Source organism: Bradyrhizobium cenepequi (assembly GCF_020329485.1).
Lineage (GTDB): Bacteria > Pseudomonadota > Alphaproteobacteria > Rhizobiales > Xanthobacteraceae > Bradyrhizobium > Bradyrhizobium cenepequi.
Genome location: NZ_JAGKJI010000031.1, coordinates 1 through 82,172 on the forward strand (window position 1 = coordinate 1; position 82,172 = coordinate 82,172).

Here is an 82,172-nt window from a genome sequence, read left to right on the forward strand (position 1 = left end):
CCTGGCTCGGAATCTCCCGGAAGGTCGGATCGACCTCTCGAAGCACCTCAAGGATCGGCGGCATGGAGTCGCCGACGGCCACCGAGATCTCATGGAACTGGGCAAAATCGGCGTCGCCGGTCTGCATGGCGACCGCGTCCAGACGGCGACCGAGGACGGCGGAGTAACACTGGTAGGCCACGGTGCCGATGAGCACGCCGCGCAGACGGAAGAAGCCGGCTTTTGCCAGTTGCTCCACCACCTGGCCTGTCATCAACGGAGGACGCGGCAGATAGGCCTCGCGCGTCAACGTGGCAACCAGGCGGCGCCGGCCCTTCAGGTCGGCCTTCAGATCCTTGAAGGCCTCAACCCTCTTGGTGATTTCAGGATCGTCGACAGGACCGACGTAGCGACGATCCTGACCGGCAGCGTCGACCTTGGGCGTGTCGAAGTACCAGTATTTTTTGCCCTTGACCTCGACCGGCACGAACCTGCCGTTTGAGGAGAACTCGGACGTGAAGCTTTCGTCAAGGCTGCGCTGGACCAGTTCCGAGTAAAGCGTCTGGTAGGAGATATCGAGCCGTTGGGACGTGGCCATGACCAAGATCCGTTATACTAATTTCGCGAAAATAGTATAACCTCCGGAACTCCAACGCAACCGAGCTATACTATTTCCGCGGAAATAGTATAATAATTTCTGTCGCAACATAAGCTACTGATTTACCAAGGTATTTCACTTTCGCGCTCGCACCTTCAACGCCCGGCACCCCGCTTTAGGCCGATCGACCAGGAGATCCCCGCTCCGCCAACGCTGCCCGTGACGAGCTGCCCCCGAGCGCGCTCCAAAACCGGCCGCCACGGCACCAGCGCAAAATCATGCGAGCGTTCGATCAGAGCAAATCGTCCGCTGTTCAGCGTCAGCACGCGCCGATAAACGCCGGTGACGTTGTCGCCCGCCTTGACCTCGACATGCTCAAGCCCGGTTCGCGCGGAAATATCAGCAGTTGTTCGGGCAAGCTCTCGGCTCTCCAGCGTCTGCAGCAAAGTCCGCGCATAGCGCACCTGACCATCCTGCTCCCGCGCGAGCCCCTGCTCGATCAGCCATTGCCGCCTCACCCGCAGTGCTGTCTCGACCTCCGCTCCCATTCCGCTTGGCGCCAGCGCTTCCGGCACTTTGGCAACGAGCTGCCGATCGAGCCAGGTTGCACCGAGCGCCTGCGGCAGATCCTCGAGCCGATGCCAGGAAAGAACCGCAACCTGCACCGGCTTGCGCGAGCGGTCAAATGCCTCATACCGCAACGCTCGATCGAGATGGTTTTCGCCGACCTTCCAGCTCCCGTCACTTTGCCGGCTCACCAACCCCGCCTGTCGCATCGCCTCCAGGCGCCGTACATGGGAGGCGATGTATTCGCCCGACGCTTGGACGTCGAACGCGCGGTGCAGGTGATCGCTGTAGATGCCATGATGGGCGGCAGCGATCTTTGCGATCGTCCGATCCATCTCGCGCGGTTCGACAGCGCGCGATCTGAGCTCCAGAATCGCGTTGCGGACGGGCGGCTCTTCATTGGCACCGAGTGCACCAATCTCGGCGTAATGCGTTCGCCCGTCGATGCCGTCGAGCACCACATAGCGACGCTCCGTCAGTTCATCCGAAAACCCTCCGCCAACAACCCTGCCGACCAGGCGCCGGCCGCCTTGTTCCGGATCGAAGATCGCGTAGCTGCCTCCTGCCCGGGAAAGTCCGGCGGCGCCAAGCTCCCGATGCATGGTCTTGATGATGTCACCGCGTTCGCCCATCCGCCTGAGCTTTGCTTCGAGCTCGGTATCGATCCGCCAATGCAAAGGCGCCTCCTCGCCCGCCAAGCCCATCCGCTCGAGGGTTCGCAACCGCCCTATCCGCGCCGACTGCCAGGCGGGTTCGCTTGCGGGTCTTGCACCGACGTCCAGCCTCCCTTCGACGGCATCGCGCAGGATGGCGCGATCGAGGCGCGTGAAGCGCTCGGCGGTGATCTCCTGCTCAAGCTTTCGGGTGGCTTCGATTTCCGTCTCCGGGCCGAGCTCGCGGGTGATGAGATCCGACGCCCGCGCCCGCAAGCCGTGAGCGATGTAGTCGCGGGCGATGACAAGGTCATCGCCGGCGTCATCCTTGCCGCGCAGCACGATGTGGCTGTGGGGATGGCCGGTGTTGAAATGATCGACCGCGACCCAGTCGAGCCTGGTGCCGAGATCCTGTTCCATCCGGCGCATCAGGTCGCGGATGAACGGCTTCAGATCCGTTAGCTCCGCGCTGTCCTCGGGCGCCACGATGAAGCGAAACTGGTGACGGTCGCCGGCACTTCGCTCCGTGAACGCCTTGCCGTCGGCACGATCGCTCGCGGTATCATAGAGCTCGCCCGGCTCACCTTCGCGTGTGACGCCATCGCGCTGGACGTAGCGCAGGTGGGCGCGGACGGCGCCTGTGTCTCCGGCCTTGATGCGCACGATGCGCGCCTTGATCACGACGCGACGCCGTCTCGCATCCCGGCCCCGCCCGGCGAGGACCGTACCCTGCGCGCCACCTCGTCCGATGCGGGCACCGGTGAACGACGACGCTCGCCTTGAACTCGGAACCGCCTTCTGCGCCTCCTGGCGGACACGCCGCAGAAAGCTGGTTGCCCTTCCGGCTCTGCGGTTGCCGATCCGCCCGAGCTTCACGTCGAATTCGTCGTCGATCTCTTTCATGGCGGTCGCTCGCGATCCCAAGAGCTGCCGATATGTGGCGCATTCGTCGCCGTGCCAAGCCGCAGACGTAACGCGCCAAGCACGCCATCACCTTGCAACTGGCTTGGCGACATCGTGCGCCGTGTGAGCGACAAATCCTGGATGTGCAGACAAGGAATTGGACGCAACCCGGCGCCAGTGCTTTTATCTTGCCCTCCCGCTTAGCTGCCCACTGATTGCTTCACGCTGGATAACGGATCGATTTGGCAAGAGCATCGCTGCGCGGCGATACGGCGTTCCGCAACAGGCGACGGCACCCTTCGTCCAACTTGAGAGCGTGCAAGATTGAGTGCAAAATCCGCTCCTGCAAATCGCCGCATCCCGCCTCGCGAAGCCGTTCCCGTCCTCTAGATCATGATCCTACTAAAGGAATCGGATCGTGATCTCATCTCATTGTTTGAGCATGATCTTCCCGCGCAAACGCTTTGCGTTTGTCGCGAGGAAAACCGGTTTCTACTTTTCCGGATCAGGCTCTAGATCTCCGGAAACAGGCGCGGAAACAGCACGTCGAGCGTGGCAATCGGAAAGCGCAGCGATACCGGCCCCTTGGGCGTTTCGGACGCAAGAAGACCGGTCGCGACGACGTCGTTGAAGACGCGCCGTGCCGTCCGTTCGGGAAGGCCGGTGATGCGCGGGACTTCGCCGCGCTCGAACCGTCCGCGTATCAGCGCTTCCTCCAGAAGACGGGCGGCTTCAGGCTTGAGCTCGTTGCGGTCGACGAAACTCCGCAATCGCTGAGCCAAGGTGTCGATCTCGAACAAGCCTGACATGAACGTGACCTGGTCGAGGCAGACGCGCAGGAACCAGAGAATGAATTCGCTCAAGGCGCGCTGCGAGAGGTTGCCGCGGCCATCAAGGTCGCCCTGCCGGGGCGTGTCGGCGTGGTCCATCATCCGCTTGTAATCGCCTGGGCCGGTAAGACCACGCGCCAGTCCGCGCGAGACCGACCACAGCCCATGGGCTCCGATGCCGGCCTGATGCGCCATGGCGTGGCTCATCAGGCGGCTGACACGGCCGTTGCCGTCCGCGAACGGATGAATGTAGTTGAAGCGATGATGCGCCGCTGGAATGGCGATGATCCGCGCCGCCTTGCCCAGGCGTTCGAAGCGATAACGCTCCGCGAAATACGCCATAAAGGCCGCGACACGCTCGCTGGAAGGTGGCAGATGCCGGCCGACCGCAACGTCGTGGTCGCTTCTCGACCGCCAGGCGGCGGGCTCCATGGTGAACTCGCTGCCATTGCCGCGGATCCGAAGCATTTCGGGGGAAGCGTCGCGATAGAATTCGCGGTGGAGCCAGAGAATGAAATCGATCGAGGCCGGTTCAGGCAGGCGATTGTCGAGCGCCATGGAATCGATTTCGGACTGCACATGGACGTGGGCGGCCGCCTCGATCTGCAGATTGCGCCGCCCCTGGTCGTTGTCGAACTGACCGCCGATCGCGCGTTCGATATCCCGCGGCCGGGTGTTATGGCCTTCGATCAGGTTGCTGTAGTAAGTGTTCATGATCCGCACGAGACCGGCGAGATTGGCCGCGGTCTTGGGGTGCAGCGCCTGACCGAGCCTCGCGGTCGCCGCCGAAAGCTCCGCCATCACGTCCGAGATGGCTTCGGAAATCTCCTCCAGCCTGGCGGGCTCGATGCGTTCGACGGTTTCGAGACGTGGGTTCATGCTGGCCGATTTTATGCCATGCTAAAGCATTAAAAATAAATAATTTTCTTCTTAACGGCGGCCACTTTGGCCGATCTTGTGGCCGATTTTGGTGAGAAGCTTGGAGGCCAATTTTGGCCGATCCAAGGCGACTGCAAGCAATTGAGACAGCTATCGAAAATCTTGTCTGATGGCCATTTTGGCCGCTTGCTTGGCCGATCCCGCGAGTTCGCGCCGGGTCCAGCGCCCGGGGCATCCCGGCTCCTGCGGCACATGATGCCGCGCGCCGCGGTGACTGTTAGAGCATGATCCGGAAGCGTGGAAAACCGGTTTTCCCTCGCGACAAACACAAAGCGTTTGCGTGGGAAGATCATGCTCAAACAAAGAGGGATGACGATGCGAAGAAAGGTCACCCGGCCTTAGCCTGGTGGATTCCAGGTCCAGATCGGCCGCGCCACGCCGACAATATCGCACCTCAACACCGGCCCGAAATATCGCGAGTCGAATGAATGCGGGTGAGGCTGCAAGAGAAAGAACTCGCCCTCGACGAGCCTCAAGCACCCCTCCCAGGCCGGCAGCGGCCGCCCGTCGCGGTCCTTGTCGAGCACCTCGGCGACGACCTTTCCGTTGATGGCAATGGTGCCAATCGGGTCCTTGGCGCGGCAGACTTCGTCACCGCCGATAGCGGCGACCTGTTTCAGCAGCGGCACCGGCACCGGCAAGATTTTGTGCGCGATGATGAACAATTCGATCGCCGGCGGCGGCTTGAAGACTGCGAGCTCACCCCGCTCCGGCAATCGTGGCTCCAGATAATAGAAGCCCAAGGGCGCGCTGCCCGAGGCGTTGTAGATCAAAAGCGGCACCGCGGGTGCGGACGACACCAGCATGGCAATGATGCCGGCGCACATGGTCGAGAGAACGCCGACCTGGCGCGGCAGTTGGGTGCGATCAATCGGCATCGGAGGTCGACCTCCGCTTGTTGGCCTGCGACCATTCCACCAGGTCTTCGATGTGGTAGCGGACGTAGCGTCCGTGCTTGCGGTAGGCGGGCCCTCGCCCCTGCACCCGCATCTTCTCCAGCGTGTTCTTGGTGAGCCTCAGCCAGGTGGCGGCCTCGACGGTATTGAGGAACGGCTTGTCCGGCAGCTTTTCTTCATTCTTGGTCATTTCGACGCTCCCTATTCCATACCTCCTTGAGGTTGAGGCAGGAGAGCAAGCGTCGTCTGATTGTGAGCGGTGTTGGGAGTGGTGAAGATCAGGGGCGCCCGTTTCACCATCCCGCGCGAGCAAGAGTCGTCCAGCCTGCGATGATCGGCGTGCACAAGACCGACATCCGACAACGGCCAGCTAAGCTCTAGACTAGATCCGGTCTGATTGAATCAGAACCGAAGCGCTCGGTTCTTGTTTTGACGCGAGCCGCTGCGACCTCGCTCGAAACATTCTAATATAGCAGATCGCGATAGCCGCCCTTCATCAACTCGGTTCCCTTGGCGACAAGCCGGCGCGTGCGATCCTTGAGAAACTGACTGGGACCGAGCCATTCTTCGGCAACTTTTTTCTCTCCGAAGATCGTGATCGCGATCTGGCGGTAGGTCTTGCCGTTGAGGCTTTCATCGAGCGCGATCAGCGCGTGATGGAGGCGTTCATCGCCGCTTCCCGGCGGCCGTGGAACCGTTCTCATGTCAGCTTCAGTGAAACGCTGCAGGCGCTTCAAGAGCTCGGTCTGCGCCGCAAGGTCAGCAAGGTCGTGCAGTTCGAAGACCGGCGCAAAGGATGCGGTCAGGATGGAGAGGCCATGGATTTCGACGGCGACGTAAGACCCCCTTCCCTTCATCAGCACCAGCGGAATGCCGTCGGAGCTAATGACGGCCCTGCGTTCGACCTTGAAGACGGCCAGTGAAAACCGTGCAGCGTCTGCATCTGACCTTGGCTTGCGTGCATCCAGGCGGACGATCCGTTTCAGCGCATGGGCGTGCCAGAACACCGGCACCCTGGATGCGTCCAGTCTCGGGTCGGCAAAGGCAGAGAGACCCCATTTCTCGGCACGGGGAAAGCGTCGCGGCAACCGCAAGACCTGCGTTCCATCGTTCAAGGTGATGCAGGGCAGATGCCGCGGAACGGCGCTGCGCCATTCGCCGATGTAGTCGGGATTGCGGCGCAAGAACTCCCAGGCCCAGTCGCTGGCGTCGAAGCCTGTCGCGTCAAGAGACGCGGCGCGGGCGCCTTGGCGCGCTTGATTGCTGGCGTCGTTCAGGACCGCCCCCGGAGACGTTGACGTCTTCTCGAGCCGATCGTTTCGATCAATTGGGGCGAGAGAACGGCCCCCGCGAGCCTCGTCGCGGGGGCCGATCGGCGTCAGTCCGTTGGATTCCAGATCAGGGCGAACACGCTGTCATCATCCTGGCCGGCGGCGCGGCCGAGATTGGCGTAGAGCTTGCGCGGACCGAACTCGGGCGCGGCGAGCGCCAGGCTCACATAGTCCCTGCCGCTGTTCTCACCCCGGCGGATCCAGCCTGCGCCGACTTCGACGCCCTGGGTCACGACGCGGAAGTCGGGATGGGCGTCGGCGGTCTTGTCCCGGTTCGGGATGATGTCGATGTCGGCGCGGATCGAGACGGTCCGGAGCTGGCCCTTGTAGCTGCCGTCGTCGTTCTTGGTGACGTATCCGATGGCGGTCATGGTCTTGTCCTCTTCTGTTGTTCGCGAGGAGCCGATCCCCTCGCGATGGCGAGACCGTGATGGCGGGCGCAACGCCTTCGAACCCGCCGGGCCACGCGGGGCGGAGCGAATGCGGAGCACCCGAGCCGGCAGCTTTTTTGAGAGCGAAGCGGCCGCGAGGAGCCGGAACTGTTCCGGCGGGGAAAAAAGCCGACGGCGAGGGTTTTGAAGAGGCGGGGCGCCTGCCATAGGTCTGTTTGCCACGCGCAGGGAGATCGGACCCGCAGACAACGGATAAGGACAAGGCCCTGACCGATCGGGCGTCGCAGCGCGACATGCGGCAAGCAAGTCCAGCACAGCACCGTTTCGATCCGCGCTGACATCGACATCATCCCGAACCGGACGACAGCGAAAAGCCTCCCCGTTTTGCGGAAGAACACCACGCGATGTCTGCGCAGGGCCGGTTCGCAGCTGTGAGATTAGCAGCAAGGACGATCTGAGCCTGGCGCTCGCCGCGCCCGAGTTCGGTCCGCGCAAGCTCTACGCCAATCTCGGCCGCGCCGCCGGCCAGGATGACGACAGCGTGCTCGTCCTGCTGCAAAATCCCGCGGACTGCCGCCATCAGCCCCGGTGACCACTGCTTGGCGGGGCCATTCTGTCGCCCTGACGCATGATCCTTTTGCGCGGGACGACCCAACGCCCGTTGCGAGGCGCGATGAGGGCCTCCCGATATCAAGCCGGCAAATTCGATGCTATGCTTTCCTCATGCAGGCCGATTCACGGGCCAGCGCATTGATGAATTTCTTGAAGGATTGACGGAGGGCCCACGGCCAAGAAAGCGAAAAAGGCGAAGAAGATCACCGCGAAAAAAACCAAGAAGAAAAAGAAGTAGTTCGCTAATGGCCCGACGGCCTGGTCGCGCTACGCTTTGGCGTCCGGCGGATCCGCTGTGAACGCCATCTTGGTCGTCTGGTTAGCCGGGTCGCGCCGACGGCCGGGATTGATCGACATTCAATATTCGTCGTGAATATGCGAGCGGTGGAGAGCCGCCGGCTCGATCATGATTCGATTGGATGGAATCGGATCATGATCTCATCTCTTTGATTGAGCATGATCTTCCCACGCAAACGCTTTGCGTTTGTCGCAGGGAAAACCGGTTTCCACTTTTCCGGATCATGTCTAAAACGGGCGTCCCCTGTTGATAGTCGCAATCGCGGACTGATATTGTCTGATCTGGTCAGTCGCATTCGGATCGGTCGTCACCCACCATGCCGTTCTATCGTCCCGAGGAAACCGACCTCGCCTCCGCTGGTGGCGCCGGTTTCTCTCCCGAGGAGGTGCCACGCGCCGTCGTTGCTGTCGGCGTCGACCTGGTCACCAAGGGCATGGAGATGGCCATTCACGCGCATCGGAAGGCCCAGCTTGTCCTGACCTTGCGGGGCGTCGTCAGGTGCGAAGCCGACCAAAGCGTCTGGATCGTGCCGCCGCGCTGCGCGGTGTGGATTCCCGGCAATCGTCCCCACAGCGTGGCCCTCGCCGGAAATGTCGAGGTCTATCTCCTGTTCGTCGAACCGGATGCGGCCTCGGCGCTGCCCAGGCAATGCTGCACGCTGTCGATCTCGCCACTGCTGGAGCGTTTGCTGCTGCACGTCACCGAGATGCCGGTCCTGTACGATGTCGACGGCGCCGACGGTCGCATCGCCGCGGTGCTGCTCGATCAACTGTCGGTAGCGCCGGTCGAGAAGCTGAACTTCCCGATGCCGGCCGACGCCAAGCTGCGCAAGATCGCCGCCGCGATGATGGCCGATCCCTCCGACCGCGCAACGTTAGACGAGTGGGGCCGACGCATGGCCGTCGCCCCGCGCACCTTGACCCGCGCCCTGAAACGGGAGACCGGCATGAGCTTCGGCCGCTGGCGCCAGCAGCTCCATATCCTCATTGCCCTGCAGCGTCTCGACCAGGGAGTGTCGGTCCAGACCGTGGCGCTCGATCTCGGCTATGAGGGCGCGAGCGCCTTCGTCACCATGTTCCGCAAGGCCTTGGGCAAGCCGCCCGCCCGCTACCTGGCGGAGCGCCGCGTCGCCGCGTGATCTCTGTCCGCTATCGCGCGAAGCCCCACGCCCGCACTGACCGGAAATCGCAAGATATTGTCCCGTTTGCGGAATGCGGTCAGGCGGGCGATTTCGTATCCTGGCGCCGGACGCTGACACCCTGGCGCGCCGGCGGGCACATCTGAGAGATGATCCGCAAACCTGGAAACCGGTTGTCCCTCGCGACCAACGCAAGGCGTTTGCGTGGAAAGATCATGTGCAAACAAACAGATGAGATCATGATCGGATTCCATCCGATCGGATCATGATCGAAGGAGCCGAGACATGGATTCACTCAGCAGCGGCCCGGTCGCGGAGGTTCTTAAACGCCTCCATCGGGAAGCGGAAGCGGCCGATGCACCGTTGACGCAAACCTACGCGAGCGAGATGACCAATGCCGAGCAGGCGATCAGCCAGATCATCGAGGCTGAGACCGAGGATCTGGCGGGACTGTATCATGGTTTCGCCGGCAATTTCCTCAGCGTCTCCCCGGAATTCGGGCGGTTTCTCTACATGTGCGCCCGCAGCTGCAAGGCCAAGCGTATTGTCGAGTTCGGCTCGTCGATGGGGGTTTCGGCTATCTACATGGCGGCAGCGCTGCGCGACATGGGCGGCGGCCGTCTGATCGGGACCGATCTCGAACCCGGCAAGGCGGAGCGCGCGTGGGCGAACCTCGCTGCCGCCGGGCTGGACGACCTGGTCGAGTTCCGGGTCGGCGATGCGCGCGAAACCCTCAAGTCCGGCGTTGGCGGCGGCATCGACATGCTGATGCTCGACGGCGCCTTCATCCTCTATCTTCCCATTCTCAAGCTGCTGGAGCCGCATCTGAAGCCTGGTGCGATCATCATCGGCGAGAACGCGTTCTCGGAAGCCTCAGGCTATATCGACTACGTGCGCGATCCGCAGAACGGTTATCTCTCACTGCCGCTGCCTGTCGATCCCGGGCGCGGCAACGAATTCACGGTGAAGACGAAGTGATCCGCGCGGGCTGCGACCTCGAGATGTCGGTGAATGGAGCGAACTTTTGATGCGACCCGTTCGCGGGCAAATTTCTGCGCCGCCGCTTGCGCCCCCGGGCCGACTCACGCGGACGCTGCTGCGATGGCTGATGCGTCCCGCGCGCGTTGCCGCAGTCGAGACGCTCTCGCCGCACTTTCGGCTGGCCGAGCTGGAAGGCCAAGCGCTCAGGAACGTCGCCTGGACGGCCGGCCAAAAGGTCCAGGTAGCGGTCGGCTCGGGCCTGAGCGCGCGGACCTACACGCCGATGTTGTGGGATGCCGGCAGCGGCAGGACACGCATGCTCACCTTCGCGCATGGCGACGGTCCCGGCAGCCGATGGGCAAGGGACTTAACCGAAGGCGACACCTGCCAGTTCTTCGGTCCGCGCCGCTCGCTCGATCTATCCGGCCTTGAATCGCCGGTGCTTCTGTTCGGCGATGAAAGCTCGTTTGGCCTGGCGGCTGCACTCCGCGAGTGCCGGCAGGGCGACGGTGCAATCCATGTGTTCGAGGCCTCGGACGTCGCGGAGTCGCGATCGGTGCTGGAGGCGATCGGCCTCCGCCAAGCGATGCTGATCGAGCGCGGCGCCGACGACGCTCATCTCGCAGCGGCGGAAGCCGAGATGTTGCGCCTTGCCGCACGCGGCGCGCATTTCGTTCTTACCGGCAAGGCATCGTCGATCCAGCGCGTAAGCAGGACCCTGAAAGCAGCCGGCGTCGTATCATCGCGGGTGAAGACCAAGGCCTATTGGGCGCAGGGCAAGACCGGGTTGGACTAGATCATGATCCGATTGGACGGAAGCGGATCATGATCTCATCTCCTTGTTTGAGCATGACCTTTTCGGAAAACCGGTTTCCACTTTTCCGGATCATGCTCTAGCCGGATCGTATGCCAGTGGAGCGCCGTGCGCTCCGGCTGTTGAATTTGCCTGCGTTGGTGATCCAGGCCCGACGCGGACGGAAACGGTGCTTCCGTGAGCTCTGGAGCATGTTCGGTTCTAATTGAATCAGAACCGAAGCTCTCGATTGCTGTTTTGACGCGTTTTCTGCGCAGATAAGTCTACGCAATCTGCGTAAACGTGATTGCCATGCGAACCGGTGTCCACTTTGCTTGAAAACGTTCTAGTGCAGCCCATGCATGATGGACGTCGTCAGCAGCACGGCGGTCGAGGCCAGCGCCGACAGGCCGACGATGGCCTGAGCCAAGCAGATCCGCCTGAGCGTTGTTGCTTGCGGGTCCGGAAACACCTTGAACGGGCTCGCCATCCCAAGCTCCATGATGCGGTGCACGCGCTTGCTTCTTGCGAGCTATAGAGCGAGTCGCGCCGATCGCGATCCGCTAAATTTGCAGCCTGCCTGGTTGACTCGTCGGCGACTCGGCAAGGGAAAAATTCGGCTGCGGATCAGCCGCCGCGCCCGAATCGTGAGGCATAAGCTCAAGTAAACAGAGCATTAACGGCGTTGCATACGCTGGCTCTTTTCAGAGTCGTGTCCGGGATCATATCGGCCGATCGGAAACGCATGCAGCGCGGCAGGGAGCTTTCGGCACAACGGCGTCCGTCGCCATGCAGATGATCGCGGATGATCGTGTTCAGCATGTTGGTGGGCGCGACAGATTTGCTCCCGCATCCGGCGGCGCCGCATCATCTGCCTCTTTCATCACCCCGCCGAACCAGGTCGACCTGCTGATGATTGTCATGGGCATCTTCCTGGTTGCCGCCGTGCTCTGGTTCGGAGATTGACCGGCGCCCTGATGAGCTCGCTGGGGGCAATGTTGCGCAGATCGATGTTCGCGTTCCCTTTGCGGTGCGGGTGGGCCCAGTTGGTTGCGTGCGGCCGTGTCGACGAGGTCCGAGGTCGAGAGGCTTTGTGATCTGCGAGATGGCCTGTGGTCGCGCCGGCGGCGCCAGCCGCAGGCCGCAGCCAGAGGCCTGGAATTCCCGGCAGGCATCGGCTCGCCGGCTTTCGTGATTTGGCTTTCGGCTCCCGCCGGTCTCGCCGATAGACCCATCACGACGCGTCATCACCTTGGGCCGCTTGCGCGGCGGGGTCGCCCGCGCCGAAGGCGAGCAGGAAGTCGGCGGCTTTGGAGGCCTTGCTCGCGGCGCGGAAGACGGCGCGGCTGTCCTCGCGAAGGACCTTCAGCCAGGCGCCGAGATAGTCGGCATGGCGCACGGTCGGCTTGATCGACAGCGCAGCGCAGACGAAGGCGGCCGTCAATTCGGCAACCAGCTCTTCGTTGGCATAGAGCCTCGATCCGAACGCGCCCGACAGATCACGGTTGAGGCGGCCGGCATGGCCGGTCCAATGGCCGAGCTCATGAAACAGCGTTCGGTAATAGTTGATCTGCTCGAAGAAAGCGGGCTGCGGGGGAATCTGGACGCTGTCGTTTGCGCGATCGTAGAAGGCTTTGGCGCCGCCGATGCCGATCGTGGCGCGGGTTGCCGCGGCCAGCGCTTCGGCCTGCGGCACGATCTCGCGGTCCGGCAGCGCGGGTGAGTGCGCAAAGCAGTGGTCCGGCAAGCCGTCGCATTGATCGACGTTGAAAACCGTATAGCGGCGCAGGAACGGGACGGCGGCCTGTTCCTGGTCCGCTTCCGTCCTCGCGGATCCTGCCTGCTCGCCCGCTCGCCGGTCCCGCTTCGGGACAAAGCGGTCGGCGTAGCAAACGGTGACGCCGTGCTGGCCTTTGCGGACCCTTCCGCCGAGCGTTGTCGCCTGGCGAAAGGTGAGCCAGCGCTGGGAGGTAAAGCCGGCTTCGAACAGCCTGCCCCACAGGATCAGGATATTGATGCCGGAGTACGTCGTGCCTGTCGCGGCGTTTTGCGGCAGCGCGAACGCCTGGCTGCCGCCACCGGTACCCCACGGCCGCGCCCATGAGAAGACGCCCGCCTCAAGCTCAGCGATGATCCGAGAGGTGATTTCTTGATAGAGGCTTTGTTTCGTCGTTGTTGCACGGCGTTGCGCCGACGTTTTGGACATAACGATCTCCGCTCGCTCCTCTTCCGCGGCCGGCCGCCGAAAGGCGGGGTGGGCGGCGAAGAGCGACCGGACAGCCCCGAACGGCAGAGGCAGGCGGCACCGGAACGGCCGGAGCGGATGCGGAGGACCGCGGCCAACGCAAATGATCGTCATGAGCGGCTTTGGCGTGGCGTGGTTGCGGCCTGCCGGTTCGGGGCTATACGGGAGCGCCGCCCACCCCGCCGTCGCGGGCCAGATGAAAATGTGCCGGCCGCCGGCGGCCGGCTCCATGAGATCTGCCTGTTCGCCGTGGCCGGCGCATTTACGACGCGCTAGATCATGATCCGATGAGACGGAATCGGATCATGATCCGATCGCTTTGTTTGAGCATGATCTTCCCACGCAAACGCTTGGCGTTTGTCGCGAGGGAAAACCGGTTTCCGCTTTTCCGGATCATGCGCTTGACGTCGCCCTTTCACAAAGGCGCGCGCGGCCAAAGACGATCGCAGCGCGGGGGCTGCGCCAGGGATTGAAGCCGAAGGCCGAGACCGCAAGACGGGCTCGGTTCACGAGAGCCCGGCCCGCAAGCGGCAGCTTGCGGGAGACGCCTGCTACGAAAGCAGTCCTTGAATCCTTCGGCTCACGGCCGGATCGCCCAGCGACACCGCCCATTCCAACAAGGCCTGCCGGATTGTGGTCGCAACGATGCCGCGATGGGCTAGCCGATCGAGAACCAGGCCACGATCGGCTTCCAGGCGCGCCACCGCCATGTCTGCGAGCAGCCGGATGTCGTAGCCCTGTCGTGCCGCCTCCAGTGCCGCAATGAGCACCTCTTCCTCCAGAAATCCTCCGCCCAGGAAAATGACACTGAGATCTGCGCGGGCAAGACGCTCCGCAAATCGATGATCTCGCCACAAGGTCAGAGCGTCCAGATCAACATGCTCCAGCGAGGCGGTGATCTGATCCGGAAGCGCGTCTCGTTCATACGCGCCGACGGCGAACTGGGGCACGGCAAAGAACTCGTGACAGACCGGAAGCAGGAACAGACTTCCGCTGCGGAGCGCGGCAAGCGCATCCGTTCTGCCACGCGTCGGGTTCAGCAGAACAATGCAGCTATGGTGAGGATCGGCCAACATCGGTTCATCCTGTTTGAGCCGTGAACTCGAGACTGACCAGGCCGGCCGCCGCCCCTGCACCGGGAGGCACAACAACGGCACCGTCAAGACCGGCGTGATGGTACATCGCCTCAAGCACCCGATCGGAATCGTGGAGCAGGGCGGCCAGCGCGGTGGTTTCACCAAGTATCTGCGGCGGAGCCAATCTTTCAAGCGGCCACCCGGCGCGCCTGAGTATGCGCTCCATCCTGGTATCAGTGACGGTTACGATCGCCCGTGCGCCCCTTGCTCGCATCGTCTCCAACATCGCAGCGAACAGGACGAAGGTCGCTCGATTGACGCCCGCATGGCCGATCTGAAGCGCACGCTCGGTGTCGACGCAGAATCTCGAGCTCTCCAGGATGTGCTCGCTTCGTGGTGCGTCCCTGCAGCCGAGCAAGACCGCAAAGGTATCCGACAGCATGTTCGGCCCGGTGGTCGGCAGAAGCCGGACGCAGCCCAAGACCGTCCCCTGCTCCGAGACGGCCAGAAGATACGTCGGATCCAGGGTGTCATAGATGTCGATTTCAAAATCTCCCGACACCGAGACGGCCCAGCCGAGACGATCCTTGAAGACGCGGCGGCGCAGCCGAAACATCTCGGCAAGCAAATGGAGATGTTGTCCGGCCTGACGATGATCGAGAACAATGACGCGCATGGCGAGCTCCCTTTAAGCGAGAGCGCAGCAGAGCAGAACGCGCGCCGTCGAGCGCCTGTGCTATTTGACAGGTCACGTGCCAAGGTCAGGAAGCTTGAGCAACCCCTAGCAAGCAAGGAGAGGCGTTTCCAGACGAAGCGGATATGCTTTTTTTGAGCTAAGCCGACTCGGGAAAGTTCGGCGCCGCGGCGCTAGCGCAGAAGGCCGCGGCGGAGCGCCAGCGCGACACAGTGCGCAATCGATACCGCGCCGACCTTGCGCCGGGCGTTCTCCAGGTGAAACGCGATGGTGCGAGGCGTAACACCGACCAGGACTGCGGTCTCGGCCGACGTTTTGCCGCGCGCGGCCCACGACAGACACTGCCGCTCCCGCTGGCTGAGAATGGCCTCACCGCTGCCGGCATCGGCTGTTGCGACTGGCGGCTTGGAGACGTGGGTGTGGAAGTAGAGGCCGATCAGTTGCAGGATGTCGCCTGAGCTGGCGAGCAATCGGTCGAGCTGCATGATGGGATCGTCGGTTGCCAAGGTGAATGCGGCCGTTCGCCCGAAACCGCCTCTGATCGGCATGGTGATGCCGGACTTGATGCCGAAGGTCGTGGCCTCGACGAAGAACCGTCGCTGCTCGCTGCTGCGCGGGCGGATTGATCCTTCCGTGGTCCAGCCGAACAGGCTGTGTTCATGGCGGGCCCGGTGAATGACCGGATCAAGGCGCTGATAGTTCAATCGGAAGTAACGGTCGGTCCAGGATCTCGGATAAGAGGAGATCAACTTCGGCGCGTCCTCGGTCATGCTCAAATACGCGAACCATCGAAAGCCGAGGCCGTGCGCCGAGCGTGTTGCCAACCGTTCGAATTCGCGATCATCCCTCGCCGTTTGCAGGGCGTCGATAAACTCCTGAAACAAGTGTTCGGGCCGGCTCATGCTTGAATCCACCGTCCACAACGGTGTTCCTTGCTTTCACGCCCTCCTTTCACCAGGGCGGGGTTCGAGCGAAAATCGGGACACTAGCTTTGTCGATCCTCTGGCGCCTTGAAGCGCGCTAATTGACGTCGAAGTTCACCGGCACGGTGATCGTCCGGCTGGCGCCCGGCGGCGGCGCCGGAACGGGCGAGGCCCGGTGCACCAGCGCCACCACCTCCTGATCGAGTTCTGCGAATCCGGACGATCGCACCAGGCTTGCCGACAGCACCTTGCCGGCGCCGTCGATCGTGAAGCGCACATAGGCGATCCCGCGCGCGCCGCGCTCTCTTGCGCCCGACGGATAGCGCTTGCGGCGCTCAAGGTGAGCCATCAGCAGCGACTGCCAATTGGCGGGCGACGTTGACGACAGTCCCGAGGCGGTCTGCGCGGCGGCAATGCGGTGCGATTGCCGGGCCTCCACGTGCGCCTGCCAGGCGACCTTCGATTCGGCAGCGGCTTGCTGCTTGCGAAGAGGCGGCTTGTTCTCCTTCGGTTTTTGCTTCTTGGTTTCCTGCCTCTGCTTCTGCTTCGGCTTCGGCTGCTCCGTCGGAAGCTGGACCTCCGCTCTGTCCAACACGGCCGTCTTCTCCTTGATCTCCTGGTGTTCGGCCGGCTGCTCCGGCCTGGTGGCCGGTTCGGCCGTCTGCTCCGGCGGCCGTTCTTCGCCTCTCTGCTCCTTCCGCGGCACGCTTTCTTCCGCCGATTTCTGGTCCGGCGTGATCTCGTCCCGCGTGGCCTGGATTGCTTCCGGCACGGCCGCGAACTCGATCATGATCGCGGCCGGCGGTGAATTGTCTGCGGCCACGACCACCTCCCCGCGCAGCAGCCAGGCCACGGCGCCGGCATGGACGCCGACCGTAACGAGGCCCGCGGCCAGCCATAGCAGGGCTTCGGTCACCTTGGCGGGGCGCGTGATCGAGCCATTGAAGTCGTTCATGGCGCAGCCACCGCAGGTGATGGACGGGCCTTATCGGGTTCGCTCTCCCGAATTGACGGCGCTTCGAGGCCGACCAGCGCGATCTTCAGATAGCCCGCGTCGCGTAGCAGGTTCATCACCTCCATGAGATGTTGATAGTCGACTGTCCTGCCGGCGCGCAGGAAGACGCGCGCATCCTTGTTGCCACCGGTGAACGATTCGATTATCGACTGCAGCTTCTCCCGTGGCACCGGGTCGTTGCCGAGATTGAGCGTAAGGTCCTCCTTCAACGTCAGATAGACCGGCTTGTCGGGACGTGGCGCCGGCTGCGCGGTCGAGGCCGGCAGATCGACATGGAGATCGACGGTCGCGAGCGGCGCCGCGACCATGAAGATGATCAAGAGCACCAGCATCACGTCGATGAACGGCGTGACGTTGATCTCGTGGTTGTCCTCGAGATCGTCTTCAAAGCGCTCGCGGATGCCGCCGCCCATGACGCTTTACTCCGCGGCCAGGGCGGAGGCCGAAGGCGCGCGGGCGCCGGGCATCTTGCGAAAGTCGAGATCGAGGCTGACGAGCCGTTCGACCTCGGCAGCCGCGTCGGCGAGACCCTGCCGATAGCCGGTGACCGCGCGCGCGAACACATTATAGATGACCACCGCCGGAACAGCGGCGACGAGACCGACGGCGGTCGTGAGCAGCGCCTCGGCGATGCCGGGCGCCACCACCGCGAGATTGGTGGTCTGCGTCTGTGAGATGCCGATGAAGGCGTTCATGATCCCCCATACCGTTCCGAACAGGCCGACGAAGGGCGCGGTTGCGCCAATGGTGGCGAGCAAGCCGGTGCCGCGAGTCAGCCGGCGGCCAGCCTGTGCCTCGATGCGGGCGAGACGCGACACGACGCGCTCCTTCACGCCGGCATCCCCGGCGTGAAGCAGGATCCGGGACGACCGACGCAGTTCCTCACCGGCGGACCGCACCATGAACACTGTGGGCCCACCCCGGTTTGCAAGAACGCGATCGGCGTCTGCAAGGCTCTCCGATGACGCAATGACCCGAGTTGCCCGCTTCGCCCTGGCGCGGGCGCAGACAACCTCGACAGTCTTGGCGAGACATACGGTCCAGGTCACGAGCGAGGCGAAGGCAAGCCCGATCATCACCGCCTTCACCACCCAGTCGGCCGCCATGAACATGCCCCAGGGCGACAAATCATGCGGCAGGCCGGCCCGGCGCTCCGAGTCCAGGCTACGTGACGGCCGCGAGAGATAATCGGTTGCCGTGGTCCCGACGGGAGACGGTCCAGTCTCTGTAAACCCACCCGACGCTGAACGATCGACCGGCGCGACAATACCGGCATCGGACGACGTCGCCGGTTGCTGTGCCATCCCAAAGGGGATTCCGAAGCCGAACACGACAATCAGCATAAACGGCATGATCGCCCAACCCCGTCTGTCCAACAGTGTCATGCTATGTCCTTCCAATCGTCCACACATGGTTTAGTTGCGGGGCGTTCGACAACTCACATCCCTTCTCCGGCTTGTGCGTCAGCGACCGCTCACGATGCGAGGCGCACCGCTGGCTGGCCACGTACTGAATCGATCAGTTCTTGCTGGCTGGCAGTTTGCCCATCCTCGCAGCGAGGAAAGCTCCTGAAGACAAGCTTGTCGAAGAGCGCAACAATCACATGCATGGCCCGAAGATGCGCTTCCATGGGCAGAAATGCGATTAGTGTGCAAGTGGTCACGAACATCATGAATAGTGCGCTGAACACCAATTCGGAAAGTATTATCATCACGTTAGCTCGTCGATAGTCGGGTGCCGTTGGTTGCCGCTGGCTGGGCTAGCAGACCGGTCACCAGTTCCTGAACACGCGAAAAGGCCGCGTGTGCTCCAGGGATGACACGTTCTTCCTCGGCATCAGAAAGGTTCACCGCATCAAGCGCCGCTGTAAACGTTTTCCAATGTCGGCCGGGCCCCTCCGGAGCAGCCGCCAGATGACGCGCGCCGAAGGACTCAGAAAGTCCAAGTTTCCCCGCCGCCTTGAGCAGGAATGCCGCGCCAAGGTTTGAGCCTTCTGCGACGTAGAGCCAGCCGAGTGCGGTCGGCAGGTCAACGTCAGCGTCATCGCGACGGAATTCAGGTTCATCACTGGTGGTAGCCGGCACGACGCCGAGGTCGCCTAGATCCTGCTCGATCAACCCGAACCGGCGAAGACCCGCGAGGCCGGGCAGTAGTCGACTGAGCTTGGGACTAAAATAGAGCGCATCGACGTCTCGGTGGAATTGATACTGCACCTTCACCAAGAGACTGTAGCGCTCTCGGTTCGCGAACGGATTTTCTTCCATGATGGATTCGTCAAGACGATCGTGCTGCCCGTTCGTTGCAGCTTTCAGGCGTCTGACTCGGCTTGTTTCAAAATGCTCTTCAATTTCGATTGTAGTCATTCTCGCTAGTGTTCCCTGAAAGCACGGTTGATCTGATCTGAAAGTGGCTTGACAAGATAAGAGAGCGCCGTGCGGTCGCCGGTCTGGATGAACGCTTCGGCGGGCATTCCCGGAACGAGTTTCAATTTGGCAATCCGAGCGAACTGTTCCGGAGGAATGGTGATCCTGATGACATAGAAGGATGTGCCCGTACGTTGGTCCTGCGTGAGGTCCGCAGCGACACGGCTCACTGTCCCGTCGAGCTCAGGCGTCGTGCGCAGGTTGAAGGCGGTCAGACGCAGGATTGCATCCTGCCCGAGATGGACCTCGTGGATATCCTTTGGCGAGATATGCGCCTCCAGCGTCAGGCGGTCTTCGTCGGGAACGATCTCCATCACTGTTTCGCGTGGAGCGATGACCCCGCCGACAGTGTGAGCCGACAGGTTGTGCACCCAGCCATCCTGGGGCGAGATCATGTCGATGCGCCGCAACTGATCCTCGGCGGCAATCCTGCGTTCGGAAAATTCACCAATCTGCGCCTGCGTATCGCGCAGGTCACCGGTGACCTCGGTCTTCAAGTCTTGATCGACCTGCAAACTCTGCAATCTTGCTTCGGCGATACTGCCCGCCGCCTGCGCCTGCCCCGCGACGACCTGGCCGCGATAAGCGTCGAGTGTCGCCTTGTCACGTTCCAGTTCATTAATCCGCTGGACGGACGTGACGCCTTTTGCCAGCAGGTCGCGCAGATCCAGCAACTCCCGCTCGCGAACTCGTATCCCATGCTCAAACGCTTCCTGCTGGTCTTTCAGACCGGAAATTTGGTGCTCGTACTCCTTGATGCGCTCCCCGAGCTGGGCCTTCTTGCTAATCCGCGTATCGTGCCGTGACCGAAACAGATTCTGTTCGCTTTGCATCGCGCGCGCGACTTCGCGGTCGTTCGCATGCTCCGTGAGAAGGGGCGGAAACGTGATCGTGTCCTTGTCGTCGCGCTCGGCCTCAAGCCGAGCTTCGCGCGCGGCCAGTTCGTTGAGGCGCTTGCTGACGATGGCGAGGTTTGCACGAACCTGGGTAGCGTCGAGGCGGATCAGCACATCGCCTGCTTTAACCAGCTGACCCTCGCGAACCAACAATTCGCCGACCACACCACCGGTCGGATGTTGGACCATTTTCACATAGGACTCGACGACGAAGGTGCCGTCGGCGACCACGGCGCCAGCCAATTCTGTCGCAGTCGACCATCCGCCGACGCAGGGGGCGAATGCAAGCACAGCGAGAACGCCGAGAATGAGGTGGTGCCGGACGGAGCGGACCACGGCGTCAGCATCGGCGTTAAACATCGCCTCCCTCTCTTTGGGCCGGAGACGTGTCGCCGGGCGCCGTTACAACCTGAAGCGGTCCGAGCGAATGTGTCCCACTCTGATCCGCGGGTGAGCTTTTCGGCCCAGGCTGGACAGAAGTCGGCCTCATCATCCGCGACAGGATCTCGTCGCGCGGGCCGAAAGCTCTTGCGCGACCGTTTTCCATCATCAGAACAAGATCGACAACGCCGAGCACACTCGGCCGGTGTGCGACGACGATTGCTATTCCTTTGCGCGCACGCACGGCGGCGATCGCCTGAATGACAGTGTCCTCTCCTTCGGTGTCGAGATTGGAATTGGGCTCATCGAGCACCACGAGGAACGGATCGTCAAAAAGCGCCCGTGCGAGGCCAATGCGTTGACGCTGTCCCGCGGAAAGGGCCGATCCCCCCTCGCCGGTTGGCGTGTCGTATCCATTGTCGAAACGAAGAATGAGATGATGGACGCCGGCCGCCTTCGCCGCCTTCACGACATCGTCGGGATTCGCAGAGGGATCGAAACGCGCGATGTTCTCAGCGATTGTCCCGTCGAACAGCTCGACATCCTGCGGCAGGTAGCCGATATGGCGGCCAAGACTTTCGTTGTCCCATTGCTCGAGCGAGGCGCCGTCAAGGCGCACCGTGCCGTGGGCGGGATGCCAGGCCCCGACGAGAACGCGGGTCAGGGTCGACTTGCCACTGCCGCTGGGACCGATGATACCGAGCGCGCTGCCGGCGTGGATACCGAAATTGACCTCGACGACCGTTGGTTTCGTCTGGCCCGGCGCCACGATGCCGACCCCCTCAGCGGTGAGATTCGCCTCCGGCTTCGGCAGCGGGGTCATCTTTGCTTGAGGTGCGACGAACGACAAGAGATCCCGTAGGCGCGCCCAACTTTGCCGAGCCATCAAAAGGGACCGCCAGATGGCGACCGCGAGATCGACAGGCGCGAGGGCGCGCCCCAAGATGACGGAACTGGCGACCATGACGCCGCCCGTGGCACTTTGTTGAATGACGAGATACCCACCGACGCCAAGGACCGCCGATTGCACCATGATCCGAAACACGCGCGCGGTGCTGCCGAGCGCATTGCCGACGTCTCCAGCCTTTCTATTCGCGGCCAGATATTTCCTGTTGGCCGCGATCCATCGGTCTGCGCTTCGTTCACCGAGCCCTAATGCACGGATTACCTCCGCATTGCGGCGCGAGCTGTCCAGGATCGCGTTGCGCTCCATGCCGTATTGGATTGTCTCCCGGACGGGAGCCGACGACAACTTGTGGGTGAGGATAGTCAGGGCCGTCAGAATGGCGGCCCCTGCCAGCGCGGTGAGGCCGATCCATACGTGCAGGCCGAAGCAGATGGCTAGATAGAGCGGCGCCCACGGCAGATCGAACAAGGCGGCCGGCCCCTGGCCGGACAGAAAGCTGCGAACGTTGTCGAGGTCGCGCAGGGCCTGGAGACCATCACCCGGCGCACGCGTCTGCAAAGGAAGCCGGATGACTGCCTCATGGACACCGCGGGAAAGCTCATGATCGAAAAATTCACCGGCGCGCAGCAGCACGCGCGACCGAATGATTTCGAGAAGCAATTGAAAACCGTAGGCGATCATCGCCAGAACGGAGAACCCCAGCAGGGTCGGGATGCTGCGGCTCGCCAGCACGCGGTCGTAAACCTGCAGCATGAAAAGCGGTGCAGTCAGGCCGAGGATGTTGATGACCCCGCTGACCAGCGCCAGGGCGACGGCGCCTTGTTTGAAACCGGAAACAGCCGCCGCAGCCAAAGGCTGCGGCGGCGTCTGCTTCATTGTTCGTGGCGCTCGTGGTGCCATCAGACGAAGGCGAAGTCGGACGCAGACAGGCTCGAGACGCCGTCGACCGTGACCGTGCTGTGCAGGCTCACGTTGGTCGGATCGGTGTAGGTGATGGTGTTGCCTGCGACGCTCACATGGCTGTCGCTGATGAACTGGCTGTAGTCGGACCAGCCATAGTTCTTGAAATCGATGAGATCGTTGCCCTGAACGAAGTCAGCGATCGTGTCGTTTCCGAAACCGTGGCTGGAATCGTAGAGGCTATGGTCCCACTTGAACGTGTCGAAGTCCGAGCTTCCACCGTTTCCGGAGAGCGCGTCGTTTCCATAGAAGCTGTACAGGTAGTCGTCGCCGGAGGTGCCGTTCTGGGTGGTGCCCGTCTCGCCGAGATAATCGACCAGCCCGGCAAAGGGCTGACCGAACTCGGTTTGGCCATAAACACTCCCGCCATGGGAGAGCACATAGATTGCCTGATTGAAGGTCGTATCCGGGCTCGTGCCGCCGGAGCCGCCGAGTTCGATCGACAGTTCAGGCGTGGTCAATCCGAAACCAGAACTGCTACTGCCAGTAAGACCGTGGCCAAAGTCGAGTTCGGTGATGGTGCCGCTGAATCCGCCGGGAGGCGAGTAAGTGAACCCCAAGCCATGCAGGATCACTCCCGAGTCGGCCGAAACTCCGCTATTGCCCGCCGCCCATTCCGAGTAGGGTGAGGAGGTCGGATAGAAAGCACCGTTGTCATTGTAGTTGAAGTCGTTTTCCCAGGCACCAGTAAGATATCCCAAAAGATCGCTGCTGGCCGATGTAAGGTTGATGGTGGAAGTCATCTTTACCTCTTCTCTTGCTCAAACGTTCGTCTTGCTGACGAACCTCGGACCCCACGTCGAGCGGTGGGGAAACTTGGAGTCGAGCGATGCAGTCGCCGTCCGGGCCGGCGCGGACCAGGCATCCGCCTCGGACTTGTCGTAAGGCGCGTCGATCTCGCGGTGAAAGTGCTGCCCCCTTGAATTAGAAGCGATAGTTCACGCCGATCTTGATCGCATGAAAATCAAGATCGTTTTCCGCCCTGCGACCGTTCGTCGTCTGGGACGAGCCAGGAACTGTGACTGTCTGGGTGCGATAGAGACGACATCCGCCGCCGCGGGACGGAGGAAAGTAAACTGCGCAGATTTGTGTCTGCACCGCGTACGGCAGCGTCACGCCGGCGGTCGCATTCGGGAAGAGAAACTCCCTATCTCCGAAATGATCGTAAGAATACTCTCCTCTAAGAGACCAGTTATTGGTCAGCGCATATTCGAATCCCCCGCCGAACGTCCATCCGCTACGTGTCACGGAGGCCTCTTCGCGAAAGTTGAGTTGAGTGCTAGGCACGCTTCCACTGACGGCCCGATACTGACTGCGAACTTCGCTTTCGTTCAGGAACGTCAGACCGCCCATCGCATAAACAAACACGCGATTGAAAGCGTAGCCGGCGCGGGCGCGCAGCGACGCCGTCCAGTCGAACTGGTAGTCGGTCTTGGCCTGCAGGAAGCTGCCCGCCGTGAGCTTGGAGGCTTCCGTTGCAATGGCGTCCTGCGTCTTCCTGAACTTGGTCCAGGAATAATCTCCCTCGACACCGATCACCAGGCGGTTCGAGAACTGATAGTTGAACCCGCCCTGGAAGCCTCTCGTCAGATCGCGGAAGCTCAGCTCAGCCGACTCCGTCGCCGGGATAGCTCCGGGCGTTCCATCGCCGGCCGTCGTGATGCCCTTGGTGCTGGCCACGCCGTAACCGAGGTGGCCACCGAGATAAAGACCGGTCCAGTCGCTCCCCGGAGCACCGTCCGAGGCATTTCCGAATCTCACGTTGGGAAGATGACGAACGAGGGGTGTCGTTTCATTCAACGTCGTCGTGTAGCTGATCCGGGCGGTTCGGCCGGGCGATGGGACGGCGATCGAGGTGAGCGCGCCGAAATAATATTGGTCCGTTAGATTCTCGATGCTGAAATTGATCGTCGAGTCGTCGTCGATCTTGTAGATGCCGAAGAGGTCATACACCTGATATGAGGGCCAAGTGAATGTATTGCCGCTGGTTGGCGGCCAGACGCTGCCCGAGCGCGCCGATGAGAACTGGACCCGTCCGCCCAACGTCAGCTTCTGATCGAACAACCGGATGCCGGCCGTCACGCTGCCAGCATAATTCGGCGGGACATAATTCGCAGCGTAATCGTTTTTCAGTGCGCCCGTCGGGCTCGCCAAATCAAACTGTGCCGTCGGCGGCGCGCAGCTTGCTGGAGTCTCGCAATATTCAATCTTGGTGTATTTGGTGAAGGCGCCCTCGAGGAAAAACGCGCCCGAGTCATAGTTTCCGGATATTTCGAAGCCGCGGAAGTTGGCGCCATTGATATTGTACCATACGTATTTATGGTCCGCAGCCGACCCGGTTGATCCACTGCCGGTCTGGTAGCGGACGATATAGTCATCATAGTGATTGTCGAAATAGGCGAGCTTGACGCGAAGCTTGTCGCCGGATTGGAGAACGCTGTTACGCAGGATATTCAGGCCGGCTTCGTAATCCTTGGCGATCTCGGGCTGTAAATCCGGATTGTTCCAGAGCAGTCCCTGATAGTGCCAGTGCGTTTCACGGAGGCTCGGAGGGCGGTAGCCTTCCTTGTACTGGCCGTAGAACTGGATTCCCTCGATGGGCGATATAACGACACCGGCATTGGAACTAAAACGCCCGCCAGACCGATCAGGAAACTTGGTGAGGTATCCTTCGCCGTTGGAATTGTAATGGTCATAGCGCAGCCCTGCGGAGAGCGTCAGCCAGTCGATCGGCTTGAGGCTTGCGTTGCTGAATGTCCCCGTCATCAGTCGCACGCCCGAAGGGCCGTAGGTTTCCCAGCCCTCCGAGCCCGACACCGAACTCGGAAACTGCTCGGCCGTAGCATGCTCACGCGTGAATTCAACGCCGTTGTCCCAGGTGAGCTGACCGAGCGGCGTGGTGAACACGGAGGTGTTGCCGACATCTCCGCCGAGCGTAGTGTCGCCGTAGGGACCAGGAAGCAGGCCATGGCGTTGCGACGCAAGATCGGTCAGCCAGAGGTTGGCCCGCATTTTCACATACGGATCGTCCGACGGCTCATACTTATATTTGGCCGTGTAAGTATCGACATGGGTCTCGGAGAGCGGGAATTGTCCGTAGGGCAAAATTCCCGACACTATCGCAGCCTGATAGCTCAGCTCATCAATCTCACCGTAATGGGAGTTGTAGGAGAGATAGCCGAGTTCAAGCGACTGGCCGTCGCCCCACTTCACCTTTCCTTTTGCAAGAAACGAATCCGTGTTTTCGGAGGTGTTGAAGACCTCCTGGCCAGGCTTTACGAGCGAATTGGCATTTGCGGTCGTCGTAACCGCGTTTGCAGGACGGAATGTGATTCCATCAGGGACTTTTGTTCCAGCGAAGTAGTTGCCTTGCACGTGCTTGGAATAGGCGACAATGAATTCGTAGTTCTCCTTGATCGCGGCGACGGCCGCACTGCCCGAATATGTGTCGCCGTTGAAAAAGGATGGCCGGCCATTGGCTGTCGTGTTGACAGCATTGTTGGGCAGGAAACTTGGCGACTGCTCCGCTACCCCGTTGGTGACGAGGCTGCCTTTGACGCGCGTACCAAATGTCTGGCCGTCCTTGACGATGTCGCCGGCTTCGAGGGTGCGGAAATTGACGTTGCCACCGATGCTCCCAACCCCCACTCCGCTGCTCGGTCCCTTGGAAATGTCGACACCGCCGATCAGATCGGGATCGACATAGGTCTCGTCGCGGTTTCCGATATAGCCACGATAGGAGCTCGTGTTCTGGCGCGCACCGTCAATCGTCGTGCCCACGCGGCCCATGCCTTGCAGGCCCCGGATATTGGGATTGATCGACGTGCCGACATGATTGCCCGCCGAGATCACGCCGGGCGTATCGATGAACACGTCGCCGGCCGACGCCGGCGGCAGGCGATCGAGTTGCTCGCGCGAGACGTGCGAAACCGATCCGGGGGTCTCATAGGGCGTATCGCCGTTCGTCGTAGAGCGATTGGCGGTCACATTGATGGGATCGAGAACAAGAGAACCGTCGGCCGCCGGCCGGCTGGCAGCGTCTGACGCGTCGGCTGAGGGTCGCCCGCCAACGACAGCCGTTCCTTGCGAAGTGATGCGGTAGCTGACGCCGGTTCCACGAAGAAGCCGCTCGAGCGCCTGTTGCGGCGTGAAGCTACCAATGACGGAGTTGGACCGCACACCCTGCGACGCTTCGGAGGGAAATGCGACCTGAAGTCCGGACTGGCGGCCGAACTGGCTGAGCGCATTCGTCAGCGGCTGAGCCGGAATGTTGAACTGACGCGCTGCCGGAGCGATCGCACCTCGCGTTTGCACGGTCTGAGCGAAAGCAAGGTGCGCGTATAATACCGGCCCGGCAGACAGCGCGCAGACGCCAGCATTCCGGAGCAATCGGATAGTCGCGCGCTTCGACCTACTTTGTGTTACCGCTCCAATTCTATTTGTTACGCCCCCAGTATTCATCAACTCGCTCGTCTTCACTTGTCATTGCGCAGCCACTCCGTAGGCATGCACTTCCGACCGCAAAGACGTAGAGCTGCCGCAAGATTCTCACGGCAGCGCTCGTTTTGGAGGAATTATAAGATTTGCGAGCGAACCAATTACAGACGCGACACGATCCGCACGAACGGGGTGAGGGCCCGGACCTTGCCGCCGAAGGGCTCGACGAGCCCAGCGAGCGCGCGATCAGGATCGCGCAGATCGAACAACCCGCTCACCTTGCGGCCCGCAAGGCTTCTGTCGGGAAGCAAAATCGAGGCCGAGGAGTAGCGCTGGATCAATTCGATGGCGGATTCCACGGTGGCGTTGGACAGAAAGACCTTTCCTTCACGCCAGGATCCGATTTCCTCAAGCGATACCGACTCGATGCTTACGTTACCTGTCACGTGGTCGACCACGACCATTTGACCGGGCTTGAGAACGTCGGATGGCTTGTCCTTCCCAGCGGGCCTGGCTTCGATCGAGCCGCGTAGCAGCGCAACTTTCGTGCTTGTCGATGAGGCCTGGATATTGAAGGCGGTGCCATGCACCTTGATCTCGACGCCCTGCGCATCGACGACGAACGGCCGCCTGGTGTCGGTCGCGACATCGAAGAAGACTTCACCTGCCAGCAGCGTAACGCGGCGCTCTGTTGTTCCGATATCGGCCTTGATCGCACTGGCTCCGCCGAGCTCGACGACGGAGCCATCGGCCATCCAAATAGGTTCGGTGTGGCCGGCGGCGGTACGATAGTCGGCGCGGATAGCAATGAGGATTGCCGGAGCTGCAATCCACAGCAGGCATGCCGCGACAACCGCGGCGACAGCAATCTCGACTGGTCGACGATATGGTTTACGCGCCGCCCCGGAGCGTCGGGAGAAGCCGGGTGCGGGTGTGTGCGCTACGCGCGGTTTCAAGTGCGGATCGGCGTCTCCCCAGACTTTCTGATCGTAGGCCGGTTTGACCGCCCCGAGCATGGTCCATGTCTTGTTGGCGCGCTCCCACGCGCTCCGGTTCTGCTCGCAAGCCGCAAGCCAGGCTTTGAATTCATCGAACAGCGCAGAGCCCTGAGGTGCGCGTTCCAGTCGCAGAATCCAACCTGTCGCCTGCTCGAGCAGCCGATGCTCCCTATCGTGTTTCGCAGCCAACGTTCCAATCTTCCCTGTTGCGGTGCTGTGTCGTCTACCAATGAACGAAACCAATCCGTCAACCCGAACGAAGTCGCGGGCTTCACATGTTTCTTTTACGAGACTATTCTCGGCCGCCCGAGTCCTGTTCGAGCCGGATCGTGACGGTTGCTACGGCCGCTTGGATGAGACGGTAGACGGTCGGAACAGAAACTCCGAGGTGGGCAGCCACCTCTTCGACCGAGTATCCGCCGAACCTATGCATTTCCAACGCAACGCGCTGTTTCTCCGGCAGCCCGGCGATGATGTCCATGGCTCGGCGCTCGCTCTCATGATAAAGAACCGTTTCCTCAGGCGTGGCTGCGGCCTGTGAGCCGGCCCAGACCGGCGCGTTGTGGGCGCTTCGCAGATTTTCCAGCCGCTTCCGCCGCAGCACGTCGACGGCCAGATTGTGCACGATCCGGAACAGATAGGATCGTGGACGGGCTGTTGGTGTCCTACTGCCGCCTGACGGGATGAATTTGATGAATGCTTCCTGGACCAGGTCCTCGGCGCCCTCGCGAGAGCCGAGCAGGTACGAGGCGTAATCGATGAGAACGGCGCGATAGGACAAATACAGGGCGAACCGTGGATCGAGCCCTTCCTTCATCAGGGCTTTCTCCCCCCATGACGCACAATGCTGCCGCGTCCCCGGTCGCGTTGTCTCCATTCGCCCTTGGGCCATGACACTGGTCGGTCCTGCTGGCCGACGCGCTGTATGGTTCTTGACCCGGTCATGCCGCCCCTCCAGCCCGCCTCTTGATCAGGGCGCCCACTGCTCGCGAAACAGTTAGAAACTCAGAAATTCCTTCGCAACAACAATAATTTATAATGCCTCTAGCTAGGGTTGAACTTGCCCGCCGCAAGCCGGGGCCTGTGTTTCATTCAGGGCTATGGAAAACGGTCGGAAGAGACTGCGCACGCCATGATCAATGGCCCTTGCATACCGATAGACGGGGCTTCATGGACGACGATGGTCTTATCCGCGTCGTTGTCGCATCAGGGGCATGATCGTCTCCAGCGTCGAGAGCATCAATTCAATCGGTCGAGAAATATGTCCGCGCTCCACTGGCGGCGGCGCAATGCGGAGCGATCGGCGGCCCGAGCGAACCCGTTCTCGCCGAGTCTAACGTTGAAAGGCCTAGATTATTGATCCTGTTCGTAGACGATTGTGCCCGTTCGTTTCTGGCGTAGCCGGGGTTATTCTGCGGTTGGCTCCCCGAGGCTGGATTTATTGCACCCGGCGACCTTTCAGTTGGTTGCGGGGACACGCAACACCCGGTTCTTGCGATTGATGGAACGGGCAATCCCTCGATTGGCCGCTTAGATCGACCGTTGCGCTCCGAAGGCAAAGGTCACACGTTCGAATCGTGTCGGGTGCGCCATTTCCCCTTTAAAATCAGAGCTTTGCAAGAGCGCCAACATCTTGCAGGTCTCGGCGATGTCCCACGGAAGCAACGCGGAAGCAAACGTGATCGAAGCGGGACGTAAATTTGTCGCAGGCATGGAAGGCGATGCATCGCGAATCGGTCATCTCCTGCCGAACGCAATTCTTATCGAGAGCTCGCGGCCGAGCACCTCTAGTAGAGGATGCGGGTGCCGGTAACAGCCGCGGTCGTCAGTTAAGGCTGGACATAGGCGTTCGGGAAACTGTCGAGGTTCGTGTTCGCCGACCACCGATCGCCGCATTCGAGGTCGCATCCGCCTTCAATCGTCTTGATGACGCCGCCACTGCGACGCCGCAGGAATCGTTGTGCAGCGTTGCGCGCATAGTCGCCTAGATCCGTCACACTGATTCCGCCGACATGACCTGAGCCGATCATGGCCAGGCGATGCCCCGCACGATGCGCCGTTCTTTTGTCCAATACGGCCGGATGGACAGGACGAAGAGGAGGGTGAGGAGGATAAGGATCGAGTTGGCCAATGGAGCGCCAGATTCATTCACATCGGCTTTTCGTTAGAAAGCAGCCGTGCGGTTTGAGAAAGATCAAGACCTGCGATTCTAGATTGGCGCACCGGGGGATTTTCTACTTACATTAGCATTTCCTCGCGCTAAACTTGTGGGGCAAGATCGACCGGGGGTGAGTTGAGCCAGCAGAGTGTAGATCAAACCGAAAGTCCTGACTTGGACGCAGTCCTAGCAGCGCTTCGCCGTGACTATTCGAAACTAGGACCGAGGATAAGGGAATTACAGCACAAGGTGACGTGCGAGTGTGCGGGCGTCACCCTTCGCCTGCATTTCCCCGCCTTCCGACAGGGCAAGACCACTGTCCATGAACTGGTGGAGTTGGCATGGCTTCATTTGACGCCATTTGCGCTCACGCGGAAGGAAATCGACGCAGTAAGGGCGCTCCAGTCGACCCTGCCGTTTGAGGACTTTCTGATCAAAACTACCCAACTCAATGACGCGGCCGCCAAGCTTTTCATCAAGGCGCACAAAGCGACAAATCGAAATGGCGAAGCTGGCGAACTGCTACTCTATCTGCTTACCGAGTGGATATTAGGCGCACCGCAGTTCATCGCGAAGATGACCTTGAAAACCAATCCTCAGATGCCTGTACACGGTGCGGACGGAATCCATGTTCGCTACTGTCCGGAGACCGCGCGGCTCTTCCTTTATTGGGGCGAGTCGAAAATGTATGGCGATGTCGGTGCAGCTATCACCGCTGCCACGACATCGATCGCAAAATCCTTGGAGCCGGACGAGCTGGGCCACGAACTCCAGCTTGTTCAGCGAAACATCGATTTCACAGGATTAGGAACTGACGGCAAAGAAGCGTTGCTGCGATATTTGGACCCCCACGAGGAAGAATACAACGAACGTAAGGATGTCATCACCTGCCTGATCGGCTTCGATTTTGACGGCTTCCAGAAGGTCAGTGCTGCTGGTGATCAGGGTGCCGAGGATGCATTTAGAGCACTGGCGAAAGAGCAGCTTGCAGCAGTAGCTCCGAAGGTCTCAGCCGCGCTCAAGACGGCTGGACTAGAATCCCATGACATAGAGCTGTTCTTCTTTCCACTCCCTGCTGTCCAGGAATTTCGCGATCTCTTTCAGGCTCGGATTGGTTGGCTGCCATGATGCAGGAACTGGCCGACAAGGTTTGGGAGAACCCCGGCTTCCACGATGCCGCGCATCGCATCGAGCTCGCGTGGCTAACCAAAGAGATCGGCGGCATCGACGAAAGCCACGCCGACATCACGGACGCTACGCGGTTGATGCGTTCGGCGGCCATTCTGGCTTGCTCCGAGACGGCAGATCATCGGCGCGCCGCGTTCCGAGTATCGACTTGTGCGTACGACTTGTTCGGAACCGACCAAGTACCTTTGGACCGTTGAACTGGCTGCACAGAAGGTTCGAGCCAAGGCGATCGCCTTTGCCTCCCACAAGCTGGAAGTTGGCGAGCAAGATCTCGAACTCGAATGCGGCGCGGTGTACGTCAAAGGTGTTCGGGGAATGAATGTCAGCCTGTCGGAAATCTCACGAACGCTGGCCGGAAATGTCGGAATGAGCTTGCCTGGCGGCATGGAACCCGACCTCGCCGCGACTGCCTACTTCAACTCCACCGCGCTGACCTTTGCCTACGGCGCAAATGCCTGCGAGGTCGAGATCGACCTGAGACCGGTGATGTGCGAGTTGTCCGCTACGTCGTGGTTCACGACTGCGGCAAGCTGATCAATCCGCTCATTGTCGATGGCCAAATTCGTGGCGGGGTGGTGCACGGGATCGGCAACGCTCTGTTTGAACGCATGATCTATGACGAAGCCGGCCAGCCTCTGACGACCACTTACGCTGACTACTTTCTACCGTTGGCCTCCGAGATGCCGCCAATCGAAATCCATCACTTGGAGACACCGTCGCCGCGCAATCCGATCGGCGTCAAAGGCGCCGGCGAAGGCGGCACAATTCCAACTGCGGCCTGTGTGATCTCGGCCGTCGAGAATGCGCTGGGACCAAACGCGCCGTTCATCCACTTTCACCCGATTTCGCCACAACAGGTGGTGAAATGGATAGAGTAGGCCGCATCAGCGGCGAAGGCCTGATTGTCATTCGGTCATCGTCCGCTTTGCGCCAGAACGTGCCGATCCCGCATGTCCGGCGCGCTCTGACCGGTACCGTCAGGAGTACAAAATCGCAAAAGATCGTAGTTTGGCGTGGAAAATCGCGGATTTGGTAGCGGGGGAGCGCTACCGCCTTTCCACACACCAACCAAACCTACGATATCTGATCCAATCTTACGCTTAGGCAGTTCGTGAGCCTTGGGGCGAGCGGAGCTTTACGCTCATACAGGGGAATGTTGAAAGACCTCGGCCTACCAGTCGGGCGAAAGCGACTTCTGTCGCGGAAAATCGAAAGCGAGCGCAATATTCGGTACTGGGATCGTAGGGTTGGGCGGGCCGTGTCCCTGGTCAGAACCCGCCCAGCTGCGATTGCAGGTTCAAATCGCGGACGTGCAACCATCTGAAATTGCTGTTTCAGGCGGTAGCTTGAACGGCCAGCCCTGGCCTGCGACGGCAATCAACCCGCTGTTGACCAACGGATCGGAGCGCGGCATTCTAGATCGATCGATCAATAATCAGCCCTGTTTCCTCCGAGGATCACAGCAGGGTGCCTTGTTGGCCGTATTGACGGGGAAGCCGATGACACACTCTGAGATGCCCGTGCTCCGTTCGCTCGCGGCGACCGCGGTCAAGCTACCGATGAACCGGCCGCTTGGCACGAGCGCCAAGAGCATCGAGGAGGCTTGCCTGCTCTTGGTTGACCTCCTGACTGAGGATGGCATCGAAGGCCGCGCTTATGCCTTTTGTTATCAGCCATCAATTGCGCGTTCGCTGGTACCCATCGTGGCCGAGCTCGGTGAACAACTGGCCGGCAAGCCTTTGGTCCCGCTGGACCTGGCGCAAGCGGTTTCCCGTTATTTCCGGCTTCCTGGCGTCGCCGGCCCGCTGGCCATGGTGGCGTCGTCGGTGGACACAGCAGTGTGGGATGCTCGTGCCAAATCAGTGGGTATGCCGCTGGCGGTGTATCTCGGCGCGAACCTTCAGCCGATCCCTGCCTACAACAGCAACGGATTGGGGCTGATGCCGCCGGAAGCCGCAGCGGACGAAGCTGAAGCCCTCCTGGCGGGCGGTTTCGGAGCCGTAAAGTTGCGGCTCGGCCGAAGCCATTTGGAGCATGATTTGGCGACTGTCCGAGCGGTGCGGCACCGGCTGCCGGATTCTGTGCGGTTGATGGTCGATTTCAATCAGGCGCTGACCTTTTCGGACGCCATGCAATATGCGATGGCGCTCGACAATGAGGGGATCTACTGGATCGAAGAGCCGATCCGGCATGATGATTATCGGCACATGGCCCTGATAGCCCAGGCGGCACGAACGCCAATCCAGATCGGCGAAAACTTCACTGGCCTACCCCCCATGGTGGCGGCGCTGGAAGCAAGCGCTTCCGACTATGTCATGCTGGATCTGGACCGCATTGGCGGCGTCACGGGCTGGCAGCGCGCCGCAGGGCTCGCCGCCGCCTATTACCGCGAGGTTTCATCTCATTTGTTTCCTGAAGTGAGCGCGCATCTCATGGCGGCGACGCCGGGCCGCCATTGGCTAGAATATGTCGACTGGGCGGCTCCGATCCTGCAGGAGCCGCTGCATATCAAAAACGGTGCGGCCATCGTTCCGGACCGCCCCGGCAACGGGCTCGCCTGGAAGAACGATGTGGTCGCGCGATATCGGCTGGTCTGAACCATGACGACACCCGCCATGGCTCTGTCGAACTCCCTGCAGGCGCTCGCGCTGCGCCAATGGCGCGATTACCAGTGGGCCACGCCGGGTGGTGCGTTTGCCGATCCGAAGCTGTTATTGACGCTCGAAGAGGCCTACGCGGTCCAAATGGAGGTCGCCCGCCTTCGTTGCGCTGCCGGCGACGCAGTAGCTGGATATAAAGTCGGTTGTATCGGGCCCGGTGTGGTCAAGCAGTTCGGGATGAGCGGCCCCATCCATGCGCGCCTGTTTCGGAGCGAAATCCATGAACCCGGCTGCACGCTTCGGCATGCCGCCTACGCCAATCTCGCGATCGAAGGCGAGATGGCCCTTCGGATTGGCGACAACGCCAACATCGTTGCCGCCTTTCCCGTGATTGAATTGCATCAATTCGTCTTTCGTGCGCCGAAGAAGACGCTCGCCGAACTCATTGCCAACAACGGGATCAATGCCGGCGCCGTCGTCACGCGGAATAGTGAAACGATGCCGCCTGACCATTGGCGGGGTGCAAAGACCTTATCGGTTTCCATCAATGGAACGACCATCGATACTGGCGCCTTATGGGCCATGCCGGGCGGCGCGACCGAGGCCCTCGACTGGTTGCGGAGCGATCTTGATCGCTTTGGCGAGGCCCTGAAGCCGGGCGATCTGGTACTCGCAGGAACGCCCCTTGGCCTGCATCCGGTCAAGGCCGGCGATCACGTCGTTGTTTCCGTCGACGGCACGGCTTATGTCGACTGTCATATCGCTTGATGGAAAGGGTGGCGTCAGCTCAAGGGCGTCATTACCACTTCCTGAAAGGGCCGCCGCTCCTTCATCTGCTCGTACCAACGGCACAGGTGGTGAAGCTTAGGATGAGCAGTATCTAGCTCGTACCAACGGTGGACAGCCACCGCCGCCGGAATGTCACCCATGGAAAATTTGTCGCCTGCCAAAAAGCAGCGGTCGGAGAGCCGCGCATCGAGTATCCGCAGGGCAGCCAGGGACAGTTCTTCGGCCCGCGAGATAATCGCGGCGTCATGGTTTGCAGGTTGCGTCCTGATCAACTGGATAAAAAGGGGACGCAAGGCGGGCCAGAACACGGTTGCCTGCCAATCCATCCAGCGTTCCGCATCAAAGCGCGTCTTTGTCGCTGCCGGAAAGAGGCGGCCGTCTCCAGCCTTATGCGCGAGATAGCGGACGATCACGTTCGATTCCCAGAGTAGGAAATCGCCGTCCTCGATCGTGGGAACGAGACCGTTTCGATTCAGCTCACGATATTCCGGTGTTTTGGTAATGACGAACTCGTTACCCGCATCGAACCGTTCATATTCCAAGGCGAGCTCGCCACAGCACCAGAGCACTTTCTGGACGTTGATGGAATTGGCGCGGCCCCAGATTTTCAGCATCTCGATTAGCCTCCGTTGGTCCGCTCGCGGCACGAGGACCACGAGCGAACCACTGACGTCAGCGCCAGAGTCAGGCGGGCAGCTTGTCCGCCAGCACCGCAGGTTGGCGAATCTCCGGGGCTACGGCGAGCAGATCAGCCGCGTTGGCCATCAGCGCCGCGGCAACTGCACCGTTCAGATGGGCGGTCCGTCCAGCTTCATCATTGAATGCGTCGAAGATCGCGAAGGTCGCCGTGTCGAAGCGCACGGCAAACCATACGACCGTGCCGGTCTCCGCCAGGACGAGGCCGCGTGCATTCGCAAGAAAAGTCGCGACATCCTCCTCCCGGCCCGGCTTTGCCTTCAGTTCAACGTAGAGTGCGAAACGCGTCATCAGCGAACTCCTTTGTCGATTATCGCGATTATGTACCCTCGCGAGGGGATGTTATTCCCTGCCTAAAGTGCTGAATGGTCACGAACCGCTTCCGCCAGCGCCGGCTTGAGATCGAGAAAGCGCTTGTCGAGGGCTGCGGGATCCTCGCGGTTCAAGGCGATCATCTTGGCCCGCGCTTCGCCACCGCGAATGACCTCGAAGGCATCCTGCTCCATTCCCTCGATGACGGCCGCGGCGACCGCGTTCGCCGGCTCGCGTGTAAAGCCGAGTTCGGGACCCGCGCGCGACGAACGCATCATGGGCGTATCAGTCGCTCCGGGATACACCGTCATGACATGGACGCCTTCGCCCTTCAGTTCCCGGCGAAGCGACTCGCCGAATTTCGCCAAACCACCTTTGACTCCGGCGTAGGTCGCATAGAATGGCGCCGCGACAAGCGCGATGCCGGACGTGACGTTGACAACCAGGCCATCCTTGCTTGCCCGCAGGGCCGGCAAAGCTGCGCGGGTTAGCAAGATGGGGGCAACCAGGTCGACCTCGATCATGGTCCTGATTTCAGCCTCGGTGGCGTCCTCCAGCCGGCCTGCTCTGACCCCACCCGCATTGTTGACGAGGACATCGAGACCGCCGAGCTTCTCCAGCGCGAGCTTGAGCGTTGTTTCCCGCCCTGTCTCCGTGCTGACATCTGCGGCAATGGATTCCACGCGACGACCGCCTTGACGAAGCCGCCTAGCGGCCTCAGCTAGGACGTCCAGCCGTCGACCTGTGATCGCGACTTCCGCACCTTTTGCCAGTATCGCCTCGGCGATCGCAAATCCGATGCCGCTGGAGCCACCAGTGATGAGCGCTCTTTTTCCCTGAAGTTTCATGTTGTCTCGCTTGCTTTATCTTTTTCGAGGATTCGGGCGGCTGTCCTAGAGAGCGACCTTCGGATAGTTGGACGGAAAGAGCGCGCGGCGCGTTTCTTCGTCCACTTCCTTTTTGAAGGCGTGATCCTTTCCAACCGCACGGGCTTTTGCCACGGCCGGCCGAGCGTCGACCGCACGATACCAGCGATCGAGGTTTGGGAATGCCGCCAGAGGGGCAGCGTCACCCGGCAACACGCGCGGGGCTCGCTCCAACCACCCCCAGGCCGAAATATCAGCGATCGAGAAGTCTTTCCCGACGATGAAATCACGACCCTTCAAATGGGTATCGAGCACGTCATAGTGCCGTTCGACTTCGCGACGGTAACGGTTGATAGCGTAGGCGAGCTTTTCCGGAGCCGCGTGCTGGAAATGCACGGCCTGTCCCGAGAACGGTCCGATGCCCGTCGCAATGAAGAACAGCCACGACAACAGTTCCGGCCTGTCGGACGGAGAGCCGATCAGTCGTCCGGTCTTGTCGCCGAGGTAAAGCAGGATCGCACTGGAATCGAAGACCCTGGCTTCTTTTCCGCCTGGGCCCTCCGTGTCGACGATGGCGGGCACCTTGCCGTTCGGATTGATGGCGCGAAATTCCGGTCTGTGCTGTTCTCCCTTGCCGGTGTCGAGCGAGACCACCTGATAGGCCAAGCCGGTTTCCTCCAGCATCAGCGCGACCTTTGCCGGATTGGGTGTCGGGTGGAAATAAAAGCGGATCATTGGCTTTCTCCTTTTTTGTTACCCTGATTGGCGGAGGCAGCGGCCAATACGACCCCCAGCGCGATGACGCAGATAGCGGCTGCCGTCGGCCATGATGGCCATTCGCCGAGAACCGGTATTGCCAAAAGAGTCGCCGTGACCGGCATAAATGCACTGATGGCGGCCGCGGCTCGCGGCCCGAGCAAGACAACGGCGCGATTGAAAGCGAAGAGCGCGACCACGCTCATCATGACGCCCTGATATACCGGCTGAAAGAGCAACTCCCCGGCGGACGCACGCGTCAGGCTCGAAAGGCCGAGTCCGAGATAGAGCTGCAGATAAAAGATTGCGGACCAGAAGCAGATCAGCGCCGCAGCTTGAAGCGACGTAAGGCCGGTTCGGCGCAGCCGCAGTGCACAGAGCGCCCACATGATCGCCGCTGTCACAAGGGCAGCGACACCACCAATGTCGAGGTGGCCTTCTGCCCAGACGTAGCCGTAAACCAGAGCGAGCAGTCCGGCGACAATCAGTCCATAGCCGCATAGCTGCCGTCTGCGCGGACGCTCAGCCAAAAACGTCCACGCAATGAATCCGGCGAATACCGGCATTAATGCCGGCGTCACCGACGAGGTCAACGTGGCTGACGTTGCCTGCAAGCCAAGTCCGACCAAGAGAATGAACGGGGCTCCCCAGAGCACAGCCAGGGAGATACCCTGAGACCACGCCTGAAACCGCAGACGCAAGGGCCCGACAAGCAGCACCGGCGTCGGCAGAACCGCACCCTCACCGAAACGCAGCACGATGACATCCCAGACGCGAAGATCGTGACGCAGTCCCAAACGCGTTACGACGAACCAGCCCGAAAGAATCGCAGCCGACAGGCCGCCCCAAACGACTCCCTGCGCGGTCCGCCAAGAGCCGGAACTGACCGAATTCGAGCGCGTCGACGAATCGTCAACCGTGGCTAGGTTCATCGGACAGGCGCTCGCGGTCGACATCGGAAACTGATCGATATTGTTTTTAGAGCATACGATCTAAAACGAATCAAGCCTCGTTTCGCTGGGGAGCGATGCGCGGCGACTGCATGGCAAAAACAATCCCGCGTCGATGTAGCCGGCTGGTTGACAGGACGGGGATCAGGCCGGCGGGGGCGTTGGCACGCGATACAAACGTCCCGTCCGGTCGAAATCCTCGACCGTCCAGGGCGCACCGACGCCGCCGATCATCCATCGCAGAATCAACCAGAGATCCCGGTCCAAGATCGTCCCGTCGAGAGGCTCGAGCGCATCCACGATGGCATGGATCTCAACGCCCGATGGGAAGGGTTCACCGCTTCGGCCGATGAAAACAAGCGCGTAGGTAATGCCGGACGGAGCGCGGACAAAACCCGGTTCTGCGAGCCCCTTTCGGTCCAGATCAAACGTTCGGACGAAGAAGTCGCGGAACTCGGGGTAATGCGCCACGCAATCTTCGGCCAGAGCGAACGAGAGCCGTTTGCCCTGGAGATCCGGCTTCGCAATGACTGCCACCTCGGTCATCGCTCATCCTCCGTCGAGGCGTTTCAGAAAGGAGCGGACCAGCCCCGCGATCTCGGGACCGGAATCCTCCTGCAGGAAATGGCGGCCGGTGACAAGATGTGGTCCTTCGGCATGGGGAAGCAATTGCTTGAAGCGGTTCGAAAAGGTCGTAGCGTCGAAGACCTCGTCCTCGCGCCCCCAGATGATCAAAGTGGGAAACTTCGACCGAGACAGTTCCTGCTCAAGCCATCTGAAACGCTCATAGGCCCGGGCGTTCTCATCAAGCGGGATCCAGCGTGGCCAAACCCAGGTGAGGAGACGCGTGGCGGGGTCTGGCAGCGCGGCCTCGTAGGCACCCTGAGCTGCATGGGCAAACTGCTCACGGTTGACTACCGAGAGGTAGACGCCGCGACCGGCAAGCGCACGATGATTTCCCAAAAGATAGGGTCCGACCAGCGGGGCATGCATCATACGCCACGGAAAAATGCGCGTGTGGAATTCGGCCGGTGGCAAGGGCCATGCCCAGGTGCTCATGATCGTGAGCGCACGAACGCGAGCAGGATTGCTCATAGCAAACGATAGCCCTGTCGGCCCGCCCCAATCGTGGCATACGAGCGTGATCCGGGTCAGGTCGAGCTGACGCATGAGCGCTGTAAGATTAGCGGTGTGTCCATCCAGAGAATGAGCAGCTTCGCGGGTCGGCTTCTCGGAAAGGCCAAACCCGATCATGTCCGGAACGATCACGCGGCGCCCCGAATTGACGAGGGGACCGATCATGTTGCGGTACAGGAATCCCCAAGTCGGGTTACCGTGGAGCAGGACGACGGGGTCTCCTTCCCCCTCGTCAATGTAGTGCATGCGCCAGCCATTGACGTTTGCGTAACGCGGCACATACGGCCACTGGGCCCGTAACGTCGCGGGCAGCGCGCTCTCCGATTGGACGGTCACAAATCGCTCCACTCACCTTCGGCCACCGTTCTCTTACATGCGTCGAGGCCGGACTGGTTTATTATAGATCGTTCGATCTATAATAAAAGCCCGAATCGCCGTCTCCATCAGGACTTCGGCCCTGTGGGATGTAGCCTGCGGGAGCCTGGCAATTGTCAGGCCCCCATTTCGAGTGCTATGCAATTATGTTACGGCCGCCGAGGCCGATTGAAAGGAGATATGCGACAATGGCGAGGCCGCGCGAGTTCGACGAAGCTGCGGTGCTGGATGCTGCCATCGAGAGATTCTGGCAGCGCGGCTATGAGGCGACGTCAGTGCGCGATCTGGCGGACGAGATGAACATCGCGGGTGCGAGCCTCTACAACGCCTTTGGCGACAAGCGCTCGCTGTACGAGCGCGCGCTCAATCGGTATCTCGATCAGACGTTTCGGGAGCGCATTCGGCGGCTGGAACCCAGCCTTCCGCCTCGCGAAGCCATCGTGGCGTTTCTGCAGGAAATCATCAAACGGTCGCTTACGGACAAACAGCGTCGCGGGTGCATGCTGGTGAATTCGGCCATCGAGAGCGCTCCACACGACAGCAAATTTCTCGAGATCGTGGCCACATTCCTCGATGAAGTGGAAAGCTTCTTCTTTCGATGCGTCTCCAACGGCCAGAGGAATGGATCCATCACGAAGGCGCATTCCGCCGAGGATCTCTCCAAATCCCTTCTAGGCATTCTCCTCGGCATTCGCGTGCTTGCGCGCGTTCGGCCAGAGCGCAAGCTGCTAGAAGGCCTCGTGCGCCCCGTATTTGGATTGTTGGACAATACCCCGTCTGTGCCACGTCGCAAGACCGTGCAGTAAGCCCGATCGGTCGGCGGCCCTCTGAACCTCAGCTAGCCGGCGCCAGCCTGGTTGCCATCAGCCCTGAGAAGCCGGATGACTCCCTGAGCACGGCCGAAAAGAATGCTTTGACGTTTCCAGTCCTCAGCGATGTCGGACAGCGGATCGGTAGAGCTTTCGGAGTGGTCTATGCCTTCACCGACGCATTGCGCACAGCTTACGAGGGGTTCAAACTGGACATCCCATCCAAGAACGGCGCGCCCGGCGAATGGTCCCTGCCGCTATCGGCAACTTATGTGATTGGCTCGGACGGTTTGATCCTGTTTGCCGACACAGGTGTCGACTACCGGCGGACTGATCCACTAGATGTCCTAGAAGTCTTGGAGCGTCGTGTTGCGGCCGAATAGATCGATTGGACTAATTGGTTCTCCGGTTAGAAGCGCTTCGACAAACCGCGGAGCTACGCTCTGCGGCGCCAACTATCCATTCGTGGCACGTCGGATCATCGCGCAGAGTCCGGTCATCCGAGCAATCGGATGCTCCACAAACAGCCGACAGGCGGCGAGAGCATCCTTGCCTGTCTCGGGCGGCGTACAAGGCTTCAATTGTGACGCAAGCAACTGACCATGCGCACGTCCTAGCGCGCGGGTAGTGCGAGTGAGGGCGTCTAACCGCCCGTCCACCTGCAGCGGCACCAGCATTGTTCGTACTAATGCCAAATAAGCCGGCCAGTACGCCAGATGTCGATACATACTCGCAATCAGGGATGGCTCACTGTCCTCGCCGAAGCGATTCAACTCTTCAATCAGTCGAACCACCTCAGGGGGTAGCGCCGCCATCGACGGAAGGGCTGGTAATTCCACACTCGGCGGCAACGGCGCTGTATCGGAGGGCAGCAAGGGATCGACGGACAGCGGTTCGAAAAGCGCCAGCAAGGCCGATAGCACCACAAGGGCAAGAGCATTTGTATATTGATAGCTGTCGAGCACATTGCATATCGCAGTCAGGTCGGGCCGCTGCAAACCGGCAGCTGCCAAGGTGTCCGCAGAAAAACCGGGCACCTCCGGCAGCGGAAGCGTGCGACGTATCGCTTCGGCATGCACCGGTGCAGAGCCTGTATAAAGGGGGCGCACCGTGGACCACGTCCATTGTAGCGCGCCCGGCATCGTCGCCAAATTGCGCCAAATGAGATTCACGACGCTCGTACCGAGTACCTTCCGAATATCCGAGTAGATTGCCGCCGTCACGCCTGTGGCGTCCGTTTCAAGAATGGATGGAACGCTCTCTTGTCTCTTCATTCGTAACGTCCCTGAAACGATCACTTTGTAGAGTCGCGGCCGGCCGCGTGAGCCTGGCCGACTATTCGTGGCAGGTTACGAGCGGAACTATTTCGATCACGTCGAAAAGGCAGAGGTATGCGCTGGTCCGGCGTTGGTCAGGCTTTCTGCGAGGTAAGTGGCGAGCTCGCTGACCACGCGGGAATTGCTCCGCCGACCCTGAGAATAAACCAGCTCGACGGTCGGAAGCTGCGGCAGGCGCAAGCCATGACGCACCACGCGCAGCGGCGGCGCGACCAGTGCGCGCGCGAGCACGGTGATTCCCAAGCCTTCCAGCGCGGCCGACTTCAGACATTCGAAGCTTGGGCTGATAAAACTAAGGTGCCAAGATCGCTTGCTGTGCTGAAGCGCTGCCACTGCACAGCGCCGGTAGGCACATCCTTCGGGAAACAGGATCAGCGGAACCGATTCAGCGGCGTCCGCCACAAAGTTCGGCCCGCTGACCCAGACCAGTTGTTCCCGCAACGCCACGGTACCGAGCTTCGCGCCGGTTTCCTGTTTGAAGAACGCCAGATCGAATTCGCCCCGCGCGCTCCGCTTCAGCAAATTCTCCGACTGATTGGCTTCCACTTCCATTCCGACCATCGGATGCCTGTTCTTGAAACGCGCCAGCCAAGTCGTGAAATCGCGGCCGAAAAAGTCGAGCGGCACACCGAGCCTGACGAAGCCCGACAGCGCATCGTCGGACATCGAGGCATAGGCCTCATCGTTGAGCTGCAGGATCCGGCGCGCGTATTTCACGAGCTTGCCGCCCTCGGAGGTCAGTTCGAGCACCCTGCCCTTGCGGCGGGTCAGCAGGCCCTTGCCGATCTGCGTTTCGAGCTTGGCGATCTGCTGGCTGACGGTCGATTGCGAACGACCGACGCTTTCGGCGGCGCGCGAAAAGCTCATGGTATCGGCGACGACGAGAAAGGAACGCAGACAATCGGTATCGAGATTCATGCCGGCTCCATTATCGCGGATTACGATATTAATCATCGTTATTATTCATTTTGTCACTTCACAAACCGATCGTAAAGACGTGGGGTCACCAAAACGCATCACCATGCGGCGCGGCTGGCCAATTCGCTGCAATGCGAGAAGCAGATCGCCCATGCCTTGCATCGGAGGCATTAAGGACGCGATACGAACGATAAAACCCTGGAGGGAATGGTTCATGGCTCGCAACGGGACATCGCTTGAGGCTGCGCACGCCTCGGTCAAGGCGCTTATCGCCGAAAAGCTCAGTTATCTGGTGCCGATGACGATCATTTTTATGGTCGGCTATATTGGTCTGACCATCCTTGCCGGGTTTGCCAAAGGCCTGATGGGCACCAGGATCATCGGTTCGGTCAATCTCGGCTTCGTGCTGATCGCCTTCAATTACCTGCTGTCATGGGTGCTCGCGATCGTCTATGGGCGCGTCGCGGCCGACAAGTTCGACCCGCTGGCGGCGCGCGCCGCGGCGGATATCAGCGGCCGGGGGAATTGACATGAGCATCACGCTCAGCATCTTCACCGCCATTCTCCTGATTACGCTCGGCATCACCTACTGGGCAGCGAAACACACGGCGACCAGGGCCGACTTTTACGCCGCCGACAGCCAGCTTACCGCCGCGCAGAACGGCTTTGCGCTCGCAGGCGACTGGTGCAGCGCCGCAGCCTTTTTGGGATTTACCGGCCTGACTGCGCTGTATGGCATGGACGGCGCCTTCTATGCACTCGGCCCGCTGGTGGCGTTCTGCACGGTGCTGTTCCTAATCGCCGAACCGCTGCGCAACACCGGAAAATACACGCTCGGCGACGTCATCCGAAGCCGTATGCAGACGCGGACCGCCCTGCTAGCGGCCATCGCCGGTACGGTGGTCGTGAACTTTGCCTACCTGATGCCGCAGATGGCCGGCGCGGGCGTTCTGGTGCGGTTGCTGACGGGCATCTCTTACGACTGGGCCGAGATCTTCGTCGGCGTCAGCATGATCGTCTACGTGGCGTTCGGCGGCATGCTGGCGACGACATGGGTGCAAATCGTCAAGGCCGTGCTGATGCTGAGCGGGGGCGCGATCATTCTGGTGATGGCGTTGTCGATGGTGCATTTTAACCCGCTGACCTTGTTCGCCGACGCCGAGCAGAAATATGGCGCCCAATACCTGCTGCCCGGAAATTACCTGAAGAACCCGTTTGACCAGATCTCCCTCGGTCTCGGCTATGTGCTCGGCCTGGCCGGATTGCCGCACGTGATGACGCGTTTCTACACCGTGCCGGACGCCAAAACTGCGCGGCGTTCGGTGGTTTGGGTGATGTTTCTTGCCGGCGCATTCTTCGCGGGCACGACGGTGTTCGGATTGGCGGCGGCGAATTTCGTTGGACAGGACGTGATCCGCGCTGCCGACAAGGGCGGCAACCTGACACTGCCATTGCTGGCGCAGTTTCTCGGCGGCGGCAAAGGCACTTTCGGCGGCGACCTGATGCTTGGCTTCGTCGCCGCCGTTGCGGTGGCCACCATTCTCGCTGTGGTATCGGCGCTGACGTTGTCGACATCAGGCACGATCGCGCATGATTTCTACGCCAACTGGGTCAAGCGTGGCCAGATCAGCGGCAAGCAGGAGGTCTGGGTCGCGCGAATCGCCGCGATTGTGATTGGCCTGCTGGCGATTACGCTCGGCATTCTCGCGCAAGGCGTCAATGTCGCCGTGCTGGTGATCCTGGCGATCTGCATCGCAGCCAGTGCCAATTTCCCGGTGCTGATCCTGTCGCTGTTCTGGCGGCGCTTCAACACCGGAGGCGTCGTGGGCGGCATGGCGGTCGGACTGGTGTCGTCGGTGGTGCTAGCGATGATCGGTCCTGCGATGCGCGGCGCGGACGCGCTCTGGCCGCTGGTCAATCCGACTGTCGTATCGCTGCCGCTCGGCTTCCTCGGCGCGGTGCTCGGCACCTTGATCGCAGGACGCGATATGGAGAACGAAAACCGCTTCGACGCGTTCCTGCTTCAGGTTCACACTGGCGTCGCTCCGAAATAAACAGCGGATGCGCTGCTGAAACAGAACCCTACCGTGATTCGTCACGGCGGTTATCCCTTCCCTGCAAAAAAAGAGTGGCTCCGTGACCATCAAAGCTGTTGTCTTCGACGCCTATGGCACCCTTTACGATGTCCAGTCGGTCGCCGCCGTGACCGACGACGCGTTTCCAGGTTATGGCGAAATTATTACCCAGATCTGGCGCCTAAAGCAGCTGGAATATACCTGGCTGCGATCGCTTATGCAGCGTTACGAGGACTTTTCGGTCATTACCCGCGAGTCGTTGACCTATACGCTGATGGTATTGGGCTTGAAGCCAGACGCTGGCATCTTCGACAGGATCATGGACAAGTATGTTCATCTCGATCTCTATCCCGATGCCAGGGAAGCCCTTGTCGCCTTGAAAGGCTACAAGCTCGCCATCCTGTCCAACGGCAGCACCGACATGCTCAATGCACTGGTCCGCAACACCGCGCTCGATAAGATTCTCGACGCCACCATTAGCATCGACTCAAAGAAAATCTTCAAGCCAAGTCCCGAGGCCTACACGCTGATCGAATCCAACCTCGGCGTGAAGCCGAGCGAAGTCCTGTTCGTGTCATCCAATCCATTTGATGTCTGTGGTGCCAAGGCATTCGGGCTCAATGTCGCGTGGATCGAGCGCGTCACTACCGATGCGATGGCGCTGGAATGCAGAAAGAGCGACCTGATCCGCCCGTTGACGATGTTCAAGGCGATCCGCATGCAGATGGATCAGTTGGGATTTGAGCCCGATCATCGCGTCGCCGGTCTAAGCGGCTTGCCGAAACTGCTCGCCTGATCGTGTCGGCTCTCGCAAGAGAGTATCTACAAATCTCCTGATCCATGTTCAGCAAGCTCGTTACACCCCTGCGAAAGCGGCCTCGAACCCAACAACGGTCCCAATTTGAAGAGCAACTGCCATGGCCAACTATAACATTCTGATTCTTGGCGCATCCTATGGATCACTTCTGGCTTCCAAGATCATGTTTGGCGGTCACAATGTGAAACTTGTCTGTCTGCCCACCGAGGCGGATCTAATCAATTCCGAAGGCTTCCGTGTGAGGATGCCGATCAAGGGTCGCAAGAACCAAATCGAGATCGATTCCCGGAAGCTGCCCGGAAGGGTTTCGGCCGCCGGTCCAGCCGATGTGAATCCGAAGGATTACGACCTGATCGGGCTCGCGATGCAGGAACCTCAATACGGCTCCCCGGGTGTGCGTGAACTCGTTGACGCGATCGGGAAATCCCTCGTGCCATGCATGTCCATTATGAACATGCCACCGCTGCCATACGTGAAGCGCATTCCCGGCCTGGACTACGATGCCGTGAAGGCGGCCTATACCGAGCCTGGGGTATGGGACAGCTTCGATCCCGGCACGCTTACGCTGTGCAGCCCCGACCCTCAAGCGATTCGTCCGCCGGAAGAGAAAGTGAACGTGTTGCAGGTCACCCTGCCAACCAACTTTAAGGTCGCACGCTTTCACAGTGACTCCAGCACGGCCATTCTGCATCAGCTTGAGAAGGACATCGACGCCGTTCGCTTCGACACGCCTGAAGGGGCAATCGATCTGCCGGTTAAGCTGCGCGTGCACAATTCGATCTTTGTTCCGCTGGCCAAATGGGCCATGCTTCTCGCTGGAAACTATCGATGCATTACTGCAGACGGCATGCGTACGGCGCAGGAAGCGGTCCACTCCAACCTCGCGGAATCGAAGTCAGTCTATGACTTTGTAGTCGATCTTTGCGTCAAACTCGGCGCCATACGTGAGGAATTGGTACCTTTCGAGAAGTACGCCGCGGCGGCAGAAAGCCTTTCGCGCCCTGCTTCGGCTGCGCGCGCACTCAACAATGGCGCACCGAATATCGAGCGCGCGGACAAGCTTGTTCAGCTCATTGCCAAGCAAAAGGGCATGAACCATCCGGTTATTGACGGTATCGTTGCATTGGTCGACCGGCGCCTTGAAATAAACCGCAAAAATGCAAAAGCAAAGACTGCTTAAGATGCGAAGCAGGGTCCCCACATTCAGGCCGACCGGTTGGCTGAGCGTTTCGCGCCGATACGCTCATTTTTTGTATGGCGTCATTCAATCGGGTCTAACCAGCGCGATTGCGGCGGCCATCGCGAGTTTCGACTTTCTCACAGGTGGATCATTTTTGATCCATTGGCTTCAGTCTTGGCTGATTGCTTGGGTTTTAATGCTGCCCAATCGTGTTGTTTGCAGCCCCCATCATCAGAAGATTGACGCTCTTTTTAACGCAGGAGGATCCGGCGTAGCCGGCGCTCACGGTGTTGGACAATACTCTCTCTGCTCGGCGACGTAGTAAACGCCCCGGGTCGGCCACATCCTGACGTCGAGTTAGGCGAGCAGCAGTTCGCGGAGGTTCGCCACGCCATCGCGATCATCTTTGCCGTTGGCGATCCGCGCTGGAAGGCCGGACCGGGATGAGATGCTCGGAGACGAGAAAGAGGCATTCACAGGGAACGTCACCAATCCTGGTGGCGCGCTGGAACCGGAAGCGGACTTCTCGAAACCCAGGGTCATCGGCCAGGCGACAAAGCGTCGAAGACCTGAGGACTCGAAACCGGCTTAGGCGGTCCCGATGGCTCACGGTCTCCAACTCCGATCTTGGCTACATCGGCGGGCGTCCGCTTCGCGCCATGACTGACCGCTGCTAAATCACTGCTCGCGCGTCCTCGGCGAGAGACGGCGCAAGTCCAACGAAAGTGCTTGTCGCGTCGTGGAAGTTCTAGGTTGTCCGTGATCGGACAACGGACTGCGGCAAAGAAGCCAGGAACAACACGACACAGACGCAAAGCAGGACGATGTCCTTGAACAGAAACTCGCCGGCCAGATTCCAGGCGATCGGGTCGGTCGAAAGACTCCATTTAACGACCCCTGGCGTCGTGAAGAAGAATGACCACGTGATCGCAAAAGTGACCACGCCCATCAGCGAACCGACGGCTGACAGGATCGGACTGAAGGCCCCTGCCACCAGCAGCGCCGCAATGGCAAACTCGGCAACGCCGAGGACATCGGCTTCTCCCCTAAGGCCGAACACTGACAACCAGAAAATAAATGGGCTGTTGCTGATGTACTGAACGATGCCCTGTGCCGACTGCAACGTGAATTTTTGTATGCCGAATGACACAAAGACGACAACCATGACCCAGCGGAGGATGGCCAGCAGACGATAAGAGCCGCCGCCGTTTTCAGCGACATTGAACGATATTTTCATGTGAGTTGCTTCTTTGAAGATTGGTCCCGACTGGCGCGCGAAATGCGCGTTCGTTACAGCGTTCGCGCGGGGCAGCACTGTTGTTACATTCATCTACAGTTCCCGGCTCACAATGACGTGCATGCGGGGCCGCAACTTTTGCGGATAGGCGAGCGACTTCCGCTCGGGCCCATCAAGAACGAAGCAATCATTTGCTTTCGGCTATCGAGGCTGAAGCTGACGAACGTCGCGGCAGGCTGGGTCGTCTCCGCGCGCAAGCTGGTCGAGCTGGCCAACGATGTCGAGCCGGTGCAGGGCGGCCCGAAGCGAAGCCTGCCCAGCGCGCGAAGACACGCGCGGCGAAGGTGTGGCTCGGCCCGAGTGGTACGCCTTCAAGATTTTGTGTGGTGCGCGTCGCGTAACACCCGACGCCCGGCAGCGAATACGGTTTATCCAACCGTCGGAGGATCATCATGTTGTTGCGCTTTCTGATTTCGCTCGGATTCGCTGCCTGCCTCGCTCCTGCAGTTGCAGGGGCCACCGAGCGTCCCGTCGTGGTCGAACTGTTCACCTCGCAAGGATGCTCGTCTTGTCCTCCTGCTAACGCTTACTTGAACGAATTGTCCCAAGGCCGCCACGACGTCTTGCCCTTGGCATTTCACGTCACCTATTGGGACAGATTGGGCTGGAAGGACCCGTTTTCGCTGGAAGCGGCGACTGAGCGGCAAGACCGGTATGGTCACCGCTTCGGCGACGGCTCCTATACCCCAGAAATTGTTGTGGATGGCGCTAAGAGCTACGTCGGCTCGCATCGTCAGGAAGTCGGATCTGCTATTGAGCGGGCTAAGAACGACAGCCGAACCGCTAACATCAACGTCACGAAGGATGGCGGCCGTGTGTCGATCGAGATCGGAAGCGGCAGCGGCAGCGGGCGGGTGTTGCTGGTCGGGTTCGATCACGATCATCGCACCGCCATTGGACGCGGCGAAAACGCGGGTCGGACCCTAGACGAAGCCAATGTCGTTCGGTCGATCCGGTCCGTCGGCGACTGGTCTGGCGCGCCATTGCACATCAGCGAAGGTTTTCCCGAAGGTCAGGACGTTGCCGTCATTCTCCAAGCTCCAGATGGCCGAATCGTTGGCGCGTCGCGCCTGTCCGACAGCTCCACCTGATCTTGCAAACCTCACGACATCGCCATGACGGTGCCCCCAGCGTAAGGGCCAGCGATGCGTTCGAAGTCGAGCACATCGACAATCCGCTGGCCGGCCCTTTGGCTTGATCGACACATCGCCATAGGTCAGACTCATGACGCTCGCTCGTGTCCGCCTACCTTTGTTTGCGCTCTGCCTCGGAACAGCGCTCTCTACCGGCGGGGCTGCGCACGCCGCAGCTACTGGATGGGTCGGAGACAAGCATGCTGCCGTACGGCTGATCACGAGCGTCGAGGACGTCGCAGGTGCCACACTCGATGCGGGCTTGGAATTCCGCTTTGCGGACGGTTGGCACGGATACTGGCGCACACCGGGAGATGCAGGCGTTCCGCCGCAGATCGACTGGTCTCGTTCGGACAATGTTGCCGGCGCTGACGTGGCCTGGCCCGCACCGCATCGCCTGGTGATTGAAGGTCTGCAGAACTATACTTATGAGGGCCGGGTCGTCCTTCCGATCAAACTCCGTATCAAGAACTCCACTGCCGCCGCCCGGATCGAGGTGGGCGTGAGCTACGCGGCGTGTTCGGATGTCTGTGTGCCTTATCAGGCTAACCTGACCTTGCCCTTGTCACCTGGCGCTGGAACACCTGCGACGGAAGCGCCCCTGATCGATCAGGCCAAAACAAGAGTCCCCGGCACCCCACAAGCGGTCCAAATTGATGTCATACGAGCAGTAATCGGCGGCCATGGGTCCGCACACACGCTCACGGTCGACCTGCGGAGCGTCGAGCCGTTCATGCGGCCCGACCTCATTGTCGAAGGCGCAGGTAATGTGATTCCCGCTGCACCGGCGGTCGATCTTCAGGACAATCGCCGATCCGCACAACTGACCGTAGCGCTACCAGGATCGTTGCCCACCGATCATCCCTTGACGCTAACGTTCGTCGACCAGGATCGGGCAGCGGAATTCTCGACGACCGCAAATAGTGCTGGAGCGGCATCAGCCGGCTTGGGAATGCTCGCCGCACTGCTATCCGCCCTGCTTGGCGGCATTATCCTCAACCTCATGCCCTGCGTGCTTCCGGTGCTCTCGATCAAGCTATTCGCCTTCACCCGACACGCGAGCGAAGGACTACGGGTGATCCGGCTGGGCGCACTAGCCACGGCAGGCGGTATTACGTTCAGTTTCCTTCTGATCGCACTGTCACTCGTCATTCTGAAATGGTTCGGCGCTACACTCGGTTGGGGGATTCAGTTTCAACAACCATGGTTCCTAGCTGGCATGGCGACGGTGACAGTGCTGTTTGCAGCAAGCTTCTTCGAGCTGCTTCCGATCGCGGTGCCGTCATCAATGGTTGCACTTGCGCTGGGCCCTACCCATCATCTCGCGCTTGAGGCCTTTCTGGCCGGCGCCTTTGCAACGCTGCTCGCGACGCCATGTTCTGCGCCCTTTGTCGGGACCGCGGTCGGATTTGCGCTCACGCAGGGCCCCTCGGAGATCCTTACTATCTTCCTCTGCCTCGGGATCGGCATGTCGCTGCCGTATTTGACTGCGGCGGTGTTCCCCGGCTGCGTGCGATGGCTTCCCCGTCCTGGCCGTTGGATGATCTTGCTGCGTCAGGCGCTCGGCGTTCTGCTACTTGGAACGGCGGTATGGTTGTTGTTCATTTTATGGAGCACGGCTGGCGCTCTCGTCGCGGCGACCACAAGCATTCTTCTTGTGGCCTTGATCGGATTTCGCGCCCTACTGCGGTTCTGGGAAGGCACCATCCTGAGCCGTGGGTCGCGCGCCGCGACTGCTATTCTCGCCGTAGCTCCGCTCGTCGTTAGCATCTCGGCGGCTTCGCCTACCTTCCACACCTCGGCCGAACCCCGATGGCAAACCTTTGACCCTGTCGCGTTGCAGCGCTTGGTCGGCGAAGGCAAAACTGTCCTTGTGGACGTCACAGCCACTTGGTGCCTGACCTGCAAAGTCAATGAATTGACGGTGTTCGAGAACGATAGAGTTCTCTCGCGTCTTGACCAACCGGACGTCGTCCGGATGCGTGCGGATTGGACGCGGCCAGATCCAGCGATTGCGATGTATTTGCGCCACTTCGCAAGGTTCGGCATTCCACTCGACGTGGTCTACGGACCCCACCAGCCTCAGGGAGAACCGCTTCCAGAGCTGCTGACACCCGGCACTCTTATACGAGCGCTTGATCACGTGGCAGCAAGCACGAGCGCCGAAGCGCATTTGCATTGAGATGCGAGGCAATTACAATTGCGCCAACCCGAGCAATGGCACATTCGTATTCGACTTTGTAGCGCACGATCCGGAAAAGTGTGCAGCGGTTTTCCGAGAAGATCATGCGCAAACAATAAGCTAAAGCGCGATGGCGACGCGACGCAACTCGGTCACCGGCGGCAGCAGGCGCCGGTTCTTGTCCTTGGCGGTCAGCGACAACGCCGCCAGGGCTTTGGCCGCCGCCATGAACATCGCGTCGTTCACGCGTTTTGCGCCGGATGCGAGGACGCCAAGGCCGACACCAGGAAAGATATACGAGTTGTTGGTCTGATCGATCGCGACGGTCCGGCCGTTCCGGGTCACCGGCGGGAACGGGCTGCCCGTGCCGATCAGCGCTCTGCCATCGGTTGATGAACTCATTGAGTACTTCGAAAGCAATTGTCGACAATTTATTCCAATGGGCCGCATTGTTCGGTACTTTGTTGCAACAACCATGCGACAGGAGGAGATCTGCCGACCGGATTGGCCGGACGTCGATATGAAGAGGCGGCTCCTGATATTCCGCGACCGCAAGGATCCTCGCGCGAAGGATGGCAACGATCAGAAAGTCCCGCTTCTGAATCTCACCGGTTATGATGCATGGGAGATCATGCTCCAGCAACGGATCATCACCAGAGGTCAGCGTCGGGTATTTCCGTAAAATCACCGTTTAGTGAGCGCGGCATTCACGCGAGCCTGCGATGAGCTGAAGATCGAGGATCTGCCATACCGGGCGTTCACGACAACGTCCTCGATTAAGGTGATTGGTAAGTCCTGCAGCCGTCGTTTCGTGTGATCGTAGAGCTAAGCTCCCCTGCCATCCTGTTTGCCAATCACGCAGCGCCACGCCGCCAGGCGCTCTGCGGGATGCTTCCCGAGCGAATTGGATGGCTTGCGCGATGCCCTCCAGCAACTGCCAGCCTATCCATGAGTCACCATACGCGACGCGCCTGGGCAACGCAGCTTTCGACGTTGCGCGCCTGTCCGGCGGCCCAACCAACAACACTCGTCGCTTAATCTCTGTACCGCATTGGCGCTACGGCCTCTTGCTACACGAATGGATGGAGCCACCCTTGCTGTTTTACGCTTGGCTCGCGGGGACGGGCGATGAGCAGCGATCGGCCGCACACCGGATTTTGGCTCAGCCAAGCCAATGCTCGTTTGATCGGTTATTTCATCGGGCAGACGCCCTTCGACGAGGCGGCCGCGTCCGAAGTCGAGTGACGACCGGCGCGAAAACAGCAACTTTGACCAAGTAAGGCATCAAAACATCCAAGCGCGAGCAATCGATAAGCCACATGATTTCGAGGAAATGGGCCGGCCATGCGCAGGGCTAGGCTTGTCGCCGTCGTTGTGATCGCACTCGTGCTCGCCGCGGGCGTTCTGATCTACTCCGTGCGCCGTACCGGATCGCCCGCCGCAATCGTTGGTGTCGTGCGGGCGACCGAAGTGAGGGTTGAGCCGGAGGTGACCGGTCAACTCATGTCGATCGCGGTCAAGAAGGGCGCGCACGTGCGTGCCGGCGATATCCTGGCGCGGCTCTCCGCGGTTGAGTTGACGGCACAGGTGGATCAGGCGCGCGCCGCCCTCGCCTCCGCAGCAGCAAACCGCAATAACGTCTATGCCGGCGTTCGCCGTGAACAGGTCGACTCTCTCAAAGCTGCAATCGCCAAGGCAAGCGCCCGCTTGGACTATGTGCAGGCCCAGCTGACAAGGACCAGCACGCTGGCACGCCAGAACTTTGAGTCCCAGCAGGCGCTTGACCAGGCCGAAAACGACGCTGCGAGCGCCCGCGCCGATGTGGCGGAGGCCCAGGCGAACTACGATGCGGCCGTGGCGGGTCCGACCCAGGAGGAACGCGCGATCGCCGACGCGCAGGTGCAGGCCGCAGCGGCCGCGGTCGCCGTGCTCGAGCGCCGCCTCGACAAGATGGTCTTGCGTGCGCCAGCCGACGGCATCGTCAGCGTCATCGCCGCAGAAGTCGGCGAGAACGTGCGCGCGGGCCAACCGATCCTGGTGGTCGAGGCGGCGGGCAAGCAATGGCTTTCATTCAATGTACGCGAAGACCATCTCAATGGTCTCGCGATGGGAGAAACGGTGAGGGTGATGCGGAACGGCGCCGATGGCGCAATCAAAAGCGTCATCACCGAACAGCGGCCGCTCGGCGTCTTTGCCACCTGGCAGGCCGAGCGCGTGATTGGCGATCACGACCACAATACACTGCGCTTGCGCCTTGATCCGCAGGGAGAGGTGGCAGGCCTCGAGCCGGGCATGACCGTATGGATCGAGCAATGACAAATCGCGAAAATATTTCTGTATCAAGGACTTACGCCTTTGGTGCACTCGGAGGACGGTCGCGTGGCACCGATGTCCTCTGGCCACCCCAAATTCTGTCTTCAATCGAAAACATCAAGTGCACAGGGACTTCAGCTCCGGCGGCGGGGCGCCCTTCCCCTCAAGCATCCCAAGCGCTAGCGCGGCCTCCACCCGCACGCTCGGATCGGTATCACCCGTTAGCTGTCGGAGGGGGAGGAGGGCTTGTTCGATCCCTGGGAAGGCCGGACCGAGGCGCCCGAGGTGCCAGGCCGCCAGGCTGCGGACGAAGGCAAGCTCGTTGCCCAACTCCGCGATGAGGACGGTGACTGACTCACCACCCGGCGGCGCCACCCGGGCGAGGGCCGCCGCCGCCCAGACGCGCACGAACCCAACCTGGTCCTGGAGGGCCGCGGCGAGGTCGGACACAGCCTCGGTTGCCGCGGGGCCGATCTCGCCCAGGGCATATGCGCCGAGGCGACGCTGGAGCGGATCGCTGCTCGAAAGCTCCCTCACCCAGTCTGGGACGGAAGTCCCTATGTAAGCGACCTGCCCGGTCATGGTCCGACCCTACTCAAGGCCCCACGCCGAGCCGGCGGTCCAGGTTGAACGCGGCGCTGATCAACCCGATGTGAGTGAATGCCTGCGGGAAGTTGCCCAGCGCTTCGCCACACGGACCCGTCTCCTCGGCGTACAGGCCGAGGTGGTTGGCGTAGGTCAGCATCTTCTCGAAGATGAAGCGGGCCTCCTCGGCGCGGCCCGCCCGGGCCAGCGCTTCCACCAGCCAGAACGTACACATATTGAACGTCCCCTCACTCCCGGTCAGGCCGTCGCCGGCTCCTCTGCCGATCTCGTAGCGGTGCACCAGGCTGTCGGCGACCAGCTCCGCCATGGTCCGATCCAGCGTCCCGCGCATGCGGGGGTCGGTCGGCGACAGGAAGAAGACGAGCGGCATGATCAGGTTGGACGCATCCACCGCGTCGGTGGCGAAGTGCTGCACGAAGGTCTGCCGCTCCGCATCCCAGCCGCGCGTCATGATGGCTTCGTAGATGCGGTCTCGCTCCGCGGCCAGGCGTATGCGGTCCAGCGGCAGGCTCCGCTTCTGCGCAAGGCGGATCGCTCGGTCCAGCGCCACCCAGCACTGCACCTTGGAGTAAACGAACTGCTGCTGTCCACCGCGCACCTCCCAGACGCCATCGTCGGCTCGCTCCCAGTTGTTCGCCACCCAGTCGAGCATCATGCGCAGGTGGCACCAAAAGTCATAGGCGGTCGGCGTCCCGTACTTGTCGTACAGGTAGACGGCGTCCATCAGCTCGCCATAGATGTCCAGCTGCAGCTGCTCGGCGGCGGCGTTGCCGACTCGCACCGGACGCGAGCCGCGGTAGCCATCGAGGTGACCGAGGACCTCCTCAGGCAGCTCGTGCCCGCCGTCGATGCGATACATAGTCTGCAACGGGTCGCCCCGGGCGCCCTCGACGGCCCGCTGCTCCAACCAGGCCATGAACTGCTCTGCCTCCGACGTCAGCCCCAGGCGCAGGAAGGCGTAATTGGTGAAAGCGGCGTCGCGCACCCAAGTATAGCGATAGTCCCAGTTGCGCACCCCGCCGATCTCTTCCGGCAGCCCGCAGGTAGGCGCCGCCACGATCGCGCCGGTCGGCGCAAACGTCAGCAGCTTCAACACCAGCGCCGAGCGGTGGACCATCTCGCGCCAGCGACCTGAATAGTTGCACTTCCTCAGCCACTGCCGCCAAAAGGCCAAGGTTTGCGTCAGGGCCTCCGTGCCGACCAGCCGCGCCTCCAGCAGGACGCCATCATGAACGCTGTCGTGGCCATTCTCCTCCACCTGGCGGAGGATGAACGTGGTTGTCTCGCCGGGGTTGAGGACGAACTCCGCAGCGACGCCGTCGCCCTGCCGACCCAGCGGGAAGCGGCTGACTAGCGAGACTTTCATCCCTTGCGCCTCGAAGATCGCGCCCCGGCCCTCCAGGACGACCTGGTGGGGCCGGCGGGCGAAGTCGAAAGCCGGCCGGCAGTCGAGGCGGAAGCGGACCGACCCGCGCACCGCCCGCACTACCCGGACGATCTGGTGGATCTTTCTGATCTCGCGCGAGCCTTGGACCGGCATGAAATCCACGACCTCACCAACGCCCTGGTCGCTAAGAAAGCGCGTCACGAGGACGTTGCTGTCAGGCATGTACATCTGTTTGTGCTGCGCCTCGTAGAGACTGGCGATGCGAAATGAGCCCCCTTTCTGGTCGTCGAGGATCGCCGCGAAGACGCTCGGCGAGTCAAAGTGCGGCAGGCAACACCAGTCGATGGACCCGTCGATGCCAACCAGGGCAACGGTGTGCAGGTCGCCGATGACGCCGTAGGACTCGATCGGCTTGTAGCCCATGATCTCGTCTCCTCCGCTCGCTCGACGCTGATCGAGCCCCACGATGGGCGTATCGTCAATGCCCGAGGCGGCGAAAGACACACGGAGATTCACCTTTTGCTCGCAACCTCGCTCATCTCGCCTGCGGCCCGGTCACGTACACCGAGGGAACACGTCAGTATCGCTGTCGCACACGTGGTTGGGGCGAAATCTCCCAACGCTAGAGTGCTTGTCGTTGCTTGGTTGAAGAAGTCGCATTACGGTTTCGATCTCGCTACAGCGAGGCGTGCCGTGATGTCCGCGATAGATATGGCTTGGCTACGAAGTGTTCCGAGTTCGTCGACCGTATGCACCGAGAGGCTCGACTGAAGGGGCGAGACCATGAGCGCCGTCCTTCCAATCATTTGCCTTGCAAGGCATGGCGAGACGGCGTGGAGCCTCTCAGGCCAGCATACTGGCCTCACAGATTTGCCTCTCACTGAGCACGGCGAACTCAATGCGCAGAGTTTGGGCTCGCGGTTGCTGGGTTTCACTTTCGCAAAAGTGTTCACGAGCCCCCTGAAGCGAGCGGTCCGGACGTCTGAGTTGGCTGGTTTCGGCGTCGAAGCGGAACCCGACTGCGATCTGCTGGAATGGAATTACGGCCAATACGAGGGACGTCGCACAAAGGAGATCCATGAAGAGCGTCCGGGCTGGCAATTGTTTCGCGACGGCTGTCCGGGAGGAGAAGCACCGAATCAAGTCGGTGCCCGGGCGGATCGCATTGTGGAGCGCGTTCGCAACGTCCCAGGTAACGTGTTATTGTTTTCGAGCGGACATTTTCTCCGAGTTTTGGCGGCACGCTGGTTAGGCCTCGATGCGGAGGCCGGACGACTCTTCTCGCTCGACACTGCAAGCCTGAGCATACTTGGGTACGAACACGATCAGTCAGAACCAGCGATCTGGCTGTGGAACGACACCCGGCACGTCGAAGGTCGGTTCGCACACTAAGATTTAGAAGCGCCAGTCGGAGTAACATACTCTTGAATATGTCCTGTGCGTGTTAGGCGCGCACGCTGAGCATATTGCAGAGAGTTGCGTAAAGGTAAGATCGATGAATCAGGTCGTCTTTCTGGTCGATGTCGACAATACGCTTCTCGACAACGACCGCATCCAGGCTGACATCAAGGCCCACCTCGAGCGCCAGTACGGCGCCGCCTGTCGCGATCGGTACTGGGCAATTCTCGAGGAGCTGTTCGAAGAACTGGGATATCGAGACTATCTCGGTGCGCTGCAGCGGTACCGCGTCGAACACCCGCAGGACATGCACCTATTGTCCATGTCGTCGTTCCTGGTCGATTACCCGTTCGCCAATCGTTTGTATCCGGGATCGCTGGATGTGCTCGAACGACTACGTCAGTGGGGCCCAACCGTCCTTCTCACCGATGGCGACGTCGTCTTTCAACCCCGCAAGGTTGAGCGCTCCGGGCTTTCGGAGGCAGTCAACTCACACGTGCTGATCTACATCCACAAGGAACTTGCGCTCGATGATGTTGAGGCCCGCTATCCGGCGCTGCACTACGTTCTAGTGGATGACAAGCCGCGTATCCTTGCCGCGGTCAAGGAGGCCTGGGGCACCCGCGTCACCACCGTCCTTCCCCGACAGGGACAATATGCGCATGACGCGAACGCCCTCGCCTCCTTCGCCACACCCGACGTGACGGTGGACCGGATCGGAGACCTACTCGACTGCGATCTGGGTCGCCTGCTTGCGGCAGCCCCACGACTCGAAGTTGTGCGAAGGTGAAGCGATGAAGGCAACACAAAGGCTCCACGAACTCGGACAGAGCGTTTGGCTCGACAACATCACCCGCGACCTGCTGACCAGCGGCACTTTGAGGCGCTACATCGCCGACTTGTCGCTGACGGGACTCACATCGAACCCGACAATCTTCGACCATGCGATCAAGAACAGCTCTCACTATGATTCAGCGATCCGCAGCAAGCTCACGGAGGGAACGTCCGGCGAGACGCTATTCTTCGAACTCGCAATCGAAGATCTAGCCCAGGCAGCAGACCTGTTCCGCCCGATTTGGGACCGCACCAACGGTGTAGACGGGTGGGTCTCGCTCGAGGTCTCGCCGCTTCTCGCGCATGACACGGCCAGCACAATCGCGGCGGCCAAGGAGCTGCATGCGCAGGCGAAACGCCCCAACCTCTTCATCAAGATACCCGGCACACTAGAAGGGTTGCCCGCCATCGAAGAGTCGATCTTTGCCGGCGTGCCCGTGAATGTGACGCTATTGTTCAGTCGGGAGCACTATCTCGCTGCGGCCAGCGCATATCTGCGCGGCATCGAGCGGCGCGTTGCAGCCGGTCTAAATCCAAATGTTGGATCCGTTGCGTCGGTTTTCGTCAGCCGCTGGGATGCTGCGGTCGCGAACGAAGTGCCCGTGCCGTTACGCAATCAGCTCGGTATCGCAATCGCGAAACGAACCTACAAAGCAGCCTGCGAGTTGCTCGGCTCGGCCCGCTCGCGACGCATCTACAACGAGGGTGGTCGGCCACAGCGCCTGTTATGGGCGAGCACAGGAACCAAGGATCCGGCAGCGTCTGATGTTTTATACGTCAAGGCGCTGGCCGCGCCGCTCACGGTGAACACCATGCCGGAAGGCACGGTGAAGGCCCTCGCCGATCACGGCGAGATTGGAGAGACGTTGCCGCCCGATGGCGGCGATTCCGAAGAGGTACTCTCGCAATTCGCGAAGGCCGGCGTCGATATCGAAGCGCTAGCAGCGATATTGCAGGATGAGGGCGCCAAATCGTTTATCAAATCCTGGAATGAGTTGATGATTGTTATCTCTGCCAAGACCGAGATGCTCAAGAAGGCAAGCTAGGTCCCAATCGAGACAAAGGTCTTCCATGAATATACTGGTCATTGACGTGGGCGGCACCCACGTCAAGATCCTTGCCTCCGGCGAAACAGTGAGACGAGAAATTGACTCCGGGCCGACCCTGACGGCCCGGCAGATGGTATCGAGCGTCAAAAAGCTGGCCGATGGCTGGGAATATGACCTCGTCTCGATTGGCTATCCGGGCCCGGTCGTGCATGACCGGCCCATGGCGGAACCTCACAATCTGGGAAAAGGCTGGATGGGCTTCAACTTCGCTGCGGCATTCAAACTGCCGACGAAAGTCATCAACGATGCGGCGATGCAGGCGCTCGGCAGCTACCGGGGCGACAAAATGTTGTTCCTCGGGCTAGGGACGGGACTCGGCTCGGCGATGGTCATCGATGGCATCGTGCAGCCGATGGAACTTGGGCACTTACCGTACAAGAAGCGGACCTATGAGGACTATGTCGGCGCCCGCGCGCTGGAGGAATTTGGCAGGAAAGCATGGCGGAAGCACGTCGAAGATGTCGTTGAACATCTGGCTGCAGCACTCCAACCGGAGGACGTCGTGCTGGGCGGCGGCAACGCCAAACTATTGAAAAAACTGCCGCCATTATGCCGGCTTGGGGATAATGCCAACGCATTCAAGGGTGGATTCCAGATGTGGAAAGGTCCGCTAAAGGGAAAGATCACTCGCTCGCGCAAACAAACTGCGCAAGCCGCCATGGCGCGTTAACAGGAGCGATGAATGGCAACGGCCACGAAAACGGTCACCGAGCTGCCTGCCTGGAAGGCCCTGTCCGCCCATTTCCAGAAGATCGACCGCTTGCATCTGCGCGAGCTCTTTGCTCAAGACCCCAAACGCGGCGAGCGCTTGACGGTCGAAGCAGCCGGGCTCTACCTCGACTATTCGAAGAACCGGATTACCGATGAAACGCTAGCTCTGCTGTTGCAACTGGCTGAACAGTCCGGGCTCCGCGCGCGGATCGATGCGATGTTCGGAGGCGAGAAGATCAACGTTTCCGAAAAGCGGGCCGTCCTGCATGTCGCGCTCCGTGCGCCGAAGGGGCAATCGATCCTGGTTGATGGCGAGGACGTTGTGCCGCAGGTCCATTCAGTGCTCGACCGCATGGCCGATTTTTCCGATCGCGTACGCAGCGGTGCGTGGCGCGGCCACACCGGCAAGCCAATCCGCAACATCGTCAACATCGGCATCGGCGGCTCCGATCTGGGGCCGGTAATGGCCTACGAGGCGCTCAAGCATTACAGCGACCGCGCGATGACGTTCCGGTTTGTCTCCAACGTGGACGGCACCGATTTTGTGGAGGCGATCCGCGATCTCGATCCGGCGGAGACGCTGTTCATCATCTCTTCCAAGACTTTCACCACACTAGAGACCATGACCAACGCCAGGAGCGCGCGCAATTGGTCACTCGCGGGACTTGGGGGAGACGAGCAGTCGGTAGCGAAACATTTCGTCGCGGTGTCGACAAACGCGAAGGAAGTGACGGAGTTCGGCATCGATATCGCCAACATGTTCGGCTTCTGGGACTGGGTCGGCGGACGCTACTCCATGGACTCCGCGATCGGACTCTCGACGATGCTTGCCATCGGCCCGGACAACTTTCGCGCCATGCTCGGCGGCTTCCATGAGATCGACGAGCATTTCCGCACCGCGCCGTTCGAGCGCAACCTGCCGGTGCTGATGGGGCTGCTCGCCATCTGGTACAATAACTTCTTTGGCGCGCAGACGGTAGCGGTGCTGCCTTACGAGCAATACCTGAAACGGTTCCCGGCATATCTCCAGCAGTTGACGATGGAGAGCAACGGCAAGCACGTCACGCTCGATGGCAGTCCCCTCAACTACAACACCGGTCCGATCTATTGGGGTGAGCCTGGGACCAACGGTCAGCATTCGTTCTACCAACTCATTCACCAGGGCACCCGTCTCATTCCCTGCGACTTCATCGCCTTTCACAAGACACTCAACCGTCTTGGAGAGCAGCATGACGTGCTGCTCGCGAACGTCTTCGCTCAGGGCGAAGCGCTCGCATTTGGCAAGACGGCTGACGAAGTAAGGCGGGAGGGGTCTGCCGATTGGCTCGTTCCGCATCGCGTGTTCGAAGGAAACAGGCCGTCCACTACGATTCTGCTGGAACAGCTAACACCCGCGGCGCTCGGAAAACTCGTCGCGCTGTACGAGCACAACGTCTTCACGCAGGGCGCAATTTGGCAGATCGATTCATTCGACCAATGGGGCGTCGAACTCGGCAAGGTGCTGGCGCAACGCATCATCCCGGAACTCACCAACGAAGGCGATCCCAAATTCGGCCACGACAGCTCGACCAACGCATTGATCCGCCGACATCGCACGTTCAGGGAGAAGTCGCACTAGACACTGATCTCGACACGCCAGGATACCTGTGCACCGGGAAGAAAATCACTCCGCAGCATCAAACAAGAGGAGCCATTCATGCAACTCGGAATGATCGGCCTCGGCCGGATGGGCGCCAATATGGTGCGAAGACTTGTCCGGCATGGTCACCAATGTGTCGTCTTCGACATGTCGCCGACCGCCGTTGCGGAATTGGTGAAGGACAAGGCGACGGGAAGCGCCTCGCTGGCGGATTTCGTGAGTAAGCTCGAAAAGCCGCGCGCGATCTGGTTGATGGTTCCGGCGGCAGTCGTCGATAGATCGATCGGCGATCTGCTGCCGCTCCTCGAAGCCGGCGACATCCTGATTGACGGCGGCAACTCCTACTACATCGATGACATCAGGCGTTCCAAGGAGTTGGCGCAGAACGGCATCAATTATGTAGATGTCGGCACCAGCGGCGGCGTGTGGGGTCTCGAGCGCGGCTACTGCATGATGATCGGCGGCCCTGACGATGCCGTGCAGCGGCTGGATCCGATCTTTAAGACCCTCGCTCCCGGTCTCGGCGATATCCCGCGCACCCCGGGACGAGAGCGCGCCTCCGCGGGCACCTCCGAGCACGGCTATCTCCACTGTGGGCAGAGCGGCGCCGGCCATTTTGTCAAGATGGTCCACAACGGTATCGAGTACGGGCTGATGGCGGCGTATGCCGAGGGCCTCGGTATCCTGCGCGCGGCGAACATTGGCAAGCAGGCGCACGCGGCGGACGCCGAAACAACACCCCTTCGCATTCCCGAGCACTACCAATACGACCTGAAGCTGCACGACGTTGCAGAAGTGTGGCGGCGCGGCAGCGTGATTGCCTCGTGGCTTCTCGATTTGACAGCAACAGCGTTGCTGGAAGATCCGGGGCTCTCCAAATTCGCGGGGCGCGTATCTGACTCTGGCGAAGGACGCTGGACCATCGCAGCAGCGATCGACGAAGCAGTCCCCGCCCCGGTGCTGACGACGGCACTTTACGAGCGCTTCAGTTCTCGCGGCGAGGCTGATTTCCAGAACAAGCTGCTTTCGGCGATGCGCTACGAGTTCGGTGGACACTTGGAAAAGGCGGCCAATGAGAGACCTAGATAGCCATGAGCGAACCTAAGTCCGACGCCTTGGTGTTTTTCGGCGCAACCGGCGATCTCGCCTACAAGAAGATCTTTCCGTCGCTGCAAGCGATGCTGAAACGGGGCCACCTCGATGTGCCCGTCATCGGCGTCGCAAAGGCCGGCTGGACACTCGACCAGCTCAAGGCCCGAGTACGAGATAGCCTCGAAAAGCACGGCGGCCTCGACGCCGCTGCGTTTGACAAGCTAGCCGGTCTTTTACGTTACGTAGACGGCGACTATGCCGATCCGACCACGTTCGACGCCCTTCGCAAGCAGCTCGGCTCGGCGCAGCGGCCGGCACACTATTTGGCGATCCCACCGGCATTGTTTGCAACCGTGGTGGAACGGCTCGACAATGCCGATTGCACCAAGGGCGCGCGTGTCATTGTGGAGAAGCCATTCGGGCATGATCTCGCCTCCGCACGCAACCTCAACAGGATTCTGCTCGCCAGGTTCGACGAAGATCACATCTTCCGCATAGACCACTATCTTGGAAAACGACCAGTTCACAACATGGTCTTCTTTCGCTTCGCAAACGCGTTCCTGGAGTCGTTCTGGGACCGCAAGTTCGTGAGCAGCGTGCAGATCACGATGGCGGAGAATTTCGGCGTGCAGGGTCGTGGCGCGTTCTATGATCAAACTGGCACAATTCGCGATGTGATCCAGAATCATCTGTTTCAGGTGTTGGCCAACTTGGCGATGGAACCGCCGGCCCGATCGGACAGCGAATCGCTGCGTGACGAGAAAGTCAAGGTCCTGAGATCGATTCCACCGATCGCTGAGCATGAGCTGGTGCGCGGACAGTTTCACGGCTACCGGCAGGAGCCGGGCGTTGCTCCGGACTCGCAGGTGGAGACGTTCGCTGCGCTGCGGCTGGAGATCGACTCCTGGCGCTGGCAGGGAGTGCCATTTTACATCCGTGCCGGAAAATCGCTTCCCGTGACTTGCACGGAGGTGATCGTACGCCTTCGTGAGGCGCCGCGGATCTTTCCCCATTGCGCCGCGATACCTAATTATTTGCGGTTTCGCATCAATCCCGACATGGCCATTGCCCTTGGCACGATGGTGATGGACGAGGATGATCGAGAGGTCGGCGAGCCGGTTGAATTGTTGGCGAGCCGTCGCCCTGGCCCAGAGGAGATGGATGCCTATGAACGCGTGCTCGGCGACGCCATGAACGGCGACCGGACGCTGTTTGCACGACAGGACTATGTCGAAGAAGCATGGCGGATTGTCGATCCGGTTTTGAAGAGGACGACACCCATCTACGAATACGAAGCCGGCGGCTGGGGGCCTCGCGAAGTGGACAAGAATGTCACGCCGCCGGGCGGCTGGCACAACCCGACGGTGGCGTAACACGGAGTAAGGCATGGAGATCGAAGTGCTCATCGATCTCGACACGGTTGCTGGACGCGGGGCCGCCTTCATCGCCGGGGAAGCACGCACAGTGGCTGCCGCGCGCAGGCGGCCACGTAATCGACACCCGCGGGAGGAGATCAGCCATGACAGACGCCGAACTCGACGAGCTCGCGATCAACACCATTCGCACACTATCGATTGACGCGGTCCAGGCCGCGAACTCCGGCCATCCCGGCACGCCGATGGCGCTCGCGCCGCTTGTCTATACGCTCTGGAACCGGGTCATGCGCTTTGATCCGCAAGATCCGATCTGGCCCGGCCGCGACCGCTTCGTGCTGTCGAACGGCCACGCGTCGATGCTGCTGTGGTCCGCGCTTTACCTTACCCGCACGCAGGCTGTGAATGCCGAGTACGAGACGTTGGGCAGGCCTGCTGTTACCCTCGACGATATCCGGCGCTTTCGTCAGATCGGGAGTCATGCGCCAGGGCATCCCGAATACCACCTGGTATCCGGCGTGGAGACGACCACCGGCCCGCTCGGACAAGGCATTGCGACCAGCGTCGGGATGGCAATCGCGCAGCGCTGGCTCGCTGTGCGCTACAACAAGCCGGATTTTGCCATCTTCGATTACGACATCTATGCCGTATGCGGCGACGGCTGCCTGATGGAGGGCGTTGGCTCTGAAGCGGCGTCGCTCGCCGGCCACCTTGGTCTCGATAATCTGTGTTGGATCTACGACAACAACCACATTACGATAGAGGGCAGCACGCGGCTGGCGTTCACCGAAGATGTAGCCGTTCGTTTCACCGGCTATGGCTGGAATATACTTCACGTCGGCGATGCTAACGATATTGCGGGCATCGAACAGGCCTTGGCAACGTTTCACGATACGAAAGGCCGACCGACGCTGGTGATACTCGACAGCCATATCGGATACGGCTCGCCACACCGCCACGATACGGCTGCGGCGCATGGCGAGCCGCTCGGTATAGAAGAGGTCAAGCTCACCAAGCGCGCCTATGGATGGCCCGAAGACTCGAATTTCCTGGTGCCTGACGGCGTTCTCGAACACTTCGCCGCCGGTGTCGGCGTGCGAGGCGCTGAAGCCCACCGCAAATGGCAGGAGCTGTTCGCCGATTACCATTCCAAGTATCCAGCATTGGCGACTGAGATTGACCAGATGCAACAGCGCAAGCTTCCGGCAGGCTGGGACCTCAACCTGCCGTCATTCCCCGCAGATTTGAAGGGCCTCGCGGGTCGTGAGGCGTCGGGAAAGGTCCTGAACGTTCTGGCGCAGAACGTTCCCTGGTTGATTGGCGGTTCGGCCGATCTAGGTCCATCGACCAAGACGCTGCTAACCTTTGAAGGCGCAGGCGATATTCAGGCCGCCACACCGGGCGGCAAGAATTTGCATTTCGGCATCCGCGAACACGCGATGGCTGCAATCCTGAATGGTCTGGCACTATCGAAACTACGGCCGTTCGGCGCGACCTTCCTGATTTTCAGCGACTACGCCCGCCCCGCGATGCGACTGGCGGCGCTAATGGAGCTACCGGTGGTCTTTGTTTTTACCCATGATGCCATGGGCGATGGCGAAGACGGCCCAACGCATCAACCGATCGAGCATCTCGCCTCAATGCGGGCAATGCCGGGTGTGACGCTGTTCCGGCCGGGTGATGCCAACGAAGTGGTAGAGGTCTATCGCTACGTCCTGCAGCTTCGTCATCGGCCAGCCTTGCTGGCGCTGTCTCGCCAACCGTTACCGATCCTCGATCGCAGCAAATATGCATCGGCATCCGGGGCCGCACGAGGCGCCTACGTGCTTGCCGACGCCCCTGACGGCAGGCCGGACATAATCTTGATTGCCACCGGCAGTGAGTTGAGTCTCGCGGCGGACGCCCATGAGAGACTTAGTTTGGATGGTATCCCCTCGCGCGTGGTCTCGATGCCTTCCTGGGATGTCTTCGAACGCGAGACGCAGGAATACCGCGACGCCGTCTTGCCACCTGAGGTCACGGCCCGCGTTGCGATTGAGCAGGCTTCGACGTTCGGCTGGGAGCGTTACGTTGGCTCGACTGGTCGGGTCATCGGCATGCACACTTTCGGCGCTTCCGCCCCGCTGAAGGCCCTGCAGCAGGAGTTCGGATTCACCGTCGATAACGTTGTGACGACGGCCAAGGCGCTCTTACGGCCTGCGAAAGCCGCATAGCCATGACTGACCTTGAGAAGCGAAAACCGCTATCGGCGGAGCATGCGCGGCTTGAAGATTCGTCGCCGGATACGCCTGGCAGCTGGAAAGCAATCGGGCCGTACGTTAGCGAGCGCGCCTGGGGTACCGTGCGCGAAGACTACAGTGCCGATGGACAAGCCTGGCACTACTTCCCATACGAACACGCGCGCTCGCGCGCCTATCGGTGGAACGAGGACGGTCTTGCCGGCCTTTGCGATCGAGCTCAGCGCCTGTGTTTTGCTCTAGCCTTTTGGAATGGACGTGACCCCTTCCTCAAGGAACGTATCTTCGGTCTCAGTGGTCCAGAAGGAAATCACGGCGAAGACGCCAAAGAGTATTGGTGGTACATCGACGCAACACCGACCAGCTCGTGGCTTCGTTGGCGTTACCACTATCCCCAGGCGGAGTTTCCCTACGCGTTGCTTCGGCAGGAGAACGCAAGGCGCAGCAAGGATGAGCCCGAATTTGAACTCGTGGATACCGGTGTTTTCGAAGGGGATCGTTACTGGCAGATCATCGCGGATTACGCCAAAGCATCACCTGATGACGTGTGCATGCGCATCAACATTCGTAATGCGGGACCTGAGTCGGCTGAGCTTCACGTTCTTCCGACACTGTGGTTCCGCAACCGTTGGTCATGGGAGGCTGGTGTCGCGCGGCCGATTATCCGGGCGACCGCTGAAACTGGCACCGTCGGCGCGATCGCTGAAGAAGAACTGCTGGGCCGCTGGCGCTTCACTGCCGGGGCGGATCCGGCCGGAAAGCCGCCGCCGCTGCTGTTCTGTGAAAACGAAACCAATGCCCGGTGCCTGTATGGCGCCACCGCTGGGCAGACACCCTATCCAAAGGACGGCATCAACGACCACGTCGTTCACGGTGCGGCGACGGTAAATCCTGCGAGGCAGGGTACGAAAATGGCCTGCTGGTATCGCCTCAAAGTCGCTGCCGGTGAAACGGTCGAGCTCAGGCTTCGCCTAGCACGTGATGGGATCGGCCAGACTGCGAATCTCGGGGCAGACTTCAAGCAGATCCACGCCGACCGGAGCCGCGAAGCCGACGAGTACTATACAGCGCTGACCCCTGCCAGCGCGAGTGACGATGAGTCCGCAGTGATGCGGCAGGCGTTCGCTGGAATGCTGTGGAGCCAGCAGTTCTACCATTACGACGTCGCGCGCTGGCTCGACGGCGACATCATACGTCCGCCCGAGGCACGCACGTCCGGTCGCAACGCGGACTGGCGCCATCTCAACAACCACGACATCATCGCCATGCCCGACAAATGGGAATATCCATGGTATGCCTCATGGGACCTCGCCTTCCATTGCGTGGTGCTGGCGCACATCGACCCCTCAGCAGCGAAGCATCAACTGCTGCTGCTGGCGCGCGAATGGTACATGCACCCGAACGGCCAGTTGCCGGCGTATGAATGGAATTTCGGAGACGTGAATCCGCCAGTTCAAGCGTGGGCCACGCTCGCGGTGTTCCGCATCGATGGCGGCACCGATTTCGATTTTCTGGCTCGCGCTTTTCAAAAGCTCTTGATCAACTTTACCTGGTGGGTAAATCGAGAAGACGCATGTGGCGACAACGTGTTCGAGGGCGGCTTTCTCGGACTCGACAACATCGGCCCGTTCGACCGCTCGCAGATGCTCCCCGACGGCGATGTACTGGAGCAGTCGGATGGCACCGCCTGGATGGCCAAGTTCTGTCTCAACATGCTGGAGATGGCTCTACGGCTTGCCAACCATCAGCCCAGCTACGAAGACGTCGCGGTGAAGTTCTTCGAGCATTTCGCTTTAGTCGCCGCTGCCATGAGCAAGCTCTGGGACGACCAAGACGGCTTTTTCTACGATCGACTTCGCAAGCGCGACGGCTCGACTTTCACGGTGCGCGCGCGTTCCATGGTGGGACTGCTGCCAATCTTTGCGGCGGTACAGCTCGATGCGGCGCTGTTGGAACGACTGCCGATGTTCCGCAAGCGCGCGCGCTGGTACATCGAGAACAAGCCGGGCTTTGCAGAATTTCTGCACATGTCGCCGGCCGATGAACGCCCTCGGCTGATCTCGTTGGTGGGCAAATCGCGCATGAAGCAGATTGTCGCGCGTATGCTCGACGAGACGGAATTTCTGTCGCCTTACGGGCTGCGATCGCTGTCGCGCTACCACCGCGAACATCCGCTCATCGTCAACATGGACGGACATGTCGCTCGTCTCGACTATGAGCCGGGCGAATCTCGGACCGGACTGTTCGGCGGCAATTCGAACTGGCGAGGACCGATCTGGTTTCCGCTCAATTTTCTCGCAATCGAGTCGCTACGACATCTGCATACCAACCTTGGGGAAGGCTTCACCGTTGAATTGCCGACAGGATCAGGCAAGCAAGCGAGCCTCGAGCAAGTGGCCGAAGAACTCGAGCGCCGACTGCTCAGATTATTCCTCAGAGACTCAGACGGTCGGCGACCAGCACTGGGATCGGATTTACGCTTCCAACGCGATGGGACATGGCGCGATTTATTGCTATTCTACGAATACTTTCACGGCGATACCGGCGAGGGACTTGGCGCCTCGCATCAGACCGGATGGACGGCTCTGGCCGGTGCACTGGTGGCCAATCGGCGGTTTCGAAGTGGTCAGAAGTAATAAACGCCAGCAGGCATACGTTAGCCTCTCAACGCACGATAGCATCCACAGTGACGAGACGCAGCCAACCTCACCGGCCGCTGGTTAATCAGCATTCGCTATCACGACTAGATCCGACATGATGGTAGGATGCCGGGCCCTGTGTGCGCCGAAAACTCTTAAGCGCGGAGGTAGTAGTGGTGAAGTCCACCGAGGATCGGACGTGACGAGATGATTCCGGTTCGCTGGACGGAACGCGAGATAGGAGCATCCTTGGTCAGGAAGCGATGGGTTCTCATATTGTTGTAATAGTTTGCGTAGGATCGCAGAATCCGATGCAGATGCGGTTCGCTCCAGACGATGACATGATCGAGACACTCGCGGCGGATTGATCCGATCAGCCGTTCGGCAAAGCCATTCTGCCAAGGCGATGCCGGTGCGGTAGGCTTGTCCCGAATTCCCATAGCCCGCAATCGGCGTGTGACGATGGTGCCATAAATGCAATCCCGGTCTCGGATCATGCACGGGGCGGACAATCTGTCGTACCAGGAATCCCTGTCAAGATATTTCGATGTCTACCGGTGAATCATAGATATAGCTGAGCAGTTTTTCCTTCTGGCCTTTGCTTTTCTTGGCCTGTGATCGCCGGACGTTGATGGCTTTTGCATCAAGCATGTTCTTGATGTGCGCCGCATAGAACTTCTCGATCATCTCGACACTCGTGCGGCAGTTCTTTGCGATCTGATAAACGTCGGCGCCCTCCATCGACCTGTGTGTACCGAAAACCCAATCCGAGTTGATGACGTGATGGAATCGCCTAAGCTGGCGGAATGATCGGGCTGTTTTGTTTCGCTCTGGCGTCCTCGCCTCGCCATTCAAGTCGAAGTTGCGGCTTGAAGCTGAGAACGCGGTGCTTCGACATCAGCTGGTTGTCTTGAGGCGCAGGCTGCATGGTCGCGTCCGGCTGACGAACCAGGATCGCTGGTTCCTGGTCCAGCTGTATCGCTGGTTTCCGTCAATCCAGGATGTCCTCACCATCATTCGGCCTGAGACGCTCGTGCGTTGGCATCGGGCCGGCTTTCGCCGCTACTGGCGTTGGAAGTCGCGCTCACTGGGAGGGCGGCCGCAGGTCGACACCGAGCTGCGCGTGTTGATCCGGCAGATGAGCATCGAGAATAGGCTTTGGGGAGCACCACGTATTCATGGTGAACTGCTCAAGCTTGGGTTCGAGGTCGCGCAATCGAGCGTTGCCAAGTACATGGTTAAGCGGCGAGGACCGCCCAGCCAGGGATGGCGGACCTTCTGGCATAACCACGCGCCAGACATCGCCGCCATGGACCTGATCGTGGTTCCAACAATCGGGTTCGACCTGCTCTACGCCTTCGTCATCGTCCGGCTCGACCGCAGACACCTCGTCTGGATCAACGTCACGGCAAATCCGACCGCCGAATGGGTGGCACATCAAATCACGGAGGCATTTCCTTGGGATGAGGCGCCGCGTTACCTCATCCGCGATCGGGATCGGATCTATGGCAGCGTCGTCACGCGCCGATTGCGCGCCATGGGCATCCGGGACAGGCCCACCGCACCAGCCTCGCCCTGGCAGAACGGCGTTGCCGAGCGGCTGATCGGATCGATCCGGCGTGAGTGTGTGGACCACATTATTGTCTTGGGTGAGATGCATTTGCGTCGGGTCCTGAAATCCTACGCCGACTATTACAATCGCGTCAGAACGCACCGATCCTTGAATAAGGATGCGCCGGTCACTCGCCCGATTCAGCGAATCGGAAGCATTAAACCACACGCCATCCTCGGCGGTCTTCACCACCACTACACGCGAGCTTAAGTTTTCGGTACACACAGCAATCACCGCGTAACGAGGCCGCCATAGATGCGATCGCGATCGCGAACGAGGTATTTTGGGGCCTCATGCCAAGGAAAGGCCTCCGTGATCTGACGTGCAACCCATTCCGCCGTCGGATTTCTTGTGATGTTGATCCAGACCAGGTCTCTGCGGTCCAGTCGGATGATGACGAAGGCATAGAGCAGGTCGAAACCGATCGTTGGAACAACGAACAGGTCCATGGCGGCAATGTCCGGGGCGTGGTTACGCAGGAAGGTCCGCCATCCCTGGCTGGGCGGTCCTCGCCGCTTGACCATGTACTTGGCAACGCTCGATTGCGCGACCTCGAACCCAAGCTTGAGCAGTTCGCCGTGGATGCGCGGCGAGCCCCAAAGCGAATTATCGATGCTCATTTGCCGGATCAGCGCGCGCAATTCAGTATCGATCTGCGGTCGCCCTCCCCGTGGGCACGACTTCCGACGCCAGTAGCGGCGAAAGCCGGCCCGATGCCAACGCACCAGCGTCTCGGGCCGGATGATCGTGAGGACCTGCAGGATCGATGGAAACCAGCGATACAGCTGAATGAAGAACCAGCGATCATTGTTCGTGAGCCGGACGCGACCACGCAGTTTACGCCTCAAGACAGTCAATTGATGTCGGAGCGCCGCATTCTCTGCTTCAAGTCGGCTCTTCGACTTGAGAGGCGAAGCCAAGACGGCCAGTACGAAACAGAGTAGCCCGATCATTCATCCAGCTTAGGCGATTCCGTCACCTCATCAACCCGGTTAAGGTTTTCGGCACACACAGCCCATAATGCCGTTACTAAAAACTACTCCTGAAGGAGATGTTCTTCTTACCGCCGCAATCACGAGATCAATCGCTACGAGCGAAGCATTCAAGCAGGGGAATGACGAAGAAGGAGTGCGTCGATTTGTAAACGGCGTGTTGGGCGAGGGTTCGTACGAGAAACTCCCACCTCCCGTTCTGAAGCGCCTCATGGACAATGCCCAAGAACTAAAAGGCGAGACCTCATCGCGAAACCTCTACCCGCCCACCACATGCGAGGACGTGCAGAAGGTGAAAGCGCCAACATTGCTCCTCGATAGGGAGCGCAGTCCCAAGATGTTCCGTCTCATCAATGACCGACTGGAGCACTGCTTACCGAGCGTAGAACGTGCAACGATTCCGGCGGCATTTCATCAGATGGAGGTTGAGAACCCCCAAGCCTTCAATGAGACGCTGCTTGCATTCATTGCAAAGCACTGAACCGCATGCGGGGCATGAGTCTGCTGCTGGCCCCTTTGAGACATGCCGACGGGCTCTGAACTTGTTCGCTTATCGGGGTAGACCGGAAGTGCTCGGCGCACGGTCAGAACGACGCGAATGACCCATCTCGGACATCGGTTGCCGATGGCAGATAGCCCGCGGAACACGAGATCATCGAGCCGATCGTTCAGCGTCGGGCCGGTCGCCGCAGCCTCGTCGCTCGCCGCCGGCTCTCGCCCTGCATTCGGTCGGTCGCCGCCGCACCCCAGACGATGGTCTCAGGCGCAAACGGCTGGCGATGGCCGCACGATGCGCGGCGCGCCTTTTTGACGCTGGAGCAAGCGGAGGCGCGATCTGAATGTAACCGCTCGGGCTTGAAACGGCGGCCTCACTTATTCCGGCACAGTCTTTTTCTGTGACCCATCCGCCGCCCCGTCGAGGCTGATAGTTCTGCTTTAATGACCCGGAGGCGAAGTCTGTTCAATTCGGATAACTGAGCAACAAGATTGGTAGTCGTGTCGGCGATGGCCGCGAGGCGGCCCTGAGGTGTACTCACTTGAAACTCCAACAACCAAATGGACGCTATAAATTACCGGGGCAAAAATTGCCCCCAGAGGTACGCGGTGAACGGAAGGCCCCCAAAGGCAACGCCGTCTAAGTGAAATATGATCGGTCGCGCAAGGTTATGTACGCACGGCATATGCCAAGGTTCAATGACAGAGTTGATCTCCGTAGTTCTACTGGCTTCGCCCATTGGATCCGCTATCGACGTCGGCTAATGCTAAACCGTCGAACAGAAAACGCGCGTTGGAATGTCTCGTGGCATCAGGCGCGTTTTCAGCGCATTCACGCGGACCGCGGCAGCCCGTAGGGTGTGATATGGCCGAGCGAAAACAGGAGAGCCGATGCCGTCAGTTAAAGCTTGCCCAGCGCCCGATTGTAGGGCCGCAAATCCACCGCAACGCGACGCGAGCGCTGATCTGGCCCACTGTGCCGAAACCGCGGAATGGGCGCGGTCAGCAATGGTCTGCGGTTATTGCGGGTGCGTATACACCGGCTTTGGTAATGATCGGAGGATCAAGGGCTATCTGGATAACGCCATGGTCGGCGGCGGATGGCAGCCGATTGCCAAGCGGCCCTGATAAATCCCTTCGCTCGCTTGTTCCGCGCTGTCGCGCGGCGTCGCCGTCGCTCGCGCATTTGGGTTAAAATGGGTTTCTGATCTGAAATCCGTGTCTTGCTGTTCCCTACCTCCATGACCTTCACCTTCTGAGAAACTTCCCCAATGGAATTGACAATAAATTTTTCCAACGCCGTCCACCCTACTCCGCGCACTCACCGCAGCCAGTCATTTGATGGCAAAACACGATAGAGATCAGAAGGAAGCGATAGACGAGTTAATCCGTGCCACAGCATTCTTTATAGATCAGCAAAGCAAGGAGGCAGAAGATCGGGAACGGAGGAGGCGCGAGAAGGCGCAGGACGAGCATGAGGCTGCGGGGGAGAGCGCCATCATGGCCGCGCGGGAAGTAGTGAAGATATTGATTGAACGTGGCGGACATGCAGCACGAGCCGCACTCGGCGTACCTCCTCCAGACCCCCTTGAGCAGCAGAGACTACGAAGTGTATTGAACCCCGAATTTGTCGATGTGGAGAGGGCGGTGTCAGGATTGAATTCGGTTATTTTGGAAATCGACGACGATGCAGACCATGGCGTGTCAGGAAGGCACTATTGGGTCTCAGCGAATATATACCTGCCCACTGACTGCAATCCGGCGACCGATCCCCTGTATCGATCAGCCTCAAGCTAACTCCTCCCGCGCGGCATCAGGACCATTGTCCGCAGAGCGGTGCACCGCCGCCGTTCCCTACGATCGGGCAGCCATCAACGGCGGCTTTCCGTGGCAGGAGGTTCAATGCTGGCGGTGCAAGACCATGAGCAGTGTTGGCGCGCCATAGCGGGGCCTATTGGCTTTGACCATTTATGTTTTGGAGAGTTGACATGGAAATAATTGTTGTCGTTCTGCCGGCTGGAGTGGCTGGCTATTTCTTTCTTAAGCACAGTACGAAGCGAGGTACGGATACGGTCCGAGCTTATCTCTATTTGCGTGCAATCAGTGGAGGGGCTTCGGTCGAAGAAGCAAACGAGATCGCTGGGGGCGATGTAGTCAGTGGCTCGACCCAAACTATTCGTAACGCTCAGGAGCATGTACGGATTGCATATGGTGGCAAACAGCCGCCGATGATAGCCGAAGCTAAGCGGCGGGGTCTCGTGTCGTTCTGAACATGCGGCAGGTGACCCGCTGGTGCGGATAGCGGTAGTCCGCAAATTTGTGAGGCGGCCTTACCGAAGGCCAATCCAGGCCACGGCCATTTCTGCGATCTGTCGCGGCTCGCGAACGCCTGTCGCGCCGACCTCGATAATCTTGCGAGCGACCATGTCGCAAAATGGGTCGTTACGATCAGCCACGCCCAGCAAGTTGAGAGCGTGCTTGAAGGCCTTGTTCAAAAGCTCGATTTCTTCCGGCGTGCGCTTGTCTTTCAATAACCTCTTGATTGGCATTGTCCGGCCCTCAGCCGACGCAACAAACCAAGCCCTTATAGCACTGGAACTCTATTCATGGATCGGAGAATTACAGAAGGAGCCCTGACCCGTCACGAACGAGGCTGACGTCAGTCGCGCCCGCAATCTAGGTCGTCAGGGTCCTACCGAATAGGGGGTATGAGTGCCGGGACCGCGCGACGGCTCGGTATGAATATATTTGCAATTCATCATATCCCTGTAAATTATGTACCATCTCGTACACAATCCATGGTGCGCGATGTGGCGAATAATGGGCGGGAGCGTTTGCCTGCGGGGTTCTAGCAGCCGCCATCGGCCTCGTTTCTATCCGGCTCGGCGGCAGCTTCGCCGCCGTCCTCAGGATGAGTGCAATGTCGGCATCCGCAAATATTAACCTGGCCGGATCGATCGAAGCGGCGAGCGGGGGATTTTGGAGCCGCCGCCGAAGCCAAGCCCGCAGCGCAAGCGTGTCGAGCCGCAGCGTCGCCTTCAGCAACACCTCGAAAACCGCTGGCGCTGCGTTGCATCGAGCCGCGCCCCGCCTTGCCGTGACGGCCTGGCACCCCCTCAAGGTACTGGTGGGGCCAGAGGCAAGCGCGGGGACCGCTGCGCGCGGGTCGTTGGCGTCTGAAAGCTTTATAGACGCGGGCCCCGGAGTGGAATGAAAACTATAACAATCCTGCATTTCTAACAGCGCGCAGACGGGAATACTCTCCTCGTGCGCCTCATCGACTAGACTTTTCGATTTCGCGCTTTGTTGGCTGGACGTTCGGAAAGGCAACAGGCGCTTGAGATGCAGCTTTCACCGTTTCGTGGTTTGGCTGCGCGTGCCGGACTATTTGCGCCTCGGTTGGCTGGCGCTGCCAACCCTGGACGGCACCCATCATGGCTATTGGGCGGTGCATATGGTGTGGCTGTGTGACAGCCCGATTGTGGAGCCAACATGGATCTTCGGTCAGGCAGTGCGCGATGTGGCGCATGACGAACCGTGAGGCGCTGACCTTCGCCGCGTCGGTCGTCGTCATGGTCGCGCTGGCGGCTTGGTGGATGGCCTTATAGCCAATCGAGGGAGGCGGCATGGCAGATCGGGAGAACTCACCAGCCTATGCGGCGCTGCCACCCAGTGCGCGCCAGGTGCTCGCTGTGATCGAGCAGGCGATCGGCGGCGGCGACAGCGCGAGCGTGTCCTACCTCGCCTTCAGCCTTGATCACCGCATCACGCAGAAGGTGGTGTCGCCAGCGTTGCCGACGCTCGTCAATCTCGGCCTGATCGAGATCGAGACGGGTCCGCGCGGCAGCAACGTGTTCCGGCTATCGGACCGCTGGCGCGGCATTGACGAGGCCGAAGCCAAAGAACTGGCGCGCGAGGTGAAGCCGCATCGCGGGTTCGAGAAGCGGCCGGAGGTGAACCGGGAAAGAGTGGCCAAGTTGGCCACTCTGAAGCTGCCGAAGCCCATGACGGTCGAGCGGCGGAGGTACAGGCGGCAGGTGCCGTCGCTTCCGATGATGCCGTGGCAGGATGACGGGCGGTCATAGCGGGGTCGCCGATGACCACATCAGTTCGTAGGCATCGATCTTGAGCTTCCCCGCGTCTGGCGGCATGCGGACCAGCGTTGTGTGTGACCGTGCCACCAAATCCTTGAACGACTGTCCGAGCGCGAAAGCCGTCTTGCCGTCGATCAGGATCGCCCGATCATGCAGCGTGCGCGGTGCGCCGAGCCGCACCTCAAGTGGCTGCTTCATCTGCTGCGCCCAGTGCTCCGCCGCTGGCTTCAGCGACTTGCTATACGCGGCCTCGGCCAAGACCCGTACCGATACTGTGTCGGGCGCGAGCACGGCATAATCCGTCAGCAGCTTCGCCTCGGCGTACGGGTCAACGATGAACACGTCGGCGGTCGCGGTGCCGAGCGCCTTGCCAACCGCAGCGAACGCATCGAAGCTGTGGCCAGAAGCGATGAATGCTCCCTGCAACTCGGCGGGCGCGTGAAGCTCTGCATTCGCAAGCGCCTAAACCGTTGCCTTGTGTCGTTCAACAGCTTCGCCGAGTACGCGCCGGAGCCGACCCCGAAGACGAAGAAGAAGGATGTCGTCTGGTTCGCGCTCAACGACGACCGGCCGCTGACGGCCTTCGCTGGCATCTGGACCACGTTCGCCGGTGATCGCGGCACCAAGTCCAAGCCGGTACCGGGGCCGCATCAGGTCTACGGCTTCCTGACGACGGCACCGAACGCCGTGGTCGCACCGATCCATCCCAAGGCGATGCCGGTGATCCTGACCACCGACGAGGAGCGCGACGTCTGGCTGCACGCACCATGGGATGAGGCCAAGGCATTGCAGCGGCCGCTGCCGGATGACGCGCTGAAGATCGTGATGCGGGGCGAGGACAAAGAGGACAAGGCTGCGGCGGCATGACCACGATGGGCCGCAGCCCCAATGCCGTGAGCACTTCCGCTTTCGACGGCATAGCGAACGGTGCCCGGACTTGCCGCTGGCCAACCCGGTCGCGAAACGAGCAAGGTCATGCAGTCGACGAAGGTCGTGGGAGCCCTCAGGCTAACTGCACTGGCCCGTGATCATCGCAATGATCGCCGTGCGGATGGTGCAACCGGCCGTCTACGAGATAGTCAACGTGGTCGCCATGCGGCACCGCTTCGTGTCCGCAATTTGGACCGTGTATGTGCGAGCAATGGACTTCAGGCGTGCACTCCACGGGATTTGTGGCATTGACCGCGATAGCGTGCTCATCCACGTGGTCCTCGTGCATATGATGGAGATGGCCGTCATGAAGATAATCCACATGGCCATCATGGCGGATCGCCGTGTGCCCGCAACCCGGACCATGCTTGTGGGGGTGGTTGTCGTGGTGCTTCTCGGTACATGTGGCCATTCGCGATGCTCCCTTCGGCTGGTTGAGTTTCCCTCGATACGCTATCCACTATGAAATAGTTGCGAGAGCCAGCGCACCAAGGTGCCCACAAGTCGAATTGAGATATGTAATGTTATAGCGTTGCTCGCAGCCGACACGTCACCACGCGGATGCAGACAGCAGCTCCCGGCCTGCACGATCGGTGTTCATCGCCGCACTCCGAAGGTGACGACGTGCTGCGGACTGGTTCCCGGCGATCCGTTCGCGCGCGGAGCGGTGACGACGGTCGCTGCTCCGCGGTGCGCTGCTCGGCTTTGCCAGCATCGTGCAGACCGTGCCGGGGCTGGCGCTGTTGGCGCTGTTCTATCCGCTGCTATTGGTGCTGGCGGCGCTGACGCTGTTCTGGTTCGGCTTTGATTTCTCCGGCCTTCGGATTTCTGCCGGCGGTGCTGGCGCTTGCGCTCTATTCGATGCTGCCGGTGTTGCGCAACACCATCACCGGGCTGTCGGGCGTCGACCCGGCGCTGACGGAGGCGGCGCAGGGCGTCGGCATGACGCCGCGCCAATCGCTGTTCATGGTGGAGCTGCCGCTGGCACTGCCGGTGATGATGGCGGGCATCCGCACCGCGGCGGTGTGGGTGATCGGCACCGCCACGCGGTCGACGCCGATCGGGCAGACCAGTCTCGGCAATTACATCTTTGCGGGCCTGCAGACCCAGAACTGGGTATTCGTGGTGTTCGGCTGCCTCGCCGCCGCAGCACTGGCGCTCGCGGTCGACCAACTCCTGGCGCTGATCGAGAATGGCCTGCGCCACCGCAGCCGGCTGCGCACCGCGCTCGGCGGTGTCGGCATCGCGGCGCTGGTCGCAGCGACGCTGGTGCCGGCGATGGCGCGTTCGGCCTCGAACTATGTCGTTGGCGCAAAAACCTTCACCGAGCAATATGTGCTCGCGGCGCTGATCTGGCAGCGGCTGAACGCGGACGGGCTTTCCGCGACCACCCGCGCCGGCCTCGGCTCCAGCGTGATCTTCGATGCGCTCAAGGCCGGCGATATCGACGTCTATGTCGATTATTCCGGCACACTGTGGGCCAACCAGTTCCACCACGCCGACGTCAGGCCGCGCGAGGAGCTGCTGACCGACTTGAAGACGACCCTGGCCAAACAAGACATCACACTGCTCGGCGACCTCGGCTTCGAGAATGCCTATGCGCTCATCATGCCGCGGCAGCGCGCCGAACAACTCGGCATCCACACCATCGCCGATCTGGCCGCGCTCGCGCCGTCGATGTCGATCGCCGGCGATTACGAGTTCTTCTCGCGGCCGGAATGGGCCGGCATCAAAGGGGCCTACGGGCTGTCGTTCCGGACGCAGCGGCAGATGCAGCCGGATTTCATGTATGCCGCGATTGCCTCCCGCGAGGTCGACGTGATCGCCGGCTATACCAGCGACGGGCTGATCGCGAAATATGATCTCATGGTGCTCGGCGATCCCAAACACGCGATTCCGCCCTATGACGCAGTGATGCTGCTGGCGCCCAAGCGCAGGGACGATGCAAAGCTGCGCGCGGCATTGCAGCCGCTGCTCGGACGCATCGACATTGCCGCGATGCGGGAGGCGAACCTGCGCGCCGCCGGCAATGATGCAACCTCATCGCCGGACGCCGTCGCGCGCTGGCTGTGGGAGCGGATCGGGAAGAAGTGAGGCTTTTCGCTCAGGGCTCTCACAACCCCTTGATTATGCCGGCGTCGATCAGGAGGCGGTTGAAGCGGCGGGCCTCGGCACCGTCGTTGCAGGCATAGAACAGGCCGTTGCAGCGGAGCATGATATTCTTCTGCTCCTGGAACGAGGGATCGAGCGGAATGCCGGCGGCTTCCTGGATCACCAGCGGCAGATAGGCCGCATCGATCGTATCCATCACGGCCGGCGATTTCACCGGCTCGAAATTGATGGCGTCGATCGCGTAATAGGTGGCGAAATAGCGCGGGTCGTACTTCTCCAGCTTCTTGCCGACGCCGGCCTCATCCAGGCTGGGGTCGAGAAGATGCGGCGCGAATTCCGGCTGGTGATCGCCATAGCGCACGATCAGGAACGGCTGCGCCGGAAACTTTTTCTTCAGTCCCGCAATGAACGCGGCGTAATCGTTGGCGCTCATCGCCTGCCGGCGCAGATATTCGTCGACGACGGCCGCGTTGCCGAGCGGGCGCCAGGACGGCGTCAAGTCCGGGCGGAAGCGCGTCCGCCAAGGGAAATGGTTGGCGGCGAGATAGACGAAGGTGAACAACGGCGCGCCGGGCGGCTGGTCCGCCATCAGCCGCAGCGCCTTGTCGAGGAAGAAGCGGTCGGGCTCGACATCCTTGGCGCCGAGATCGTGCGCGTCATAGAAACGCTGGATGCCGGTCGTGGCCTGGAAGCTGCGCGCGCTCATGAAGGCGCCGAAGGCCGGATAGAGCGAGAGCGTGTTGTAGCCGCAGCGGCGAAGCGCAAGCGGCAGCCCACGCTCGACGCGGCCGGAGGCGATGCGGGTCACAAAATAGGCGAAACGGCCGAAGGAACGCGAGGACAGCCCGGCAAGCACATTGTATTCGGTGAACCAGCTCGGCCCGCCATTGCTCTCGGCCAGGAATTTTCGCTCGACGCCGTCATAGGACTTGAAGTGCGCGCCGTAGCCCGGCGGCACCCTTACGCCTTCGGCCGCGCGGATATCGAAGCTCGATTCATCGTGGATCAGGATGATATTCGGCCGACGGCCGGCCGGATGGCAGGAATCCACCAGCGGGATCTTGAGGCGCTCGCCCGCGACCGCGTCCGACTCCAGGAAGCCGTAGCTGATGAACTCAGAAACCGCCGTGACGCCCGAGCGGGCAAATTTCGAAAGATAGCCGTCGTCGTAGTAGCCGCGCCAATCCTCATCCGGCCAGATGGGCCAATGCGGCAAGGCACGCCAGCTTGCAGGCCAGCGCCGGCAGGCGGGAGCTACGTCGCTCAAAAAAAGAACGCAGAAGCCTCACTGAGTTCGTGAGGCAAGCGTGGCATGTCGTCGAACCTGGACAGGACTATATCCACAATTGGCACATCGACGCGCTTTGCGTCATCTCGAAGCGTTCTTCTGGTCAGAGCAGGGCGAGGGCAATCTAAACCGCTTCTTGGCGAACGTGCCGCCCGGGCACGATGAAGCCGCTGCTGACCTGTGTGTTTTTCCCCGCGTGGTGTGGGGACCAATGGAGAGCCCCTCTAAGCGTTTCCTGGCGACGTCGCATGACATCGAGCAGATCATACAACAGCCCATGCCCGATACGGGGAAGGGGACGACCTCTTAGCCTCGCATAAGACTAGTTAGCTTTGCCCGGCAAGCGCTGTGCTCGTCGGATGCAGAGCCGCACTCGTCACGCTGGCGCCGAGGAACGTTCACGATCCAAACAATCCTGCTAACCTCGGCAGCTAGTCTAGGGCGCGCCCCGCGCCGCAGATCAGGGCGCGCGTATGAGGTCCGCTATGCCCCCGATAGCGACCGAACGGCAGACATCGCGGCACGTCTCAAACGGGCCAATTGCAGACGCGCTGGGAGGCCCCCACACACAAAAACGATCCTCGTCAACCGTCTTTAGAAAAGTCATTTGAAAGCAACGAACATGCCCCCATGCAAAACGCGGCTGTAAGTCTGATCGGCATCAAATACTGAAAAGGCAGAGTCTTGCCCGCGGCGAGATCTCCCAGTCTCGTTTCTCCTGACGCGGGCCCTGCCTTTATTGACGAGAACTTCCGTGGTTGCCTAGCGAATTTGAAGGCGGTGTACGAAAATGCGCCGGCGACCCTGTCGTACCTCCGCGGCCACGTTGAACGCGTTTTCAGTAGCATCCGGGCGATCGTTTACGAACGTTGTCGACAAGGGTGAGTACGAGTCTGAAAATCGCGCCTCGATCTTCACCAAGCAACTGCCGCGACTGTTTGTCCGGTGGATCGCGTCGACGTCTACCACCACACTCTGCATGAAGGTCTCGGCCAGGAGCCGATAAAGCATGTGCAACCTCTATTCGATCACCACCAACCAGGAAGCGATCCGCGCGCTGTTCCGCGTGATCAACCGCTATGAGGGCAACCTGCCGCCGATGCCCGGCGTCTTTCCCGACTATCCGACGCCTGTGGTGCGCAACGGTAGCGACGGCCGCGAGATGGTGCTGATGCGCTGGGGGATGCCGCCGCCACCGCGCGCCGGCGGCCCGCCCGTCACCAACATCCAGAACACCAGTTCGCCGCACTGGCGCGGCTGGCTCAAGCCAGAGAACCGCTGGCTCGTCCCGTTCAACAGCTTCGCGGAATACGCGCCCGAGCCCAACCCGGAGACGAAGAAGAAGGATGTCGTTTGGTTCGCGCTGAACGATGATCGGCCGCTCTGCGCCTTCGGCGGCATCTGGACCGAATTTCGGGGCGAGCGAGGCACCAAATCGAAACCGATCCCCGGGCCCCACATGGTCTATGGCTTCCTCACAAGGCAGCGGCATAAAGTTCACCACCGATCGTCCTTATGCGGACCCGGGGAAGCGCCGCCGCCAAGGCTTTCTAAGCGACGAAACGCGGCACGGTCGTGAAGGGTCAGGTTCATGTCCGTAGTTCCGGCCGAGAACATAGTTGTTACGGTTCTGGGGCGAGCTGGTAAAAAAGACGAACGTGACATGCAGCTGCATGCCCATCCCTGGGAACCTTCGTAGGTTCAAAAACCGTCTGCGTCCCGTTTGCTCGATGTAGCGCAGATGCGCGGATCGTTCTCAGGCGGGGTGCCATTGTATTTGGATACGGAGCACCAAATGGATTCCACGCTGGACGACAGGCTAGCGGAACGGCAGATCGCGGAGCAGCTTTCGAACCTGGCGCGCGAAGCGG

At 60.7% G+C, this 82,172-nt stretch carries 78 protein-coding genes and 5 pseudogenes; 38 read left to right on the plus strand and 45 right to left on the minus strand.

Translation table 11 applies throughout. From position 1 onward, the window contains the following. The 8 genes from J6497_RS26950 to J6497_RS26985 all read right to left on the minus strand — a co-directional run. The coding region (locus J6497_RS26950) for a GSU2403 family nucleotidyltransferase fold protein (protein ID WP_249793757.1) at positions 1 to 577 on the minus strand (577 nt) is incomplete at its 3' end. A gap of 155 nt (positions 578 to 732) precedes the next feature. Beyond that, positions 733 to 2,700 (minus strand): relaxase/mobilization nuclease RlxS, encoded by a 1,968-nt coding sequence (rlxS, locus tag J6497_RS26955; RefSeq protein WP_225707308.1) that lies wholly within the window; start codon positions 2,698 to 2,700, stop codon positions 733 to 735. 512 nt (positions 2,701 to 3,212) lie between these two features. Next, a complete protein-coding gene (locus J6497_RS26960) occupies positions 3,213 to 4,409 on the minus strand; it encodes a Fic family protein (RefSeq protein WP_225707309.1) in 1,197 nt (398 codons plus the stop codon). A 398-nt stretch (positions 4,410 to 4,807) separates the two neighbouring features. Then, positions 4,808 to 5,347: a S26 family signal peptidase gene (locus tag J6497_RS26965; protein WP_225707310.1), complete on the minus strand. Its 540-nt coding sequence runs from the start codon at positions 5,345 to 5,347 to the stop codon at positions 4,808 to 4,810. Continuing rightward, positions 5,337 to 5,555, minus strand: coding sequence for a helix-turn-helix domain-containing protein (locus tag J6497_RS26970; protein ID WP_225707311.1), 219 nt, complete (start codon positions 5,553 to 5,555; stop codon positions 5,337 to 5,339). The genes J6497_RS26965 and J6497_RS26970 overlap by 11 nt, the downstream gene beginning before the upstream one ends. Before the next feature lie 274 nt (positions 5,556 to 5,829). Continuing rightward, complete coding sequence (locus J6497_RS26975) at positions 5,830 to 6,762, minus strand: DUF2285 domain-containing protein (protein WP_312010366.1); 933 nt, start codon at positions 6,760 to 6,762, stop codon at positions 5,830 to 5,832. Next, entirely contained in the window at positions 6,744 to 7,067 is a 324-nt protein-coding gene (locus J6497_RS26980; RefSeq protein WP_225707312.1) for a DUF736 domain-containing protein, read from the minus strand. The genes J6497_RS26975 and J6497_RS26980 overlap by 19 nt, the downstream gene beginning before the upstream one ends. Before the next feature lie 367 nt (positions 7,068 to 7,434). Then, complete coding sequence (locus tag J6497_RS26985; protein WP_225707313.1) at positions 7,435 to 7,668, minus strand: hypothetical protein; 234 nt, start codon at positions 7,666 to 7,668, stop codon at positions 7,435 to 7,437. Between the two features lie 646 nt (positions 7,669 to 8,314). Between J6497_RS26985 and J6497_RS26990 the strand changes: the two genes are divergently transcribed. From J6497_RS26990 to J6497_RS27000, 3 genes are all read left to right on the plus strand, one after another. After that, the gene (locus tag J6497_RS26990; RefSeq protein WP_225707314.1) at positions 8,315 to 9,136 is read left to right on the plus strand and encodes an AraC family transcriptional regulator; all 822 of its coding nucleotides are present in this window, start codon (positions 8,315 to 8,317) and stop codon (positions 9,134 to 9,136) included. Positions 9,137 to 9,421: 285 nt separating this feature from the next. Then, a complete protein-coding gene (locus tag J6497_RS26995; RefSeq protein WP_225707315.1) occupies positions 9,422 to 10,114 on the plus strand; it encodes an O-methyltransferase in 693 nt (230 codons plus the stop codon). A 130-nt stretch (positions 10,115 to 10,244) separates the two neighbouring features. Next, on the plus strand, positions 10,245 to 10,913 hold the full coding sequence (locus J6497_RS27000; protein ID WP_225707316.1) for a siderophore-interacting protein: 669 nt from the start codon (positions 10,245 to 10,247) through the stop codon (positions 10,911 to 10,913). A gap of 343 nt (positions 10,914 to 11,256) precedes the next feature. Here J6497_RS27000 and J6497_RS27005 read toward each other — a convergent pair whose 3' ends face one another. Beyond that, positions 11,257 to 11,400, minus strand: coding sequence for a hypothetical protein (locus tag J6497_RS27005; RefSeq protein ID WP_225707317.1), 144 nt, complete (start codon positions 11,398 to 11,400; stop codon positions 11,257 to 11,259). A 299-nt stretch (positions 11,401 to 11,699) separates the two neighbouring features. Here J6497_RS27005 and J6497_RS27010 point away from each other — a divergent pair, with 299 nt between their 5' ends. Next, positions 11,700 to 11,876, plus strand: a complete 177-nt coding sequence (locus tag J6497_RS27010; protein ID WP_225707318.1) for a hypothetical protein — start codon at positions 11,700 to 11,702, stop codon at positions 11,874 to 11,876. A 268-nt stretch (positions 11,877 to 12,144) separates the two neighbouring features. On the opposite strand, the gene J6497_RS27015 is transcribed toward J6497_RS27010, so the two are convergent. The 17 genes and pseudogenes from J6497_RS27015 to J6497_RS27095 all read right to left on the minus strand — a co-directional run bounded on the left by J6497_RS27015 (position 12,145) and on the right by J6497_RS27095 (position 29,862). After that, positions 12,145 to 13,116: an ArdC family protein gene (locus J6497_RS27015; RefSeq protein WP_225707319.1), complete on the minus strand. Its 972-nt coding sequence runs from the start codon at positions 13,114 to 13,116 to the stop codon at positions 12,145 to 12,147. Positions 13,117 to 13,706: 590 nt separating this feature from the next. Then, positions 13,707 to 14,231, minus strand: a complete 525-nt coding sequence (locus J6497_RS27020; protein ID WP_225707320.1) for a cysteine hydrolase family protein — start codon at positions 14,229 to 14,231, stop codon at positions 13,707 to 13,709. Between the two features lie 4 nt (positions 14,232 to 14,235). After that, positions 14,236 to 14,907, minus strand: a complete 672-nt coding sequence (locus tag J6497_RS27025; RefSeq protein WP_225707321.1) for an acyl-homoserine-lactone synthase — start codon at positions 14,905 to 14,907, stop codon at positions 14,236 to 14,238. Between the two features lie 191 nt (positions 14,908 to 15,098). Continuing rightward, positions 15,099 to 15,827, minus strand: coding sequence for an autoinducer binding domain-containing protein (locus J6497_RS27030; RefSeq protein WP_225707322.1), 729 nt, complete (start codon positions 15,825 to 15,827; stop codon positions 15,099 to 15,101). 118 nt (positions 15,828 to 15,945) lie between these two features. Beyond that, positions 15,946 to 16,803 (minus strand): energy transducer TonB family protein, encoded by an 858-nt coding sequence (locus tag J6497_RS27035; protein WP_225707323.1) that lies wholly within the window; start codon positions 16,801 to 16,803, stop codon positions 15,946 to 15,948. Further along, positions 16,800 to 17,276, minus strand: coding sequence for a TonB system transport protein ExbD (gene exbD, locus J6497_RS27040; RefSeq protein WP_225707324.1), 477 nt, complete (start codon positions 17,274 to 17,276; stop codon positions 16,800 to 16,802). Before exbD ends, J6497_RS27035 begins: the two co-directional genes overlap by 4 nt. 6 nt (positions 17,277 to 17,282) lie before the next feature. Next, positions 17,283 to 18,167 (minus strand): tonB-system energizer ExbB, encoded by an 885-nt coding sequence (gene exbB, locus J6497_RS27045; RefSeq protein WP_376708278.1) that lies wholly within the window; start codon positions 18,165 to 18,167, stop codon positions 17,283 to 17,285. 170 nt (positions 18,168 to 18,337) lie between these two features. After that, positions 18,338 to 18,574, minus strand: coding sequence for a hypothetical protein (locus J6497_RS27050; RefSeq protein WP_225707326.1), 237 nt, complete (start codon positions 18,572 to 18,574; stop codon positions 18,338 to 18,340). Between the two features lie 4 nt (positions 18,575 to 18,578). After that, positions 18,579 to 19,226 carry a biliverdin-producing heme oxygenase gene (locus J6497_RS27055; RefSeq protein WP_225707327.1) on the minus strand — a complete coding sequence of 216 codons (648 nt, stop codon included), beginning with the start codon at positions 19,224 to 19,226 and terminating at the stop codon, positions 18,579 to 18,581. Between the two features lie 5 nt (positions 19,227 to 19,231). After that, entirely contained in the window at positions 19,232 to 20,542 is a 1,311-nt protein-coding gene (locus tag J6497_RS27060; protein ID WP_225707328.1) for an HlyD family type I secretion periplasmic adaptor subunit, read from the minus strand. Then, on the minus strand, positions 20,535 to 22,346 hold the full coding sequence (locus J6497_RS27065) for a type I secretion system permease/ATPase (RefSeq protein ID WP_225707329.1): 1,812 nt from the start codon (positions 22,344 to 22,346) through the stop codon (positions 20,535 to 20,537). The genes J6497_RS27060 and J6497_RS27065 overlap by 8 nt, the downstream gene beginning before the upstream one ends. 23 nt (positions 22,347 to 22,369) lie before the next feature. Further along, positions 22,370 to 23,173, minus strand: a complete 804-nt coding sequence (locus J6497_RS27070; RefSeq protein WP_225707330.1) for a hemolysin — start codon at positions 23,171 to 23,173, stop codon at positions 22,370 to 22,372. A gap of 181 nt (positions 23,174 to 23,354) precedes the next feature. Next, positions 23,355 to 26,744, minus strand: a complete 3,390-nt coding sequence (locus J6497_RS27075; protein WP_225707331.1) for a TonB-dependent receptor domain-containing protein — start codon at positions 26,742 to 26,744, stop codon at positions 23,355 to 23,357. A 284-nt stretch (positions 26,745 to 27,028) separates the two neighbouring features. Next, positions 27,029 to 27,883, minus strand: a complete 855-nt coding sequence (locus J6497_RS27080) for a FecR family protein (protein WP_225707380.1) — start codon at positions 27,881 to 27,883, stop codon at positions 27,029 to 27,031. Positions 27,884 to 27,907: 24 nt separating this feature from the next. Further along, positions 27,908 to 28,108: pseudogene (locus J6497_RS42065) on the minus strand (FecR/PupR family sigma factor regulator); the annotation flags it as partial. 49 nt (positions 28,109 to 28,157) lie between these two features. Next, entirely contained in the window at positions 28,158 to 28,682 is a 525-nt protein-coding gene (locus J6497_RS27090; protein WP_225707332.1) for an RNA polymerase sigma factor, read from the minus strand. A gap of 1,012 nt (positions 28,683 to 29,694) precedes the next feature. Then, positions 29,695 to 29,862, minus strand: a complete 168-nt coding sequence (locus tag J6497_RS27095; RefSeq protein WP_225707333.1) for a hypothetical protein — start codon at positions 29,860 to 29,862, stop codon at positions 29,695 to 29,697. A gap of 335 nt (positions 29,863 to 30,197) precedes the next feature. Here J6497_RS27095 and J6497_RS27100 point away from each other — a divergent pair, with 335 nt between their 5' ends. The 5 genes and pseudogenes from J6497_RS27100 to J6497_RS27120 all read left to right on the plus strand — a co-directional run bounded on the left by J6497_RS27100 (position 30,198) and on the right by J6497_RS27120 (position 34,579). Then, positions 30,198 to 31,151 (plus strand): HamA C-terminal domain-containing protein, encoded by a 954-nt coding sequence (locus J6497_RS27100; protein WP_225707334.1) that lies wholly within the window; start codon positions 30,198 to 30,200, stop codon positions 31,149 to 31,151. After that, positions 31,148 to 31,408, plus strand: coding sequence for a hypothetical protein (locus J6497_RS27105; protein WP_225707335.1), 261 nt, complete (start codon positions 31,148 to 31,150; stop codon positions 31,406 to 31,408). The genes J6497_RS27100 and J6497_RS27105 overlap by 4 nt, the downstream gene beginning before the upstream one ends. Beyond that, a pseudogene (locus tag J6497_RS27110) lies at positions 31,362 to 32,089 on the plus strand (xanthine dehydrogenase family protein molybdopterin-binding subunit). Before J6497_RS27105 ends, J6497_RS27110 begins: the two are co-directional and overlap by 47 nt. A gap of 411 nt (positions 32,090 to 32,500) precedes the next feature. Further along, complete coding sequence (locus tag J6497_RS27115) at positions 32,501 to 33,808, plus strand: enolase C-terminal domain-like protein (RefSeq protein ID WP_225707336.1); 1,308 nt, start codon at positions 32,501 to 32,503, stop codon at positions 33,806 to 33,808. A gap of 18 nt (positions 33,809 to 33,826) precedes the next feature. Continuing rightward, the gene (locus tag J6497_RS27120; protein WP_225707337.1) at positions 33,827 to 34,579 is read left to right on the plus strand and encodes a 2-keto-4-pentenoate hydratase; all 753 of its coding nucleotides are present in this window, start codon (positions 33,827 to 33,829) and stop codon (positions 34,577 to 34,579) included. 14 nt (positions 34,580 to 34,593) lie between these two features. On the opposite strand, the gene J6497_RS27125 is transcribed toward J6497_RS27120, so the two are convergent. The 7 genes from J6497_RS27125 to J6497_RS27155 form a co-directional block, all read right to left on the minus strand. Continuing rightward, positions 34,594 to 35,214, minus strand: coding sequence for a glutathione S-transferase family protein (locus tag J6497_RS27125; RefSeq protein WP_225707338.1), 621 nt, complete (start codon positions 35,212 to 35,214; stop codon positions 34,594 to 34,596). Between the two features lie 70 nt (positions 35,215 to 35,284). Continuing rightward, a complete protein-coding gene (locus J6497_RS27130; protein ID WP_225707339.1) occupies positions 35,285 to 35,587 on the minus strand; it encodes a putative quinol monooxygenase in 303 nt (100 codons plus the stop codon). 62 nt (positions 35,588 to 35,649) lie between these two features. After that, positions 35,650 to 36,456 (minus strand): SDR family NAD(P)-dependent oxidoreductase, encoded by an 807-nt coding sequence (locus J6497_RS27135; RefSeq protein ID WP_225707340.1) that lies wholly within the window; start codon positions 36,454 to 36,456, stop codon positions 35,650 to 35,652. A gap of 45 nt (positions 36,457 to 36,501) precedes the next feature. After that, complete coding sequence (locus J6497_RS27140) at positions 36,502 to 37,209, minus strand: glutathione S-transferase family protein (protein WP_225707341.1); 708 nt, start codon at positions 37,207 to 37,209, stop codon at positions 36,502 to 36,504. Further along, positions 37,206 to 38,186 carry a DMT family transporter gene (locus J6497_RS27145; RefSeq protein WP_225707342.1) on the minus strand — a complete coding sequence of 327 codons (981 nt, stop codon included), beginning with the start codon at positions 38,184 to 38,186 and terminating at the stop codon, positions 37,206 to 37,208. Before J6497_RS27145 ends, J6497_RS27140 begins: the two co-directional genes overlap by 4 nt. A gap of 138 nt (positions 38,187 to 38,324) precedes the next feature. Beyond that, positions 38,325 to 38,726 carry a hypothetical protein gene (locus tag J6497_RS27150; RefSeq protein ID WP_225707343.1) on the minus strand — a complete coding sequence of 134 codons (402 nt, stop codon included), beginning with the start codon at positions 38,724 to 38,726 and terminating at the stop codon, positions 38,325 to 38,327. Between the two features lie 3 nt (positions 38,727 to 38,729). Then, positions 38,730 to 39,653, minus strand: coding sequence for an alpha/beta fold hydrolase (locus J6497_RS27155; protein ID WP_225707344.1), 924 nt, complete (start codon positions 39,651 to 39,653; stop codon positions 38,730 to 38,732). 227 nt (positions 39,654 to 39,880) lie between these two features. Here J6497_RS27155 and J6497_RS27160 point away from each other — a divergent pair, with 227 nt between their 5' ends. Continuing rightward, positions 39,881 to 40,498, plus strand: a complete 618-nt coding sequence (locus J6497_RS27160) for a TetR/AcrR family transcriptional regulator (protein WP_225707345.1) — start codon at positions 39,881 to 39,883, stop codon at positions 40,496 to 40,498. Positions 40,499 to 40,503: 5 nt separating this feature from the next. Continuing rightward, entirely contained in the window at positions 40,504 to 40,884 is a 381-nt protein-coding gene (locus J6497_RS27165; RefSeq protein ID WP_225707381.1) for a redoxin domain-containing protein, read from the plus strand. 72 nt (positions 40,885 to 40,956) lie between these two features. Here J6497_RS27165 and J6497_RS27170 read toward each other — a convergent pair whose 3' ends face one another. Together J6497_RS27170 and J6497_RS27175 are read right to left on the minus strand one after the other, a co-directional pair. After that, entirely contained in the window at positions 40,957 to 41,775 is an 819-nt protein-coding gene (locus tag J6497_RS27170; RefSeq protein WP_225707346.1) for a hypothetical protein, read from the minus strand. A gap of 96 nt (positions 41,776 to 41,871) precedes the next feature. After that, entirely contained in the window at positions 41,872 to 42,756 is an 885-nt protein-coding gene (locus tag J6497_RS27175) for a LysR substrate-binding domain-containing protein (RefSeq protein ID WP_225707347.1), read from the minus strand. Here J6497_RS27175 and J6497_RS27180 point away from each other — a divergent pair. The 5 genes from J6497_RS27180 to J6497_RS27200 all read left to right on the plus strand — a co-directional run bounded on the left by J6497_RS27180 (position 42,755) and on the right by J6497_RS27200 (position 47,150). Further along, positions 42,755 to 43,285 carry a DUF485 domain-containing protein gene (locus tag J6497_RS27180; RefSeq protein ID WP_225707348.1) on the plus strand — a complete coding sequence of 177 codons (531 nt, stop codon included), beginning with the start codon at positions 42,755 to 42,757 and terminating at the stop codon, positions 43,283 to 43,285. The two genes, J6497_RS27175 and J6497_RS27180, sit on opposite strands and share 2 nt — an antisense overlap. Position 43,286: 1 nt before the next feature. Then, a complete protein-coding gene (locus tag J6497_RS27185) occupies positions 43,287 to 44,810 on the plus strand; it encodes a solute symporter family protein (RefSeq protein ID WP_225707349.1) in 1,524 nt (507 codons plus the stop codon). An 82-nt stretch (positions 44,811 to 44,892) separates the two neighbouring features. After that, positions 44,893 to 45,627 carry a haloacid dehalogenase type II gene (locus J6497_RS27190; protein WP_225707350.1) on the plus strand — a complete coding sequence of 245 codons (735 nt, stop codon included), beginning with the start codon at positions 44,893 to 44,895 and terminating at the stop codon, positions 45,625 to 45,627. Positions 45,628 to 45,748: 121 nt separating this feature from the next. Beyond that, positions 45,749 to 46,828: a hypothetical protein gene (locus J6497_RS27195; RefSeq protein WP_225707351.1), complete on the plus strand. Its 1,080-nt coding sequence runs from the start codon at positions 45,749 to 45,751 to the stop codon at positions 46,826 to 46,828. 1 nt (position 46,829) lies between these two features. Then, positions 46,830 to 47,150, plus strand: coding sequence for a DUF2798 domain-containing protein (locus J6497_RS27200; protein WP_312010363.1), 321 nt, complete (start codon positions 46,830 to 46,832; stop codon positions 47,148 to 47,150). A gap of 426 nt (positions 47,151 to 47,576) precedes the next feature. Here J6497_RS27200 and J6497_RS27205 read toward each other — a convergent pair whose 3' ends face one another. Continuing rightward, entirely contained in the window at positions 47,577 to 48,065 is a 489-nt protein-coding gene (locus J6497_RS27205) for a YkgB family protein (RefSeq protein ID WP_225707382.1), read from the minus strand. 452 nt (positions 48,066 to 48,517) lie between these two features. On the opposite strand from J6497_RS27205, the gene J6497_RS27210 reads away from it, so the two are divergent. Both J6497_RS27210 and J6497_RS27215 read left to right on the plus strand, forming a co-directional pair. After that, the gene (locus J6497_RS27210) at positions 48,518 to 49,216 is read left to right on the plus strand and encodes a DUF1223 domain-containing protein (RefSeq protein ID WP_225707352.1); all 699 of its coding nucleotides are present in this window, start codon (positions 48,518 to 48,520) and stop codon (positions 49,214 to 49,216) included. A gap of 133 nt (positions 49,217 to 49,349) precedes the next feature. Beyond that, positions 49,350 to 51,440 carry a protein-disulfide reductase DsbD family protein gene (locus J6497_RS27215; protein WP_225707353.1) on the plus strand — a complete coding sequence of 697 codons (2,091 nt, stop codon included), beginning with the start codon at positions 49,350 to 49,352 and terminating at the stop codon, positions 51,438 to 51,440. 120 nt (positions 51,441 to 51,560) lie between these two features. Here the strand turns inward: J6497_RS27215 and J6497_RS27220 are convergent, their stop codons facing one another. Further along, the gene (locus J6497_RS27220; protein WP_312010364.1) at positions 51,561 to 51,842 is read right to left on the minus strand and encodes a malic enzyme-like NAD(P)-binding protein; all 282 of its coding nucleotides are present in this window, start codon (positions 51,840 to 51,842) and stop codon (positions 51,561 to 51,563) included. Positions 51,843 to 52,826: 984 nt separating this feature from the next. On the opposite strand from J6497_RS27220, the gene J6497_RS27225 reads away from it, so the two are divergent. Next, complete coding sequence (locus J6497_RS27225) at positions 52,827 to 53,756, plus strand: HlyD family secretion protein (RefSeq protein WP_225707354.1); 930 nt, start codon at positions 52,827 to 52,829, stop codon at positions 53,754 to 53,756. Between the two features lie 114 nt (positions 53,757 to 53,870). Here J6497_RS27225 and J6497_RS27230 read toward each other — a convergent pair whose 3' ends face one another. Together J6497_RS27230 and J6497_RS27235 are read right to left on the minus strand one after the other, a co-directional pair. Next, entirely contained in the window at positions 53,871 to 54,335 is a 465-nt protein-coding gene (locus J6497_RS27230) for a HEAT repeat domain-containing protein (RefSeq protein WP_225707355.1), read from the minus strand. A gap of 13 nt (positions 54,336 to 54,348) precedes the next feature. Then, positions 54,349 to 56,250: a glycoside hydrolase family 15 protein gene (locus J6497_RS27235; RefSeq protein WP_225707356.1), complete on the minus strand. Its 1,902-nt coding sequence runs from the start codon at positions 56,248 to 56,250 to the stop codon at positions 54,349 to 54,351. A gap of 279 nt (positions 56,251 to 56,529) precedes the next feature. Between J6497_RS27235 and J6497_RS27240 the strand changes: the two genes are divergently transcribed. The 9 genes from J6497_RS27240 to J6497_RS27280 all read left to right on the plus strand — a co-directional run bounded on the left by J6497_RS27240 (position 56,530) and on the right by J6497_RS27280 (position 68,775). Further along, a complete protein-coding gene (locus J6497_RS27240; protein WP_225707357.1) occupies positions 56,530 to 57,138 on the plus strand; it encodes a histidine phosphatase family protein in 609 nt (202 codons plus the stop codon). Positions 57,139 to 57,241: 103 nt separating this feature from the next. Beyond that, a complete protein-coding gene (locus J6497_RS27245) occupies positions 57,242 to 57,934 on the plus strand; it encodes an HAD family hydrolase (protein ID WP_225707358.1) in 693 nt (230 codons plus the stop codon). 4 nt (positions 57,935 to 57,938) lie between these two features. Next, entirely contained in the window at positions 57,939 to 59,024 is a 1,086-nt protein-coding gene (gene tal, locus J6497_RS27250) for a transaldolase (RefSeq protein ID WP_225707359.1), read from the plus strand. Positions 59,025 to 59,049: 25 nt separating this feature from the next. After that, positions 59,050 to 59,757, plus strand: a complete 708-nt coding sequence (locus J6497_RS27255; protein WP_225707360.1) for an ROK family protein — start codon at positions 59,050 to 59,052, stop codon at positions 59,755 to 59,757. 12 nt (positions 59,758 to 59,769) lie between these two features. Beyond that, entirely contained in the window at positions 59,770 to 61,416 is a 1,647-nt protein-coding gene (gene pgi / locus J6497_RS27260) for a glucose-6-phosphate isomerase (protein WP_225707361.1), read from the plus strand. Positions 61,417 to 61,494: 78 nt separating this feature from the next. Further along, the gene (gene gnd, locus J6497_RS27265) at positions 61,495 to 62,526 is read left to right on the plus strand and encodes a phosphogluconate dehydrogenase (NAD(+)-dependent, decarboxylating) (RefSeq protein WP_225707362.1); all 1,032 of its coding nucleotides are present in this window, start codon (positions 61,495 to 61,497) and stop codon (positions 62,524 to 62,526) included. Between the two features lie 2 nt (positions 62,527 to 62,528). Further along, positions 62,529 to 63,902, plus strand: a complete 1,374-nt coding sequence (zwf, locus tag J6497_RS27270) for a glucose-6-phosphate dehydrogenase (RefSeq protein WP_225707363.1) — start codon at positions 62,529 to 62,531, stop codon at positions 63,900 to 63,902. A gap of 146 nt (positions 63,903 to 64,048) precedes the next feature. After that, entirely contained in the window at positions 64,049 to 66,115 is a 2,067-nt protein-coding gene (tkt, locus tag J6497_RS27275) for a transketolase (RefSeq protein ID WP_225707364.1), read from the plus strand. A gap of 2 nt (positions 66,116 to 66,117) precedes the next feature. Beyond that, positions 66,118 to 68,775, plus strand: a complete 2,658-nt coding sequence (locus tag J6497_RS27280) for an MGH1-like glycoside hydrolase domain-containing protein (protein ID WP_225707365.1) — start codon at positions 66,118 to 66,120, stop codon at positions 68,773 to 68,775. Between the two features lie 158 nt (positions 68,776 to 68,933). Here the strand turns inward: J6497_RS27280 and J6497_RS27285 are convergent, their stop codons facing one another. Together J6497_RS27285 and J6497_RS27290 are read right to left on the minus strand one after the other, a co-directional pair. Beyond that, positions 68,934 to 69,275, minus strand: a complete 342-nt coding sequence (locus J6497_RS27285) for an integrase core domain-containing protein (protein WP_312010365.1) — start codon at positions 69,273 to 69,275, stop codon at positions 68,934 to 68,936. Positions 69,276 to 69,312: 37 nt separating this feature from the next. Beyond that, complete coding sequence (locus J6497_RS27290; RefSeq protein WP_225707367.1) at positions 69,313 to 69,465, minus strand: hypothetical protein; 153 nt, start codon at positions 69,463 to 69,465, stop codon at positions 69,313 to 69,315. 199 nt (positions 69,466 to 69,664) lie between these two features. Between J6497_RS27290 and J6497_RS41620 the strand changes: the two genes are divergently transcribed. Beyond that, positions 69,665 to 70,600, plus strand: a complete 936-nt coding sequence (locus J6497_RS41620; protein ID WP_225707368.1) for an integrase core domain-containing protein — start codon at positions 69,665 to 69,667, stop codon at positions 70,598 to 70,600. Positions 70,601 to 70,620: 20 nt separating this feature from the next. Here the strand turns inward: J6497_RS41620 and J6497_RS27300 are convergent, their stop codons facing one another. Further along, a complete protein-coding gene (locus J6497_RS27300) occupies positions 70,621 to 71,238 on the minus strand; it encodes a hypothetical protein (RefSeq protein ID WP_225707369.1) in 618 nt (205 codons plus the stop codon). Between the two features lie 172 nt (positions 71,239 to 71,410). On the opposite strand from J6497_RS27300, the gene J6497_RS27305 reads away from it, so the two are divergent. From J6497_RS27305 to J6497_RS27315, 3 genes are all read left to right on the plus strand, one after another. Then, entirely contained in the window at positions 71,411 to 71,863 is a 453-nt protein-coding gene (locus tag J6497_RS27305) for an alpha/beta fold hydrolase (protein ID WP_225707370.1), read from the plus strand. Between the two features lie 1,355 nt (positions 71,864 to 73,218). Next, complete coding sequence (locus J6497_RS27310; protein WP_225707371.1) at positions 73,219 to 73,674, plus strand: hypothetical protein; 456 nt, start codon at positions 73,219 to 73,221, stop codon at positions 73,672 to 73,674. A 191-nt stretch (positions 73,675 to 73,865) separates the two neighbouring features. Next, positions 73,866 to 74,147: a hypothetical protein gene (locus tag J6497_RS27315; protein WP_225707372.1), complete on the plus strand. Its 282-nt coding sequence runs from the start codon at positions 73,866 to 73,868 to the stop codon at positions 74,145 to 74,147. A 60-nt stretch (positions 74,148 to 74,207) separates the two neighbouring features. Here J6497_RS27315 and J6497_RS27320 read toward each other — a convergent pair whose 3' ends face one another. Further along, positions 74,208 to 74,426, minus strand: a complete 219-nt coding sequence (locus tag J6497_RS27320; protein WP_225707373.1) for a hypothetical protein — start codon at positions 74,424 to 74,426, stop codon at positions 74,208 to 74,210. Between the two features lie 788 nt (positions 74,427 to 75,214). Here J6497_RS27320 and J6497_RS27325 point away from each other — a divergent pair. Together J6497_RS27325 and J6497_RS27330 are read left to right on the plus strand one after the other, a co-directional pair. Continuing rightward, on the plus strand, positions 75,215 to 75,418 hold the full coding sequence (locus tag J6497_RS27325; RefSeq protein WP_225707374.1) for a hypothetical protein: 204 nt from the start codon (positions 75,215 to 75,217) through the stop codon (positions 75,416 to 75,418). 85 nt (positions 75,419 to 75,503) lie between these two features. After that, positions 75,504 to 75,962, plus strand: coding sequence for a hypothetical protein (locus tag J6497_RS27330; protein ID WP_225707375.1), 459 nt, complete (start codon positions 75,504 to 75,506; stop codon positions 75,960 to 75,962). Here the strand turns inward: J6497_RS27330 and J6497_RS27335 are convergent. Beyond that, complete coding sequence (locus J6497_RS27335; RefSeq protein WP_225707376.1) at positions 75,957 to 76,397, minus strand: hypothetical protein; 441 nt, start codon at positions 76,395 to 76,397, stop codon at positions 75,957 to 75,959. The two genes, J6497_RS27330 and J6497_RS27335, sit on opposite strands and share 6 nt — an antisense overlap. Positions 76,398 to 76,436: 39 nt before the next feature. On the opposite strand from J6497_RS27335, the pseudogene J6497_RS27340 reads away from it, so the two are divergent. From J6497_RS27340 to J6497_RS27350, 3 genes and pseudogenes are all read left to right on the plus strand, one after another. Beyond that, positions 76,437 to 76,838, plus strand: a pseudogene (locus J6497_RS27340) (SOS response-associated peptidase family protein); the annotation flags it as partial. 157 nt (positions 76,839 to 76,995) lie between these two features. Further along, positions 76,996 to 77,367 carry a hypothetical protein gene (locus J6497_RS27345; protein WP_225707377.1) on the plus strand — a complete coding sequence of 124 codons (372 nt, stop codon included), beginning with the start codon at positions 76,996 to 76,998 and terminating at the stop codon, positions 77,365 to 77,367. Between the two features lie 66 nt (positions 77,368 to 77,433). Continuing rightward, positions 77,434 to 78,995 (plus strand): annotated as a pseudogene (locus tag J6497_RS27350) (ABC transporter permease/substrate-binding protein). Positions 78,996 to 79,014: 19 nt separating this feature from the next. Here J6497_RS27350 and J6497_RS27355 read toward each other — a convergent pair. Next, positions 79,015 to 80,272: pseudogene (locus J6497_RS27355) on the minus strand (sulfatase-like hydrolase/transferase); the annotation flags it as partial. A 1,038-nt stretch (positions 80,273 to 81,310) separates the two neighbouring features. Here J6497_RS27355 and J6497_RS27360 point away from each other — a divergent pair. Next, the gene (locus J6497_RS27360) at positions 81,311 to 81,880 is read left to right on the plus strand and encodes an SOS response-associated peptidase family protein (RefSeq protein WP_225707378.1); all 570 of its coding nucleotides are present in this window, start codon (positions 81,311 to 81,313) and stop codon (positions 81,878 to 81,880) included. The last annotated feature ends 292 nt before the right edge of the window (positions 81,881 to 82,172 follow it).

Bases quoted from the DNA above. Each gene is read 5' to 3' on its own strand.
- rlxS (WP_225707308.1), bottom strand. From the start codon at position 2,700: ATGAAAGAGATCGACGACGAATTCGACGTGAAGCTCGGGCGGATCGGC.
- J6497_RS26960 (WP_225707309.1), bottom strand. From the start codon at position 4,409: ATGAACCCACGTCTCGAAACCGTCGAACGCATCGAGCCCGCCAGGCTG.
- J6497_RS26965 (WP_225707310.1), bottom strand. From the start codon at position 5,347: ATGCCGATTGATCGCACCCAACTGCCGCGCCAGGTCGGCGTTCTCTCG.
- J6497_RS26970 (WP_225707311.1), bottom strand. From the start codon at position 5,555: ATGACCAAGAATGAAGAAAAGCTGCCGGACAAGCCGTTCCTCAATACC.
- J6497_RS26980 (WP_225707312.1), bottom strand. From the start codon at position 7,067: ATGACCGCCATCGGATACGTCACCAAGAACGACGACGGCAGCTACAAG.
- J6497_RS26985 (WP_225707313.1), bottom strand. From the start codon at position 7,668: ATGGCGGCAGTCCGCGGGATTTTGCAGCAGGACGAGCACGCTGTCGTC.
- J6497_RS26990 (WP_225707314.1), top strand. From the start codon at position 8,315: ATGCCGTTCTATCGTCCCGAGGAAACCGACCTCGCCTCCGCTGGTGGC.
- J6497_RS26995 (WP_225707315.1), top strand. From the start codon at position 9,422: ATGGATTCACTCAGCAGCGGCCCGGTCGCGGAGGTTCTTAAACGCCTC.
- J6497_RS27000 (WP_225707316.1), top strand. From the start codon at position 10,245: ATGCGTCCCGCGCGCGTTGCCGCAGTCGAGACGCTCTCGCCGCACTTT.
- J6497_RS27005 (WP_225707317.1), bottom strand. From the start codon at position 11,400: ATGGCGAGCCCGTTCAAGGTGTTTCCGGACCCGCAAGCAACAACGCTC.
- J6497_RS27010 (WP_225707318.1), top strand. From the start codon at position 11,700: ATGCAGATGATCGCGGATGATCGTGTTCAGCATGTTGGTGGGCGCGAC.
- J6497_RS27015 (WP_225707319.1), bottom strand. From the start codon at position 13,116: ATGTCCAAAACGTCGGCGCAACGCCGTGCAACAACGACGAAACAAAGC.
- J6497_RS27020 (WP_225707320.1), bottom strand. From the start codon at position 14,231: ATGTTGGCCGATCCTCACCATAGCTGCATTGTTCTGCTGAACCCGACG.
- J6497_RS27025 (WP_225707321.1), bottom strand. From the start codon at position 14,907: ATGCGCGTCATTGTTCTCGATCATCGTCAGGCCGGACAACATCTCCAT.
- J6497_RS27030 (WP_225707322.1), bottom strand. From the start codon at position 15,827: ATGAGCCGGCCCGAACACTTGTTTCAGGAGTTTATCGACGCCCTGCAA.
- J6497_RS27035 (WP_225707323.1), bottom strand. From the start codon at position 16,803: ATGAACGACTTCAATGGCTCGATCACGCGCCCCGCCAAGGTGACCGAA.
- exbD (WP_225707324.1), bottom strand. From the start codon at position 17,276: ATGGGCGGCGGCATCCGCGAGCGCTTTGAAGACGATCTCGAGGACAAC.
- exbB (WP_376708278.1), bottom strand. From the start codon at position 18,167: ATGGCACAGCAACCGGCGACGTCGTCCGATGCCGGTATTGTCGCGCCG.
- J6497_RS27050 (WP_225707326.1), bottom strand. From the start codon at position 18,574: ATGATAATACTTTCCGAATTGGTGTTCAGCGCACTATTCATGATGTTC.
- J6497_RS27055 (WP_225707327.1), bottom strand. From the start codon at position 19,226: ATGACTACAATCGAAATTGAAGAGCATTTTGAAACAAGCCGAGTCAGA.
- J6497_RS27060 (WP_225707328.1), bottom strand. From the start codon at position 20,542: ATGTTTAACGCCGATGCTGACGCCGTGGTCCGCTCCGTCCGGCACCAC.
- J6497_RS27065 (WP_225707329.1), bottom strand. From the start codon at position 22,346: ATGAAGCAGACGCCGCCGCAGCCTTTGGCTGCGGCGGCTGTTTCCGGT.
- J6497_RS27070 (WP_225707330.1), bottom strand. From the start codon at position 23,173: ATGACTTCCACCATCAACCTTACATCGGCCAGCAGCGATCTTTTGGGA.
- J6497_RS27080 (WP_225707380.1), bottom strand. From the start codon at position 27,883: ATGCTCGGGGCGGTCAAACCGGCCTACGATCAGAAAGTCTGGGGAGAC.
- J6497_RS27090 (WP_225707332.1), bottom strand. From the start codon at position 28,682: ATGAAGGAAGGGCTCGATCCACGGTTCGCCCTGTATTTGTCCTATCGC.
- J6497_RS27105 (WP_225707335.1), top strand. From the start codon at position 31,148: ATGATGCAGGAACTGGCCGACAAGGTTTGGGAGAACCCCGGCTTCCAC.
- J6497_RS27120 (WP_225707337.1), top strand. From the start codon at position 33,827: ATGGCTCTGTCGAACTCCCTGCAGGCGCTCGCGCTGCGCCAATGGCGC.
- J6497_RS27125 (WP_225707338.1), bottom strand. From the start codon at position 35,214: ATGCTGAAAATCTGGGGCCGCGCCAATTCCATCAACGTCCAGAAAGTG.
- J6497_RS27130 (WP_225707339.1), bottom strand. From the start codon at position 35,587: ATGACGCGTTTCGCACTCTACGTTGAACTGAAGGCAAAGCCGGGCCGG.
- J6497_RS27135 (WP_225707340.1), bottom strand. From the start codon at position 36,456: ATGAAACTTCAGGGAAAAAGAGCGCTCATCACTGGTGGCTCCAGCGGC.
- J6497_RS27140 (WP_225707341.1), bottom strand. From the start codon at position 37,209: ATGATCCGCTTTTATTTCCACCCGACACCCAATCCGGCAAAGGTCGCG.
- J6497_RS27145 (WP_225707342.1), bottom strand. From the start codon at position 38,186: ATGTCGACCGCGAGCGCCTGTCCGATGAACCTAGCCACGGTTGACGAT.
- J6497_RS27150 (WP_225707343.1), bottom strand. From the start codon at position 38,726: ATGACCGAGGTGGCAGTCATTGCGAAGCCGGATCTCCAGGGCAAACGG.
- J6497_RS27160 (WP_225707345.1), top strand. From the start codon at position 39,881: ATGGCGAGGCCGCGCGAGTTCGACGAAGCTGCGGTGCTGGATGCTGCC.
- J6497_RS27170 (WP_225707346.1), bottom strand. From the start codon at position 41,775: ATGAAGAGACAAGAGAGCGTTCCATCCATTCTTGAAACGGACGCCACA.
- J6497_RS27180 (WP_225707348.1), top strand. From the start codon at position 42,755: ATGCCGGCTCCATTATCGCGGATTACGATATTAATCATCGTTATTATT.
- J6497_RS27175 (WP_225707347.1), bottom strand. From the start codon at position 42,756: ATGAATCTCGATACCGATTGTCTGCGTTCCTTTCTCGTCGTCGCCGAT.
- J6497_RS27185 (WP_225707349.1), top strand. From the start codon at position 43,287: ATGAGCATCACGCTCAGCATCTTCACCGCCATTCTCCTGATTACGCTC.
- J6497_RS27195 (WP_225707351.1), top strand. From the start codon at position 45,749: ATGGCCAACTATAACATTCTGATTCTTGGCGCATCCTATGGATCACTT.
- J6497_RS27200 (WP_312010363.1), top strand. From the start codon at position 46,830: ATGCGAAGCAGGGTCCCCACATTCAGGCCGACCGGTTGGCTGAGCGTT.
- J6497_RS27205 (WP_225707382.1), bottom strand. From the start codon at position 48,065: ATGAAAATATCGTTCAATGTCGCTGAAAACGGCGGCGGCTCTTATCGT.
- J6497_RS27210 (WP_225707352.1), top strand. From the start codon at position 48,518: ATGTTGTTGCGCTTTCTGATTTCGCTCGGATTCGCTGCCTGCCTCGCT.
- J6497_RS27215 (WP_225707353.1), top strand. From the start codon at position 49,350: ATGACGCTCGCTCGTGTCCGCCTACCTTTGTTTGCGCTCTGCCTCGGA.
- J6497_RS27220 (WP_312010364.1), bottom strand. From the start codon at position 51,842: ATGAGTTCATCAACCGATGGCAGAGCGCTGATCGGCACGGGCAGCCCG.
- J6497_RS27230 (WP_225707355.1), bottom strand. From the start codon at position 54,335: ATGACCGGGCAGGTCGCTTACATAGGGACTTCCGTCCCAGACTGGGTG.
- J6497_RS27240 (WP_225707357.1), top strand. From the start codon at position 56,530: ATGAGCGCCGTCCTTCCAATCATTTGCCTTGCAAGGCATGGCGAGACG.
- J6497_RS27245 (WP_225707358.1), top strand. From the start codon at position 57,242: ATGAATCAGGTCGTCTTTCTGGTCGATGTCGACAATACGCTTCTCGAC.
- tal (WP_225707359.1), top strand. From the start codon at position 57,939: ATGAAGGCAACACAAAGGCTCCACGAACTCGGACAGAGCGTTTGGCTC.
- J6497_RS27255 (WP_225707360.1), top strand. From the start codon at position 59,050: ATGAATATACTGGTCATTGACGTGGGCGGCACCCACGTCAAGATCCTT.
- pgi (WP_225707361.1), top strand. From the start codon at position 59,770: ATGGCAACGGCCACGAAAACGGTCACCGAGCTGCCTGCCTGGAAGGCC.
- gnd (WP_225707362.1), top strand. From the start codon at position 61,495: ATGCAACTCGGAATGATCGGCCTCGGCCGGATGGGCGCCAATATGGTG.
- zwf (WP_225707363.1), top strand. From the start codon at position 62,529: ATGAGCGAACCTAAGTCCGACGCCTTGGTGTTTTTCGGCGCAACCGGC.
- tkt (WP_225707364.1), top strand. From the start codon at position 64,049: ATGACAGACGCCGAACTCGACGAGCTCGCGATCAACACCATTCGCACA.
- J6497_RS27280 (WP_225707365.1), top strand. From the start codon at position 66,118: ATGACTGACCTTGAGAAGCGAAAACCGCTATCGGCGGAGCATGCGCGG.
- J6497_RS27285 (WP_312010365.1), bottom strand. From the start codon at position 69,275: ATGATCCGAGACCGGGATTGCATTTATGGCACCATCGTCACACGCCGA.
- J6497_RS27290 (WP_225707367.1), bottom strand. From the start codon at position 69,465: ATGATCGAGAAGTTCTATGCGGCGCACATCAAGAACATGCTTGATGCA.
- J6497_RS27305 (WP_225707370.1), top strand. From the start codon at position 71,411: ATGCCGTTACTAAAAACTACTCCTGAAGGAGATGTTCTTCTTACCGCC.
- J6497_RS27310 (WP_225707371.1), top strand. From the start codon at position 73,219: ATGGCAAAACACGATAGAGATCAGAAGGAAGCGATAGACGAGTTAATC.
- J6497_RS27315 (WP_225707372.1), top strand. From the start codon at position 73,866: ATGGAAATAATTGTTGTCGTTCTGCCGGCTGGAGTGGCTGGCTATTTC.
- J6497_RS27320 (WP_225707373.1), bottom strand. From the start codon at position 74,426: ATGCCAATCAAGAGGTTATTGAAAGACAAGCGCACGCCGGAAGAAATC.
- J6497_RS27330 (WP_225707375.1), top strand. From the start codon at position 75,504: ATGGCAGATCGGGAGAACTCACCAGCCTATGCGGCGCTGCCACCCAGT.
- J6497_RS27360 (WP_225707378.1), top strand. From the start codon at position 81,311: ATGTGCAACCTCTATTCGATCACCACCAACCAGGAAGCGATCCGCGCG.